We start from the raw sequence: 115,343 nt of genomic DNA, 5'->3' as shown, positions 1-115,343 counted from the left end.
CCACCCCGAAAGAACTCGGCGGTGCTGGCGGCGCGGCGACCAACCCTGAGCAACTGTTTGCCGCTGGCTACTCGGCCTGCTTCATCGGCGCACTGAAATTTGTCGCCAGCCAGACCAAACGCAAGATCCCGGATGACGCGTCGATCACCGCCCACGTCGGCATTGGTCAGATCCCCGGCGGTTTTGGTCTGGACATCGATCTGCACATCAGCCTGCCCGGCCTGGAACAAGCCGACGCGCAATCGCTGGTCGACGCCGCGCACCAGGTCTGCCCGTACTCCAACGCCACCCGTGGCAATGTCGACGTCCGCTTGCACGTCACTGTGTAAACAAAGCAAAAGATCGCAGCCTGCGGCAGCTCCTACACCGATCCCTGTAGGAGCTGCCGCAGGCTGCGATCTTTTGATCTTTCTTTCAGACACAAAAAAGCCCGACTCAATGGTCGGGCTTTTTCTTTCCGCAAAAACCGGTGCTTATTTAGCACGGCCTTTGTAGGAACCGCCTTCGCGGGTGTCGATTTCGATCTTGTCACCGATTTCGATGAAGTCAGCAACTTGCAGCTCAGTACCGTTAGCCAGTTTGGCTGGCTTCATGACTTTGCCGGAAGTGTCGCCACGAGCCGAACCTTCGGTGTAGTCAACTACGCGCACGATGGTGGTCGGCAGCTCTACGGAAACCAGACGCTCTTCGAAGAAGATCGCTTCGCAAACATCGGTCATGCCTTCTTCAACGAAAGGCAGAACGGCTTCGATGTCTTCAGCGTTCAGCTCGTACATGGTGTAGTCAGTGGTGTCCATGAACGTGTAGGTGTCGCCGCTGATGAAGGACAGGGTCGCTTCTTTGCGGTCGAGGATTACGTCGTCCAGTTTGTCGTCAGCGCTGTAAACGATCTCGGTCTTGTAACCGGTCAGCAGGTTTTTCAGCTTGGTCTTCATGATCGCGCTGTTACGGCCCGACTTGGTGAATTCAGCTTTCTGAACCAGCCAAGGATCGTTTTCGAGACGGATCACGGTACCGGGTTTCAGTTCTTTACCAGTTTTCATTGCGAATATCCGAATTTGGATGGGATTTACAAAAATCTAGGCCGCGTATCATATCCAATTTAGGTAAAACTGTACCAGCGCTGCGGCAAGATCGGCCTGCAAGCCTTGTTCCAGACACCATTTTTGCGCATTTTCCTGCAGTTCTGGCCAGTGTTTGCGGCTTGCCAGCCAGTGTTCGCCGATCGGCTGACCGGCACTCCACGCCCGCCACAGACCGTTCATCGCCTCAGCAGCGGCCGGCGACAAGCCTTTTGTGTAAAGCGCGAGGAAGGCGTCGAGCTTGTCCAGATGTATATCTTCGTCCTGCTGATAGATGTGCCAGAGCATCGGCCGCCCCGCCCATTGCGCACGCACGAACGAATCTTCGCCACGCACTGCGTTGAAATCGCAGCACCACAGCAGCTGATCGTATTGATCCTGTCGGACGAACGGCAGCACTTGCACGGTCAACGACTGGCGCACATGAATCGCGCCGACACTCAGCGTTTCCACGTCCAGCCACTGGGCGACATCACCCAGCACGCGCCCTTCCGGCACCAACAGATGCGTCGGCAGACTGTCCGCCGCCAACACATCAAGCCAACTGGCCAGCCCTGCGTTCTCGTAGGCAAACAGCGAGATCAGTTGCGCCCCCTCGGCGCGATCAATCCCCAGACCTTGCAGGAATGTTCGCTGCGCCAGGGCGTCCTGCTGAAATTGCCTACGACGTTCCAGCAATCCGCGTTCACGCAGCAAACCGCCTGTCCCTGGTTGGAATCCCGGAAAAAAGAAGAACTTCTGCACGGTTTTGTATTTGACCGACGGCAGCCCGTGGCAACCGATCACCCAGTCTTCAGCGCTCAGATAGTCAAGGTTCATCCACAGCGGCGGCTTCTCGCGCTCGGCCATGGCGTCCATGTAATCACTCGGCAGCTGACAGGCAAACGCAGCGATCACCACATCGGCCGCCTCGGTGTGCAGCCACTCGCTCGGCCAGTGCCGCACCTCAACGCCTTGCTGAAATTGCTGCGCGACGTTGATATCAATCTCGGGACAGATACGCTCAAACGCACGCAGATCATCGACCCACAAGCGCACCGGCAAAGCATGCTCAGCGACCAATTGCCGAGCCAGACGCCAGGTCACGCCGATGTCGCCATAGTTGTCGACCACGGTGCAGAAAATATCCCAGCGGGGTTTCAGTTCCGACATTCAAGACTCCCGTTGGCAAAAGCTGCAATTGTCCGCATAAATCACCTCGCGCAGAAGAGCCGACGGCGATTAATCTTCGTGCGACAATCGCCGCTCGCCCGTCATCATCCGCCAGGAGGCAGCCATGCCCTACCGCCCAAACCCGCGTCGCCCCTTGCCTGTTCAGCTTAGTGCGCTGCGCCTGACCGGCAGCATTGCTTTGGGCATGTGGCTAGGCTTTCTCGCCATCGCGCTGACTTGCTGGGTGCTTTCCCGTTTTCTGTTCGCTGAACAATTGGCGCCGGTCGCTCAAGCCGTTCAGCAAGTCGCCAAACCACCAGCGGCGATTCCGGTTCAGCCGGACATTCCGCCGCAAAGCCAACTGTTCCAGCAGTACGAAGAAAACCTGCGCAAAAATGAACAGCAGGCTCGTCTGGATCAGGCGCGCAACAGCAGCCGCAATCAGTCGAACCCCAACTGCCAGTTCTGGCTGCAGCAAGATCAGACGGCTCCAAGCGAAAAATCCCGCGCCAACGTTTTGCAATTCTGCGATTGACCATGAACAAGCATACCGTCCACCAACTGATTCTCGACAAGCTGCGCATCGACCTCGACATCGCCGAACGTGCGGCGCAAACCGCTTACGAAACCGCGACTCACGAAGAGAACATCGCCGAAAACAAGTACGACACGTTGGGACTGGAAGCGTCGTATCTGGCGGCGGGTCAGGCGAAACGGGTCGAGGAAATTCGCCAGTCACTGGCGCTGTGCCAGAACCTGACGCTGCGTGCCTACGATGAAAATCGCGGCATCGAAGTCGGCGCCCTGCTCGGTCTGGAGGATGAAAAGGGTCGCGAGCAATGGCTGTTTCTGGCGCCGGATGCGGCAGGCCTGAAAGTCGACGTGGTCGGTCAGCCGATTACCGTCATCACCCCGCGCTCGCCGCTGGGCAAAAGTCTGCTGGGCAAGTGCGCAGGTGATGAGGTGGAGATTCTGGTGGCGGGCACCCGGCAACAGTTTGCTGTCACCGAGGTGCTCTGATTCAACGGATCAGTGAACCGGCAGTTCGACGCCGTCGAACAGTTCTTCCAGTTCCTGCTTGTTGTGGCACTGAATGGCTTTGGCCATCACTTCGCGGGTCAGGTGCGGCGCAAACTTCTCGATGAAGTCGCACATGAAACCACGCAGGAAGGTGCCGCGACGGAAACCGATCTTGGTGATGCTCGACTCGAACAGCTCGCTGGCGTCCAGCACTACCAGGTCGTTGTCGAGTTTGGTGTCGACTGCCATTTTCGCGACGATGCCCACGCCCAGACCCAGACGTACGTAAGTTTTGATCACGTCGGCGTCGGCAGCGGTGAACACCACTTTCGGCGTCAGGCCGCGATGGCTGAAGGCTTCGTCGAGTTTCGAACGGCCGGTGAACCCGAACACGTAAGTCACGATCGGGTATTCGGCCAGTGCTTCCAAAGTCAGCTTCGGCAGCTTGGTCAGCGGGTGACCCTGCGGCACGACCACGCAGCGGTTCCAGCGGTAGCACGGCATCATCACCAGATCGCCGAACAGTTCCAGCGCTTCGGTGGCAATCGCGAAATCGACGGTGCCGTCAGCGGCCATTTCAGCGATCTGCATCGGCGAACCCTGGTGCATGTGCAATGCGACGTCAGGGTATTGCTTGATGAAATTGCTGATCACCGGCGGCAAGGCATAACGCGCCTGGGTGTGCGTGGTGGCGATCGACAGGGTGCCCTTCTTCTCGTTGGAGAATTCCTGAGCGATCTGCTTGATGCTTTCGACCTTGCGCAGAATCTCACCGGCGGTGGTGATGATGCGCTCGCCGGCCGGGGTGACGCGGGTCAGGTGCTTGCCGCTACGGGCAAACACTTCAACGCCGAGTTCGTCTTCCAGCAGACGGATTTGTTTACTGATGCCCGGTTGCGAGGTGTAAAGGCTTTGGGCTGTAGCGGAAACGTTGAGGTCGTGGTGCGCCACTTCCCAGATGTAGCGCAATTGTTGAAGCTTCATATGTATCCCTCAAAGCAGGTAGACGCCACGGGCATCAGCGACGGTATATAACTATATTAATGGTTTGAAGAATAAATCTAGAACTTTTTTGTCAAAGTGCCATTATTCTGCTTCAGCGATCCTCACTGCGCCGACGCTCAACCAGCGGCACCAGATAAACCGGCACCTTCGATAACTGCAGAACCCGCGCCGCCGTTCGCCCCAACGGCGTTTCCGCGCCAACCCCATGGCTATGACTGCCAACGATCAGCAAGTCGACAGAGAGTTTCTGCACCTGGTCGAGAATCACCTGTGACGGATCACCCTGCAGCACGCGCACTGCGCGAATGCGCTGCAAGTCTTGTTCGCCTTCATCGCCCAATTCTTCACGAAAGCTTTCCAGCACCCGCTGCTCGATATTGGCGATGACTGTTTTCAGACCTTGGCTATGAAATTCGTTCAATGCCTGCTCATCGAGATAGCTCTGCAACACCGATTCGGCGAACAGCCCCATCGGCTCCACCGCGTGCACCACGTACAGGTCAGCATTGAATGTTCGCGCCAACGCCAGGGCATGCTGCATCACCAACGGTGCGTACAGACCGAGGTCAGTGGCATACAGCATCGAACGAATCATATGACCTCCTCGCAAGCCAACATGGCGGAGATTTGATTCAGCTTAGCAGTGCCTTGGCGACTACGACGTGCGGCGCAACGTCTTGAACCGTTTGGGCTTTAGACCGCTGGTTCGTTGCTGATGCCGTGGGGGACATGGCCGGTGGCAACCACTTCGCGGGCAGCCTCGCAATGCCCGGCCTGATCGTCGAAAAACACGTCAGCGGCGAACGCTTCGAGGAACGCCGATTTGGTCAGACCGCCGAGAAACAACGATTCGTCGAGACGAATATCCCACTCGCGCAACGTGCGAATGACCCGCTCGTGCGCCGGTGCCGAACGCGCGGTAACCAGCGCCGTGCGGATTGGGCAATCGTCATCGGGGAATTCGCGCTGGAGCAAATTGAGCGCAGCCAGAAAGCCTTTGAACGGGCCGCCACGCAACGGTTCGCGGGCTGATTCGCGCTCCTTGGCCTGAAACGCTTCCAGCCCGCCGGACTGATACACACGCTCCGACTCGTCGGAAAAAATCACCGCATCACCATCGAAGGCGATGCGCAATTCGTCGCTGGCGGCACGGCTGGCGCCACCGGACAGAATGGTTGCTGCCGCAAAACCAGCATCCAGCGCCGCACGCACATCCTCGGCGTGGGTCGACAGAAACAAATCACAACCAAAGGCTTTCAGATACGGATAAGGACTGCGTCCGCCGACAAACGCCGCGCGGGAAATCGCCAGCCCATAATGGTGAATCGAGTTGAACACGCGCAGGCCAGTATCGGCGCTGTTGCGCGACACCAGAATCACCTCGACCCGCGCGCGGCCGAGGCGACTGTTGAGTGCCAGGAGTTTTTCCACCAGCGGGAAGGCATCGCCGGGCGCGAGAATCTCGTCTTCGTGTTCGATCTGATATTGCCGATAGGCTTCGACGCCGCTCGACAGATACACCTTGTGGCTCTCGCTCAGGTCGAACAAGGCCCGCGACGAAATCGCCAGCACCAGTTTGTCATCGATGTTCTTGGCCATGCGTTCCCCCGCCCCTTACAAAAAACCGACCTAAACGTTGCGTCGGTCGATAAAGCTTAAATTGCGGTACAGCGCTTCGATACGCGGCAAGTCACAGCCTGCCGCTTTCGCTGCCGCCAGTGGTCGAGCGTAGATCGCTTCGAGTTCCAGCGGACGCTTGTGTAAAAAATCGTGGTACATGCTCGGCCAGTAGTCGGGCATTTTCTCGGTCATCGTGAACAGAAAACCGGCGTAACCGGGCGGCATGTCGTGGCCGCAGGCTTTGGCGCCCTCAACCACTTCGGCCATCAATGCCTGAATGTGCGCGCGGCTGTCGGCATCAGCCATCAACGGCGTGGTGCCCGCGCCGAGCAATACCGAGAGACCGTTGTAAGGGATATTCCAGACCAGTTTCTGCCAGCGCGCCTGGTGCAGATTGGGCATCGCTTGCGAATCAAGACCGGCGGTACGGAACAGCTCGGCGCCCTGCTCGACGATCGCCATACGCGCAACATCATCAATCGCCGAGCCGCTGTGATAACCGACGTTGACTGCGCCGAGCGCCTGATGCGTCACCAGACCCGGCCCCTCGCGATGCACGCAGATCAGGCACAGACCACCGAGCAGATGCAGCGAATCAGGCAACAGCGGGCGCAAACTGTCTTCAACGTCCAGACCGTTTTGCAGCAACAGCACTTTCGCATCCGGCTTGGCGGCTTGAATGATTGCCGGCGCCAGATCAGCGTTGCTGGTGGTTTTTGCGCCCACCAGCAGCCAGTCACACTTGGGCATGTCTTCAGCGGACGAATAGGCTTGCGCCGGGTTCAACGTCATCTGGCCATGCACCGCGCTGTTCACCTGCAAACCGCGCTCGGCGACTGCCGAGAATTCGCTGCGCAACAAAAAGTGCACATCGAAACCGGCCCGCGCCAGCATCACACCGTAAAATCCCCCGATTGCGCCGGTACCAATAATCCCGATCACCGGCTTATTCACTGCCGCCATCATGGCAACTCCTCTGCAATTCGACCCAGCGCCTGCGCCAATGCTTCGTTGAGTGCATCGGCGGTCAGGCGTGCGTGCACAGCCCCAAAGAACTCGCCGTAGCGCACTACAAATAGCGCCGGCAAATGAAAGACCTGATAACGCTCGACCAAGCCACCGTTGTCGCCGGCGTCGATCCAGCACAAGCGATCGGCCGCCAGCGCCATCCCCGGCAATACTTCGCGGGCATAGCGGCAACTCGCGCAGCCGACACTGGTGAAAATCACCAGCGAAACGCCGCTCATCGCCAGCAGCCGTTGGTCGGCGTCGAAATCGGTCAGTTCGGATTCGACCACTATACTGGGGGAAACAATGTCAAATGGCCGACACAGGGAGTCTGTGCTCATGGGACGTTTCATTCCTCATCCGGACGAGGTGCCGGTTGAATTAACCTTGCTCAAGCCTGAATGTATTTCCAGGCAACAGCTGCACACTATCAGCCTCGGCGGCATCGCTTGCAATTACCACCGTGCCTGGCGCCATGGCACGGCGCTGCAAGTGCGCATGCCGACGCTCAACACCGACATCTGTTATCCGGGCTACGTGGCGTGGTGTTTGCGGCGTAAAAAAGGTTATCTGGTGGGCATCGCCTTTACCGATGAGCAGACGCTGTTCAGCGCACGAATGGGTGAGCAGGTGTGTCAGATCGAGCGCTACTGCCGCATGAACGAAACCCACGATGATCTGCAGGAAATTCAGGCTGTGGCCCTGCAATGGGTCGAGCAACACGCCGATGAGTTCTCCCATGACAGCGTGCGCAAGGCTTTTGCGCAGCCAGCGCTGGACTAAAGCACCTTTTGCCCATTGTCGAGCAGGCGCTTTACGCGCTAAGGTTCCGCTCCCCGACGCGCTTAAATCTGCTGTGCTCCGCCGCGCGGGGATCGCTGGCGGCCGGCACCCGTGACCTGACGAGTAAACGATGGCTGATTTACCGATCAACGACCTAAACGTCGCCTCTAACGAGACCCTGATCACTCCTGATCAGCTCAAGCGTGATATCCCTCTGAGCGACGCCGCCCTGCGCACCGTCACCAAGGGCCGCGAAGTTATTCGCAACATTCTTGATGGCACCGACCACCGTCTGTTCGTAGTGATCGGCCCGTGCTCGATCCACGACATCAAGGCTGCCCACGAATACGCCGATCGCCTCAAGGTGCTGGCGGAGGAAGTCTCCGACACCCTGTATCTGGTCATGCGCGTGTATTTCGAGAAGCCGCGCACCACCGTCGGCTGGAAAGGCCTGATCAACGATCCGTACCTGGACGACTCGTTCAAGATTCAGGACGGCCTGCACATCGGTCGCCAGTTGCTGCTGGATCTGGCCGAAAAAGGCCTGCCGACCGCCACTGAAGCCCTCGACCCGATCTCCCCGCAGTATCTGCAGGATCTGATCAGTTGGTCGGCCATCGGCGCGCGCACCACTGAATCGCAGACTCACCGTGAAATGGCTTCCGGCCTGTCCTCGGCGGTCGGCTTCAAGAACGGCACAGACGGCGGCCTGACGGTTGCGATCAACGCCTTGCAGTCAGTCTCCAGCCCGCACCGCTTCCTCGGTATCAACCAGGAAGGTGGCGTGTCGATCGTCACCACCAAAGGCAACGCCTACGGTCACGTCGTGCTGCGCGGTGGCAACGGCAAGCCGAACTACGATTCGGTCAGCGTTGCCCTGTGCGAGCAGGCGCTGAACAAAGCCAAGATCAAGCCGAACGTGATGGTTGATTGCAGCCACGCCAACTCCAACAAGGATCCGGCCCTGCAACCGCTGGTGATGGAAAACGTCGCCAACCAGATCCTCGAAGGCAACCAGTCGATCATCGGCCTGATGGTCGAAAGTCACCTGAACTGGGGCTGCCAGGCGATTCCGAAAGACCTCGCCGATCTGCAATACGGCGTGTCGATCACCGATGCCTGCATCGACTGGTCGGCCACCGAGACCACCCTGCGCAGCATGCACGCCAAGCTCAAAGACGTGCTGCCGAAACGTCAGCGCAACTGATCGAGGTTTCGCAGGCATAAAAAAACGCCGGGCAATGCCCGGCGTTTTTGTGTGTGCGATTCAGATCTTCGCGGCGCGGCGCTGGTGGCGCTCCATATAGCGCTCGACGTAGGAGCACGACGGGATCACCGTGTAGCCCATTTCTTCGGCGTACTGCAGCGCGCTTTCGGTCAGCGCTGCCGCTATGCCTCGGCCACGCAGGGCGTTGGGCACGAACGTGCGATAGATATCCAGGGTCTGTTTCCCCAGATCCATATAGGTCAGATAGGCACGATGACCGTCCACATTGGTCTCGAACTGATGACCAGCCTGGTCATGGTGGATGGACAACGCCTCGCTCATCACTACTCCTCGCGGGTCTTGAATTCCGACCCCTACCTTACCGATGTTTTTCCGGCGAAGGAACATCTACGCCACCCCGTGCCTGTTGGACACCGAGAAGAGCCACACCGATCTCGCGCAACCGAGCACCTGATAAATAGTAGGCACCATTGGCAAAAATGCTCAAGGTGCGCTCGTCATCAAGCCAGTTGACGGGGGTTGCTCCGATGGACGCAGGGGTGGCGTGGGAGAAGATCTTCCCGGGCCGCTCACCTGAACATTGCCGGATGTTGAGACTTAAGACGTGCAGCCTTTTTTAAAGTCACCTCAAGAAACATAAAGATAGGTGATGCACCACGCAAAATCGCAATGAAAGTATGGACGAATTGATATAGACAGACTTTAGCCAAGACTGCAAAAACAACCATCACAACGGGAACTTTTTCCCATTAACTCGCTCAGCGCGGGGCTTGTAGCTGTTTATTTTTTAAACAGCGCAGTTAAAAGTTGCTCGAAAAAGAATCAACGCCTACAATTTTTTTTGCATCTTGCGCTACGTCAGTTTACTTACTACAAGTAATGGGTAGTATGTACGCCGGCTATTTCCTCAATCGGAGGAGACAGTCACTTAATTGAAAGTCCTTGAAGGGGAACACGATGAACAACGTTCTGAAATTCTCTGCTCTGGCTCTGGCCGCAGTTCTGGCTACCGGTTGCAGCAGCGCATCGAAAGAAACCGAAGCACGTCTGACCGCTACTGAAGACGCAGCTGCTCGCTCCCAGGCTCGTGCAGACGAAGCTTACCGTAAAGCTGATGAAGCTCTGGCTGCTGCTCAAAAAGCACAACAGACTGCTGACGAAGCTAACGAGCGTGCTCTGCGCATGCTGGACAAAGCTAGCCGCAAGTAATAGTCCTTCGGGATTGTTATCAAGCCGATCCGATGTCTGGATCGGCTTTTTTGTGCCTGGTACTTTTGTCCGGGCAATAAAAAACCCGCCGACGCTTTTGGCATCGACGGGTTCTTGATCGCCAGCTTACTGCTGCAGATCGATCGGCGCACTCGAGACAATCGGCGCCGACGCACTCGGCGTGCCGATTTCTGTCGGCAGACCATCTTCAGCGGCGACCACATCGCGCACTACATCCCAGTTCACCCGCAGATTACTGGTGACGTCTTCACGCTTGAGCATCGCATTGATGACCGCCGTGTGTTTGTCGACCACCGACGGGTTGCCCTTGTCGTCAATCGGCGTGTGCGCTTCCAGGTACACCTTGCCGCCACTGCTGCCGAATTTGTAGGCATCGTTGATGATGCGCACCGACGTGCCGACCGGCACCATGCTGGCCATTTCCAGCACGTTGTTGTTGAACATGCGGAAGCAACCGTGGCTGGTACGCATGCCGATACCGAATTTCTTGTTCGAACCGTGAATCAGGTAACCCGGCGTGCCGAGGTTGAACTTGAACGGCCCCAACGGGTTGTCCGGGCCGGCCGGCACGACGTTCGGTAGCGGATCGCCATCAGCGGCGTGCTCAGCCTTGATCGACGCTGGCGGCGTCCAGGTCGGGTTCGGCGTCTTCGCGGTGATGGTGGTGTGCGCGATCGGCGAACCCCAACCTTCACGGCCAATCCCCAGCGGGAACGTGTAAACCACGTTCTTGCCCTTCGGGAAGTAGTAGAGGCGGTACTCGGCGAGGTTGATCACGATGCCTTCGCGCGGGCCCGGCGGCAGAATGAAACGGGTCGGCAAGACGATTTCAGTGCCGGCGCCCGGCAACCAGGCATCGACGCCCGGGTTGGCCGCGACCATTTCCGAATAGCCCAGATCGTAGGTCGTGCCCAGATCGGCGAAGGTATCTTCGTACTTGGCTTTGATCACCTGCACCTGACCGATGATGTCTTCACCGGGCGGTGGCAGGGGAAACTCCAATGCAGCAACGGGACCGGCCACACACAGGGCGGCAAGTGACAGGCAGCGGGTGACGGCAGGCAAGCGCGGCAACATCCGGAAAATCCTTCGCATGATCAACAAGGGTATAAGAGCGCGATTGTACACCGCACCTAGAGTATTCGGGGAGACAGCCCGATAGGCTGGCGAAACTCTTCATGTAGGAGCTGCCGCAGGCTGCGATCTTTTGACCCTAAAGCTCGAAACGCAGCTCCGGCCAGATCGGCGACGTGCCACGCTTCTGCGACTCCAGAATCGCCCGGCACAGCGAGCACAGACGCTGATCCTGAAACACCCGGCGATCAACACTCGACCAGCGCGGTTGCGCCGGCAGCAGGCTGCCGCACAGGGTTCGATCAGCCGAGCCACCGAGTTCGAGCTGACGCGTCACCAAATGCACCCGCACTTCCTGGCAGGCGAACAGATCCAGCTGCTCGTCAGGCTCGATCAGTTGGTAGGCAAACAGGGACCAGGCAGAACGCGACATCTGGGGCTCCGAATAAGGGGGCGCCACATTAGCCGAAAGCCTGCCCTTAGAAAAGCCTCATAACAGCGGTTTTAGCGTCGGCCAGACATTTTCCAGTAACTTGCCCTGCGCCCCGACCGCCGGGTGTAATCCATCGGCCTGCATCAAGTCCGGATGACCGCCGACGCCGTCGAGGAAAAACGGCACCAGCGGGATCTTTTTATCGTCGGCGAGTTTGCCGTAGACCTCGGCGAAAGCATCGGTGTAACGCTTGCCGTAGTTGGGCGGCAGTTGCATGCCGAGCAACAACACCTTGGCGCCGCTCTGGCGCGAGCTGTCGATCATCGAGGCAAGATTTTGTTGCAATTGAGTTGGCGGCATTCCGCGCAAGCCATCATTGCCGCCCAGTTCGAGGATCACCAGTTCCGGCTTATGCTCTGCAAGCAGCGCCGGCAGGCGCGCCTGGCCTCCGGCACTGGTGTCGCCGCTGATCGAGGCATTGACGACTTTATCGTCGAAACCCTCCTGTTTGAGCCGTTGTTCGAGCAACGACACCCACCCCAAGCGGGTATCCAGCCCGAAACCGGCGCTGATACTATCGCCAACGATCAGGACAGTACCCGCCGCTGCGTTCTGGGCCATGCACATAACGGCCAGGCCAGCACTCAAAAACCACACACGCATCGGATTCTCCATGGGCTCAAGCATTCTCACCGCGAAGAACCTCAGCAAAGTGGTTCCCAGCGCGGAAGGTGAACTGACTATCCTGCACGAACTCAGCCTGGAACTGAACAAGGGCGACAGCCTGGCCATCGTTGGCGCGTCCGGTTCCGGCAAATCCACCCTCCTCGGCCTGCTCGCCGGCCTCGACCTGCCGAGCAGCGGCGAAGTCATCCTCGCCGGGCAAAGCCTGAGCAATCTCGATGAAGACCAGCGCGCACGCATTCGCGCCGAGCACGTCGGTTTCGTCTTTCAATCGTTTCAATTGCTCGACAGCCTCAATGCGCTGGAAAACGTCATGCTGCCGCTGGAGCTTGATGGCCGCAAAGATGCGCGTGAGCGTGCGACCGAATTGCTCCAGCGCGTCGGCCTCGGCCAGCGCCTGACCCACTCGCCGCGCCAGCTCTCCGGTGGCGAGCAGCAGCGTGTAGCGATTGCCCGAGCGTTTGCCGCCGAGCCTGATGTGCTGTTCGCCGATGAACCCACCGGCAACCTCGACAGCCACACCGGCGAGCGCATCAGCGACTTGCTCTTCGAGTTGAACAAGGAGCGCGGCACCACCCTGGTGCTGGTGACCCACGACGAACGCCTGGCCCATCGCTGCCGGCGCCTGATCCGTCTTGAAGCCGGGCTGTTGGTCGCCCCTCTGGAGCCTTGATGGCACGTTTGCCGCTGTTGCGTCTGTTCAGTCTCGCCATTCGCCAATTAATGCGCGATGCCCGCGCCGGCGAATTGCGCGTGTTGTTCTTTGCATTGGTGGTGGCCGTGGCGGCCAGTACCGCCATCGGCTACTTCGGCGCACGTTTGAACGGCGCGATGATGTTGCGCGCCACCGAGTTTCTCGGCGCCGATCTGGTGCTTGAAGGCAGCTCACCGGCCCGCGAGGAGCAAATCAAAAGCGGCACCGAGTTGCGCCTGAATCATGCGCAAGTCGTGGAGTTCTCCAGCGTCATCGCCACCGACAACGGCATTCAGTTGTCGAGCATCAAAGCCGTCGATCGCGCCTATCCATTACGCGGTGAACTGAAAAGTGCACCGGCACCCTTCGCGCCTGAAGACATCGGCGGCGAACCGCAGCCCGGCGAAGCCTGGGTCGAAGCACGCTTGCTGACAGCGCTGGATCTGAAGATCGGCGACAGCATCGACGTCGGCATGAAGACGTTGAAGCTGACCCGCATCCTGACTTACGAACCGGATCGCGCCGGCAACTTTTATAGCCTGACCCCACGGGTACTGATCAACCTCGACGACCTCGCCGCCACCGGCGTGGTGCAACCGGGCAGCCGGGTGAGTTATCGCGAACTGTGGCGCGGTGAGCCGCAGGCGCTGGAAACCTATCGGCAACTGATCAAACCGGGCCTTGCGGCCAATCAGCGCATTCAGGATGCCCGCGACGGTAACCGGCAAATTGGTGGCGCGCTAGGCAAGGCTGAACGTTATCTGAACATGGCCAGTCTGGTCGCGGTGCTGTTGGCCGGTGTAGCAGTGGCGTTGTCGGCGAACCGTTTTGCCAGCCGCCGTTTCGATGCCAGCGCGTTACTGCGCTGCCTCGGACTGTCGCGCCGGGAAACCATGCTGCTGTTCAGTATTCAACTGACCGTACTTGGCTTGCTCGCTGCCCTCAGCGGTGCGCTGCTCGGTTGGTTGGCGCAGTTGGGCTTGTTCGCACTGCTGCATGATTTGCTGCCGAGCGATGTACCTGCGGGCGGATTGTTTCCGGCGATTGCCGGGATCGGCACCGGGCTCGTAGCCTTGGCCGGTTTCGCCCTGCCGCCGCTCGCGGCACTGGGTCGCGTACCGCCGCTGCGCGTGTTGCGTCGCGACATGCTGCCTATTCCGTCGAGCACCTGGATGGTTTATGGCGTGGCACTCGGCGCACTCGGTCTGATCATGTGGCGTTTGAGTCTGGATCTGCTGCTGACATTTGCCTTGCTCGGCGGCGGTGTGGTTGCCGCGCTGGTGCTTGGCGGTTTGCTGCTCTTACTGCTGAAAAGTCTGCGCCGGATGCTCGCCCGCGCTTCGCTGCCGTGGCGCCTGGGTCTGGGCCAGTTGCTGCGTCATCCCTTGGCCGCCGCCGGTCAATCGCTGGCCTTCGGTTTAATCCTGTTGTCGATGGCGTTGATCGCGCTACTGCGTGGCGAACTGCTCGACACTTGGCAAAACCAGTTGCCGAAAAATGCCCCTAACTACTTTGCCCTGAACATTCTGCCCGCCGATAAACAGGCGTTCAGCGATCACCTGATCAATGTGTCAGCCCAAGCGGCGCCGCTGTATCCGGTAGTGCCGGGCCGACTGATCAGCATCAACGGCGATCCGGTACAGCAGATCGTCAGCAAGGATTCGGCGGGGGATCGTGCGATACAACGCGACCTGAGCCTGACCTGGGCTGCCGATTTGCCCACTGGTAACAAAATCACCGCAGGGTCATGGTGGAGCGGACAACCGTCGGACGACGTACCCGGTGTGTCGGTCGAAGGTAAAGTTGCAGAGAGTCTGAAACTGAAGCTTGGCGATCATCTGGTGTTCACTGTCGGCGGGGTCAATCGTGAAGCGAAGGTCACCAGCCTGCGCGAGATCAACTGGGATAACTTCCAGCCGAACTTCTTCATGATCTTCCAGCCCGGCACCTTGAAAGATCTGCCAGCGACCTACCTGACCAGCTTCTATCTGGCACCGGGTCATGATCAGCAGATTGTCGAGCTGTCGCGCGCCTTCCCGGCGGTGACCATCCTGCAGGTCGAAGCCCTGCTCGAACAGCTGCGCAGCATCCTCGCCCAAGTCACCCTGGCCGTGGAATATGTGTTGTTGTTTGTTTTGGCTGCGGGAATGGCGGTGTTGTTTTCCGGCCTGCAAGCGACGCTGGATGAACGTATTCGCCAAGGCGCGTTGTTGCGTGCGCTGGGCGCGGAAAGGCAATTGCTGATCAAGGCGCGGCGCATCGAGTTCGGTTTGCTCGGCGCGGTCAGCGGTTTGCTCGCGGCCATCGGTTCGGAAGTGGTGAGTCTGGTGCTCTATCGCTACGCCTTCGACCTGCCGTGGCATCCGCATCCATGGTTGTTGGTGCTGCCATTGATAGGCGCGGCGCTGATCGGTGGCGCCGGTGTATTCGGTACGCGCCGGGCGCTCAACGCAAGTCCGCTGACAGTGTTGCGCGAGGGTTGATAGACTCCAGCGGACTTAACCACAAGAAGTTGCCATGAGTCGTTACCGCCCTCCCCGCCCCGCTGGCACCGCGCTGATCACCCCCGAAGGTGAAGCGCGGATGCGTGCCGAATTCCATGAGCTGTGGCATGTGCGTCGCCCGCAGGTGACGCAGTCGGTCAGCGAGGCTGCGGCGCAAGGTGATCGCTCTGAAAACGCCGAATACACCTACGGCAAGAAGATGCTGCGCGAGATCGACAGCCGCGTGCGCTTTCTGACCAAACGTCTGGAAGCACTCAAGGTGGTCAGCGAAAAACCCAGCGACCCGAACAAGGTTTACTTCGGTGCGTGGGTCACGATCGAGGACGAAGACGGCAAGCAATCGCGTTACCGCATCGTCGGCCCCGATGAACTGGATCTGAAACTCGGTTTGATCAGCATCGATTCGCCACTGGCCCGCGCCTTGATCGGCAAGGCGCTGGACGCAGAGGTGCGCGTGCAAACGCCGACCGGAGAACAGTTCGTCTACATCGTGGCGATCGAATATCTCTGAAAAATCAGCGGCGGGTGATCAGGCCTTGCCGCGCAACGCGGGTCAGTTGCTTGATCATTTCCGGCGCGTCTTCCGCGCTTGGCGCCTGAATCACTGCCAGATCAAAACTGTCACTGGCAAACCGCGCCAGCGACTCGCCGTCTTCGACAAACTGGATCAGGAATGCGGCAGGGCCGCCGCTGCGGCGTGGCCAACCATCGAGATAACGCAACAGCGTCGGCTGATGTTTGCCGCCAAGCAGGATTTTCGGGTTGCGTTGAGTGATATGCGCGGTGATCGGCGCGGGACGTGCAGGAGGGCGTAGTGCATTCATTGGTCGTGTCTCTGCCTCAAAAGTCTGCATGGCAGGTGAGAGGCAACACCGAACCAGCGCTTTAGCGGTATTTCGAAGCCCTGTTCCGGCTTCTGACGGCAACTGTTGAAGTCACCTGGCGCCCCGCAAGTAGCTGTTTAAATCGGCGCATAAACACATGCTAGATAACGTGACCGTACAGTGTCAAGAATCAGCAGCTATAAGCGACATCACCACTGCAAGGTGATGCGGCTTTCGAATTCGCGCTCCTCGCCAGTGACCGGGTCGATGAAGCGCAGGCCCTGCGCCAACAGTTTCAGCGGATTGGTGTAGTCATCTTCAACGTCTTTCAACACATCCGGGTAAAACGGATCGTTGCAGATGCTCGCGCCCAATGCGCTCATGTGCACACGCAGTTGATGTTTTTTGCCGGTGACCGGGTACAAACCATAACGCCACAGATCGCCGTTCTTCTCGCGAACTTCGACCGCCGTTTCCGTGTTGCTGACGCCCGGCCCTTCCTGCATGCGGAAAAACGGCTCGCCATCGACCAGACGACTTTTGTGCACCAACGGGAAATTCAGCTCAGGCAGCGCTGGCGCGATGGCTTCGTAGCGCTTGTCGATCTGCCGGGTCGGGAACAGTGACTGATACGCCGAGCGCGTTTGCGGATTAGCCGAAAAGATCACCAGCCCGGCGGTGTGCCGGTCGATGCGGTGCAGCGGCACCAGATGCGGATTGTCCAGACGCCGAATCAAGCGGCGCAGCAACGTCTGTTCGACGTACTCGCCAGCCGGGGTCACTGGCAGGAAATGCGGTTTGTCCGCCACCACCAAGTGTTCGTCGGCGTAGAGAATCGACTCGACCACCGGGATCGGTTTCTCGTCCGGCACTTCACGGAAGTAGTGAATGCGCAGACCTTCCTTGTACGGCAGATCCACCGAGATCGGTTGACCATTACCGTCGAGCACTCGGCCACGGGCGATACGATCCAGCCACTGCTCGCGGCCAATGGCCCGGAAGTGCTCGCACAGGCAATCAAGCACCGTCGACCAGGAACCCGGTGGCAGATACAGGGTGCTGGCCTGATTGTGTGCAGCGGAAAATGGAGATGTGGACATACGAAAATTCTAACCCTCAGTGCAGGCCGGCATTATCCAACACTGAGGGAAACGAACCTAGCGCAGAATCCTCACGCCGGAATCGATTTGAGCGCCGCCGCATCAGTGAACTCCTTGAGCCAGCGCAACACCTCGACCGCCTCCCAGCGACCCGGGTCATACAAGGCGTAGAGCAAGCCCTGATAACCGACTACGTCGAGTTGCTTGTGATAACCGGCACGCTGAAACAGCGCCTCGATCTCGGCAAAGCACGTATTGAAATGGACTTTATTGAAGGGCGTCTTGCCTTCCGTGACCAAGCCGTCGAGGCGCAATTCGGCGACGGCCTCGCGCACCACGTCAACCGACATCCGGTTCACGCTGTTCTTCAACTGTTCGACATTGACCACGGTTCATCCCTCTGACGTCCGGCTCACCTGCTCACACCCTGCAAAAAACACAGAATGCAGCAGGCCAACCCAATTACTGTATGAACATACAGTAACCGAATATTTGGCAAACTGCCAAGGAATGGATGCGCGGTCGCGACCGGCGGAGAGGATGCAGAAAACCGACTATTGGAGGAACGCCACAACCTGATCAGCGTTGAACGGCCAGCCCAATTCCGCGCCGGTGTCGATGCGGCGCAGCACTGGAATGCGCAGGCTGTAAGCCTCGAACCACGACTCGTCGTCAGCAATGTCGACCAGTTCCACCAGCAAACCGTGCTCGACAAAAGGCATCAGCTCGGCTTCGGCCAATTCGCACAAATGGCATCCAAGGGTGCCGAACAGCTGACATTCAGGAGGCATGATGGGCTCGACCACAAAAAGAGTGCGCCTATTCTAGGCCGCAGCGAAAAACCCGTCGACCCACCGCCGCCCAAAGGCTTGAGCCTTTCCTACGTCGCTTGTGCGCAAAACCCTGATGCAAATCAGTCCGCAGAAATCGCAATTACGTGATCCTCCCGCTCTTTTTGCCTCTACGCTTGAACAGCCAGAGCCTGACATCGGAGCGTCTAGTGTTTGCCAACCTGTTGATCATCCTCGCCTCGTCCCTCGTGGTGATTGCCCTGTTCCGCCGTCTGCGATTGCCGCCGGTGCTGGGTTACCTATTCGTGGGTTTGCTGGTCGGGCCGAGTGCTTTCGACTGGGTCAACGAGAGTGAGCATCTGCCGGACGTGGCTGAATTGGGCGTGGTGTTCCTGCTGTTTTCGCTCGGGCTGGAATTTTCTCTGTCGAAGATGATTGCGTTGCGCCAAGTGGTATTCCGGCTGGGCAGTCAGCAGGTGCTGATCAGCACCGCGCTTCTGGGTCTGATCCTGATTTTGCTGGGCATGCCGGTGACGCCCGCTTTGTTGCTCGGCGCCGGGCTGTCGTTGTCGTCCACGGCGATTGTCACCAAGGAACTCGGCAGTCTCGGCGAAGTGTTCAGCAGCCACGGCCAGAACGCGATCGGCGTGTTGCTGTTTCAGGACGTGGTGGCGGTTTTGCTGCTGACGCTGGTGCCGGTGTTCGCCGGCAGCAGCGCACAGGCCTGGTACTGGGCCCTGCCGCTGACGCTGGCGAAAACCGTGGTGCTGTTTGTCGGTCTGCTGCTCGCCAGTCGCTGGTTGCTGCCACGGCTGTTTCATGAAGTGGCGGCTTCGCGCTCCGCGGAATTGTTCGTGCTGTTGGCGCTGGTGATCGTGCTGCTGACGGCGTGGCTGACGCACTTGCTCGGCTTGTCCCCTGCCCTCGGCGCGTTTCTCGCCGGCATGTTGCTCGGCGAGAGTCATTACCGGCATCAGATCGAAGCCGATATCCGGCCATTCCGCGACATCTTGCTCGGGGTGTTTTTCGTCAGCATCGGCATGCTGATCGACCTGCAACTGTTTGTCAGCGATGGCTTGCTGATTCTCGGGCTCACGGTCGGTTTGATGGTGATCAAGGGGATCGTCGTCGCGCTGCTGGTGAAGTGGCGCGGTAGCGATAGCGAAACCGCGTGGCGCAGCGGTCTCGCCTTGGCGCAGGGTGGCGAGTTCTGCTTCGCGCTGATGGCGCAGATGCAGCAAAGCAGTCTGCTGCCGGAAAGGCTCGGCGCCTTGCTACTGGCGGCGACGTTCTGCTCGATGGTGCTGACGCCGCTGCTGTTACGCGCCGCACCACGCATCGCCGCCGCCCTGCACCGCAAGCCCAATCAGGAAGCGCAGATCGAAGAGATCAGCGCGCTCAACGCGGACCTCGACAAGCACGTGGTGATCTGTGGTTACGGTCGCGTCGGCCAATCCATTGGCCGCTTCATGCGCAATGCCAAGCAACCATTCATTGCTTTGGACAATGATCCGGTGCGCGTTCAGGAAGCGGCATCCGGTGAGAGCGATGTGCATTATGGCGATTCCGCGCGCGGTGATCTGCTCACCGCCGTCGGCCTGTTGCGCGCCCGCTTATTGGTGATCGCCGTCGATCAAAGCGATGTCGCCCTGGGCATTCTTAAAGAAGCGCGCCGACTCAACACGCACATACCGATTCTGGTGCGCACCCGCGACGACAGCCAATGGAGTGAACTGAAAGCCGCCGGCGCCACCGAGGTGGTGCCGGAGCTGTTGGAGTCGAGCCTGATGCTCGCCTCACACGCGTTGATCATGCTCGGTCTGCCCGCACACCAGGTGCAGGAACAAGTCGATCAAGTGCGCATCGACCGCTATCGCCTGTTGCACGGTTTTTATCCCGGTGCCGACGATGAAGAAGCCTAGTCCTGACTCACCGCGCCAATCTTGTGCAGCGACAGATCGGCGCCGTAATACTCTTGTTCCTGACTCAGGCGCAGCCCGTGCAAGGCCTTGATCGCGCCGTACACGACAAAGCCACCGATCAGCGCCACAGCAACGCCGAGCGCGCTGCCGAGCAACTGGCTGATCAGGCTGACGCCGCCGAGTCCACCGAGCGCGGTCTGGCCGAAGATGCCACAGGCAATCCCGCCCCATACGCCACACAAACCATGCAACGGCCACACACCCAACACGTCGTCGATACGCCATTTCACCTGCGCGGCGGTAAAGCACCAGACAAACAGTGCACCGGCAATCGCGCCGGTGACCAATGCGCCCACCGGGTGCATCAAGTCGGAACCGGCGCAGATCGCCACCAACCCGGCCAAGGGGCCGTTGTGCAGGAAGCCCGGGTCATTGCGCCCGACGATCAACGCCGCCATGGTGCCGCCGACCATCGCCATCAACGAGTTGACCGCGACCAGGCCGCTAACACCCTGCAGCGTTTGTGCGCTCATCACGTTGAAGCCGAACCAGCCGACAATCAGAATCCACGAGCCCAGCGCCAGAAACGGAATGCTCGACGGTGCAAACGCCACCAAGCGTCCATCGCGATAACGTCCATTGCGCGGGCCGAGCAACAACACCGCCGCCAGCGCCAGCCAGCCGCCCATCGCATGCACCACCACGGAACCGGCGAAGTCATGGAACGGCGCGCCGAACTGCGCCGTCAGCCACGCTTGCAGGCCATAGTTACCGTTCCAGATCATCCCTTCGAAAAACGGATAGATGAACGCCACGATCAGTGCCGTCGCGCACAACTGCGGAACGAAGCGCGCGCGCTCGGCAATGCCACCGGAAATGATCGCCGGGATCGCCGCCGCGAAGGTCAGCAGGAAGAAAAACTTCACCAAACCATAACCGTGATCAGCGTTGAGTACCGCCGCCGGTTGCATGAAGGTCACGCCGTAAGAGAGCCAATAGCCTATAAAGAAATAGGCCAGGGTCGAGACGGCGAAATCGCTGAGGATTTTCGCCAAGGCGTTGACCTGATTTTTCTGGCGAACCGTACCGACTTCCAGAAAGGCGAAACCGGCGTGCATAGCCAGCACCATCACTGCACCGATCAAAATGAACAAGGTGTTGGAGCTGTGCACCAGGGTGTCCACAGCGCTTTGCAGATTTTCCATAAGCAGGCAGACCTAAAGGCGAAAAAGGCACCAAAGCGGTTCATGCGGGCATTTCATGCACCAAGTTGCGACCACGCAGTCACTGAAGGGATTTGTCCAGTGAACTGCTTTGGCGCACGAGGTCGATGTCCTGACACGTACCGGGATTATTTGAGTTAAGGTTTTCCAGCGCGTACGCCCGGCAACAGCGCACAGCGACCGGGCCACGCACCACGAGATAGCAAAAGTTGTACCAGTCATTTGTACTGAACCTTCGCGCAAGGCTCATACTCGAACGCATCAGAAAGCCAACTACGGAGATCCACCCATGGCCAGCATCAAGGCAAAGACTGCTCAAGAAATCCTGATGAACGACTTCCAGACACTGGTCGCCGACACCGAACGGTTGCTCGAGCACACCGCCACCCTGGCCGGCGATCAGGCAGATGAACTGCGTGAGCAGATCCACGACAGCCTGTTGCGCGCCCGCGAGACCCTGAAGCTGACCGAAGAAACCCTGCGCGAACGCGGTCAGGCTGCGGTTTCCGCTACCGAAGACTACGTGTCGGCCAACCCTTGGCAATCGGTGGGGATCGCGGCCGGCGTCGGCTTCCTTATTGGCCTGCTGGCCACTCGGCGCTGATCATGTCGATCGGTGAATCCGGCCCGACAGCGGGCACCGCCTCCTCCACGCGGCGTCTGGGCGCCGCCGTTCTCGGTCTGCTGCACAGCCATGTCGAATTATTCGGCATTGAATTACAGGAGCAGAAATCACGTACCGTCAGCCTATTGCTGTTCGCAGGCCTGGCGCTGGTCTTTGCCCTGTTGTTGCTGGTGGGTTTATCGACTCTGGTGATGATCATCTTCTGGGACACCTATCGTCTCGCCGCAATCATTGGCCTGTGCGTCTTTTACACCTTGGCCTCGATCTTCTGCGGGCTGCGCCTGAAGGCCGCGATCTTCGATGAGTCCTCACCCTTCCACGGCACGCTCGAAGAGCTGGCCAACGACCGGGAGCGCCTGCTGCCATGAGCCTGCCTCAACTTCCGCACAATGGTTCTCGACGGGAAATGCGCAAGGCACTGATCCGTCTGCGCATGGAAATGCACCGTCAGGAAATCCGCCACGAAACCGCACAAGTGCTGCAACCCCTGCAGCGCATGCGCGGCATGACGCAAAACCTGCAAGGCGGCTTCGGCATCAAACACGCGCCGTTATGGGGTGTGGCGGCGGTAACACTGCTGGGTTTCATCACCGGCAAAGGCGCGAAAAGCGGCGGCGTCGGCGGTCTGACCCGTCTGATCCGTCTCGGCACCAGCCTTGGGCCATTGATCAGACTGGTCATGCAAAGCTCTGGCAAACGCTGAACTGACGCATCTGGCTACATTCTTGCAACACCGGCGGGATGAACCTCTTATCCAGAGGTTCAATCCTGCATGCCTACCCGGTCGGCAGGGTTCAACCAGAACAAGAACGACTAAGGAGGCCCCGTGATCGACGGGCAACCGCTCGCCTGCTTTCAGCCTTTTATCGATACTGCCACCGGACGCATTGCCGGCGTTGAAGCATTGGGCCGCCTGCGTCAGGCTGATGGACAACTGAATTCGGTCGGGCCGCTTTTCGCCGACCCGCGCGTGCCGGCCATCGCCCTGCGCCGCCTCGACCGGCAGATCCGTGACAACGCCTTGAGCCGTCTGCATGAAGCGCCGGCAGACTGGTTTCTCAGTCTGAACATGTCGCCGCGCTGGATCAGTCGTCTGCGCCCCGACCAAGCCTTGCCCAGTCTCAAGCAACTGGCCCGGCATGGCGTCGATCCGCAACGTATCGTTTTCGAAATCACCGAATTGGGCGGCAATAGCCAACGCCTGGCCGAAGTGGTCGCGCGCTATCGTCAGGCCGGAGCGCGAATCGCCATTGATGACTTTGGCGCGGGCTATTCGCAGCTTGATCGAGTGCTGGCCTTGCAGCCAGACATCCTCAAACTCGACATGCGCCTGTTCCAGGCCGCCGCGTTGGGCGGGCCCAGCGGTGACGTGGTCAAAGCGCTGGCACAGATGGCAGAAAAGACCGGCTGCTGGATCATCGCCGAAGGTGTCGAGACCGAAGCGCAGCTGAATTTTGCCTTGGAGTGCGGCTCGCGCTACGTGCAAGGTTTTCTGTTCGCACGTGCCCAGCAAGACTTCTTCCCCGCCGATGCGTTTGTGCAACGCTTCGCTGAACTTCGCCAACGCTATGTCCGGCAGAAACTCAACGAACGCGGGCGATTGATGCAGATGCGCCAGCAACTCAGCGAACTGATGACGATCCTGCAAACCTGGGCTCAGGCCCGCGCGCCCTTGACTGCATTGCCGCAACTGGATGCCTTTCCGTGGCTGCTGCGGTTTTACCAATGCGACCGCCACGGCACACAACTGACGCCCAATCTGGAATGGCGGCAGAACGGCTGGTTCGCCGACAACCGCTATCTGGGGCACAACTGGTCGTGGCGCCCGTACTTCTATCATCTGCTCGCCGAAGGCTGGGAAGAACGCCGTCTGACCCTGTCGAACACCTACCGCGATGCCACCAGCAACCAGTACTGCCTCACCGCCGGACAGTTTTTCGACAACGGTGAACGGCTGCTGCTGATCGACATTGATGCGGCGGGACTGTAGTTCCGCTTGCAGGCACGGGGCTGAACCGGGAAGCTAGGGCATCAGTTATCCAGACGGAGAGAATCAGCCTTGGATTGGCAGACCCTGCTCAACCGCGAACGCCTCGGAAAGCCGCTGCACAGCCCGCAAGAACTCGGCCGCAGCCCTTTTCACAAAGACCATGACCGCATTATTTTCTCCGGCGCGTTTCGTCGCCTGGGCCGCAAGACGCAAGTGCACCCGGTCACCAGTAACGATCACATTCACACGCGCCTGACCCACTCGCTGGAAGTCAGTTGTGTCGGCCGCTCGCTGGGCATGCGCGTCGGCGAAACCCTGCGCAGTGCTCTGCCGGAATGGTGCGACCCCGCTGACCTCGGTATGGTCGTGCAATCGGCGTGTCTGGCTCATGACATCGGTAATCCGCCGTTCGGCCATTCCGGCGAAGATGCGATTCGCCACTGGTTCCAACAGGCTGCCGGACGTGGCTGGCTCGATGGCATGAGCGAGGCCGAGCGCGGAGACTTCCTCAATTTCGAAGGCAACGCCCAGGGTTTCCGCGTGCTCACGCAACTGGAATACCACCAGTTCGACGGTGGTACGCGTCTGACCTACGCCACCCTCGGCACCTACCTGAAATACCCGTGGACTGCGCGTCACGCCGATTCCCTCGGTTACAAAAAGCACAAGTTCGGCTGCTACCAGAGCGAACTGCCGCTGCTCGAGCAGATCGCCCACAAACTCGGTCTGCCGCAAATCGAAGACCAGCGCTGGGCGCGACATCCATTGGTGTACCTGATGGAAGCCGCCGACGACATCTGCTACGCGCTGATCGACCTCGAAGACGGCCTCGAGATGGAGCTGCTGGAGTACGCCGAGGTCGAATCGCTGCTGCTCGGTCTGGTCGGTGACGACCTGCCGGAAACCTATCGCCAGCTCGGCCCGCAGGATTCACGTCGGCGCAAACTGGCAATCCTGCGCGGCAAAGCCATCGAACACCTGACAAACGCGGCGGCGCGAGCCTTCGTCGAACAGCAAGACGCCCTCCTCGCCGGCACCTTACACGGAGATCTGGTGGAACACATGCACGGTCCGGCCAAGCGTTGCGTACTAAATGCCAAGGACATTGCGCGCAAAAAGATCTTTCAGGACAAGCGCAAAACCCTGCATGAAATCGGCGCGTACACCACGCTGGAAATCCTCCTCAACTCTTTTTGCGGCGCGGCGCTGGAACAACACAATGGCCGCACGCCGTCGTTCAAAAGCCGCCGCATCCTCGACTTGTTGGGCAATAACGCGCCGGATCCACGGGCGTCGTTACACAGCTCGTTTCTGCGCATGATCGATTTCATCGCCGGCATGACCGACAGCTACGCCAGCGACATGGCACTGGAAATGACCGGGCGCTCCAGTCATTGATCCGTTTGCACCCGACCGGCGCCGGTCGGGTGTAATCATTATCGAAGGTCTCTGCTAGCTATGATGCACCCTCTTTTGCGGCGTAATTCAAACAAATATTAAACACACTATAAATCCCCAGTTGCGACCCGCACTTGCAAAACACTCTGCGCAAACCTGCGACATTTGAAACAGCCCTTCCTTACGTCAAACCTAATCACCCGTAGTCCCATTCCCAAGTAATTGTAGGAATTATCCTATAACGCACCTAGAGCCATGTCCGCTCATACGAGCGTTCATACATCTGAGCTAAGGTGCGCGCTTTATTCGTGCTTGTATGGGATTTGATTATGAACTCCGTTTTTATTGTCGACGATCACCCGGTCATCCGTCTTGCCGTTCGCATGCTGCTGGAACATGAAGGCTATAAGGTCGTCGGCGAAACCGATAATGGGGTCGATGCCATGCAAATGGTGCGCGAGTGCATGCCTGACCTGATCATCCTTGACATCAGCATCCCCAAGCTCGACGGGCTCGAAGTGCTGGCCCGCTTCAACGCCATGGGTTCCTGCCTGAAAACCCTGGTGCTCACCGCCCAGTGCCCGACCTTGTTCGGCATTCGCTGCATGCAGTCCGGCGCTTCGGGTTACGTGTGCAAGCAGGAAGACTTGAGTGAACTGGTCAGTGCAATCAAGGCAGTACTTTCCGGTTACAACTATTTCCCAAGTCAGGCATTGAATCCTTTACGTAGCGATGACATTCGTTATGCTGAACTTGAATTATTCAAATCGGTCAACGACCGCGAACTCATGGTGTTACAACTATTTGCCCAGGGGCGTACTAACAAGGAAATCGCCAAAGGCATGTTTCTCAGCAATAAAACCGTGAGCACTTACAAAAAACGCTTAATGCAAAAACTCAAAGCCAAATCCCTTGTTGAACTAATCGAAATGGCCAAACGTAACGCACTCGTGTGAGAGCCCGCATGCCCAGTCGTTTAAAGGACTATTTAATAGCGTTGAGTGCAAGCCTGTTGCTGAGCTCAAACGTGTTCGCCATGGTTGGCGAATCACCGGTGTATGCCTTATTCAGTCGCACGACCGGCGAATCGTTATCGGTCACCTTCGAGGCGTCGCAACGACAGTGGTTGCACACCCGCAGCGAACTGGTGCTGGGCACCTCGGCACCGGATTACCCGCCGTTCGACATGACCGTCAGTGGCCGCGATTATGAAGGTCTGACTGCCGACTACGCCGGTTTCCTCAGCGAAGCCACCGGACTGCCGATCCGCATTCAACGATTCCCCTCGCGGGATGCCGCTATTCGCGCGTTGCTGGATGGCCAGGTCGATCTGCTCGGAACGGCGAACGGCTACGAAGCCGGCAACGCCAATCTGGCTCTGTCCGAGCCCTACGCGGTCGACCAGCCGGTGCTGGTGACGCGCGAAGGCGAAACCCGCTCCCTGAGCGAAGGCTTGGCCGGCCTGCGTTTGAGTATGGTTTATCACTATCTGCCGCTGGCCGAGGTCAAGGCGCTGTACCCCAAAGCGCTGATCACCTGCTATCCGTCGTACCAGAACGCAATTAACGCGGTGGCATTCGACCAGGCCGATGTCTTTCTCGGCGATACCCTGTCCACGCACTACATGATCAACAAGGGTTACCTCAACAACGTGCGCATGGCCAACTTCGGCAAACAGGAAGCCCAAGGGTTCAGCTTCGCCGTGCGCCGCAACAATCCGCAGCTGCTGGACGTCATCAACACGGTACTCAAAGCGGTGCCGCGCAGTGTGCGCGAGAACATCGCCAAACGCTGGAGCGCCGGCAGCGACATGTTGCTGACCGACCAGAAACTGCAACTGACCCGCCGCGAAGAGGCCTGGCTCAAGCAGCATCCCGTGGTCAGCGTGCTGGTCAACGAGGCTTACGCGCCGCTGACGTTCTTCGACGGCGATGGCAATTTTCGGGGCATCAGCGCCGACCTGCTGGAGCTGATCCGTCTGCGTACCGGCCTGCGTTTCGACATCCGCCGCAGCCGCAATGATGCCGAAATGGTCAAACAGATCGACAACCACCAGGCCGACCTCATCGCCGCGCTTCTGCCGACCGCCGAGCGCGAAGAGACCCTGACTTTCAGTCGCCCTTATCTGGAAAACTCTTACGTCCTGCTGACCCGCAAGAGTGCGGGCAGCCCGACCAATCTGGGCCAGCTCAAAGACAAACCGATCGCGATTGCGCAAGGCAATCCAATGGTCGAGTACCTGCGCCGCGAATTTCCACGCATCCAGTTGATCGAGACACCGGACACCTTCAGCGCGGTTTCGCTGCTGGCCGAAGGTCATGTTGAAGGCGCGGTGAATTCTCTGGTGATCGCCAACTACTTCATCTCTTCGCGGATTTTCGAGCGGGCGCTGCAGATCACCACCACCATCGGCACCGGTCAGGCCGCCTTTTCTCTGGCCACGGCGCGCGACAATACCGAGCTGAGTTCGATCATCAACAAAGCCCTGCTGAGCATCGCCCCCGAAGAACTGGGTGTGATCAATGGTCGCTGGCGCGGCTACACCTCGGCCTCGCAGAACACCTGGCGCAATTATCAACGCCTGTTCTATCAAGTCATCGGGGCTGCCGGCGTGGTTCTGCTGTTGTTGCTGGCGTGGAACGCCTATATGCGCCGCCAGATCAACCAGCGCAAAGCAGCGGAACGGGCGCTCAACGACCAGTTCGAATTCATGCGTTCACTGGTCAACGGCACGCCGCATCCGATCTACGTGCGTGACCGGCAAGGACTGTTGCAAAGCTGCAATGACAGCTACCTCGAAGCCTTCAACGCCAAACGAGAAGACGTGATCGGCAAAAGCGTCATGCAGGGCACGCTGAGCAACGCCTTCGAAGCCCAGGCATTCCAGGCGGACTATCAGCGAGTCATCGCCCAAGGCAAGCCGCTGGTGCTCGACCGTCCCTTGCACATCGGCAATCGGCGGCTGACGATCTATCACTGGATCCTGCCCTATCGTGACTCCAGCGCAGACGTGCAAGGCATCATCGGCGGCTGGATCGACATCAGCGAACGCCGCCAGCTGTTCGAGGAACTGCGCACGGCCAAAGAGCAGGCCGACGATGCGAATCGTGCGAAAAGTACCTTTCTGGCGACGATGAGCCACGAGATCCGCACGCCAATGAATGCGGTCATCGGCATGCTCGAACTGACGCTCAAACGCATGGATCAGCAGCACCCCGATCGCTCATCGATCGACACCGCCTACCATTCGGCCAAGGATCTGCTGGGTCTGATCGGCGATATTCTGGATATCGCGCGAATCGAATCCGGGCGCCTGAGCCTGAGCCCGGAGCGGGTCAACCTGGTCGAAACGGTGGCGTCTGTTACGCGCATCTTCGATGGTCTGGCGCGGCAAAAAAACCTGTCACTGCACATGACGTTCAACCCGCCGCAACTGGCGGTCGACGTGCAACTGGATCCGCTGCGCTTCAAGCAAGTGCTGTCAAACCTGATCAGCAACGCGATCAAGTTCACCGAGCACGGCCAAATCAGGATCACTCTCGATCTGATGAAAACCGACGATCCGGCGCGTTCATTGATGCAACTGACCGTTCAAGACAGTGGCGTGGGCATCAGCGCCGAAGATCAGCAGCGTCTGTTCGAGCCTTTTGCCCAAGCGGAGAACAGCGCTCAGCAAGCCCGCAGTGGCGCGGGTCTGGGTCTGGTGATCAGTCGCAGCCTGTGCGAAATGATGGGTGGAAAACTGCAGTTGAGCAGCCATCCCGGGATCGGCACTCAGGTGTGTATTTCCCTGCCATTGGAAACATTTCCCGCCGAAGTGATCACCCGCAAAGCCGAGCCGCCGATCAAGGCATCACTCGCCCCACTCAATGTATTGGTGGTGGATGATCACCCCGCCAATCGTCTGCTGATGTGTCAGCAACTGGAGTTTCTGGGGCACCAGTGCAGCCTCGCCGAAAACGGCAGCAGCGGACTGGACATGTGGAAAGCAGGTCAATTCGATCTGGTGATCGCCGACTGCAATATGCCGTTGATGAATGGCTATGACCTGACCCGCGCGATACGCCTGCATGAGCAGCAGAACCAAAGCCCGCCGTGCACGGTGCTGGGTTTCACCGCCAATGCTCAACCCGAGGAAATCCTGCGCTGTAAACAGGCCGGGATGGACGACTGCCTGTTCAAACCCTTGAGCCTGAGCCAACTGAGCCACTGGGTGGACGGCATCACCCCGGCACCCCAATCGCCGGCATTCAACCTGCAAAGCCTGAACTTGCTGACCGGCGGCAACCCTGCACAGGGTCAGCGATTGTTGGCCGAGTTGCTCAAAAGCAGCCGCCTCGACCGTGAAGAATTACTCGCGCTGTCGCCGCAGAACGACTGCCAGGCATTGGCGCTGGTCGCCCACAAGATCAAAGGCGCGGCACGCATTGCACAGGCTTCGCGAGTGATCGAATGCTGCGACGCACTGGAACAAGCCTGCAACCAGTCAATGTCGGCAGACGAGATTGCGCGGCGCTGTGCGGCGAGCAATCAGGTGATGCTCGAACTGGAGCAGGCGTTGCAGCAACAATTGGCATTGGCCGACCAAGGCAAAATGACTGTGCCTTAACTATGCTTGGGCGCTGAGCAGTGAGTTAAACCTTTTGGAGAGCCAGAAATGCCCAGCCCACTGCGCCCGGAACAACGCCGGTTCCCTCTGCATGTGCACATCAGCGTCATGTTTACGTTTCTATTGCTGCTTACCGGGGTGATCCTGGGACTGTTCAATTACCGACAGACCACGCAGATCATCTTGTCGAGCAGCGAAAAACTGTTCAACCGCATCGAACAGGATGTACGCGTCGACCTGCACGCCACCTATCAGCCGATTCGCCATCTGCTCAGCCTGCTGGCAGACAACCCGGCCACGCAAGCTTTGGCGCTGGAACAGCGGCTGCCTTTGCTCAGGCCATTCAGCCAGTCACTGACGGACAATCCGGATCTGGCCTCGCTGTATCTGGGTTATGCAAACGGTGATTTCTTCATGGTGCGACCGTTGCGCAATGGTGCTTTGAAAACCCTGCTCAAAGCACCGGAGGCCGCCGCGTTTCAGGTCTGGAGCATTGAGCACGGTGCCGATGGCCAGCCACGGTCGCAATCGCTGTTCTTTGATCAATCGCTCACGCCGATCAGCCGACAGGACAACCCCGAAGACCTTTATGACCCACGTACCCGCGCCTGGTTTACCAGCGCCCGACAGCAGGCCGAGCAAATCACCACCGAACCCTACGTATTTTTCTCCACCCACAATGTCGGCACCACCCTCGCCCGGCGCAGTGGCGAAAACGCCGTGATTGGCGCCGACCTGACGCTGGAAGCGCTCTCCGCGACCCTGACCAAACACGTGGTCACCCCGGCCACCGAAATCGCCTTGTTCGATGCTGACGGCAATGCAGTGGCCTACCCCGACAGCAGCCGACTGATCGTCGACGATCGCACCGCACGGCTGGCCAAGGTGACTGATCTCAGTCCGCAATTGCATGCGTTGCTGTCCGGCGCGCACAAAGGCAATCGCCTGAAATCCGAAGGTCGCCAATGGATCGTCGCCCGCAGCAGCATGCAGGAAGGTGGGCCACGAGGTTTGCAATTGGCCTCGCTGGTGCCAGAGGACGAGTTGCTGGTCGACGCCTATCGCATGCGCTGGCAAGGTGCGCTGATTACCCTCGCGACGTTATTGCTGTGCCTGCCGCTGGGCTGGTTGATCTCACGAATTCTGGTCAAACCCCTGCACGCGCTGGTCAAGGAGGCCGACGCAATTCGCAGTTTCGATTTCAATTTCCCCCTGACCCGGCGCTCGCCAGTGCTTGAAGTTGATCAATTGAGTGTGTCGATGGCGCGAATGAAAGACACGCTGGCGAGTTTCTTCCGCATCACCGACAGCCTTTGTGCCGAAACCCGATTCGCGCCGCTGTTACAGCGAGTGTTGTTCGAAACCGTGCAGATCGCCCAGGCTCAGGCAGGCCTGATCTACCTGCGCGAAAGCGACGGCAACCGCATGGAACCTTACGGGATGGTCATCGACGGCACCGCGCAAACCCTCGAAGATTTCGCTATTCAGGGCCACGACCTGCAGGCACATCAAGGTCCGGCATGGTTTCAGCAACTGGCACACGCCGACAACGTGGTGAGCAACTTAGGTTTCGAACAGGCCGGCGACCTGCAAAAAGTCTTGCTCGCGATGGCTTCGCCGCGCGTGCACCTGATCGGCATTCGCCTGCGCAACCGCCACAACGAAACCATCGGCCTGCTGATCTTGCTAGTGAACGACAGCGGCACGTCCGCCGACCTGGAAAAACTGCGACCGGATCGCATCGCCTTTCTCCAGGCCGTGTCCGGCGCCGCCGCGGTGAGCATCGAAAGCCAACGGTTGCAGGCCAAACAGAAACAACTGCTGGACGCCTTCATTCAATTGCTGGCCGGCGCCATCGATGCAAAAAGCCCCTACACCGGCGGCCATTGCCAGCGCGTGCCGGAACTGACCCTAATGCTCGCCCACGCAGCAGCCGCCAGCCATGCGCCAGCCTTCAAGGCCTATCAACCCAGCGAAGATGAATGGGAGGCGCTGCACATTGCCGCGTGGCTGCACGATTGCGGCAAGGTCACGACGCCTGAATACGTGGTCGATAAGGCCACCAAACTGGAGACCATCAACGACCGTATCCATGAGATTCGCACGCGCTTTGAGGTGCTCAAACGCGATGCCTGGATCAGCTACTGGCAAGCACTGGCCATGGGCGGAAACGAAGCACAGCTCAGCGTTTTGCGCGACACCACGTTGTTGGCACTCGATGAAGATTTCGCCTTCGTCGCCCGCTGTAATCTGGGCAGTGAGGCGATGGCCGAAGCGGATCTGCAACGACTGAATGACCTGGGCCAACGCACATGGATGCGCACACTCGACGATCGTTTGGGGGTGTCATGGGAAGAAAACCGTCGCCAGTCGCGAACCTCGGCGCCGACTCTGCCCGTGCGGGAAAAACTGCTGGCGGACAAGCCCGAACACTTGCTCGAACGCGCCGACAGCGAACTGATTCCGGAAGACAATCCGTGGGGTTTCAAACTCGACGTGCCGCGCTACAAATACAATCGTGGCGAGTTATATAACCTGAGCATCACCCGCGGCACGCTGACCCGCGAAGAGCGCTACATCATCAACCATCACATGGTGCAGACGATCCTGATGCTCAGCCACCTGCCCTTCCCCGGGCATCTGGACAGCGTCGCGGAAATCGCCGGCGGCCATCATGAAAAAATGGACGGCACCGGTTATCCGAAACGTCTGAAACGCGAAGAAATGAGCCTGCCGGCACGGATGATGGCGATTGCCGATATTTTCGAGGCGTTGACGGCGGCGGATCGGCCTTACAAAAAGGCCAAATCCTTGAGCGAGGCGCTGAATATCATGGCGACAATGAGCCACGAGTCGCACATTGATCCTGAGCTGTTCGGCCTGTTCATCAACGAAGGCGTGTATTTGCAGTACGCCACGCGCTTTCTTGATCCGCAGCAGATCGATGCGGTGGATCCCGCCAGCCTGCTGCGCAAGGCTGGCGTCAGCGCATGATCAGCAGTCGGTCAGGCGCAGAAAAATCGCCGCCAGTTGCTCGATGCCGGCCTGATCGTCAGCGCCAAAACGCGCCAGCTTCGGGCTGTCGAGGTCGAGCACGCCAATCAGGCGACCGTCCTTGACCAACGGCACGACCAGTTCACTGTTCGACGCGCTGTCGCAAGCGATATGGCCGGGAAACGCGTGAACGTCTTCGACTCGCTGCGTCTGCAAGGTTGCTGCCGCCGCGCCGCAGACACCGCGACCAAACGGAATGCGCACGCAAGCGATCTGCCCTTGAAACGGGCCGAGCACCAGCTCTTCGTTGCGGTTGAGGTAGAAACCCGCCCAGTTCAGGTCATCGAGCTGGTTAAACAGGAACGCCGAAAACTGCGCGGCGTTGGCGATGAAATCGCGTTCGTCCGCCAGCAGCGATTCCAGTTGCGCGGCCAACATGCCATAGCCTTCGAGACCCTGGCCGCTTTGTTGCAAATCAATCATGCCTTGTGCTCCAACAATTTCAGTCCCACCCAGTAGCGGGCGAATTGGTACGCGCAACGTCCGTTGCGATTGCCGCGGCCAGTGGCCCAACGCACGGCGAGGATGTCCAGCTCTTCGTCGCGCTGCCAGCTCAGATTGGCCTTGGCTGCCAACTGGCCGATCCAGTGTTCAACGACGTCGAGGAAGTGTTCTTGGGTGAATGGGTAGAACGACAGCCACAGGCCAAAGCGATCGGACAGAGCAATCTTGTCCTCCACCGCTTCGCTTGGGTGCAGCTCGCCGTCGACGCGTTTCCAGTTTTCGTTGTCGCTTTCCTTCTCCGGCACCAGGTGGCGACGGTTGGAGGTGGCGTACAGCAAGACGTTGTCCGGCGCCTGTTCCAGCGAGCCGTCCAGCACGCTTTTCAGCACGCGGTAATCTCCTTCGCCGGACTCGAACGACAAGTCATCACAGAACAACACAAAGCGCTGTGGCAGTTTGCCGATCTGCTCGACCACGCGCGGCAGGTCGGCCAGATGATCGCGTTCGATCTCGATCAAACGCAGGCCGGCTGCGGCGTGTTCCGCCAGCAGTGCGCGCACCAGCGACGATTTACCAGTGCCACGCGAGCCCCACAACAAGGCGTGGTTGGCCGGCATGCCGTCGAGAAATTGCTGGGTGTTGCGGCCCAGTTGATCGAGCTGACGGTCGACGCCGATCAGGTCGGACAGACGCATGTCGAGGCTGACTTCCAGCGGCAGCAAATAACCGCTGCGCCCGTCACGCTGCCAGCGCGCGGCCAGGCAAGTGTTCCAGTCGATCACCGGACGCGGTGCCGGCAACAACGGTTCGATCCGCGCCAGAACCGACTCGGCGCGTTCAAGAAAAGCATTCAATCGGGAATCCACGTCTTTTCCTCGGGCTCGTTCACAGTGATGATGGCGATCCAGCCACGACACACAGACTTAAAGTCCCGCACCCTGCCTTGTTACAAGGCGATTCGGGAACCTCGGTATCCATACATGATCGACTATGCTTGAGCAGCGAAGGGAAACGGAAGTGGTTCAACACCCCATGGATATCAAATTCACCCAACGGCTGTCGTACAAGCAAGCCAAGCTTACTGTGCTGGTCGGGTTCATTCTGGGCACGCTGCTCAGCCTGCTGCAAATCGGCATCGATTATGCCAGTGAAGACGCTTCCATCAACCGTGAAATCCTGTCTTTGCTGGAAATCAGCCACAATCCGGCGTCTCGCATCGCTTACAACATCGACGCCGAACTGGCCCAGGAACTCACCCTCGGCCTGCTGCGTTCGCCGGCCATCATTTCCGCACAACTGACCGATAACAACGATACGGTGCTGGCCAGCGTCAAACGTCCCGAACTGCAAAGCGGCTACCGGATGATCAGCGATGCCCTGTTCGGCGCCAAACGCCAGTTCGAAGACCGCCTCTACCTCGACCACCTGCCCACCGAATCGCTGGGGGTGCTAAGCCTTGAAGTCGACACTTACGCGTTCGGCAGCCGCTTTCTGCGCCGGGCGGAAATCACCTTGCTCAACGGTTTCGCCCGCAGCCTGATTCTTACCGGCATTCTGCTGGCGTTGTTCTACGTGATGCTGACCAAGCCACTGGTGCGGGTGATTCGCGAACTCAGCAGTCGCGATCCGCGCAGCGCAGAACCGACAACTCTGGAATGCCCCGCCGGGCATGCCAATGACGAAATTGGTGTACTGGTCAAAGTCGCCAATCAGCAATTCGAAAACATCGCCACGGAAATTCAGCAGCGCCGCAACGCGGAAAACCGCCTGACCGATTACCTCAGCCAACTGGAAACCATCGTTTCCTCGCGCACCGCTGAACTCAAGGCGATCAACACGCGGCTCAGCCAATCCAATCAGGAGCTCGAAGTCGCCCGCAGCACCGCGTTGGACATGGCCGAGGCACGCTCGGCGTTTCTCGCCAATATGAGCCATGAAATCCGCACGCCGCTCAACGGCTTGCTGGGGATGATCGCGCTATCGCTGGACGGCCCGCTGAACGCCGAACAGCAACAACAACTGGCGATCGCCCACGACTCGGGCAAAGTGCTGGTGGAATTGCTCAACGATATTCTCGATCTGTCGAAATTCGATGCCGGGCAACTGGAGCTCGAACACATTCCGTTCGACCTCGGTGCGCTGGTCGAGGACACTGCCAATCTGCTCTCACAGAATGCTGCGCCGAGCGTCGAGCTGACCTGCCTGATTGATCCGCACTTCCCCGCGCTGGTACTCGGCGACCCGACCCGGGTTCGGCAGATTGTCAGCAACCTGCTGTCGAACGCGCTGAAGTTCACCCGTTTCGGTCGCGTCGATGTGCGCTTGTCGGCCTATAAGGATGGCGTGCGCATCGAAGTCTGTGACACCGGGATCGGCATCGCGCAGGAAGCGCAGGTGAAAATCTTCCAGCCGTTTACTCAGGCTGGCGCTGGCATCACTCGGCAATATGGCGGCACCGGGCTGGGTCTGGCATTGACCTACAACCTGTGCGAAGCCATGCAGGGCCGTCTGACGATCAGTTCGGAGGCCGGTTTCGGCAGCCAGTTCTGTGCCGAATTGCCGTTGCCCAGCCATACCCGCGCGATCGCTCCGGCACCGCTGCACGGCAAAGTCCTCGCCATCACCGCTGGCAGCAGTGGCCTGGCGGAACTGCTGAAAAGTTTGCTGCCGGGCTGGGGTATCGAATACGACCAGTGCACGATTGATGATTCATTGCTGGGCCGCACGCCTGACGTATTGATCACCGATTGCCCGGAATGCCTGTTCGGCTTGCGCCCTACAATCAAGGCGCCGATTTTACTGGTCACCGCTTATGGCAGCTTTCTGCCCAGCGAAGAAGCCGCGGCGCTGGCCCCACTGCAGCAGCAGGCGCGACCGCTGGCTCGCAACGCGCTGTATCAGAATCTGCGCAGAACCTTGCAAGCGGACATCACCGACGTCGGTGACACACCTCTTGAGGCTGCACCCTCGCTTCGACGCGCTCGGGTTCTGTTGGTCGAGGACAACCCGGTCAATCAACTAGTGGCCAAAGGCATGCTCGGCAAGCTTGGTTGCGAAGTGGTGGTCGCGGCTCACGGTGCCGAGGCGTTGGATCAACTGGAATTCCATGATTTCGACATGGTGCTGATGGACTGCAACATGCCGGTGATGGACGGCTACGAAGCGAGTCGGCAGATTCGCCAGAGCGGGCGCTGGCCGCAATTGCCGATCGTCGCCCTGACCGCCAACGCCATGTCCGAAGAGCGAGAACGCTGCCGCGCGGCGGGCATGAGCGACTATCTGGCCAAACCGTTTCGCCGCGAAGAACTGGCAGCGCTGCTTGATCAATGGGTGCCGGTTACGCCAAAGCCTTGATCTGCCCGAGCAAGTGATCGAGGCCGTTGCGCAATTCGTTGAGCCGGTCGAGATCCACGCCGCTGTCGCACAACAATTTTGCTTTGAGCGGCCCGACCTGCTCGCGCAATGCTTGCCCGGCGGCGGTCAGGCTCAAATGCACCTCACGCTCATCGCGGGCCGAACGCTGGCGCTGCACCCATTGCATTTGCTCCAGACGCTTGAGCAACGGCGTCAGCGTCCCGGAATCCAGTGCCAGACGTTCGCCCAGCGCTTTCACCGTCGGTTGCTCCGGGGCGCTTTCCTGCCACTCCCACAACACCAGCATCACCAGATATTGCGGATAGGTCAGGCCGAGTTGATCGAGCATCGGCTTGTAGGCGCGAATCACTGCGCGGGATGCGGCGTACAGCTTGAAACACAACTGGTTGTCGAGCTGCATCGAATCGACGGACAGGCTGTTCATTTCAGCAGCGCTTCGATCTCGCCGTTCAGATCCTGTGGTTTGGTGGTCGGGGCGAAACGCTTGACCAGTTGACCATCCTTGCCGATCAGGAACTTGGTGAAATTCCACTTGATGCCCTGCGAACCCAGCAGGCCCGGTGCGCGTTTTTTCAACTGCACGAACAGCGGGTGCGCATCGGCACCGTTGACATCGATCTTCTTGAACAGCGGGAAACTCACGCCGAAATTCAGCTCGCAGAACTCACTGATCGCGCCTTCATTGCCCGGTTCCTGCTTGCCGAACTGATTGCACGGAAAGCCCAGCACCACCAGGCCCTGATCCTTGTAGGTCTGCCACAGTTCTTCGAGGCCTTTGTATTGCGGGGTGAAACCGCACTTGCTCGCCGTGTTGACCACCAGCACCGCTTTACCGGCGTAGTCGGCCAGGGTCTTTTGCTCACCCTTGATGGTGGTGCACGGGATATTCAGCAGGTTGTCGCTCATGGGTCGGGCTCCGCAGGAAGTGGCAAAGGGCAAACATAGCGAGCAATTAAATTGTGTGCAATTTAATTTATCGGATTACACCCCTGTAGGAGCTGCCGAAGGCTGCGATCTTTTGACGTTGTTTTTTAAAGTAAGATCAAAAGATCGCAGCCTTCGGCAGCTCCTACAGGGGTTTTATCGTGAAGTTACTCGCGTGGTTCGAGGTTCAGGCACACCGAATTGATGCAATAACGCAGACCGGTCGGCGGCGGGCCGTCCGGGAACACGTGGCCCAGGTGCGCGTCGCAGCGAGCGCATTTCACTTCCGTGCGAATCATGCCGTGAGTGGTGTCACGGATTTCGGTCATCGCGCTTTCGCCGATGGGCGCGTAGAAGCTCGGCCAGCCGCAGCCGGAGTCGAATTTGGTCTTGGAATCGAACAGTGGCTCATTGCAGCACACGCAATGATAAACACCGTCGGTTTTGGTCGCATTGTACTTGCCGGAGAACGGTCGTTCGGTCGCACTGAGACGGCAAACGTTGTACTGCTCGGGGTCGAGCATCTCACGCCATTCTTCCAGGGTTTTTTCCAACTTTTCCATCATCACACCTCAGCGGCTGAAAAAGCCCGATCTGTACCTTTTCCACGGATCGAGCGGCACGTATGATTGCGCCTCATTTGATGCCAGTCTGGCAGCCGCGTTACATGCACTCAAACGGATTTTTTGCAGCGTCACGTTCCGGCACCCGGTTGGCATGCAAATGCAGGAATCCCAGTACGGTAGTTCATACAGCGTCTGGATCGTTCATTTTCGGGATCACATCGCCATGCAGTTCAGCAAATCGAACAAGCTCGCCAACGTCTGCTACGACATTCGCGGCCCGGTGCTCAAGCACGCCAAACGTCTGGAAGAGGAAGGCCAGCGCATCCTCAAGCTGAATATCGGCAACCCGGCACCGTTTGGTTTCGAGGCGCCGGACGAAATTCTTCAGGATGTGATCCGCAACCTGCCGACCGCGCAAGGCTACAGCGACTCCAAAGGCCTGTTCAGCGCGCGCAAAGCGGTGATGCAGTACTACCAGCAGAAGCAGGTTGAAGGTGTCGGCATCGAAGACATCTACCTGGGCAACGGCGTGTCCGAGCTGATCGTGATGTCGCTGCAGGCGCTGCTCAACAACGGCGACGAAGTGCTGGTGCCGGCCCCGGACTATCCGCTGTGGACCGCGGCCGTGAGCCTGGCGGGTGGTAACGCCGTGCATTACCTGTGCGACGAAGGCGCCGACTGGTTCCCGGATCTGGCCGACATCAAGGCCAAGATTACCCCGAACACCAAAGCGATGGTGATCATCAACCCGAATAACCCGACCGGCGCGGTGTATTCCAAGGAAGTGTTGCTGGGCATGCTGGAAATCGCCCGCGCGCACAACCTGGTGGTGTTCTCCGACGAAATCTACGACAAGATTCTGTATGACGAAGCGGTGCACATCTGCACCGCTTCGCTGGCCCCGGATCTGCTGTGCCTGACCTTCAACGGTCTGTCGAAGTCCTACCGCGTGGCCGGGTTCCGCTCGGGCTGGATCGCCATCTCCGGGCCGAAACACAACGCGCAGAGCTACATCGAAGGCATCGACATGCTGGCCAACATGCGCCTGTGCGCCAACGTGCCGAGCCAGCACGCCATCCAGACCGCGCTGGGCGGCTATCAGAGCATCAACGATCTGGTGCTGCCGCAAGGGCGTCTGCTGGAACAACGCAACCGTACGTGGGAATTGCTCAACGACATTCCGGGCGTGAGTTGCGTCAAGCCGATGGGCGCGCTGTACGCGTTCCCGAAAATCGATCCGAAAGTCTGCCCGATCCATAACGACGAAAAATTCGTTCTCGATCTGCTGCTCTCCGAGAAGCTGCTGGTGGTGCAAGGCACGGCGTTCAACTGGCCGTGGCCGGATCACTTCCGTGTGGTCACCCTGCCGCGCGTCGATGATCTGGAAATGGCCATCGGCCGCATCGGCAACTTCCTCAAGTCCTACCGCCAGTAATAGGCCAGCAGTGCGCAACGCCCCGAACGTTGCGCACTGTCTGATTCGGCAACACTTCTGCGCCCCACCCTTTGCGTACGCCTTCTACACTTGCGACTCGTACCGATCACGTGCGTCTGACGTAGTCGCGACGGGTCGCGGCTGTTTGTCATCCCTGTCGGTTTACGTTGTGGGAAATGAACCTTGCACCGAAGAATTCACTGTAGGACACAGTTTGAAATAGTCACTCAGTTGAATAGCCCGCTGCAGCACCTTATATACCCCGCAGTACGCTACATCTTTAGCTTGAGGAGATTTCTACAACCATGATGCGCATCCTGCTGTTTTTGGCCACTAACCTGGCGGTCGTGCTGATAGCCAGCATCACCCTGAGCCTGTTCGGCTTCAACGGGTTCATGGCGGCCAACGGGGTTGATCTCAACCTTAGTCAGCTGCTGGTTTTCTGTGCGGTCTTTGGTTTTGCCGGTTCGCTGTTCTCGCTGTTCATCTCCAAGTGGATGGCGAAGATGAGCACCAGCACCCAGATCATCAGCCAGCCACGCACCCGGCATGAGCAATGGCTGCTGCAAACCGTCGAGCAATTGTCCCGCGAAGCCGGGATCAAGATGCCCGAAGTCGGTATTTTCCCGGCCTACGAGGCGAACGCCTTCGCCACCGGCTGGAACAAGAACGACGCGCTGGTCGCGGTCAGTCAGGGCCTGCTCGAGCGTTTTTCGCCCGACGAAGTAAAAGCCGTGCTGGCTCACGAAATCGGCCACGTGGCCAACGGTGACATGGTCACGCTGGCGCTGATCCAGGGCGTGGTGAACACCTTCGTGATGTTCTTTGCACGGATCATCGGTAACTTCGTCGACAAAGTGATCTTTAAAAACGAAGAAGGCCAAGGCATCGCCTACTACGTGGCGACCATCTTCGCCGAACTGGTGCTGGGCATTCTGGCCAGCTCGATCGTCATGTGGTTCTCGCGTAAACGCGAATTCCGTGCTGACGAAGCCGGTGCACGTCTGGCCGGTACCAGCGCAATGATCGGTGCCCTGCAGCGTCTGCGCGCCGAACAGGGCCTGCCAGTGCATATGCCGGACACCCTGAATGCCTTCGGCATCAACGGTGGCATCAAGCAGGGCTTCGCGCGCATGTTCATGAGCCACCCGCCGCTGGAAGAGCGTATCGACGCCCTGCGCCGTCGCGGTTAAACCCGGCGCAGCAAGCCAGTCGCAGTAACAAACAAAAAGGCCCGTATCTCACGATACGGGCCTTTTTTTGTCCGGGTTTTGCGATCAGCCAGCGATGGCGCGATCCACCGAGAGTTTGCCGGCGCCTTCGATCAGTACTGCGAGGCTGCCACCGAGCAGGGCCAGGGCAAATTCGTAACCGTTGTTGGCCATGAACAAACCGTTGCTGATGTGTACGGTGAAGATCGCCACCAGCGACAGGAAGGTCAAACCCAGCGCCGCCGGACGAACCAGCAAACCAATGATCAACGCCAGACCGGCGAAGAACTCGGTACCGCCCGCCAGTGTCGCCATCAGGTAGCCCGGGTGCAGACCGATGCTGTCCATGTATTGCGCGGTGCCGGACAAGCCATAACCACCGAACAGTCCAAACAGCTTTTGCGAACCGTGAGCCGCGAAGATCACACCGACAGCGATGCGCAGGATGGTCAGACCGTAACCGGCGCTGGTGAACAGAACTTTGTTGATCATTGAGCTCATGAAAGCGTTCCTTGTTTTGCGAGAAGTGTGTGTTGGTTGGCCGCTATATTAATCAGTTAATTTCATGATAAAAGCGCAATTATTCCGCCATAACAATCAAATTATTAGATCATTTCCGTGAGGCTACTTTTTGTCCTCCGGGCTCCAACGACTCCCGCTCCCGGTCGAACGCCAAGTAATACTTGTTCACGCTATTAACATAGCTGACCGGCCCCATTCCCACCTGCTCCATGGCAATGCGCTCGACCTGGAAGAACCACTGATTGGGGTTCAAGCCACGCCGCCGCGCTTCGGCGCGCATGCCTTGCACCCGCTCCGGGCCGATGTTGTAAGCCGCGAGCGTGAAGGCCATGCGCTCGCGCTCGTTGAGCTTGGGACTGTTGAAGAACTTGCGCCGGATCATCGCGAGGTATTTGGCCCCGGCCTGCACGTTCGCATCGAGATTCTGGATGTTGTCGACACCTACGCGTTGCGCCGCGGACGGGGTGATCTGCATCAGCCCGGTTGGGCCACTGCCGCTGCGCGCATTGGGTTGCAGCGCGGACTCCTTGAACGCCAGCGCCGCCAGGTTCAGCCAATCCATTTTTTGCGCGTCAGCGTGTTTTTGCAGGGTCGGGCGCAGTTTTTCCAGACGCTGGCGGTCAGCCTTCGCCAACGGATAGTGAACTTGATAGAGGCGACGGTAGATGCGCAGAAACGCCGCATCTTCGTTGGACGGCTTTTTGTAGCCGGTCAGGAAGCGATCAATGCTCGCCCGCAGCATCGAGGCGTCGCGGCGGACGAACCAGTACTCTTCGCCTGGCTCGCTGATCATCAACTGCCGATCAAAACGCAATTTCGGCAGGATCTTGCCCCAACGCTCGGCGATGGGTTGCTCGACGATGGTCAGGTGGAAAATCCCGCCCTGCACCATTTCCAGCACATCTTCGACCGCCAGTGTCGGGTCGACCCATTCGATCTTGATCGGCGCCAGTTTGTGCAGCGCCAGTTTCTGATTCAGCTGGCTGACGGCCTCCCCCGCTGCGCTGCCGGTCGGCAAGGCGAGGGTTTTGCCGGAGAGCTGTTCAACCTTGGTGTAGCGTCGCTCGCCCTTGATGCCGACCAGGATCAGCGGGACGTTGCTGGCGATCGGTTCACTGCTGGCGACCGCGTGACCCGGTTGCAGGTCGAGCAATTCTCCCGGCGCCACCAAATCACCTTCGCCACGCTGTAAGGCGCCGAGCAATTGATCCTTGGATTTGGGAATGATCTTGAGGGTGATTTCCTGACCGTCACGGGCGTGACCGTTGAGGTATTGCTCGAAGGCGCGCAGGCGATGGTATTCGACGCCGATGGCCTGCCCCTGGACTTCGCCGGAGCTGTTGCGGCTCTGATTGACCAGCACCCGCAACACGCGACTGCTGCGGATCTCCGAGAGATCGCGCACCTTGGCGGCCGGCACGGCTTGCAGCGGCCCGGGCAGGCGCGCAACCGCCGTCATCGGCAGCAGCAGCGATCCACACAACAGCAACAAAACCGAGGGACGAACCATCCACTCTCCGGAAAGAATACGGGGCAATTTCACCGCTGAACGGTCGAAATCACCGACGAAAACAGAGCGCCTGGAGCGCTGGCAAGGTGCGAGAGACTGGCACAGCGTTGGCATTGCTGCCAATCAGACGGGTCTCGCGGCATCAAAAGACAGCTTTAACTCGTTGTAGTTCTTGGCTTTTCTTATGAATCTACAGCTCTGGTATGCTTTCCGGCCTTCGGCCCGAGGTAGCAACCATGCAACTCATCGATATCGGCGTCAACCTGACCAACCCAAGTTTCGCCGACAAACACCAGGCCGTACTCGACCGCGCCTACGCCGCCGGGGTCTGCCAACTGGTGCTGACCGGCACCAGCGTCGAGGGTAGCGAACAGGCGCTGGAACTGTGTCAGCAACTGGATGAGAACGGTCAACGGCTGTTCGCCACCGCCGGCATTCACCCGCATTCGGCCAGTGACTGGAGCGCTGACAGCGCGGGGCGTTTGCGCAGTTTGCTGAAGGAATCGAACGTGGTCGCGGTGGGTGAATGCGGGCTGGATTTCAATCGCGATTTTTCCCCGCGTCCGCAGCAAGAGAAAGTCCTTGAAGAGCATCTGGCGCTGGCCGTTGAGCTGCAGTTGCCGGTGTTTTTGCACGAGCGCGATGCCAGTCAGCGACTACTGGAGATACTGAAAGGCTTCCGCGATCAGTTGCCTGCTGCGGTGGTGCATTGCTTTACCGGTGAGCAAAAAGCGCTGTTCAGTTATCTCGACATGGATCTGCACATCGGCATTACCGGCTGGATCTGCGACGAGCGTCGGGGCACGCATCTGCATCCGCTGGTAAAAGAAATCAAACGCGGACGGCTGATGCTGGAAAGCGATGCGCCTTATTTGTTGCCGCGTACGTTGCGACCGAAACCGAAGAACGGGCGTAATGAGCCGGCGTATCTGACGGAGGTGTTGCGCGAGGTTGCTCTGCATCGCGGGGAAACCGAGGAAGACCTGGCTGCGCACACCACCGCGTGCGCCCGCGCGTTCTTCAATCTCCCAACGTTGGTGTAAGCCGCAAAAGATCGCAGCCTTCGGCAGCTCCTACAGGGTGTACACCTCCCCAATGTAGGAGCTGCCGCAGGCTGCGATCTTTTAATCTTTTGACCCACATCAAATCCAGATTCCTCAGTAGCGGCACAATACTGGCACTTTGCCAATGCTGTTTCCGCTATCAGAGAAGACCTCCATGGGTGCCTGGCTTAGCAATATCTCGCTGAAATACAAATTCTGGGGGGTCAACGCGGTCGCCTTCGTCACCACTTTGTTGTTGGTGTTGTACGCCGTACACCTCGAACAACAGGCGCGCAGTCATGCGTCAAAGGCCTCCGCGCAGGCTCAGGCGCAGTTGCTCAAGGCCTGGCCGGTCGGGCAAGCGCTGCCCAAAGCCGATCAAGTACTGACCTTCAAACGCGGTGAAGCGCCGCGCCTCAACGATCAACCGTTATTGGAAATCGCCGACAGCAACGGCTGGATCGAGATCAACCCGATGCCATTGTTCGGCAAAAACCCGTTGATGGGCGCCGAGGTGTTCAGCCGTGCCGACGGTCAACGCGTCGCCGTGATCGCTCATGGCCCGAGCCTGGCGCAGGTATTCGATGAGCGTTTTGCCAACTTCGCCGTGGCCGTATTGATCCTGATGCTGGCCATGCTCGGCGCCTCACAACTGTTGATCCGCTTCCTGCTCAGCCAGCTCAACACCCTGAAAGACGTGATGCTGCACGTCGAGAAAAGCGGCGACCTCTCGGCCCGCGTGCCATTGGCCTGCACAGATGAAGTCGGGCAGATGGCCAGTGCGTTCAACGCAATGCAGGCGGGTTATCAGCGTGTGGTCACCACTGTCGCCAACACCGCGAGGCAATTGGATGTCGGCGCGGCGCGGCTGGCGGCGAGCATGGACGAAGTGCGTCACGGCATGCTCGGGCAGCAGAGTGAAACCGATCAAGCGGCCACGGCGATCAATGAAATGACCGCCACGGTCTATCACATCGCCCAGCACGCGGGCGCCACCCGCGATTTGTCGCAGACCGCTGACGGTCTGGCCGGCAGTGGTCAGCAAGTGGTGGCGCGGGTGCAGCATTCGATCGCCGGTCTGTCCAGCGGCGTGCAGCAGACTGCCGAGATGATTCAACGCTTGGCTGAGGACAGTCAGAAGATCAACGGTGTGGTCAGCGTGATTCACAGCATCGCCGAACAGACTAATCTGCTTGCTCTCAATGCTGCCATCGAGGCCGCGCGTGCGGGGGAAATGGGCCGTGGTTTTGCGGTGGTCGCCGATGAAGTGCGCCACCTCGCGAAACGTGTGCAGGCTTCGACTGATGAGATCACCACGATGGTTTCGGCGCTGCAGGCCGGCACGCGCGATGCGGTGGATTTCATGCAGGAGAGTTCGTACAAGGCCGACGACTGTGTGCAGCAGGCGCAGGAAGCTGGCGCGGCGCTGGCCGAGATCACCGGCGCGGTGGCGCAGATGCGCGAGAGCAATACGCAGATTGCCGTGGCTGCTGAGCAGCAGAGTCAGGTTGCCGAGGAGATGAATCGGGCGGTGGTGAGCATTCGCGATGTGACCGAGAACACCGTGCAGCAGACGGTGGATTCGGCGACGACCAGTAATGAGTTGGCGATGTTGGCTGGGGAATTGAGCAAGGCGATTGGGCAGTTGAAACTCTGAGGATCAAAAGATCGCAGCCTTCGGCAGCTCCTACAGGTGTACACCTTTCAATGTAGGAGCTGCCGAAGGCTGCGATCTTTTTTGTCCATCATGCCTATGAAGCCAATAGCCAACCTCGATTCGCCGCCCTCGCCGCCCCGGCCTATTCTTCATCCATACAATCAACATGGATCGAGGAGTAGCCACATCATGGGCAAACGTCACCCCAACCTTCCCGCGTGGCAATGGCGCGCGTACCCGGGCAATCATCAGCACCCGACCAATCTGGTGTTGCACCTGATTGCCGTGCCGCTGTTCATCGTGGCGTTTTTGTTGATCGTCTCTGGCGTGTTCAGCCTGAGTCTGGCCAGTGTCGCCATCGGTGTGATTGGCATCGTCGCGGCGCTGGGCTTGCAGCGCCACGGTCACCGCTTGGAGGCGCAAGCCTCCGAGCCATTCAGTGATCGCAAAGACGCGATTTCACGTTTGCTGGTCGAGCAGTTTCTGACTTTTCCACGGTTCTTTCTCAGCGGCGGCTGGTGGCGCGCCTGGCGGGAGCGTCACCGTCGGCATTGAGTCAGGCGAAGATCGTGACGGTCTGCCGACTCATGGCAATCAACTCGCCCTCCGCGCTCCACAGCTTGGCGGCGGCATGCCCGTAGCCGTCGGCGGCGTACTCGGTTTCCACGCGGTACTTGCACCAGTCCAGCGTGCTCAATTCACGTAACGGCTGGACGAATTCGATGGTCCAGGTCAGCGTGCTGCCCATGGCCGGTTTCTTCAGATGCGGCAGCAGCGACGGCGGCCACGCATCCACCAGCGCAAGAATGTGCGCCTCGGTCACTGGCTCTTCTTTTACGTCACCTCGTAAACGCACCCAACCGCCCATGTCCCGCGAAGAATTACCGGTAAACGGCAAACCGCCAATCGTCCAGCGCATCGCCAGGTGGCGCATGAATTCCGGCAACACACCTTTTATGTACGGCAGTTCCTGACATTCGTCCCAGTGCTTCATGTCCGGCGCAGGCTCAGCGGCAATCGCCACTTGCGAAGGACGCGAGGCGCCAAAACTGCCTTGCACCAGCGTGACCACCTGACCGTTCTGCATCGCCCGGCCCAGCACCTGGCTGACGGCTTTGCCTTCACGCAGCACATCCACTTCAAAACTCACCGGGACTTCCGGCTCGACCGGGCCGACGAAGGTGATCGCCAGCGAACGCACCGGGCGATCCGCCGGCACCTTGGCGCGCATGGCTTCGTATTGCAGCGCGGCGACGAGGCCACCAAAACTGGCGCGGCCCTGAGCCCATTCGGCGGGGATCGACAGTTCCGGCTGGCGGCGCACCGCATCGAGCAGATCACAAAAGCGCATGGCAACCTCAGAAAACGAAAATGAATGCAGGGATCTTAACCACAGCCGGAGAGCACCGCAGCGTCTATTCCGGTCAAATGCGCTGACAGATCAGACACCTCCGCCCCTGTAGGAGCAGAGCTTGCTCGCGAAGACGGACTATCAGGCGACATCTTCATCGACTGATACACCGCTTTCGCGAGCAAGCTCTGCTCCTACAAGGGATGTGGGTGTTCAGGATTTGAAGCAGGTGCTGCTGAGTTTTTCGAGCACACGATCGGCCTTGGCCTCGGCTTGGATCAAACCTGCCTGCCAGGTGGCGACACACGGTTGCAGATCGGTTTCCAGTTCGGCTTTCGCCAGCCACTGCCAGCAATCGTGCCAATCGCCCAGAGCCCCTTGCGCAGACTTCAAGCGTGGCAGCGCCGCTTCCGGCAGGCGATCCAGTTCTGGATACGCCTCGATGCCGTAACGCACACGCTTGATCAACAGACGCAGACGATGGCGATCATGCGCCGGATCATGCAGCGCCTGATCGAGATTCTTCCATTGTTTGCCGAGGCGTTTTTCGATGCGTTTAGCCAGACCTTTGAGCAAGCCCTGACGCTGAGACGCACGAATAAACCGTGGGAAAGCGTCGAGAATCATCAGCAGCGAGGCCACCTCGGCACTCGCCGCCAGTGCCGGATACGCCTCCGCCATCTGCGCCATGCGCCGTTGCGCCGCCTCGGGTTGATCGTGTTCGAGCAAGTAAGCCGCGAGCACTTCGCGATCGCGCCACGGCGTGGTCAATTGACCGACCGCCGAGGCTGCGTCTTCCAGTTGCTCAACCCCGGGCAAGCCACGCAATGGCCGCAACAGACTGCGCAAGCGGCGCACCGTAGTGCGCAGATCGTGCAGCGCTTCAGGATCAGTACGCGCCGTCAGCCGCGCCTGGCAACTGAGCAATCGCACTTCAATGCTCAGGATATGAGCCACCAACCGATCAACCAACGCAGACATCACTTGCTCCTTCAGAACGTCTTGGGGAGGAGTCTGGCGCTTCGTCAGCGCAGCATCCTTGCTTCAGGTCAGCCGCTTAACGGCCGGCGCGGGATTCGCGAATGTAGAAACGCGCCTTCTCGGCCTTGCTCGCACAACCTTCGAAACCTTCGAATTGCTGCTGGGTTTTGGCCGCCGTCAGCAACGACAGCGCTTTGGAATAACTGACGGTGCCGGCAAAGCCTTCGGCCTTGGCCAGATCCAGCTCATGCCACGCCGTGTCGAGCTGGCTGCCGCAACTGTCGCGGTACGCAGTCTTGCCGGCGCAACCGGCCAATGCCAGGGCGATCAAGGGCACACAGATCCAGGCTTTCATCACTTACACCTCAAAAATAGGTCAACAGTCGTGCAGGTAAGACGGTTCGGCGGCGAAAAAGTGCCTTGTGCGGCCGTGATTCTGCGGTGGCGAAAAGGATAGCCCCGCGCGGCCATGAAGTATCGAAAAAACGACGCGACTGCGCCGTTGAGCGACCTCGGCGATTGAGCCGGTTGCCCGATGGGTGCATTGTGCAAACTTGTCGGGAGGAAGCTGGATGAAAAAGCGTGTCGCGCTGGTACTGGGCTCCGGTGGCGCCCGGGGCTATGCCCATATCGGAGTCATTGAAGAAATCGAAAAACGCGGTTACGAAATCGCCTGCATTGCCGGTTGTTCGATGGGCGCGGTGGTTGGCGGTATCTACGCCGCCGGCAAACTCGATGAATACCGCAACTGGATCGAAAGCCTCGACTATCTCGACGTGCTGCGCCTGGTCGATGTCAGCTTCCGCCTCGGCGCAATTCGCGGTGAAAAAGTTTTCGGGCAGATCCGCAAAATCGTCGGCGAGATCAATATCGAAGACCTGCGCATCCCCTACACCGCCGTCGCCGCCGACCTCACCAATCAACAGGAAATCTGGTTTCAGGAAGGCTGTCTGCACCAGGCCATGCGCGCTTCGGCGGCGATTCCCAGCCTGTTCACGCCCGTGATGCAAGGCAATCGCATGCTGGTCGATGGCGGCATTCTCAACCCGCTGCCGATCGTGCCGGTGGTGTCCAGCCACTGTGATTTGATCATCGCGGTCAATCTCAACTCGACCAACCAGCGGCATTACAAACTGCCGGTGATCCAGCGTCCGCCGGCGTTTCGCTCACGTTTCGACAGTCTGATCAGTTCGTTGGGCTCGAAGATGCCGTTTCGCCGCACCCAGGCAGAACAGTTGTTGAAGCTGGAACAGGAAGCGTTGCGTGCGGAAGCGGCGGATATCAATCCGTGGCTGGAAGGCGCCGACCCCGACAATCAGCAACCGGCCGCCGCGCCTGAGCGTGAAGGCGCGCCGAAATCCGCCACTGGCTCCTTCATTATCGATAACGTCGGACCGGCCTCGTTGCTGGACCTGATCAACCAGAGTTTCGAGGTCATGCAGACATCGCTGGCGCAGTACAAGATTGCCGGGTATCCACCGGATATTTTGATCAACGTGCCGAAGCGGGTTTGCCGGTTTTTCGAGTTTTACAAAGCGCCGGAATTGATCGCGCTGGGGCGGGAGATTGCGCGGGATACGATGGATCGGTATGAGAGTGAGCAACAGCAGTAAAGATCAAAAGATCGCAGCCTTCGGCAGCTCCTACAGGAGGACGCATTGCAATGTAGGAGCTGCCGAAGGCTGCGATCTTTTAGCTATCCCACAAACTCCATAAGCCGATACCCAACCCCCGCCTCCGTCACAATAAACCGTGGTCTTGTCGGATCATCCGCCAGTTTCTGCCGCAAATGCCCCACCACTATCCGCAAATAATGACTGTCCTCGGTGTGCGTCGGCCCCCAGATATCCTTGAGCAATTGCTGCTGTGTGATCACCCTTCCCGGATGCCGCGCCAGTTGCGCCAGCACCGCGTATTCCTTGCGAGTCAGCGCCACTTCAACGCCGTCGAGCAGCACCCGCCGATAGGCCAGATCCACGGTCAGCGGGCCAAAACTCAACGCCGCTTGTTGCGCCTCCCCCGCCGGCGCCTGACGCAACAACGCCCGCACCCGCGCAAGAAATTCCTGAATGCCGAACGGCTTGGTCACGTAGTCGTTGGCGCCGCCATCCAGTGCCTCGACTTTCTGCCCTTCGCTGGCACGCACCGACAACACAAGCACCGGCGCCGTGGCCCATTCGCGAAACTCACGGAGCACTTGCTGGCCGTCCATGTCCGGCAGGCCGAGGTCGAGCACCAGCAAGTCCGGTTTATTCAGCGCCGCTTGCGCCAAGCCCTCGGCGCCGGTGCCAGCCTCGAGCACTTTGTAGCCTTGTGAGGCGAGGCTGATGCGCAGGAATTTGCGGATCTGCGGTTCGTCGTCGATGACCAAAATGGTCGCGGTCTGGCTCATGAATTCACATCAACACAAAAGATGGGCAAGAGAGTAGCGCAGTCGGCATCAGGCTTCATTGTCCATCCCCGGTTGCGCCTGCAACGGCAGGTGCAGAGTGATGCAGGTGCCGCGCCCTTCGATGCCGTCAGCGACGGTGATTCGTCCGCCATGCGCACCGACCATGCCCTGACAGATCGCCAGCCCGAGACCGGTGCCCTGCCCACCGCGATCGCCGCGTGCAGCGGTGTAGAACATGTCGAAAATCTTCGCGCGCTCGTCTTCGGGAATCCCCGGGCCTTCGTCACTGACCGAGAAGAAAATCTCGCTGTCATCGGCGCCGGCGCGTAACTCCAGACGACCGTGATTTGGCGAAAACCGTGCGGCGTTTTCCATCACGTTGACCAACGCCTGCTCGATCAGCGCAGCATGCACGAACAGCAACGGCAACTCGGCCGGCACCTCGGTGCTGACCTGCAACGGCGCCAGCACCGCGCGCAGGCGATTGAGCGAACTGCCGACGATATCCGCCGGCGACACCCAGTCCCGCGCCAGTTTCAACGCGCCGTGGCCGAGGCGGGTCATGTCGAGCAGATTCTGGATATAGCGGTCAAGGCGTTCGGCTTCATCACGAGTGCCTTCAAGCAGCTCGCGGCGATCCTCCAACGGGATTGCTTCGCCGAGCGCCAACAGGCTGTCGATGCTACCGCGCATGGCGGTCAACGGTGTGCGCAAATCGTGCGAAACCGAGGCCAGCAGCGCACTGCGCAATTGCTCGGTTTCGCCATGCAGGCGTGCGGCTTCGAGATCGTCGGCCAGTTGCGCGCGGGCCAGTGCCTGCGCCAGCGGCTGGCTCAACGCGGTCAGCAGACGTCGGCGCTGGCCGCTCAAGGTCTGGCCTTCTTTAGCGCAAACACCGAGCAGCGCCAGCGGACCGTCCTCGACCGACAATGGCCACCACCACCAACGCCCGAACGGCAACGTGCCAGTGCCCATGCCCGCTGGTTGATCGTGTTGCCAGGCCCAATCGGCGGCAGCGCGTTCGGCTTCGGTGAATTGCAGCGGCCCGCCAGTCTCGACTTTCCAGCCGCCCTGACCGTCGCGATTGAGCAGGCACAGTTGCAGATCGCTCCAGCCGTTGAGGTGTTGCGCGGCGGCGCTGATCACGGCCTGGCGATCGGTTGCGGCAGTGAGTTTGCGCGACAGATCGAGCAGCTCGGTGGTCTCTTCCTGGGTGTCGCGCAACGCCTGCAATTGTCGACGCTGACGCGCCGCAAGGTTGCCGGTGAGCGCCGCCATCAAGAGGAAAAACAACAGAGTCAGCACGTCTTCTTCGCGCTGGATGCTGAAGGAAAAATTCGGCGGAATGAACAGAAAATCGTAAGTAAGAAACGACAGCGCTGCACAGGCCAACGCCGGGCCGAGGCTGCTGCGCACCGCCACCAGCAACACCGCCGCGAGGAACACCAGCGAGATGTTCGGCAACGGCAACACACTCGACACCGCCCACGCCAAGGCACTGGCCAACAGCGTGGCGACCAGCGCCAGCGCATAGTCGAACCACACCAGCGTCAGCGGGTTGCGCTGACGCGGTTGATGCTGTTGGTGATCGCTGTCGAGGACGTTGATTTCCAGACCGTGGGCCTGGCGCAGCAAACGCGCTGCGAGACCGCCACCGAACAGTCGACGACGCAAACGCGGTCGCGACTGACCGACCAGCACCAGACTCGCGCGACGTTCGGCGGCATGCTGGATCAGGGTTTTCGCCACCTCACCGGCGCGCAACAAAACCACTTCACCGCCGAGGCGTTCGGCCAGTTGCTGAGCGCTTTGCAGGCGCAGCCGCGATTGCTCGTCGCGCACGCTGCCGTTGTCGACGTGCACCAGACTCCACGGCAAATGCCGACGCTGCGCGACACGGCTGGCGTGGCGCACAAGGCGTTCGGCCTGCGCGTCGCCATCGACTCCGACCAACAATCTGCCACGCACCGCCGGCGCGGCCTGACCGAGTTGGCGATAACCTTGCGCAAGATCGTTATCGACTTGCGCGGCGGCGGTTTGCATCGCCAGTTCGCGCAATGCAGTGAGGTTGGTCTGGGTGAAAAACGCATCGATCGCCGCACGCGCCTGCTCCGGCACGTAGACCTTGCCTTCGCGCAGACGCTCAAGCAATTCGCGCGGCGGCAGGTCGATCAGCAGCAGTTCGTAAGCTTCTTGCAGCACCCAGTCCGGCAGGGTTTCGCGCACCTGCACACCGGTGATGCCGCGTACCTGATCGTTAAGACTTTCAAGGTGCTGGACGTTGACCGTGGTGAACACGTCGATGCCGGCGGCGAGCAATTCCTGAATGTCTTGCCAGCGTTTGTCGTGGCGACTGCCGGGGGCGTTGCTGTGGGCCAGTTCATCGACCAGCACCAGTTTCGGTTTGGCCGCGAGGATGCCGTCGAGATCCATTTCTTCGAGCATCACGCCACGGTATTCCGAGCGCAGCAGCGGTTGTTGCGGCAAGCCGCCAAGGAGCGCTTCGGTTTCGGCGCGGCCATGGGTTTCGACGACGCCGGCGAGGACTTTTACGCCCTGACGGAGTTGCGTGTGCGCGGCCTGAAGCATGGCGTAGGTTTTGCCGACGCCGGGGGCGGCGCCGAGGAAAACCTTGAGCCGGCCCCGGCCATCGCGGGGCAGGTCTGCTAACAGTGCGTCGGCGCGGCCGGAGTCGCTCATGCTTGATGCTCTCTCTTCCTGATGATCGTTCCCACGCTCTGCGTGGGAATGCAGCCCGGGACGCTCTGCGTCCCACCAAAGCGGACGCGGAGCGTCCATTGATGCATCCCCACGCAGAGCGTGGGAACGATCATCTCTACAGTTTTTCCAGTGCCATGTTCAGCTCCAGCACATTGACCACCGGCGGCCCCACCAGCGGCTGTTCGATGTGCGCATCGAGCAGTTGCTGCACGGTAGCGACCGGCAGATTTCGCGCTGCCGCGACTCGCGCCAGTTGATAGGCAATTGCCGCCGGAGGCAAGTGCGGATCGAGGCCGCTGCCGGAGGTGGTCAACAGCGCCAACGGCACCGGGCCCTGGCCTGGCACCTGCAATTTGTTGGCGTCGTCGATCACCCGCGTGGCAAGTGCCGGGTTGCTCGGCGCGAGGTTGCTGGCGCTGCTGGAAACCGTGGCGAAGGCGCCGGCGGAAGGACGTGGATGGAACCAGGCGTCGCCGACGAAATCCTGAGCGATCAGGGATGAGCCGCGGACTTTGCCGGTGGCATCGTGGACGAGGCTGCCGTTGGCTTGCTCGGGGAAAGCGACCTGGGCGATGCCGGTGACCACCAGTGGGTAGGCGACGCCGGTGACCAGGGTCATCAGCACCAGCAGGCTGAGGGCGGGACGTATCATTGTGGACATTTCAAAATCCTCGAATTCGTTGGGCAAACTTTTGTGGGGTGTCAGGGGGATCGTTTCCCCCTCACCCCAGCCCTCTCCCCCAAGGGGGCGAGGGGAAAGGGAGCCGATCTCTATGCTTTTCAAAACCTGAGTTCGACTCGATAGCTCAGGTCGACGTACCTCTGATAAACCACTCGGTCAGTCCCCTCTCCCTCCGGGAGAGGGCTAGGGTGAGGGGCTCTTCCAGCCTCAAACCAAATGCAACGCCGTGAGCAGCATGTCGATCGCCTTGATCCCCACAAACGGCACCAGAATCCCGCCCAATCCATAGATCAACAGATTGCGCCGCAACAACGCCGCTGCACTCGCTGCCTGCACGCGCACACCGCGCAATGCCAGCGGAATCAGCACAACAATAATCAGCGCGTTGAAGACGATGGCCGAGAGAATCGCGCTCTGCGGGCTGGTCAACTGCATGATGTTCAGCACCCCCAGTTGCGGATAAATCGAGGCAAACAGCGCTGGAAGAATGGCGAAGTATTTGGCCACGTCGTTGGCAATGGAAAAGGTCGTCAGCGCGCCACGGGTCACTAGCAATTCCTTACCGATCTGCACCACGTCGAGCAGCTTGGTCGGGTCGCTGTCGAGATCGACCATGTTCGCCGCTTCACGCGCCGCTTGTGTGCCGTCGTTCATCGCCATACCAACGTCAGCCTGGGCCAGCGCCGGAGCATCGTTGGCGCCGTCACCGCACATCGCAACCAGACGACCGTCGTTTTGCTCGTGACGAATACGCGCGAGTTTTTTCTCTGGCGTGGCTTCGGCGAGCACATCATCCACACCTGCTTCAGCAGCAATCGCCGCAGCGGTCAGCGGGTTATCACCGGTGACCATCACCGTGCGAATCCCGAGTTTGCGCAGTTCGGCAAAACGCTCACGAATCCCCGGTTTGACCACGTCCTTGAGGTGGATCGCGCCGAGCAATTTACCGTCCGCGCAAACCAGCAACGGCGTGCCACCGCTCTGGGCGATCTTGTCGATTTCCCGCGCCAGCGCCGGGGCCAGATCCGCGCGTTTCTGACCGAGGAAACTCAGCAGCGAATCCACTGCGCCTTTGCGATACACACGTCCCTGATAGTCGACGCCGGATAAACGCGTCTCGGCGCTGAACGGCACGCCAGTCAGGGTTTCCAGCGCCGGTTCTGCTTGCGGATGCAGACCGCGCAGGTACTCGACGATCGACTTGCCTTCAGCGGTGTCGTCGGCCAGCGAAGCAAACAGCGCGCCCTCGGCCAACTCACGACCATTCACACCCGGCGCGGCATACACCGCGCTGCAGCGACGGTTACCGAAAGTGATGGTGCCGGTCTTGTCGAGCAGCAGCACGTGCACGTCGCCCGCCGCTTCTACCGCACGGCCAGACTTGGCGATGACGTTGAGGCGCACCAGACGATCCATCCCGGCAATACCAATCGCCGACAGCAGACCACCAATGGTGGTCGGAATCAGTGTGACCAGCAGCGCCACCAGAAACACCAGCGGCAAGCTGCCGTTAGCGAAATGGGCGAACGGTTGCAGCGTCACCACGACCAGCAAGAAGATCAACGTCAGGCCGATCAGCAGAATATCCAGCGCCACTTCGTTCGGGGTTTTCTGGCGTTTGGCGCCTTCGACCAGGGCGATCATGCGATCCAGGGTCGACTCGCCCGGGTTGACGGTGATCTTCACCAGCAACCAGTCGGAAACCAGTCGGGTGTTGCCGGTGACAGCCGAACGGTCGCCGCCGGACTCGCGAATCACTGGCGCGGATTCACCGGTGATCGCTGCTTCGTTGACCGCCGCGATGCCTTCGATGACTTCGCCGTCACCGGGGATCATTTCCCCGGCTTCGACGCGCACCACATCGCCCTTGCGCAGACTTGCCGCAGGCACCACTTGAAAGCTGCCATTGGCTTGTTTGCGTCGAGCGCTGAGGCCTTCGCTGCCAGCCTTGAGACTGTCGGCGCGGGCCTTGCCGCGACCTTCGGCCAAGGCCTCGGCGAAGTTGGCGAACAGCACGGTGAACCACAGCCACAGGGCGATTTGTGCGGCGACAAAGGTCGGCACGTCGGCATCCGGGAGGAAGCACAGCACGGTGGTGAAAATCGCCGTCAGTTCGACCACCAGCATCACCGGCGAACGCTTCAGCTGCCGAGGGTCGAGTTTGACGAAAGCTTGCACCAGCGCCGGGCGCCACAGGGCCGAGATCGCGGTTTTCGCTTGTTCCGGCGCCTTGACGGCGGCGGGTTTGATTGCGGGCATATTCATCATTCAGTCCTCAGAAGCCCATGCTCAGGTGTTCGGCGATTGGGCCGAGCGCCAGTGTCGGCAAGAAGGTCAGGCCGCCCACCAGCAAAATGGTCACGGTCAACAGGGTCACGAACAGCGGGCCGTGGGTCGGGAAGCTGTTCTGGCCGATCGGTGCGGTTTTCTTCATCGCCAGACTGCCGGCCAAGGCCAGAACCGGGAGGATGTAACCGAAGCGCCCGATCAACATGCCCAGACCCAACATCAAGTTGTGGAACGGCGTGTTCGCGCTCAGGCCACCGAACGCCGAGCCGTTGTTGGCACTCGCCGAGGTGTAGGCGTAGAGCAACTGGCTGAAACCGTGCGGGCCGGGGTTGCTGATGGTCGCCGCAGCACTGGGCACCGCTGCGGCAATCGCACCGAGCACCAGCACGCCGACCGGCATCACCAGCAAGGTCACCACCAGCAATTGCACTTCACGCGCCTGGAGTTTTTTGCCGAGGTATTCCGGGGTGCGCCCAATCATCAAACCGGCGAGGAACACCGCGATCAGCACGTTGAGCAACATGCCGTAAAGCCCGGCACCGACGCCGCCGAAGATCACTTCGCCGACCATCATATTGACCAGCGCCACCATGCCGCTGAGCGGGTTGAGGCTGTCGTGCATGCCGTTGACCGAACCGTTCGACGCGGCCGTGGTGGTCACCGACCAGAGCACGGTGGCGGTGGTGCCGAAACGTGCTTCCTTGCCTTCCAGCGGCGCGGTCTGTTCGACGGCAGCGTTGTTCAGGGTCGGGTTCGGTTGGTACTCGGCCCACAACGAGGTCGCGCCGCCGATCAGGAACAGCGCCAGCATGCAGGCGATGATCGCGCGGCTCTGACGCAGGTCTTTGACGTAATGGCCGAAGGTGAACACCAGCGCCACCGGGATCAGAATGATCGAGGTGACTTCGAACAGGTTGCTCCACGCGGTCGGGTTCTCGAACGGGTGCGCCGAGTTGACGCCGAAGAAGCCGCCACCGTTGGTGCCCAGTTGCTTGATCGCAATCTGGCTGGCCGCAGGGCCGAGCGGGATCACTTGATCAACGCCCTGCATCGTCACCGCATGCACATACTGCGCGAAGGTTTGCGGCACGCCTTGCCAGACCAGATACAGCGCCAGCAGCAGGCACAGCGGCAGCAGGCCATAAAGAGTGGCGCGAGTCATGTCGACCCAGAAGTTGCCGAGGGTTTTCGTCGATTTACGGCCGATGCCACGGCACAGCGCGACCAGTACGGCGAGGCCGGTGGCGGCGCTGACGAAGTTCTGCACGGTCAGGCCGACCATCTGGCTCAGGTAGCTGAGGGTCGCTTCGCCGCTGTAGGACTGCCAGTTGGTGTTGGTCATGAAACTGATCGCGGTGTTGAACGCCTGCGTCCATTCCTGGCCCGGCAGGTTCTGCGGATTCAGCGGCAAGTGATCCTGGAACAACAGAATCGCGAACAGCAGCAGGAAACCGGCGAGGTTGAACGCCAGCAGCGCCAGGGTGTACTTCTGCCAGCTCTGTTCAGCCTCGGGATCGACACCGGAGATGCGGTAGCAACCGCGCTCGACCGGGCCAAGAATCGGCGTCAGCCAGGTGCGCTGACCTTCCATCACTTTGTAGTAGAAGCGCCCGAGGAACGGCGCCGGCAGCAAGACCAACGCAAAAAACGCGAGGATCAGCCAATAGTCATAACTGTGCATAGCCGCTCCTAGTTCCGATCCGCGCGCAACAGCGCAACCAACAAATAAATGAACAGCCCCACTGCCAGTAGCAGTGACACCCCGTCCAGAACGCTCATGGAAGATCTCCGTGTTACGGCGTATTGCCGCGTGTGGGGTGATTGTCGGAAAGGAGGCTGTAAAGGAACGAGACCGAGGGGGTTGGCTGGGCATAAAGAAAGCGTAAAGAGTGGGTTTATGCGGGCGTTACAGCAGGCATTTGCGTCGTCAGGCCAGGCCTCTTCGCGAGCAAGCTCGCTCCCACATTTTGAAATGCGCGCGTCTAGACACCGCTGAAACCTGTGGGAGCGAGCTTGCTCGCGAAGACGGCATAACAGGCACCACTGCACCCAACTGGCGCATAAATACGGGCCATCCAGCTGCGAACATCCCCGATACGACCCCATTCAACTTATTACGACTTGTTTCACCGCAATGGCACGCCCACTGCACGCGCCCTCCCCCGAGCTTTCCAAACCGTTCAGGGAGCAAGCGCATGAACACACAACTCAAACCCACGCTGGGCACATTGCACCTGTGGGGCATCGCCGTCGGCCTGGTGATTTCCGGCGAATATTTCGGCTGGAGTTACGGCTGGGGCGTCGCCGGCACGCTGGGCTTTCTGGTGACTTCGTTCATGGTCGCGACCATGTACACCTGCTTTATCTTCAGCTTCACCGAACTGACCACCGCAATTCCCCATGCTGGCGGGCCGTTTGCCTACAGCCGTCGCGCCTTCGGAGAGAAAGGTGGGCTGATCGCAGGGTTGGCGACGCTGATCGAATTCGTCTTCGCGCCACCGGCGATTGCGCTGGCCATCGGCGCTTATTTGAATGTGCAGTTTCCGGCACTTGATCCGAAACACGCAGCGGTCGGCGCGTACATCGTCTTTATGGGCTTGAACATTCTCGGGGTGAAACTGGCGGCGACGTTTGAATTGATCGTCTGCGTGCTGGCCGTCGCCGAGTTGCTGGTGTTCATGGGCGTGGTCGCGCCGGCCTTCAGCTTCAGCAACTTCGCTCTAAATGGCTGGGCCGGTTCCGATGTATTCGGTGCGCCAGCGATTGCCGGCATGTTCGCGGCGATTCCGTTTGCGATCTGGTTTTTCCTCGCCATCGAAGGCGCGGCGATGGCCGCCGAAGAAGCCAAGGATCCGAAACGCACGATTCCCAAGGCCTATATCAGCGGCATTCTCACTCTGGTTTTATTGGCGATGGGCGTGATGTTCTTTGCCGGCGGCGTCGGTGACTGGCGCACCTTGGCCAACATCAACGATCCACTGCCGCAAGCCATGAAAACCGTGGTCGGCGACAATTCGGGCTGGCTGCACATGCTGGTCTGGATTGGCTTGTTCGGACTGGTGGCGAGTTTCCACGGGATCATCCTCGGCTACTCGCGGCAGTTCTTCGCCCTCGCCCGCGCCGGCTACCTGCCCGCTTCGCTGGCAAAACTCTCGCGCTTCCAGACGCCGCACCGCGCGATCATTGTCGGCGGCATCATTGGCATCGCGGCGATCTACAGCGACGGCCTGATCAATCTCGGCGGCATGACCCTCACCGCCGCGATGATCACCATGGCGGTATTCGGCGCGATCGTCATGTACATCATGAGCATGCTCAGCCTGTTCAAACTGCGCAAATCGGAGCCGAACCTGGAACGCACTTTCCGCGCGCCGTGCTATCCGCTGATCCCGATGATCGCGCTGGTTTTGGCGGTGGTGTGCCTGGTGGCGATGGCGTGGTTCAACGCGTTGATCGGGCTGATTTTCCTCGGCTTCATGGCCGTGGGCTTCGGCTACTTCCTGCTCACCGGGCAATTACGCGCCAATGCGCCGGCCGACGCCATGCTCACGGGCCAATAAGTCCCCTGTAGGAGCTGCCGAAGGCTGCGATCTGTTGATCTTGTATTTTGAAAAAGCAAAGTCAAAAGATCGCAGCGTGCCGCAGCTCCTACAGGGAATTAAGGTGCTGCGGGGATATCAGGCCTAGAATGGAACCACTGCGAAGTCGCTTCGCTCAAAAGTGGTAAGCAGCGTCGCACGGCGAAATCCTCGTCGATCGATCTGCCATTAAGGAGAGCCGTTATGCCCTGGTATGCCTGGTTGATTCTGGTCGTTGCAATCGGCTCGATCGTTGGCGGTTTGATGATGTTGCGAGACACCGCCAACAAGGTCGAACTGACCGATGAAGAACGCAAACGCGTGGCTGCACGCAACGCCGAAGCGGACGCCAAAGAAGCGCAAGACCGCTGAACCAGACCCCGCCCAATCGGCGGGGTTTGTGTTTTTTTGGACGCTTTGGACTTATCTGCATGCTTTTTAGAAGTAGAAGTACAGTCACCATTTAATTTTGTGTGGTTAAGATGGGGGCATTGTTGCGGAGAGAGTTTCAGATGCGTTACTCGCAGGACCATAAAGCCCAGACCCATCAGCGCATCATCAAGGAAGCCTCGGCACGATTTCGCAAGGACGGAATCGGCGCCACAGGCTTGCAACCCTTGATGAAGGCACTGGGGTTGACCCACGGTGGCTTCTACTCGCACTTCAAATCCAAGGACGAATTGGTGGAGAAGGCCCTGCAAGAAGCCGGCGCACAACTCGATGCGCACTGCGCCATGTTGTTTTCTGAAGAGCAACCTTTGGAAGCCTTCATCGACAGTTACCTGTCCGAATGGCACTTCACCTCGCCCCATGAAGGTTGCCCGTTACCGACCATGTCTTCGGAGCTCGGTTTGCGCGGACAGCCAAGCCCGACCACCGACGCTGTGCTTAATGCGCGACTCGAGCAAGTGCAGAACACCCTCGGTGGCGAGAGTGCCGCTGATCGCAGCATCGTGATCATGGCCACTCTGTTGGGAGCATTGGTACTTGCGCGTAGCGTCGAAGATCCTGAGCTGGCCCAGCGCATTCTCGGCGTTACGCGCGCGCATCTGAAAAATCAGCAGGACTAGTCTTTCCAGCGCTTGAACAACACGCTGGCATTGACCCCACCGAAGCCGAAGCCGTTGGACAGCGCATATTCGATTGGCATCGAACGCGCCTTGCCGTGCACGATGTCCACGCCTTCGCTCGCCGGATCCGGGTTATCGAAATTTAGCGTCGGCGGCACCACCTGATCACGAATCGCCAACAGCGTGAAGATCGCCTCCAGCCCACCCGCAGCGCCGAGCAAATGTCCGGTCGACGATTTGGTCGAAGTCACGGCGATTTTGTTTTCTGTACCGAACACACTTTTGATCGCCGCCAACTCGCCCAGATCCCCAACCGGCGTTGAAGTGGCGTGGGCGTTGAGATGCTGCACATCAGAGGCTTTAATGCCGGCCTGAGCCAGTGCCAGCTCCATCGCCCGTCGCGCACCGCTGCCATCCTCAGGCCCGGCAGTCAGGTGATAAGCGTCAGCGCTGGTACCGTAACCGACCAATTCGGCCAGCGGTTTTGCCCCGCGCGCAAGCGCATGCTCCAGTGACTCAATGACCAGCAGCCCCGCGCCCTCGCCCATCACAAAACCGTCACGACCACTGTCGAATGGACGCGAGGCACGTTCCGGCGTGTCGTTGTAGCCGCTGGACAGGGCTCGAGCTGCCGCAAAACCAGCGAGGCTGACCCGATCAATCGCCGCCTCCGCCCCGCCGCACACGGCAATGTCCGCTTCGCCCGCACGAATCATGCGCGCCGCATCGCCGATTGCCTGAACGCCAGCGGCACATGCCGTTACCGGTGCACCCAACGGGCCTTTCAAACCATGCTGGATCGACACATGACCAGCGGCCAGATTCACCAGAAATGACGGAATGGTGAACGGTGACAAACGTCGTGGGCCACGACTGTCCGTGGTGCGCACTGCATCGGCGATCGCACCGAAACCACCTACGCCGGAGCCGATGATCGTCGCCGTACGCTCCTGACCCGCAGCGTCGGTCGGATGCCATCCTGCCTGCTCCAACGCCTGCCGCGCCGCCTCCATGGCGAACAGAATGAAGCGATCCATCTTCTTCTGTTCTTTCGGCGGCGTGGCGCGATCGGGATCGAAACCGCCTTCGGCGTCCTCCGCCAGCGTTGGCACTATGCCGCCGACGCGGGTGGGCAAATCGGCGCTCACCGCTTCCGGTAGAGTGCGCAAACCAGATCGCGCGCCCAGTAACCGCTGCCAAACGACTTCGACATCACTGCCCAAAGGCGAAACCAGACCCATCCCGGTAACTACAATTCGACGCTGATTCATACCGCGCTTTCCTCTGACCAACTTGCAAGGGACTTACTTATAACGACTGGCCGCAGCACTGCGGGACAGGTTCGGCGCCATGACATGCCGGGCCGCAACGAAGGCTTGCCATTCGCCAGCATCAGGCAGGGAAGGAATGGTGATCAATTCGCCCTGATCCAGACCGGCCAGTGCAGCATCGACCATCTCGCCCGCGTCCATGACCATTTCTGCAGGAATACCGCTGGCATCGATTCCGGAACGTTCCCAGATTTCGGTACGGGTCACGCCAGGCAGCACGGCTTGAATCTTGACGCCAGTGCCGTCGAGTTCGGCATGCAACGATTGAGTCAGGCTCAACACATAAGCCTTGCTCGCACTGTACGTGGCGTTGAAACGCTCGGGGAACAGCGCCACTACTGAGGCGATATTAATAATCGTGCCGCGTCCGGCTTTGGCAAAACTCGCTGCCGCAGCCGAAGCCAAACGAGTCACCGTGGTGACGTTAAGCTGAATCAGACGCTCGAGCTTATCCATATCGGCATTGGCCAACAGACCATCAGCGGCAACCCCGGCATTGTTCACCAACAGGCTGATGCTTGAGTCGCTGCGCAGACGTTGCTCGAGTTTGAGCACATCATCCTTTTGTGTCAGATCCGCTTTGAGCACTTCAACCTGAATGCCGTGGGCGTCACGTAATTGAGTGGCGGTATTTTCCAGACGCTCTTTGTCGCGAGCCACCAACAGCAGATCAAAACCACGCGCGGCCAACCTTTCTGCGTAGATGGCACCGATGCCGGACGATGCGCCGGTGACCAGAGCAGTACCTTGGGGCTTAACAGCATTCATGACGGTGCTCCTGAAATTCACAAAGGGAAAATGGGTTTCGATCATTGATCGTGAAATTATTATAGGCATAATTTTAACGCAATATGATAGCCGTAATTTTTAGCTGTCCGACGAACGCCTCCGATATCCTCACGCTGAATCCTCACCCCAGAAAACAGAAAGGCCGGTCAATGACCGGCCCCATGGCGTTGAACAATCAGCTTAGTTCACTTCCAGCTTGTCACGGTTGCGATCGAGGATCGCCTTGCCGATGCCTTTCACTTCCAGCAATTCATCCACCGATGCGAAAGGACCATTTGTTTCACGATAGGCAACAATCGCTTGAGCCTTGGCTGCCCCGACACCCGTCAGTTCCTTCTGCAAGGTCGCCGCATCCGCGTCATTAAGATCAAGTTTTGGATGCACTGGGATCGCTGCCGTCTCGATGACGAGAGGCGCCTTTGAAGTCTCTGCGCTCGTCGATGGCGCCGCTACGGCGGCGATCGAGACGCTGGTAAACAGAGCAAAAATCAGAGAATAGAAGTAACCGGTACGCATAGTTGAAGCTCCATGACATCGAATTGAGAAGCAGCTCTTCCCAAGCTGCTTCTCAACCCTAGGTCATGGTGGGCACCTGTCAAAAGTGTGTACGTTACTGGATGTGAAACAATCAGGGCTCGAGGCGGCGTTGCTGGTAGATCCAGTCAACAATTTCGCCGTCGGGGGCATAGCCGCTGACGGTTTCTCGCAGGAGCTGACGAACTCTGGAGTAATCATCTTTTTCAACGGCCAGAAGCAGTTCACACAATCGCGTTTTCAATACGTCCCAAGGCAGGTGATCTTCATTGGCGGTCATGATCATCGGGTGGGGGGTTGCGGCAACGTTATCGCCGATTAACAGCTCCTCATAGAGCTTTTCGCCCGGGCGTAACCCAGTGAACTCAATGGAGATATCACCCTGGGGATTACGGTCGGAACGAATACTCAAGCCAGACAGGTGGATCATCTTTTCTGCCAGCTCGACAATTTTCACCGGTTCGCCCATGTCCAACACAAAGACATCACCTCCCTGCCCCATCGAACCGGCCTGGATAACCAGTTGTGCGGCCTCCGGAATAGTCATGAAATAGCGGGTGATTTTCGGGTGGGTAACGGTCAATGGTCCACCGGCCTTGATCTGACTGTGGAACAGCGGTATCACCGATCCGGAGGAACCCAGCACATTGCCGAAGCGCACCATTGTGTAGCGAGTTTTATTCACTCGCGAAACGTTGGCCTTGTCGCCGAAGAACACAGGAGCAACTTCGCGGCTGAGGGCCTGAAGTGTGAGTTCCGCCAGGCGCTTGGTACTGCCCATCACGTTCGTTGGCCGTACGGCCTTGTCAGTCGAGATCAACACAAAATTGGAAACCCCTGACTGCAAGGCTGCCTGCGCGGTGTTGAGGGTACCTATGACATTGTTCAAGACGCCTTCGGCAACGTTATGCTCAACCATTGGAACATGCTTGTAAGCGGCCGCGTGATATACCGTATCGACCCGCCAGGTGGTCATTACATCAAGCAATTTATTCTGATCACGAATAGACCCGAGAATGGGTAGTAACCTGACAGAACCTGACTCCCGACACCCACGCCGCTCTAGCTCCGAAAGTATGCTGTAGAGATTGAACTCGCCGTGTTCAAACAGAATCAGCGCTGTCGGATTCAGTGTAAATATTTGCCGACAGAGTTCCGAACCTATCGAACCGCCCGCTCCGGTAACCATGACGGTCTTTCCCTTGATACAACGCTCCAGCAAGTCAGCTTGCGCAGGAACCGCATCACGACCTAGCAGGTCGGCAATATCGACCTCCTGAATGTCTTCGACCTTTACCCTGCCACTGGCCAAATCCGTGAAATTCGGAACGCTACGCACGTGGAGCGGAAAACTCTCGAGCAGGTTGAGAATCTCCCTGCGACGTGCTCGCGTTGAAGATGGCAGAGCCAGCAGTATTTCCTGCGCGCCCGTCTCATCGATCATTTGTTGAATATGCTTGGGCTTGTAAACCTGAAGCCCGGAAATTGAACGATCAGCAATTCCGGCATCGTCATCGATAAACGCGACCGGGCGCATGACGCGCCCCATTCGCAGCGCCGCAACAAGCTGATTGCCGGCAACGCCCGCACCGTAAATCGCAACTTTGATAAGCCCGTCATCCCGAGTGGTAAACGGTACGTGCTGGGCGGTATTGAACCAGTCACCCATGAAGTATTGGCGCATGCACAGGCGCAAGCCGCCGATAATGACGAGGCTGAGCCACCAGTAATTGAAGATGATCGAGCGAGGAATGACAGCTTGATGATTGCTGTACCAATAAACCACCAAAGCGAGAATCAGCGAGGACAGACTGACGGCCTTGATAATGGCGATGAGCGCATCGTTACCGAAATAACGCATGACCGCTCGATACATACCGAAACGGATGAAAAGTGGCACCGCGACGACAGGAGCACAGGCAAAAAGCCAAAAATGGACTTTGAAAGGATTGTACATGTCGTCGATACCCAGACGCACGATGAAGGCTAGCCACAGCGCAAGCCAGACGAGCACGACGTCTGTCGCAACCTGAATCAGCCTTTTCTGCCTGCGCGGCAGCCCCAGCAATAGAGTCCGTACCTTATCCATTACACCTCTCTGAGCGCGACGCCCACTCCTTGACCACAGCGACCTTCATTGTACCCACCTCGCTGGAACAAGCAGAAACGAATAAAGCACTATCCAGATAATCACACTGAGCGGTACAGTTTTTGCTTTAACCGCCGAGCGAGCATTTTATGAAAAGCCTCGCTACAATCCTAACCTAAGCGGCACAAGGAAATGGTCGTAAAATTGACGCCTCATGCAAAACTTCGAGCGTCTGCTGGCGTGTCTCGCTGACATTTATGACTGCCCGGTCGCATTTCAATTGACAATCCAATCGAATTCACGAGCTAAAATGTCCAAAAATCTTACTGCTCATACACAGTCTGTGGACGCGACGCGTCGGAGTTCATTAAAGAATCAGCGCCCTGTCGTCATATGGCTGACCGGACTGAGTGGCGCCGGGAAATCCTCAGTGGCAAATGCACTGGAACTGGCCCTATGTGAAGCAGGCCACCACACGTATCTGCTTGACGGGGATAATCTGCGAATGGGGTTGTGCAAGGATCTGGGTTTCAGCGACGACAGCCGCGTGGAAAACATCAGGAGAGTTTCCGAGGTTTCAAGGCTTTTCATCGATGCCGGCCTGATAGTCATCACCGCATTTATTTCCCCGTTCAATCGAGACAGGCAGCTGGCGCGTGAAGTGATCGGCAGTGAGTCGTTCATAGAAGTATTCGTAGACGCTCCACTGTCCGAGTGTAAAAGAAGGGACCCTAAGGGCCTCTACAAGAAAGCGGAGCAAGGGCTCATCAAGAATTTTACTGGCATTGACTCTGCCTACGAAGCCCCGAAAAATCCCGAAATTCACATCAACACGCTCGATGACGATGTGAATACATGCGTAGCGCAAATCCTCAAGTATTTGAAAGAAGTGTACATATGAGTTCTCTCGTTATTATCGGAGCCGGCTTTAGCGGGACCGTGGCAGCGATTGAATTTTTACGGACCGCACCTGAGGGCTCAGCACTCATCATCCTCAATCGTTCAGGACAATTGGCCAGAGGACTTGCCTATGGCACTAACAGTGCCATACATCTTTTGAATGTACCTGCCGGTAATATGTCAGCAATTGTCACTGAGCCAGACTCCTATCTGGATTACTGCAAATCACAGAACGAGGACATCACTTCAAATTGCTTTACCCCCAGGAAAATGTACGGCGAGTATCTGGAGTCATTGCTGACCCAGGCAGAAGCAGACGCGAGGGGACGCGTCGATTTCAAGCAGATCACCGGCAACGCCAAACGTGTTTCTGCCTTTGAACAAGGCGCGAAGATAGAGCTGGATAACCGAGAAGAGATCTTCGCAGATCAAGTCATACTCGCGCTCGGGCATTTCCCTCCCCTCTCTCCTTCCGCGTTACAACCACTACAGGATTCGCCCCGGTACATTAAGGATCCTTGGTCGAAAGATATATCGAAGCTGCGGGACAGCGACGCGTCAGTCCTGTTGGTCGGTGGTGGATTAACAGCGCTTGATGTGATCTCGAGTTTGAAAAAATCGAATCATTCAGGCGACATCATCATGCTTTCCCGGCGTGGCCTACTTCCGATTCCACACAGAGTCAGCAGAGGCGCTACACACTCGCACCCTGCGCTTGTTCAGGAACTGACGCAAAAAACGCCGGACATTCTGTGCTATTTCCGCATCATCAGGAATTACATAAGCAACAATCCGGAAATGAATTGGCGGGATGTCATCGCAGCGATTCGCCCGGTAACAACGACACTTTGGTTGAAGCTTCCCGACAAGGAACGACGTCGATTTTTACGCCATCTTCAACCCTACTGGGATGTTCACCGTCACCGCGTGGCGCCGACGACCTATGCGGTATTTGACGAGAGCCTCAAAGCAAAAAAAATAAAGACTCTTGCAGGACGCGTGCACTCCGCCGAAGAGAACGAACACGGTGCCAGGGTATCAGTCAGACTGCGTGGTGACGAACACCTGACAGAACTGAGCGTCACATACATCATTAACTGCACCGGCCCGAACTCAAACCCGTCTCTTATAAATGAAGCGCTGATCAGGAATCTTGTGGTTGAAGAACTGGTCAGTACTGACTTACACGGACTGGGAATCAACGTCAATCGCGACATGGCGGTGATTGATCCATCAGGAAAAGCGTCAACCTGGCTAAGTTATGTAGGACCGATGCTCAAGGCGAAACTCTGGGAAGCGACTGCGGTTCCCGAGTTACGCATTCACGCATCAGCCGTTGCAAAAAAGGTGGTTAAACTGTTCTCTCAAAGCAGCCCCACCTCAATCTGATAGGCTAAAGAGTGAATAACCCGCTCACACCCCGATCAATATGAATAAAAAACATCATTCATCGGGCGTGAAACATGGCCAAAACTTCTGCCCCTGCGCAACATCGTATTTACTGAAACACGGAACCAACGGACTCAGCTTTTGAAAAACCAGAAACCTTTCAACGCCCCTGACGCTCCGTTGCCGGTTGGTAAACGCCATCAGCACCGTTCAAGCCCGGTAGTCGGCGTGCTTCTCTGCACATACAATGGTGAGCAATACATTTCTCAACAAATCGACTCAATCGTCGATCAGTCCCACCAAAACTGGAAGATATACATCTCTGACGATGGCTCAACGGATAGCACTCTCCAAATACTTGAGGGCTATCAACAGAAAATCGGCCAAGAACGACTTCAAGTCTTCCAGGGCCCTAAAGCTGGATTTGCCAAAAACTTTCTGTCAATGATCAATCGCGACGAGATTGAAGCAGATTATTTTGCCTTCTCCGACCAGGACGACATCTGGCTCAAGGACAAACTGGAAAGAAGTTTAAACTTCTTCTCCGATGCATCAGCTGATGGCCCCACCTTGTATTGTTCACGGACCATTCTGTTCGGAAAAAATAATTCAAAAAAAGAAACCTCTCCGTTATTTAAAGCCCCGCCCAGCTTCAAGAACGCACTGGTACAAAGCCTGGCCGGTGGCAACACTATGCTCATCAATGGCATAGGCCGAGAACTATTGAAGGGCGTTAGTAGTAAATTCGAAATTGTTTCTCATGACTGGATTACCTACTTAATCATAAGCGGATGCGGCGGACAGGTAATCTACGACCCGGAACCAACCGTTCTCTATCGACAGCATGAAAACAATTTGATCGGTGGAAACATGAGTCTCCAAGACCGTATCAATCGCTTGAGAAAAGTACTCGGTGGTAGTTTCATCGAGTGGAATGATAACAACCTGCTTATCATCAACTCTCTGAAAGTGACACTGACCGACCAGAACAAAACGACGCTGGAGTGTTTTGAGTTAGCAAGGAAGAGTTCCTTTCTCAAACGTATCGCACTGATAATAAAATCCGGTGTATATAGACAAACCGTAGCAGGAAATATCAGCCTTGCCATCGCAACCGTCCTGAACAAACTCTGAAAAAACCTGATCCATCGTATGTAAAAAATATCGCATCGCTTGCCGTCGAAAATTTGACGTCTTTTGTGCATTCGTGTACCCGTCCTTCACGCTGGCTCCAAAAGCTAAAAATTCATTCCAGCAGTGCAATAGTCTCCCGCATATCGTAAAATCCAAGGTCGAATCGGATTGAACCGACGGACATTTTAGCTAACGCGATAATGTTACAGATAGCTTTGGAAAGTACCTCGAGTCTGGAGACCACAAATGAAAGCCGTAATTACAGGAATCACTGGTCAGGATGGCGCCTACCTGGCGCAGCTCCTGCTTGAAAAGGGCTATACCGTATTTGGCACCTATCGCAGGACCAGTTCTGTCAATTTTTGGCGCATTGAAGAGCTAGGCATCGAAAACCATCCCAATTTGCATTTAGTCGAATATGATTTGACTGACCTCTCCGCCAGCATTCGTTTGCTGGAATCGACTGAGGCCGTTGAAGTTTACAACCTGGCGGCACAAAGCTTTGTCGGGGTATCTTTTGATCAACCGCTGACCACAGCAGAAATCACCGGATTGGGCGCGGTTAATTTGCTCGAAGCCATCCGGATTGTTAATAAAAAAATTCGTTACTATCAGGCATCCACCTCCGAGATGTTTGGTAAAGTTCAAGCGATCCCGCAAAAGGAAGACACGCCTTTCTATCCGAGAAGCCCATACGGTATTGCCAAGTTGTACGCACACTGGATGACCATCAACTACAGAGAGTCGTATGACATTTTTGCTACAAGCGGAATTTTGTTCAACCATGAATCACCGCTACGCGGCAGAGAGTTTGTGACTCGCAAAATCACCGACTCTGTAGCAAAAATCAAGCTTGGCAAACAACAAACTGTTGAACTTGGAAATATGGATGCCAAGCGCGACTGGGGTTACGCTAAAGAGTACGTTGAAGGTATGTGGCGAATGCTTCAGGCGGAAACGCCGGACACCTTCGTCCTCGCCACTCATCGTGCAGAAACAGTCCGCGACTTCGTGTCGCTGGCCTGTAAAGCAGTGGATATCAATCTTGCGTGGCAAGGAGACAATGAGCAGGAAAAGGGAATTGACACGGCCACAGGGAAAACAATTGTATCGATAAATCCGAAATTCTATCGCCCAACCGAGGTGGATCTTTTGCTAGGCGATGCCAGCAAGGCAAAGGAAACTCTTGGCTGGGAGGCTAAAACATCATTGGAAGAGCTATGCCGTATGATGGTCGAGGCTGATATGAAACGAAACCAGCTAGGGTTTTCATTCTGAAGAAATAACGTGCCCTCTTCTGGCTCATCAATCTTGGGGCACTTAGGAGATGAGCCAGCCGGCTTCACACCTGAGGTGACAGCATTGAAAAAACTACTTTTAACCGGCGCCAACGGATTTGTCGGTAGCGCTTTAATTGAACACCTGCTTATTGCCGGGTATCAAGTCACCTGCACGACCACTTCTCCCCCGAGATCTCAGCCAAGCGAATACGAATGTATCAATCTGGATATTCGTGACAAAAACGCTGTTGAAGACACTGTCAGAAAAGTCAAGCCGACTCACCTTATCCATTTAGCCGCTATCTCCAATGTTGCGACCAGTTTTCGTGACCCTTATTTGACATGGGAAACGAACGTCCTCGGAACCATTAACATTCTGGAAGCGATTAAAAATCAAGCGTCCGATTGCTTTTCGCTGTTCGTAAGCTCATCTGAAGTATATGGCTCAGCCTTCAAAAGTAATATTCCTCTTGATGAGGAAAGCAGATGCCTCCCTCTTAATCCCTATGCGGCCAGCAAACTGGCGACCGAAGCGGCGATCGGGCAATATTTTGCAACTTCCTTGAGAGGTGTGATTACCCGCCCCTTCAATCATATTGGCCCCGGGCAATCGCCTGACTTTGTGACAGCATCTTTTGCCAAGCAAATCGCAATGATTGAATGCTCCAGGCAAGAGCCAATCATTCATGTTGGGAATCTTGATGCCAACAGAGACTTTTTGGATGTGCATGACGTCTGCCGTGCGTATATAAAACTGTTAGAGCATGAGAAAAACGACTTACCGCATAGCATCTACAACATATGTTCAGGGAAAGCACACAAAATCAAGAGCCTTCTCGAAATCATGCTCAGTCAGAGCGATACGAAGATTGATATAAAACTTGATCCAACGCGGCTCCGACCTTCCGACATACCTTTTGCTGTTGGTTGCAAGAAAAGAATAATCACTGACATCGGTTGGCAACCAGAAAAATCTATCGACGAGGCACTGGCATCACTTCTGAATTATTGGAGAGATCGCTCACAACAAACCTCCCTCCTAAACCATGCTTCTTGAAATGGCATGCACAGACCTCCGAAGCTTCTGCTGCCAGAGAAGCGCATCTCAGGAATAAATTAGATGTTAATTCCAGTAATTTTGAGTGGTGGAAGCGGAACGCGGCTTTGGCCACTTTCACGCAAGGACTTACCAAAGCAGTTTCTTGCACTGGTTGATGAAGAGCAAACGCTATTTCAGCAAACGCTGGAGCGAGCTGCCCGTTTACCGGAGGCACATGCTCCTATTATTGTTTGCAGTGAAACTCACCGTTTTGTGGCAGCAGAGCAAGCACGGGCTCAGCTGGAAGACAAACCCGCGGCAATCATTCTGGAACCTGTAGCGAGAAACACAGCGCCTGCAATTACTGCTGCGGCCCTACTCGCTCAAGAAATTGATGTTAACGCTAACATCATCGTATTCCCGGCTGATCACATTATCTATGACAGTGACAGCTTTATAAGGGCGGTTTCAGAGTCGTACGAACTTCTTGATAAAGGCTACCTCTTAACGTTCGGCATACGCCCTCAAACCCCTGAAACAGGCTTTGGTTATATCCGCCGTGGCAAGGCAGTCAGCACCTCGGCTTTTGTGGTTGATAAATTCGTAGAAAAACCCGATCTACCAAAAGCCATTGAGTACGTGGAGTCCGGCAACTACGACTGGAATTCCGGAATCTTCATGTTCAAGGCAGCAGATTTTATAGATGAGTTATCTCGCTATGCGCCGGATGTCTTGACCACTGTCAGCAATTCAATAAAGAATTCCGACAAGGACATGGATTTTATTCGACTGGAACAAGCCTCGTTTGAACGTTCACCGGATGTATCCATCGATTACGCGGTAATGGAGAAGACAAAAAAAGCCGCCGTTATACCTGTTGAATGTGGCTGGAACGATATTGGTTCCTGGTCGGCCCTTTGGGAGGTTTCACCAAAAGATGAAAACCAGAACCATATAAAAGGCGACGTTATCACGATCGATACGGGCTCGAGTATGATCATGAGCCATGACCGTCATGTAATCGCTACCGTGGGAATCGATAATTTAATCGTTGTATCTACTCCGGATGCAACATTGATAGCAGCCAAAGATAAAGTACAACATGTAAAGTCAATAGTAGACAAGCTCAAAGCATCGAATCGGACCGAACACCTTTCGCACAGAATCGTTTATCGTCCTTGGGGATGCTACAACTCAATAGACTCCGGGGCCCGATTCCAAGTAAAGCGAATCATCGTTAAACCTGGCGCATCGCTTAGCTCACAAAAACACTATCACAGAGCCGAACATTGGATCGTTGTTTCGGGGACTGCGGAAGTGACGTGCGACGACAAGGTAATACTATTGTCGGAGAATCAAAGCACTTACTTACCATTAGGCTCAGTCCATCGTCTACACAACCCAGGGAAGCTACCGCTTGAACTTATTGAAGTTCAGTCAGGAAGTTATCTGGGAGAGGATGACATCGTACGATTTGATGATATTTACGGGCGAAAATAATAAAAAATCAGTTAGCCCAAGCCTGCTGGGCTAACTGAATAATAAACAGCCAAAACTTATCTTCTACATCTCGTTAAAGTCGTGAATACTCACTCGGCATTAGCCGACTTATATCTATCCAGCAACCTGCGATGCCAAGGCTTCTTAGGAACGGCTGCGATATCATAAGAGATAAACGCCAATATCAATTGTAATCCGGTTAAGACTGGAAGTGCAGAGAGCATCACTGTACCCGCTGGAGTGACCGCTCCTTTATTTAAGGACGATATCCACTCTCCCACCCCGAAGACAACACCAAACACCATCAAAGCGACACCAATGGGCAATTCAAAAGAAGCGATAGACAAATCCCTCAGATAATAGTTATAAAAAATTCTCTTGAAAAAATTTCGACAATGTTTCATTAGAAACTCGCCGACAATTTTCGAGATTTTTAAATTACTGACCTCATCGCCGTACGTTGCATCCATAGGAACATCTTGCACTACAGCGCGAAGGATATTCAGACGAAAGAGAATATCGGTTTCAAAAAAATACCGTTTACTTATTTTTTCAAACGGCAAATGCTTCGCCACGTCAGCATGGATGGCGGTATAACCATTAGTGGGATCAAAAAGATCCCAGTATCCGGAGGAAAATTTAGTCATAAAAGACAGGACTGCGTTTCCAAAGATCCTGATACCTGGCATTGCACGTAATTCTTCAAGATCATAGAAACGGTTACCTTTGGTATAATCCGCCTCACCTGCCAGAATTGGATTCGCAAAGAATGCCACAAGCGACGGATCCATCTGACCGTCACCATCAACTTTCACTATAACCGTAGCACCATCGGCGATTGCCTGCTTATAGCCCGTCATTACAGCACCACCAACGCCCAGGTTGATGTCATTGTATAAAACAGTTACACGAGGATCTGTACACGTTTCCTTTATGTAATCCCCGGAAGCTTCTGGGCACTTATCATCCACCGCATAAATTCGCCACACTTCATCACCAAAACCGGCGATAACCTTTTCTATATGCGCGCGGACTTTAAAGCAGGGAATAACGACAGCTATTTTATCTCGATTTTTGTTCATGACACTCTCATCATCTAAATATACAAGTGAGTTTAGTGCACCGAAATCACTTCTACCGAAAGCGAGGAGAGTGCAACACCTAACGCTCTGTTCGACCCAAGCGGTTTTAAAGGTTTTGACGACACCAAAATATTCTGTGTAGGCTCGTTAACATCAAGCAAAAACTCGTAATCTGATCCGACATCACTCAGCTTGATAGAGGCCATAGAGCTTCCAATTTTAACCTCAATCGGCTCCATCGCGTTTTCTTTAAGAACCCATCCTGACAATTTGACCTTAAGCTTCCCGGAAACCTCCTTGGGAAGCCTTATAGAAGCTACCGCCTGTGATGTCCAAGCCCCCCACTCCTCAGCCACATTGAATCCTTGATACACGCTACGGTTTGCGCTTTTCTTAAGGTCTACGGAAATCTTTTCGCCAACCCCAAGCGATCCTTCACTTTCGACAAGATATAGCCGCAGCGGCCGCAGGTCAGCGATCAAGGTCGTTTTGACTTCAAGATCGTATTCCCCATCAACCACAAGCCAGTTCGCGCCGGCGATATCCCGATTGGAAATAACGGATCCCTCAGCCCGATCAAGTGGCCAGGCTGCTTTCCCCAAGTTAAACAACGCATAAGACTCCCGGCCAAATCGCTCCTGTGAAACCACTACGCCATCACCATAACCACCGGCACTAATCAGTTGCCCGAGAATCCGGCTTTTTCCAGACACATCTTTATTGGCAGATAAATGAGTCAGAACCCAGGAATAATTCTGTGCCAGCCCGCTACTCAGTATTACGAACAAGAATATAGAGTATCCACGAGTGAAATTTTTTGTGTTACCTAAACAATAAATTATGCCGACAAACAAGAAAGCATAAAGCACATAACCCCAATGCCGAAACTGAAAGTTGTAGTTCCAGAGATACCAGTTTTTGCTATTAAAAAATGCAAAAAGCATCGGATTATCCCAAGGATAAATCTTAAAAAAACCATTCACTATCAGTAACGAAAAGACCACCGCCAGCAAAGAAATACCCAGCATCCATTTTTTGGTTTTCTCTGTGCATTGAGCCACCGCATAGAAGTAAAGGACAGGCAGCAATGATAGCGCGGGGCCTAAGTAACGTCCGTGCAGTCGGAGAGCTTCACTCTCTCTCAGCAAAGCAGCGCCCGCAGTGAACCAGGCTGTCATTGCCACATGCACGCCTATAAGGGCCAATGCGAAAACAGCAAGCATCAGTTTTTCAGGCGCAGGCGATTCCGAGTCCGAAGGCCGAAAAATTCCCCGACAAGTGCCTGCGACCGCCCAATAAATGACTGGAGAAAAAACCAGACAAATAACGACTACATGCACAGAAAAGTACAGGGCAAACGATAGAATTTTTTTTACGAATGTGATCTGCCCATTTGTGCTTTCAATATATTGTCCATAAAAGGAAAGCCCCAATGCATTAGACGGATTAAAGCTCCAGACGTCGCTCACGGCGCCCCAGATCGCGAGAACTGTAAAATAAACAAATACAATCAGTACAAGTGCATGGAGAGCGGCATTTTTCAAAAAACCGCCTCGATTACTTGCATATTGAAATACACCCATCGCGCCGATGGCGGCGAGCATGATTGCTAAGGCATGAGGTTTGATAAGTATCGCGACGGCTAACAGGCAGCCAACCATAACACTGGCGAAATAGGGGCGAATTGTATAGGTGCGAACCATCAAATAGCCAATAATCGATGATATGAACACTAACTCGATTTCCGGCATAACAGAGTAGATGTATATCTGAGAGGGCATCATTAAAAATGCGCCAACTCCAAAAACACCGCATTTACTGCCGACAGTGGGCGATACCGTTTTATACAGCACAAACGCCGAAATTATATATTCCGCCACATGCACCAATCTATAACCGACAACAAATTGATCTTGAAACAAATCATAAAAAAAATGAACAAATGCAAAGTACAACAAATTCGAAAGTTGCTGCAGTTGCGGATCACGCTGATGAATCAATTGTAAATCGGAAGAAAATTTACCACTGATAAAATATACATACTCATCAGACGCGAATATGGGCGTACCGGCAATCGCCGAGAACCCAAAATAAAACATCGCTGCGATCAGCAATAAATATGGCAAAGAAACCGCGAATTTGTTGCCAACCGGATTAATTATCATCACCCTTTACCCAGCTTGAAATTTCTCTTTGTCATATGCCTTTCGGCATATGACAGTCCTTTTCTTTGACAAATAGACTCAGGAAATCATTTTCCGAATCGAGGCCACTCTTTCTGCATATCTAAGACCTGTCTGTCTGTAGCTGAAGCTTTTGCGCATATGGGCACTTGCTTTTTTTCCGACCTCACGACCAAGGCCAGGATCGTCGACAAGCTTTACCATGTAGCGCGCAGCCTGCTCAATATCCGGGTCAGCCCATACTTGATTCTCGTAAAATGGATACTCACCTTCGAGAACAGGAATCAATGAATACTGCACTGGCAGAGAAAACTCATCACTCATGAAATCGAGATTACCTGAGTAAGCAGTGGCAATAACCGGCTTGCCAAGCACCATAGCTTCCGCAATACCAAAGCCATAGCCCTCGGATCGGTGTAACGATACAAAACAGTCGCACGAGCGAGCGAGGTTCTTCACTTCGTTACTGCTCATACCACGATGAATGAGCGTTACTTGTTGGTGAAGATCCTGTACTTGCTCGGTCAAGGCCCGAAAAGCTTCCGGGTTGGTTTCCACCCCATTAACTTTTATCACCAGATGCGCCTTGGAATAAGGGCGCTGATCAAGTAATTTGCGGAAGGCTGCCACTACGCCCTCCGGGTTTTTTCTCGTCGAATAGGAGCGAAGATCGTAAAAAAAGAGAAAGGTGTAGTCAGACTCGGGAATACCGAAATACCGCCGACCTAGAAATGCATCAAGGCTGATCTCACACGACAAGGGCATGTGAAAGACATCCTTAGAACATGCCTCAGACAGTCCATCCAGAATGAATTTCGAGGGTGCCCAGATTTCATCGAACTTATCCAGATAGTCGGCCCAGACTTTCGGATAATTGGGCAACTCCCACAATGGATAAATAACGTTGTAGCCAGAAATATCATGAAGATTGGCAAGGTGTTTAAGGGCTTGCTCGACCTCATTGCCGTTGATATGGAAAATATTGATCGGCGCCAATCGTTTAACGATAGCACCCGAAAACTCCTCCAGTTCGATCTCAGAGGGTGCTTCAATTTGATAGATATCAATCAGATTTGGAGTTTGATGAACTCGTTTAAATGACCGGAAGGAAGCGCGAATATGCTCGCCCATACCAATAGGAGCATAGGGATGCCCCACCAGACATACATCATCTTTAACCACACTAATACGCGTCATAATATTAACCAGTCTATTATTTTTTCAACAAAAGCGATGCGTCGGTAGCATTCTTCACGGCTTCAAGATATGTGTGCCCGTAGCGACGATCAGGCTCTAGATAAGCACCTTCAGCCCATTCATTCCAGGCGTTTACAAAAACAATCTGCTCATCTCCAAAATTCTGATTCCTGGTTTCCTCAAGTGCGTCTTCGAGCCAGGCCTGAAACGCTCCCGGAGTGGCATTTTCAAAGCAGAAACTATTATCCTGACGACGTGCAGTATTATCCCAACCAGGCATGACCCCCTTGAATCGGGTATATCCAGGCGCTTGTCTGGAGGCGTACCTCACAGCCAAATCGCGATAGTCTGCAGTGCTGCCCTTGAAATCCGGGTTCAACATCTTCCCCGACGGTTTCTTTTGCTCGGCTAAACCCTGAGGCGGAAACTCCACGGCGGAGTCACAACCAAACTGTGCAGGCGGCGTCCCGGCACTGACCAACTCAAAAGACTCGACCATAGCAATATAGATTTCGCCGATACCCTGCTCTCGACATACCTCTCGCCATCTTGCTGCTGTTTCCGCGAAGTTAGGAAACAGAGTAACGCGGTACACCAATATCAGTGGACGACCGTCAATTTTTATATAGCGTTCGTCGCGGAAGAAACGGATCAAGTCATTGATAACGGCTTTGTCATCCGCTTCGGAATGTGCTTGCGCCATCAACACTTCATTTTCTTGACCATCCCATCGACGCGTCCAGTTCTCGTTTGCCCAGCACAGGCAAAATGGAACATCGGCGCTTTTGTTTTCAAGCAACTGCTCGACTGGGCGCTCAAGTAGGCGCTTCCCATCAAACCAGTAATAATAGAAGCAAAAACCATGTAGACCATATTCTCGGGCCAGTTCAGCCTGCTGCTCCATAACTTCCAGCAAGCGGAGGTCGTAATAACCGATGTCGGCAGGCAATCGAGGTTGGTAGTGACCCTCGAAGTTTGGGCGGGCCTTACTTACGTTAGTCCACTCTGTAAACCCTTTGCCCCACCACTGATCATTCTCTGCCATCGGATGAAATTGCGGCAAGTAGAAGCTGATGATTCTCGGAGTCGAATGCTGCTCGAGTGTTGGCCCCCATTTTTTTTGCAGTGTATTTACATTATTCGTAATGCAGGACAGCTTGAACTCTTCGCTTACACTGTCCGTCGTTTTGGACAAGTGATGAACTATAGTTGCCAAAGGATTGTAGTAAACATCATAGCCTTTAGCCCTGACACTTAGGCAAAGATCACTGTCTTCGCAATAGCAAGGCAGGAACTCTTCCGAAAATCCTCCTATCTCCTTCAACACTGACGTAGGCAACAGAAGACAAGCACCAGAAACATAATCAACACGACGAATATAATTATACTTTGGCAGACTGGCGTCCTGATTCAAGCCCACCATTACCGAACTTCCGTCAGACATCAGTGCCGCACCGGCTTCTTGCAAATGGCCTGATGGATATACAAATTTTGGCCCGACAGCGCCCACATTGGGATAGTCAGCGAAAGTAGAAAGCAGTGTTTCCAGCCAGTCCTTTGTCACTTGAACATCGTTATTAAGAAACAGCGTGAATTCACCCTTAACCAACTCAAGAGCATTATTGCAATTTCTTAAAAAACCAAGATTAATATCGTTTCTTACATAACGAATGTTTTTTATCAGTTCAAGTACCTGTGGCGTATCGTCTACTGAAGCGTCATCAGCGACGATAATTTCGTAAGAAACCTTAGACCCACTGTACTTGGCAATGGAACTCAAGCACTCCAAAGTAAACGCCAAGTTATTAAAGACCGGAATAATGATTGAGATCTTTGGATTTTCGACCAACTCCGGGAATTCAAGTCTCGTCGCGGTGCTGGCCAATGTAGAGGAGCCAAGCGTTATTAACTCGACCGGTTCAATCCGTCGTTCCTCCATAAACTTGCGCTTCTCACCCGCAATGCGCTGCTTAACGGAATGATAGTCACTCCATTCCCAAATACCATCCGCACGTGGTAACTCAGCACTCACGATCACGTTATCGTTATCGTTCAGCGATTCGGAACTAACCGGGGCCGGATTGAGCCAATGCGTGTCAACTTTCCGAAACTCTTTCCAGGTTTTATATGCACCAAAACGCTGAAAAAGAAAACCAAAATATTTGAATGCAAAATTCTTCAGTTTTTGTTTACGATACTGGCTAACTGGCAAGGCACGGTAGCACCTCAAGATCAGTGTCCCTAACACCACAATGAACTTCCTTTTGAAAGTGACTATCGCTCTAAGTGGAGAAGTTAGACGCCAACTTGTGGACGCCCTAATCTCATCAACCATGCCTTGATATAAATCGCGGCTACTGGTTAACTCTAGAATTTGATTATTCAGTTTTGCGTTCGCGGATAGAAGTTTTTCAACTTCTACGCGGGATTGTTGATGAGCGGATAGGAGTTGTGCATGATCAACACGGGTTTGTTGATAAGCGGAAAAGAGTTGTGCACGCTCAACTCGAAAATATTCCTGCATTGAAAGAATCACCTCCATTTGAAAATTGATATAACGATCATTTTTCTCTTTGAAACCCAATAAAGCTTCATAGGCTGAGGCCTTCGCTTCTAGTTTCTTTTCTGCCAAGTTTGCCAAGTTTGCCAAAAACTTAGTCGATTGACTGAACAGACTAACCAGCGTCGACGACAGTCGGGCTCCCGCCTCGACGGTAACAATTGAGTAGATCTCGTTAGCAGGAATGATGATACGGCCAAGCTCTTCCCAACTGTCAATATCCAACGCCAATACGACAGCAGTATCCAGGGACAGCGCATCAATATTCCTCGATCGACTCAACCCGACGTAGATCACATCCTGCTTGATACATATGCCCCTCGTGTAGCCTTCGAGATTCTTCGATCGCAGCAGAACACCTTCAGGAGAAAACTCACACAATTCTTTCATCTCAGAGTTTGCAATCAGCAAGTTCTGACCATGTTGAAGCACACTGTGCGGTTGGGAAAGTCCTCGAATCAGCAGATCCCCGGTTTCAAGATCCTTTACAAACCCTTGTTCGTGGGTATTTCCCTTGTAGCCTCGGTGTTCGGAAAACTCTCCGAACGCGGAATAAACGATCTTGCCATTCCATACGGCCAAACAATTAAGGTGCTGAGAGTCGTCTTCACCCGGCATGCGCCACCGGCGCAATTCGCAGCCATTGGAATCGAATTTGACAACCTCATTTCGAGTTGTCCCGACAACGTAGAAGAAACCATTCAGCGCGATGACATCATGGACATCACCTATATCGGCGACACTGTCATCAATAACAAGAGTATTTTCACCGAAAGCCCATAACTGGTTAGGCTGTACTGCCCTGAACAAACGATCATCACTGAAGCCCAGACCGACGGTATTGATACCGTCCAACTTGGTAACTTTTCCTTCGCTAATAAAAAACAATCCACCGCCATTAGGCGAGGAAACAAATAAATCTGAAAATAATTCATTCATATTTTTGTTACACCTGAAACACAACCAAAATCGATAATTTCGGTAGCCAAGTTATCTTGAAGAGGGGAAACTCTGAACACAAACGCATCGACCAATCGGTGAAGTACTGTTTCTTCTCCACTTAAGCCGGCGCAACCGAAAACCCCCGCGTTCAGGAAGTATGTTCCAGGATTAAGGGAGCACGTAAAATCAAAGGTTACATTCAGGCTGGTGCCCTTCTCTACTTTTGCCATCGAGTTCTTCATGGAAGAACTATGAGCGCCACCTAATGAGAAGCCAGTCGTTGTTCTAACAACCATGCCGAATCGAACGCCTGTAGCGGGCACATCGAACTTCACATCAAAGGAATATCTGTAAACTCGACCTCGATGAAGGTTATTGACCATTTGAAAAGTAGCGTTCGTTATATGCGGGTTGGAAATATAGGCGCCGTGTGATTCAAACTCAATTGTCGAGATTGATTTCAAGTGCGGATCGAAAAACTCCAGTGGGTTCCCTTCATCCTGCGCAGCGACTTCATCTCTGCGTGTAACGGTAGCTTCGAGCTCCTTATCCAGCACCACTGATTGACGAATTTCATCGCAAATCTCATTCCGCTTTTCCGCCGGGGCATATAGCAGTTTCTGGTAGTTGGCGACGATCTCTTTGGGAGACCCCATGGCGAGCATCTCACCAGAGTCAAGGAGAATCGCACTGTCACAGAGCTCTACAATCGTCGTCCCGGAATGAGAAACAAAAAGAATAGTTGCCCCTTTATTCTTGATCTCCTCAATCCGTGCAAAACATTTTCTTTGAAAAAGCTCATCGCCGACCGACAGCGCCTCATCAACGATCAGTATTTCAGGATCGACATTGATAGCCACTGCGAATGCCAATCTAACCAGCATCCCGCTTGAATAGGTCTTAACAGGCTGATCGATAAACAAACCGATACCCGCAAAATCAACTATCTCCTGGAATCGGTTGTCGACCTCATCCTTGGTCAGGCCTAATACAGCCGAATTCATGTAGACATTTTCACGCCCGGTAAACTCGGGATTAAATCCAGAGCCCAGTTCCAGCAGGGCGGCTATCCTGCCAACCGTTTTAATGTCACCCTCACTTTGGCTCAACGTCCCGCAAATCAACTGCAAAATAGTTGACTTGCCCGAGCCATTTCTGCCGACAATGCCAACGGTTGTCCCCCGTTTTATATCGAAAGAAACAGATTTTAGCGCCCAAAATTCGCGATAATACTTCTTGGTATCAGGCGTAAGCATTTGCAGAAGGCGATCCCGCGGCTTGTCGTAAATATGAAAGCATTTACTGACTTCGCTAACTTTAATTGCGACATCAGAGCACATCGCCAAACCCCTTCCTTGTTTTTTGAAACCAGGCAAAGCCCAAGCATGCGACAACAATCGAGCCAAACAGATAGATCAACCAGTTAGTCACATTGGGAATTTGCCCCCAAAACATTATTGACCTTGCCATTTCGATAACAGGTGTCAATGGATTAAAATTCAACAAGTGACGATATTCTTCAGGCAAGGCCTCGACCGGATAGAATATCGGTGAAAGAAACATCAACACCGTGATAATCAAGCCGATAAACTGAGAAACATCACGCAAATACACACCCAGAGAGGCGAGCCACCATGTCAGACCAAGAATCAAGAATGCTAACGGCAATATAACCAACGGTAGGAGCAGGATCGTAACGTGGGGCATTCCGACCAAGAGGGTATAAGCAGACACCCATACGATGATGCTTACAGCTGCATGGAATAATGCAGATCCCAACGTAACCCAAGGAAGAATCTCCAGGGGGAACACTACCTTTTTAACGTAGTTTGCATTCGCCAGAATCAAACTTGGAGCTTTACTTATACATTCCGAAAAAAGGTTAAACATTATCAGACCCGCAAAAAGAACGAGTGCAAACTCGGTTTTGGAATCACTCCCTGAACTCCACCGGGCCTTGAAGACGAAACTGAATACAAAGGTGTAGACAGCAAGCATGAAGATCGGATTGAAAAATGACCAGAGGATCCCTAAGAACGAACCCCGATAACGTCCAACAACCTCGCGCTCGATCAGTGCTTTAATCAAACCGCGATTTAGATAAAGACTAAGGATCATCTGTTTAGGTGAGGATGAGAAAGCTCGCATCAATTACTGACCTCTATCATTTCTTACTCTCTAATAACTTCGACAACTCAAATTTGTTTGATGAGCGAGCGCCATAAATTTTGAACCAACCGAATCGACCTCTTAGGTTCGCATAATTACGCCAAACACGCCACTTGGCGCGCTATTCTAAAGCACACTCACAATTTGGCTAGCACCCAACAAGAAACGTGTCAACACCAACATCAGTCAATATCTGCACCCTGGAACCATACTGTCTGAAAACCGCCAAAACCATCACTCACTCTTTCCTGCACGAAATCGTATAGCGAGGCCGCAGAGCGGCACCCAAGCGAGAAGCACGCCCCAGAATCCATACAGGGCGCCCCTCATTACAAGAATGGAAACAGGTAGCAGCCACAGGACATTTATAAGCAACACGCCCATGGTGACCTTGAAGTGCGACCCAGCCGCTTTGGAGGCGTGTTGATACGCGTGGGAACAGTGCGCTTGATAGACTTTTTTGCCACTGATCAAACGCCTGAATAGCGTCCAGGTCGCATCAACAAAGAACACGCTCGTCAGGATGATCCAGCACCACAGCAGTTCAGGAGATGCCCAAGCGGCCTGAATCGCAAGAACCCCCAGCATCAGACCAAGAAATCCACTTCCGGCATCCCCCATGAATATTCTTGCCGGGGGGAAATTCCAATATAGAAATCCGGCCACTGCCGCAGATAAACTTAAAGGTAGAATCAGTAAATTCGAGTGTCCACTTGACCAGTAATTAACGCACATTCCCAGACACACAAAAATTGCCTGAACACTAGCGATACCGTCTATTCCATCCATGAAGTTATAGAGATTGAGAACCCACACCAAGTAGATAACGGCAAGGATATTACCCATCCATGCCAGATCAACGCTCGCACCCAGAATCGAGATAGATGGCAAGCCATTCATCCAGAAAAGCGCCCAGCCGGCTGCAACGAAATGTCCAAGCAATCGCCATCGAGCAGGAACGTGGCCGTGATCATCTACGAACCCGACCACTGCAACCAGCGCCCCCGCACCTAAAAGGCTGTACGCGATGTCATCTGCTATCAGACCCAAACCATTCAAAACCGGCAGGGCAAGGAGGAACGATATGATGGTGGCTACCCCCCCCCCCCGAGGGGTAGGGACTGTATGTGAGCTGCGCTCATTAGGCACATCTATCAAACTTTTCGATAAAGCGTAGCGGCGCAGGACGTACGTGCCGACCCAGGAGATTATAAATATAGCCAGCAACAACCATCCGACTATCATTGAATTTTACTTTCCTTGTAATGAATGATGGTTTCGCGAAAGGCTGTCGCTCTATCTATTGAAGGCGTCCAACCGAGCAGATCTCTATTTTTTTTAATATCGACTTGCAATGAGTCGCAAATGCGCTGAACGACATCTTCCTTCCTGAGTAAACGCCCAACCGCCTTCAATAGAAAAACGGGCACCGGCAGCAAGTTTGCCGGCTTGTTCATTGCGCTCGCTAATTCACATAACAGCTCAGTGGTTGAAAGATCCGCGCCATCACTTGCTAAAAATACCTGACTACGTGCGGCCGGATGAGACATACAAACAACAATAAGGTCGACCAAATTTCCGACTGAGACCAGGCTACGCTGATTATGCAAAGCGCCAAAAGGCAATGGCAAGCCTTTATCAAGCCACTTCAACATACTCAAGAAATTAGCTTTTACGCCCGGCCCATAGACCAATGGTGGCCGGATAATCACCAACTCCATTTCAGACCCATCACATAGCTCTCGAATCGCCAATTCGGCTTCGTACTTCGAAATGCTATAAGGATCAACAGGAGCGGGGATGTCGCTTGCGTTAAATGGGCTTTTAAACTGAGTCCTTTCACCGTTTACTTTGATCGTGCTTATGAAAACGAAGCGTTTGACGCCCTCCTCACGAGCGCGCCGAGCTAATCGAAGCGTCCCTTCTAGGTTAGCCTTTCGAAACTCATACAAGGCGTCTCTGGCGGTCTCGTTCATTACATGGACACGAGCAGCGGCATGAACGACCACATCGATGTCTCGCATCGAAGGTATTGAACTCGGAGCGCACAGGTCGAATTCGCGGACCTGGCACGCGCCATGAAGACTCTCTACGTTCCGCACTGCGGCGATTGGAGTGAACCCCTGGTCTACCCCAAGCCTGGACAGCAGTGCGCTCCCGACAAATCCACTTGCCCCTGTCACCATGACCTTGAGCGTCGTCATCTTTCTTTGTTTCCAACCACTGCTTTCATCCAGCAGATACAAAAGAAAAGCACCTTATCTCTGACGCGACGGCGACAATGCCAAGCATAAAAAGAAAGCTTTAAAAGCTGGATACGACGAAACTCCAGCCACGATCTCACAAACGGATCCTTGTCTAAGCCGAGCAAATACGTAATTAACTGCACTTGATTAAACCACCAGCCGTTATGGATGGTTTTGTAGCGAGAGATGAGAGAGGTTAATCCGGTATTCGCGCCGACTTGATTACTCTCATGCTGTCGATATCTCATCGAAGAAACAGGGTCGATGTACCAACGATAACCGTGGCTTCGAGCATAGGCATAGCAGAACCAGTCATGAAGGGCGACATCTTGCAAAAGGTGCCAATTGGCGAGGATCGAACGCTTGAGCGCTTCGGCCAACTGCTTCCCCATCACATAAGTACAGCCCGGGCCGGCCGCCTCGAAGAGAAAGTCCCAAGCGACCTGAGGCTGCGCTTTATCGAGCAGGCAGTTACTCCTGTCTGGCCAGAAGGCGATTACGTTACTCGAGTAAGCATCGACGCCGCGCGCTTGAATAACCAAGGATGCTCGCTGCAGCTTATCCGGATTCCAAATGTCATCCTGGTCAGCGAAAGCAATGGCATCGAAATCGTCAAACTCGACATCGCGCATCAATCTGAAGAAGTTTCGAGACGCTCCGCCAAATGCACCTGCGGGGGGAAGCACAACAACATTGGAGTGCCGCGCTGCATAAGCTTTACACCACGCCTCGGTGCCATCGGTCGATGGGTCGACGCTAATGTGTATGACGACATCGACCCCAACCTGAGCTTGGATCGATAGCAGCTGCTCTTCGATCCATTGCATACCATTATAGGCCGCGAGCAGGATCGCGACCTTTGGACGAAATACTGGCATGCTATTCCTGCTTGCACCGGTTAGACACTGCTGTCCGAAAGTGGCTTTCGGATCAGTGAGAAGGCGAACTCAGTAGTTTTTGCAAGTACTGACCGTAGCCAGTTTTCTTCAAAGCTTCAGCTTGTGCGGCCAACTGTTGCGCAGAGATCCATCCATTATGGTAAGCAATCTCTTCCAGGCAAGCCACTTTGAGCCCTTGGCGCTGCTCAATGGTGTGAACAAAGTGACTGGCTTCCAGCAGCGAATCATGGGTGCCGGTGTCCAACCAGGCGAACCCTCTGCCCAACATTTCAACATTAAGATTTTGCCTATCAAGGTAAGCCTGATTGACGTCGGTAATTTCTAGCTCGCCGCGCTCGGATGGCTTGATACTTTTCGCAATCTCAACAACCTGATTGTCGTAGAAGTACAAACCGGTAACAGCATAGTTAGACTTGGGCTTAACGGGTTTTTCCTGAATGCTCAGCGCCTTGCCCGCACTGTCAAACTCTACGACACCAAATCGTTCTGGGTCGGAGACGTGATAACCGAAGACCGTTGCACCCTGTGTTTGTAAACTTGCAGAACGCAAATTTTCCGAAAAGTGCTGACCGTAGAAAATGTTATCACCGAGGATAAGGCAGCACGGATCGTTGCCGATGAACTCTTCTCCGATAATAAAAGCCTGGGCCAACCCGTCTGGACTAGGTTGCTCGGCATAGGAAAGATTGATGCCGTAGAGACTGCCATCTCCCAAAAGCTTTTTAAAACAAGGCAGGTCTTCAGGAGTGGAAATGATGAGAATTTCACGCATCCCGGCGAGCATTAGCACCGACAGCGGATAAAAGATCATCGGCTTGTCGTAGATAGGCAACATTTGCTTGGAAACACCCAGCGTCAGTGGGTGCAAGCGTGTACCCGAGCCGCCAGCCAGGATTATGCCCTTACGATTTGTCGTGGTCATTTGTCTAAAACTTCCCTAAGCATTCGAGTTACACCACTTTGCCAATCCGGCAAGTGTAGAGAAAAATTGTTCCGCAGCTTGAAAGTATCCAACCGCGAGTTCAGCGGGCGAGCTGCTGGTGTCGGATAAGCGGTAGTCGGAATTGGCTGAAGTGCCTTGACCGCAAGAGACCCACCATTAGCCTTGGCGAAATCGATGACATGAACGGCATAGTCATACCAGGACACTGCACCGCCGGCTGCCAGATGATACAGACCAGCCAACTCCGGATTTGAACAGACCTGCCGGATTGTCAAGACTGTTACGTCAGCGATCAAATCTGCACCGGTTGGGGCACCAATCTGGTCGTCGATAACGTTGAGGGTTTCGCGCTCCCGCGCGAGACGCAACATTGTCTTGGCAAAATTGTTGCCGCGTGCGCCATAGACCCAACTGGTACGAAAAATCAGATGCTTGCAGCCAGAAGCGATAATGGCCTGTTCACCGGCTAGTTTACTGAACCCATAGTGATTGACCGGCGACACGGAATCCGTCTCTTGCCAAGGCTTGATGCCCGCGCCACTGAACACATAGTCAGTCGAGTAATGAATTAGCAAAGCATCGAGAGCGGCAGCTTCCAGCGCCATGACCTGAGTCGCCTGACCATTTATGCGATCAGCCAACTCTGCTTCGGATTCTGCTTTATCGACCGCTGTGTAGGCTGCAGCATTCACAATAACGTCAGGAGCGATCTGACGGATCGTCTTGCGCAGCTCATCTGGATTGGACAAATCGCCAGTCAACCCATCGACCGGGTTTCGATCCAGAGCGATCAACTCACCCAAAGGCGCCAGGGACCGTTGCAACTCCCAGCCCACCTGGCCATTTTTCCCCAAGAGAAGGATTTTCATGCTTTTTTCGAACGTTCTGCGTAATTCTGATCGATCCACTGTTGATAGCTGCCGCTTTTCACATGGGCAACCCATTCAGAATTGTTCAAATACCACTCGACTGTTTTACGGATGCCGGTTTCAAATGTTTCTTCCGGCGACCAGCCCAACTCGCGCTGGATTTTGCTCGCATCAATCGCATAACGCTGATCATGGCCAGGACGATCGGCGACATAAGTGATCAGGCTTGCATGTGAGCGATGGGCAGATTCAGGCCGCAACTCATCAAGCAATGCACACAATGCATTGACCACTTCGATATTCTGCTTTTCGTTGTGGCCACCGATGTTGTAAGTCTCACCGACAACGCCTTCGGTGACGACTTTGTACAACGCCCGGGCATGATCCTCGACGTAAAGCCAATCTCGAACCTGATTACCTTTTCCGTACACGGGCAGCGGTTTGCCTTCCAGCGCGTTGAGAATGATCAGCGGAATCAATTTTTCCGGAAAATGACATGGGCCGTAGTTATTGGAGCAGTTCGTCACCAATGTCGGAAGACCATAAGTGCGCGCCCATGCGCGAACTAGATGGTCGGAACTGGCCTTGCTCGCCGAATACGGTGAACTTGGCTGGTAAGGCGTGCTTTCAGTAAAGAGATCTTCCGGACCTTCGAGGTCACCGTACACTTCATCAGTTGAAATGTGATGAAAACGGAAGCTGGCTTTACGCACATCGTCTAGCGCCGACCAATAATGGCGTGCGGCTTCCAACAATGTGTAGGTGCCAATGATGTTGGTCTGGATGAATTCGGACGGGCCAGAGATAGAGCGATCGACATGAGATTCTGCGGCCAGATGCATGATGGCGTCCGGTTGGTGCTCGCGCAGAACACGATCAATCTGATCTCGATCGCAGATATCAACGCGCTCGAACACATACCGCTCGCTCTGGCTGACTTCAGCCAAAGACTCAAGGTTGCCGGCATAGGTCAGCTTATCGACGTTAACGACAAAGTCGGTGGTGCAGGAGATGATATGGCGAATGACTGCCGAGCCGATAAACCCGGCCCCACCGGTAACTAGAATTTTCACGCGAAACCATACCCTTGAGCTGCGGACAGCGCCTCAACGTGCGCCATCTGATCCATGAATGCAAAAGCCGTCAGATTTGGGGCTTGTGTAAAAAAGGCTGATGCGATTGAGGAATATACCACTATCGAACAGGGGCTGTATTTTACAGCTTAATATACATTTTACTAATGGATATAGACGAGTAGCGACGCGATTTCGAAGGAGGTTTGCGGATCGGTCTATTTCAGTCAAGGCGCTTGCGTGCAACCTTGGATAGACGCCCCAGAAACAAACCCAGTATGGGGCCTGCAACCATCCCGATCAGCAATGCCATGATCACAACCAAAGACACTGGAAGCTGCGGGCCTGCCCAACCAAGAAACGTCAAAGAGATTGACTGCTGGTTCTCGAGAACAAATGCCAGGATCGTCAATATCAAAAAGAGAACAAAAATACCGATAAGCATGCGTTTGACATTACGCATGGGATAACTCCTGAATATTAGTGACCGTCAAACACCTTCCTCCTCTTCCTCATTCACCCGATCCCGCAACTCTTTCCCAGGCTTAAAATGCGGAACAAATTTACCGTCGAGACTGACAGATTGACCGGTTTTAGGGTTGCGACCGACGCGCGGCGCGCGATAGTGCAAGGAGAAGCTGCCGAAACCACGGATCTCTATACGATCCCCAGTGGCAAGGCATTGAGACATTTGTTCAAGCATGGTCTTGATGGCCAACTCCACATCCTTGGATGAGAGCAGCCCTTGATGGGTGACAATTCGTTCGATCAACTCCGACTTCGTCATATTTTTCCCTTCTTTTTCAAGCAGCTAGATCATCGCTTCAGAGGTTTTAGCATGCCCGTAAGATTTTGAACAGCCCATGCATTGACAAATCTGTTTCCACACCTCGAACAAACCACACTCTTGAAGAAGAGCCCCTCACGCCCACCCTTGATACTAACGGCAAATCACCAACATCTTGCGCGTCCAATAGCCCGCCGGATTGAAGCCGAAGGGAAAGTCTTCCTCCTCCTTCGCATCATCAGACCTTGTAATCACCTTATAACCCGCCCCCTTGCACTCCTTCAGCGCACGCTTTTGACACTTTTCCCACGCACCCCCCAATCCAGAGCAGTCCACTTCGATCCCTCCGACACCTCGAACGACATGCGTCTTGGCGTTCGTGGTGCACCCTGCCAACATCAGAACAACCAGCAAAACTAATAGTCTGTTCATTCGACCCCTATTTTGAAGTAGTGATTTCACTATCGACGATCAACTCAAGACTAGACCACCAGTCGCACTGTTTTATCCGCCATCAAATGACCGCACGACAGCAGACCTGTATCCTGAACCTCCAATGCAGCACTGATGAGTCATCAAAAAACCTCACCGCAACGTTCCGCCATCAAACCGCCGATCACCCGCCAATCCCGAGCAGTGAGTTACATCAGATATACTGTCGAACCGCGAGAGCAAACAGATTGCCATCACAACAACCCGGGAAAGATTGAGAATTCACCCGTACATTTTCGACTTGAAAAGGAAACAAACTTGACATTTGCAAGATATCTCGGCGTGACATTCTTAGCTTACGCTTTGGACATGGGCACATTTCTCCTTCTTAGCTACCTCCTCGAAGGCCAACATATTTTTGCAAATATTTGCAGCAAGCTTGTCTCTGCGGTTTTCGGCTACTTCCTGCACCGGCACTTCACGTTTCAATCGACAGAAACAACCGGTAAAAAACAGGCAATCAGCTATTTCTCTCTGGTCGCTATCAACATTCCGATCAACACAGGACTATTTAGCGTACTACTCACGCTCGTCGCACCATCAGCTCTTGCCAAGTTCATGGCCGATGTAGCGTGCCTACTTATGAATTACTGGATCAGTAAAGTGGCCATTTTCAACAAAAAAAGTCCATCCGCGCTGTAACGATTTAAGCCAGACCCCACCGATTCAATCTCACACTGCAGACCGCGCACTACCGAACATCACGACACTGTGCTTACCCCTCTCAGCCTGGGCAAGCACAGAGCCCACGCCTCAGCAAGACAATCACCCCGCCCTTAAACACGATAACTGATGCGCCACATCAACCAATGCGAGCCTGTACACACCCCAATAACTAACCTTGGGAGGCGAAAACCACATTCAGCGCGGAATGACAGGCACAAAAAAAGGGCGACCGAAGTCGCCCTTTTTAATGATCAAGCAGAACTTAGTTCTGTTTGGCCATTGCCTGGCGCAGCAGTGCCGCCATGGTGGTGTCGCCAGTAGGAGCTTCTTCAGCCTTCAGGCTTTGGATAGCTTCTTTCTCTTCAGCATCGTCTTTCGACTTGATGGAGAGCTGGATTACGCGGCTCTTGCGATCAACGCTGATGATCTTGGCTTCTACTTCCTGGCCTTCTTTCAGAACGTTGCGCGCGTCTTCAACGCGGTCACGGCTGATTTCGGAGGCTTTCAGAGTCGCTTCGATATCGTCGGCCAGAACGATGATGGCGCCTTTGGCGTCAACTTCTTTCACAGTGCCTTTAACGATGGCGCCTTTGTCGTTCTCTTGAACGTACTCGGAGAACGGATCGCTTTCCAGTTGCTTGATACCCAGGGAGATGCGCTCGCGCTCTGGATCAACCGACAGGATAACGGTGTCCAGCTCGTCGCCCTTCTTGAAACGACGAACAGCTTCTTCGCCAACTTCGTTCCAGGAGATGTCGGACAGGTGAACCAGACCGTCGATGCCGCCGTCCAGACCAATGAAGATACCGAAATCGGTGATCGACTTGATGGTGCCGGAGATTTTATCGCCCTTGTTGAACTGGCCAGAGAAATCTTCCCATGGGTTAGATTTGCACTGCTTGATGCCCAGGGAGATACGACGACGCTCTTCGTCGATGTCCAGAACCATAACTTCCACTTCGTCGCCGACTTGTACGACTTTCGAAGGGTGGATGTTCTTGTTGGTCCAGTCCATTTCCGAAACGTGCACCAGACCTTCAACGCCTTCTTCCAGCTCAGCGAAGCAGCCGTAGTCGGTCAGGTTGGTTACACGAGCGGTAACGCGAGTGCTTTCTGGGTAACGGGCTTTGATAGCAACCCATGGATCTTCGCCCAGTTGCTTCAGGCCCAGGGAAACACGGTTGCGTTCGCGATCGTATTTCAGAACCTTAACGTCGATTTCGTCACCAACGTTGACGATCTCGGAAGGATGCTTGATGCGCTTCCAGGCCATGTCGGTGATGTGCAGCAGGCCGTCCACGCCACCCAGATCGACGAATGCGCCGTAATCGGTGAGGTTTTTGACGATACCTTTGACTTGCTGGCCTTCCTGCAAGGATTCCAGCAGAGCTTCACGCTCGGCGGAGTTCTCGGCTTCCAGGACGCTGCGACGGGAAACGACAACGTTGTTGCGCTTCTGGTCCAGCTTGATGACCTTGAATTCCAGCTCTTTGCCTTCCAGGTGCGTGGTGTCGCGCACTGGACGGACGTCAACCAGGGAACCTGGCAGGAACGCACGGATGCCGTTAACGTCGACAGTGAAGCCGCCTTTAACCTTACCGTTGATAACGCCCTTGACCACTTCCTCAGCTGCGAAGGCTGCTTCCAGAACGATCCAGCACTCAGCGCGCTTGGCTTTTTCACGGGACAGCTTGGTTTCACCGAAACCGTCTTCAACCGAGTCCAGAGCAACGTGAACTTCGTCACCGACATTGATAGTCAGATCGCCAGCGTCGTTGTAGAACTGCTCAAGCGGGATGAGTGCTTCAGACTTCAGGCCAGCGTGAACGGTTACCCAGCGAGCTTGGTAATCGATATCAACGATAACACCGGTGATGATGGAGCCTGCCTGAAGGTTCAGGGTTTTTAGGCTTTCTTCAAAGAGTTCCGCAAAGCTTTCGCTCATTTTAATTCCTGTAAATGAGGGCGAAGGATACGCCCATCTCCACACCCCAGACGGTGTGGGTTAGTTTCATATAGAAGAAGCGCCGCAGGACTATGACTGGTCCCCTGTGGCCTTCTTGGTCACCCGGCGATATCGCGAATGGCGATCTCGCTCATGATGCGTTCAAGCACCTGATCGATGGACAACTCCGTGGAATCCAGCTGTATGGCGTCAGCCGCCGGCTTAAGCGGGGCTACCGCTCGCTGGGTGTCACGCTCGTCGCGTGCACGGATCTCATCTAGCAGACTCGACAGACTAACACCCTCGACTTTGCCCTTCAACTGCAAATATCGACGGCGCGCTCTCTCCTCGGCACTGGCGGTCAGAAAAATCTTCAGCGGCGCGCTTGGAAAAACCACGGTGCCCATGTCGCGACCATCCGCGACAAGGCCCGGCGCTTCCTGGAAAGCCCGCTGGCGCTGCAGCAGCGCCTCGCGCACGGCCGGCAATGCCGCCACTTGAGAGGCGCCGGAACCGACGCTTTCAGTGCGGATGACATCGCTGACTTCATCACCTTCCAGAATGATGCGCTGCAACTGACCGTCGGTCGCCGCAATAAACTGAACATCCAGATGAGCGGCGAGTTTCTTCAGCAGCTCTTCATTAGTCAGATCAACACCATGGTTGTGCGCAGCAAATGCCAGCAAACGGTACAGCGCACCGGAATCCAGCAGGTTCCAGCCCAGACGCTTGGCCAGAATCCCGGCTACGGTGCCTTTGCCCGAGCCGCTTGGCCCATCAATGGTGATGACCGGTGCAATGTTGTTCACGACTGAGCCTCTTGTGCCACACGAATACCGACCTGCCCGCACAGCGCGAGGAAGTTCGGGAACGATGTCGCGACGTTGGCGCAATCATGGATGCGGATCGGTGCAGTGGCGCGCAGCGAGGCCACGCTGAAAGCCATGGCAATACGATGATCGCCGTGACCATGCACTTCGCCGCCGCCGATCTGGCCGCCGTCGATGATGATGCCGTCCGGGGTCGGTTCGCACTTGACGCCCAGCGCCAGCAAACCGTCCGCCATGACCTGGATACGATCGGATTCCTTGACCCGCAGTTCTTCGGCGCCGGTCAGTACGGTGCGCCCTTCGGCACAGGCCGCAGCGACAAACAGCACCGGGAATTCGTCGATCGCCAGTGGAACCAGTTCTTCCGGAATCTCGATGCCTTTGAGTTTAGCTGCCCGCACGCGCAGGTCAGCCACAGGCTCACCGCCGACTTCACGCTGGTTTTCCAGAGTGATGTCAGCACCCATCAGGCGCAGGATGTCGATAACGCCAGTACGGGTCGGGTTGATGCCGACGTGCTCAAGCACCAGCTCCGAACCTTCAGCAATCGAGGCCGCCACAAGGAAGAACGCCGACGACGAGATGTCGCCCGGGACTTCAATGTGGGTCGCCGTCAGTTTGCCGCCGGATTCAACCGAAGCCGTAGCGCCTTCAACGCTGACCGGGTAGCCGAAGCCGCGCAGCATGCGCTCGGTGTGGTCGCGAGTCGGAGCGGGCTCGGTCACAGTGGTCTTGCCTTCAGCGTACAGACCGGCGAGCAGCAGGCAGGACTTCACCTGAGCACTGGCCATCGGCATGGTGTAGGTCAGACCTTTGAGCTTGTGACCGCCACGAATAGTCATCGGTGGACGACCTTCAGCAGCAGTTTCAATCACGGCGCCCATTTCACGCAGTGGATTGGCCACGCGATTCATCGGACGCTTGGACAGCGAGGCATCGCCGGTCAAAACGCTGTCGAAGTTCTGCGCGGCCAACAGGCCGGAGAGCAGACGCATCGAGGTACCGGAGTTGCCCAGATAGATCGGGCCCGGCGCCGGTTTCAGACCGTGCAGGCCGACACCGTGGATGGTCACGCGGCCGTGGTGCGGGCCTTCGATGACCACGCCCATGTCGCGGAACGCCTGCAAGGTCGCCAGGGCGTCTTCGCCCTCAAGGAAGCCTTCGACTTCGGTGACGCCTTCGGCCAGCGAACCGAGCATGATCGAACGGTGGGAAATGGATTTGTCGCCCGGTACGCGAATCCGACCGGACAGGCGGCCACCAGGTTGAGCCAGGAAGATCAGATCGTTGGAATTCATAGCGTCCACATAGGCCCTGCGGGCCAGGATTTTACTGAAATGCTCGCGGGCAACCCGGGCGCGCGTAAAGACGCCCAACAATTGGTGCCCATCCCCTGCATCGACCGCGTCGCGCAAGGCGTCGAGGTCGCTGCGAAATGTATCGAGTGTGCGCAGAACAGCCTCGCGGTTAGCGAGGAAGATGTCGTGCCACATCACCGGGTCGCTTCCGGCGATTCTTGTGAAATCGCGAAAACCACCGGCAGCGTAACGGAAGATCTCAAGGTTTTCATTGCGCTTGGCCAACGAATCGACCAGACCGAAAGCCAGCAAGTGTGGCAGATGACTGGTCGCGGCCAGCACTTCATCGTGACGCTCGACCTGCATGTGCTCGACGTCGGCGCCCAATTCGCGCCACAGACGATCAACCACAGCCAATGCGGCCGGATCGGTTTGCTCGAGCGGCGTGAGAATCACTTTGTGACGACGGAACAGCTCGGCATTGGAGGCTTCCACCCCGCTCTGCTCAGAACCGGCAATCGGATGGCCCGGCACGAAACGCGGCGGCATCGCGCCAAACGCTTCGGTTGCCGCGCGCACCACATTGCCTTTGGCGCTGCCGACGTCGGTCAGAATCGCCTGCCCGAGATCCATGCTCGCCAGACGCGCGAGCACTTTTTCCATCGCCAGAATCGGCACCGCCAGTTGAATCACGTCAGCGCCTTGGCATGCAGCCGCCAAGTCATCTTCACAACGATCGACCACACCCAACTCGACCGCGAGCTTGCGCGATTGCGGATCGAGATCGACCCCGACCACTTCACGGCATACGCCGCTTTCACGCAAGCCTTTGGCAAACGAACCACCGATCAACCCCAGACCGACCACCACAAGGCGACCGATCATAGGTGCAGCAGATTGCATTGCAGTGACATCACCCACGAGCCAGAACCTTGCGCAGCGCTTCGAGGAAGCGGCTGTTTTCCGCCGGCAGACCGATGGTCACTCGCAGGTGATTCGGCATGCCATAGTTGGCCACCGGCCGCACGATCACCCCTTCGCGCAGCAAACCCTGGAATACCGGGGCTGCAACTTGTGCGAGATCGACGCAGATGAAATTGCCTTTCGACTCGATCCAGTTCAGACCCAGCTCACGGAAACCGGCCTGCAGCTGCTGCATGCCCGATTCGTTGAGCTGGCGGCTTTGCGCCAGATATTCCTCGTCCTTCAACGCTGCGCAGGCTGCCGCCAAAGCGAGGCTGTTGACGTTGAATGGCTGGCGAACGCGGTTCAGCACGTCAGCAACAACCGGAGTCGACAGGCCGTAGCCGACGCGCAACGCCGCCAGACCATAGGCTTTGGAGAAGGTGCGCGACACCAGCAGGTTCGGATACGCGGCGAGGAAATCCAGACCGTCCGGCAAATCACTGCTTTCGGCGTATTCGATGTAAGCCTCGTCGAGCACCACCAGCACATGCTCCGGAACATCCTGCAGGAACTCGTCCAGCGCCTCAGCGCCGAACCAGGTGCCGGTCGGATTGTTCGGGTTGGCGATGAACACCACGCGGGTGTTGGCGTCGATAGCCGCGAGCATCGCAGGCAGGTCATGCCCCCAATCCTTGGCCGGCACCACTTTGGCTTGCGCGCCGACCGCCTGAGTGGCAATTGGGTACACAGCGAAAGCGTGCTCACTGAACACCGCATTCAGGCCCGGCGCCAGATAGGCGCGCGCGACCAGCTCAAGAATGTCGTTGGAACCGTTGCCCAAGGTGACCTGGTTCAGCTCGACACGGCATTGCTCGGCCAGCAGGGATTTCAGCGCGAAACCGTTGCCGTCCGGATAACGGGTCAGCTCGTCCAGCTCTTCGCGGATCGCCGCCAAGGCTTTCGGACTGGCGCCCAGCGGGTTTTCGTTGCTCGCCAGTTTGACGATTTTTGCCGGATCCAGATCCAGCTCGCGCGCCAGTTCGTCCACAGGCTTGCCCGGAACGTACGGCGAAAGTTGTTGCACGCCCGGCTGTGCCAGAGCGAGGAAGTTGCCACTCATTTGCTACCACCCCTTAGAGAACCGCTTTCGGGTAGGAACCCAGCACTTTGAGTGCTACTGCTTCCTGACTGATCTTTTCCAGCACACCTTTGATCAACGGATCACGGTGGTGGCCGACGAAGTCGATGAAGAACACGTAGGTCCATTTACCGCTGCGCGATGGACGGGTTTCGATGCGGGTCAGGTCGATCCCGTTGTCGTGGAACGGCACCAGCAGCTCGTGGAGCGCGCCGGGCTTGTTACTCATGGACACAATGATCGAAGTCTTGTCGTCGCCGGTCGGCGGCACTTCCTGGTTACCGATCATCAGGAAGCGCGTCGAGTTGTCCGGACGGTCTTCGATCTTCTCGGCCAGACGCGTCAGGCCATACAGACCGGCCGCCATGTCACCGGCAATCGCCGCCGAATTCCACTCACCTTTAACCCGCTTGGCGGCTTCAGCGTTGCTCGACACCGCGACGCGTTCGACATTCGGGTAATGCGCGTCCAGCCACTTGCGGCACTGGGCCAGCGACTGTGCGTGGGAATAGATGCGGCTGATGCTGTCGGTCTTGGTGTTTTCACCGACCAACAGGTGATGGTGAATGCGCAGCTCGACTTCGCCACAGATGACCATGTCGTGTTCGAGAAAGCTGTCCAGCGTGTGATTGACCGCGCCTTCGGTGGAGTTCTCCACCGGCACCACGCCAAAATTCACCGCACCGGCGGCGACTTCACGGAACACTTCGTCGATCGCCGCCATCGGCTTGCTGATCACCGCGTGGCCGAAGTGCTTCATGGCCGCCGCTTGGGTGAAGGTGCCTTCAGGGCCGAGGTAAGCCACTTTCAGCGGCTGCTCGAGCGCCAGGCACGACGACATGATTTCACGGAACAACCGCGCCATCTCTTCGTTGCCCAGCGGCCCCTGATTGCGCTCCATCACACGCTTGAGCACCTGAGCTTCGCGCTCAGGACGATAGAACACCGGCACTTCGCCTTCGGCCAGCGAGGCCATCTTTACTCGCGCGACTTCCTGGGCGCAACGCGCACGCTCACTGATCAGCTCCATGACTTTGGTGTCCAGAGCGTCAATGCGAACGCGCAGTGCCTTGAGTTCTTGCTCGGACATCAGCCGTGTTCCTTCTCGAATTCAGCCATGTACGCCACCAGCGCGTTGACCGCAGTGATGTCGACAGCGTTATAGATGGAGGCGCGCATACCACCCACGGAGCGGTGGCCCTTGAGGTTGAGCAGACCGCGCGCTTCGGCACCGACCAGGAACGGCTTGTCCAGACGATCATCGGCCAGACGGAATGGCACGTTCATCCACGAGCGATCCGATTTGTTGATCGGGTTGCTGTAGAGGCCGCTGGCGTCGATGAAGTCGTACAGCGTGCGCTGTTTGACGTCGTTGAGTTTGGCGATCGCGTCAACGCCGCCCTGCTCTTTCAGCCACTGGAACACCAGACCGGACAGGTACCAGGCCAGGGTCGGCGGGGTGTTGTACATCGAGCCGTTATCTGCGGCGACTTTGTAGTCGAGCATGGTCGGGCACAATGCGCGCGCCTTGCCGAGCAGGTCTTCGCGGATGATGTTGACGACGATGCCGCTCGGGCCGATGTTTTTCTGGGCGCCGGCGTAGATCATGCCGAAACGCGAGATATCGACAGGACGCGACAGAATGTCGGAAGACATGTCAGCCACCAGCGGCACGTCACCGACTTCCGGGATCCACTGAAATTCCAGACCGCCGATGGTTTCGTTCGGTGCGTAGTGAACGTAAGCGGCGTCTTTCGACAGGTTCCACTCGTTCTGGCCCGGGATGGCGAAATAGTCGTAAGGCTTGGCGGTGGCGGCGACGTTGACGTGGCCGTATCGCGAGGCTTCTTCGATGGCTTTCTGCGACCAGATACCGGTGTCGATATAGTCGGCAGAACCGCCTTCAGGCAGCAGGTTCAGTGGAATCTGCGCGAATTGCTGGCTGGCGCCACCTTGCAGAAACAGCACTTTGTAGTTCGACGGGATATTCAGCAGGTCACGCAGATCCTGCTCGGCCTGGGTGGCAATGGACACGAACTCATCGCTGCGATGGCTCATTTCCATGACCGACAGACCCTTGCCGTGCCAATCAAGGAGTTCACCTTGGGCGCGCTGCAGGACAGCTTCAGGAAGCGCCGCAGGACCGGCGCAGAAGTTATAGGCTCGCTTGCTCACATCCAATCTCGCTCTGATTTGGTGGTCACTTAAATCTTTTGGTCTGCGGATGATCGTTCCCATGCTCTGCGTGGGGATGCATCCAATGACGCTCTGCGTCATGGGACGCGGAGCGTCCCGAGCGGCATTCCCACGCAGAGCGTGGGAACGATCCCGTACAGTGTTGCAAATTTTCAAACAGGACAAATAACAAGGGGGCGAATTCTCATCCGCCCCCTTGCTTGTCCGCTTATTCTTGCGGTTCTTCGTCTGCTGCGGCGTCGAGTTGCTGGTCTTCACCGGCATCGTCGTTTACGACAGTGCCTTCGAATTCCTCGCCCTCTTCCCCTTCAAGCTCTTCGCCTTCGACTTCCGAAGGTTCCTGAACCCGCTCCAGACCGACCAGGGTTTCATCCTTGGCCAGTTTGATCAGCGTTACACCTTGGGTGTTACGGCCCAGGCTCGACACTTCGTCGACGCGGGTACGCACCAGGGTGCCCTGATCGGAGATCAGCATGATCTCTTCACCGTCCTGCACCTGAACCGCACCGACCAGACGGCCGTTACGCTCGTTGCTGACCATGGCGATAACGCCCTGACCGCCACGCTTGTACTCAGGGAACTCGGTGATCGCCGTACGCTTGCCGTAGCCGCGCGCCGAAGCAGTGAGAATTTCGCTGCCTTCTTCTGGAATCAGCATGGAGATCAGCTTCTGCCCTTCTGGCAGACGCATGCCACGCACACCGCGGGCGGTACGGCCCATGGCGCGAACTTCGGATTCCTTGAAGCGCGTAACTTTGCCGCCGTCGGAGAACAGCATGATTTCCTGCTCGCCGTCGGTGACAGCTGCAGAGATCAGGATGTCGCCTTCGTCCAGCTCCAGCGCGATCAGACCAACGCTGCGCTGACGGCTGAAGGCCACCAGCGGCGTCTTCTTGACCGTACCGTTGGCGGTCGACATAAAGATGAACGGCGCTTTTTTACGATCAGCAGCCTTGATACGGGCACGACGTTCTTCGTCGGTCTCGTTGCTGTTTTCGATTTCCTCTACATCAACCTCAACGCCTTCAGCCTCTTCTTCTTCAGCCTGACGCTTCATGGCTTCGAGATCGACCGGCAGCATGGTGGTGATGTATTCGCCTTCGCTCAATGGCAGAAGGTTGACCAGCGGACGACCACGGGCAGCGCGGGACGCTTCCGGGATTTCGTAGGTCTTGAGCCAGTACACCTTGCCTTTGCTGGAGAACAGCAGCAGCGTGGTGTGGCTGTTGGCAACCAGCAGGTGAGCGATGTAGTCCTCATCCTTGACGCCGGTCGCCGATTTGCCTTTGCCGCCACGACGCTGAGCCTGGTACGCAGCCAATGGCTGGGTCTTGGCGTAGCCACCGTGGGAGATGGTCACAACGCGCTCTTCTTCCGGGATCATGTCACCCAGGGTCAGATCGAGACGGGCATCGAGAATTTCGGTGCGGCGCACGTCGCCGTATTCGGCACGAATCACTTCCAGCTCTTCGCGGATCACTTCCATCAGGCGCACAGCGCTGTTGAGGATGCGGATCAGCTCGCCGATCTGGTTAAGGATCTCTTGATACTCGGCCAGCAGTTTTTCGTGTTCCAGACCGGTCAGACGGTGCAGACGCAGCTCCAGAATGGCTTGCGCCTGTTCTGGCGACAGGAAGTATTTGCCTTCGCGCAGACCGTATTGCGGATCGAGGTTTTCCGGACGGCACGAATCGGCACCGGCACGTTCAACCATCGCGACCACGGCCGAGGATTCCCACGGCGTGCTGATCAGCGCTTCTTTAGCTTCCGACGGGGTCGGCGACGCTTTGATCAGGGCGATAACCGGGTCGATGTTCGACAGGGCAACGGCCTGACCTTCGAGGATGTGACCACGCTCGCGCGCTTTGCGCAGTTCGAACACAGTACGACGGGTAACCACTTCGCGACGGTGACGGACGAAGGCTTCCAGCAGATCCTTGAGGTTCAGGATGCGTGGGCGGCCGTCGATCAGCGCAACGATGTTGATGCCGAACACCGATTGCAGTTGGGTCTGGGCGTAGAGGTTGTTGAGGATCACCTCAGGCACTTCGCCGCGACGCAGTTCGATCACGACGCGCATACCGTCCTTGTCGGACTCGTCGCGCAGTTCGGTGATGCCTTCCAGCTTCTTCTCTTTAACCAGCTCGGCGATCTTCTCGATCAGACGCGCCTTGTTCAACTGGTAAGGGAGTTCGGTGATAACGATCTGCTGACGGCCACCGACCTTGTCGATGTCTTCAATGATCGAACGAGCGCGCATGTAAATACGCCCGCGACCGGTGCGGTAGGCTTCGATGATACCGGCGCGACCGTTGATGATCGCGGCGGTCGGGAAGTCCGGACCGGGGATGTATTGCATCAGCTCATCGACGGTCAGCTCAGGGTTGTCGATGAGCGCCAGGCAACCGTCGATGACTTCACCGAGGTTGTGCGGCGGGATGTTGGTCGCCATGCCCACGGCGATACCGCTGGAGCCGTTGACCAGCAGGTTGGGGATACGGGTCGGCATGACCGCCGGGATCATTTCGGTGCCGTCGTAGTTCGGCACCCAGTCCACGGTTTCTTTGTGCAGGTCAGCCAGCAGCTCGTGCGCCAGCTTGGTCATGCGCACTTCGGTGTATCGCATCGCCGCAGCGTTGTCGCCGTCGACCGAACCGAAGTTGCCCTGACCGTCTACCAGCAGGTAGCGCAGGGAGAAAGGCTGGGCCATACGAACGATGGTGTCGTACACCGCGGTATCACCGTGCGGGTGATACTTACCGATCACGTCGCCGACAACACGGGCAGATTTCTTGTACGGCTTGTTGTAGTCGTTACCCAGCTCGCTCATCGCGAACAGTACGCGACGGTGCACGGGCTTGAGGCCATCGCGCGCATCCGGCAGTGCACGGCCGACGATTACGCTCATCGCGTAGTCGAGGTAGGACTGCTTCAGCTCGTCTTCGATATTGACCGGGAGGATTTCTTTGGCCAGTTCGCCCATGAGAAGCCTGATTCCTTTTTCTGGTGAAACTTCGTCATATCCATATGGGACCAACGAAGCTCGTCGGGGCCGGCCGAGTGCCATGCGCCGACTTACGACAAATCAACATTGGAGCGTGGATTTGCGCAGTAAAGACAGCTTCGTGAAGCTGCCTCGGAAAACGCCGGATGTTATCACAAAGGCCGCCACGCACCTATCCCCCAGATGCGCATGGAGCATAGTTAGTTGACCGGTGACAGGCTTAACGGGGACGAGAGAGGCTTAGAGCTTCTTTGAATGCAGAAATGGGGTTCGGTTTAACGATGTTTATTGACTTTTTGGGGTGCGCGCACCTGTAGGAGCTGCCGAAGGCTGCGATCTTTTGACTTTGTCTTCTAAAAACAAAGTCAAAAGTTCGCAGCCTTCGGCAGCTCCTACATTGAGTGTCACCGCATCAATGCAGGCGTTTGCGGCACATCAGCTGGGCCATTTTCGCGGTATCCGGGCGCTCGACGATGCCTTTCTCGGTGACGATCGCGTCGATCAGATCCGCCGGCGTCACGTCAAACACCGGGTTGAACGCTTCAACGTCGGCACCGACGCGCTTGCCGCCGACTTCCAGCAACTCGGCGCCATCGCGCTCTTCGATCGGGATGTCGTCGCCGCTGGCCAGGCTCATGTCGATGGTCGAACTCGGCGCCACCACCATGAAACGCACACCGTGGTGCATGGCGTTAACCGCCAGTTGATAGGTGCCGATCTTGTTCGCCACGTCACCATTGGCAGTGATGCGGTCGGCGCCCACGATCACCCAGGTCACACCTTTGGTTTTCATGATGTGTGCAGCAGCGGAGTCGGCGTTCAGGGTCACTGGAATGCCTTCGTTGGCCAGTTCCCACGCGGTCAAACGCGAGCCTTGCAGCCACGGACGGGTTTCGTCGGCGTAAACGCGCTCGACCATGCCTTCAATAAAGGCTGCGCGAATCACACCCAGCGCGGTACCGAAACCGCCCGTCGCCAGCGCGCCGGTGTTGCAGTGGGTCAGAATCGCCTGAGCATTGCCTTGATGCTTGCGGATCAGGTCGACGCCGAGCTGCGCCATGGTCAGGTTGGCTTCGCGATCGCTTTCATGAATGGCGATCGCCTCAGCTTCCAGCGCCGCCAGCGGATCGGCGTTTTCTTTCAGGCGATCCAGTCGATCATGCATACGACCCAGCGCCCAGAACAGATTGACTGCGGTCGGACGGGAATCAGCCAGCAAGGCGAAATCCTCTTCCAGCGCCGCGTACCAGTCGCCACCTTCAGCGATCCGCGCGCGCGCAGCGAGCACGATGCCATAGGCCGCACTGATGCCGATGGCCGGCGCGCCACGCACCACCATCGAGCGAATCGCCTCGGCCACGCCGGCGGCGCTGGTGTAGGCAATCCACGTTTCTTCAAACGGCAAAATACGCTGATCCAGCAGGTGCAGCGCGCCGTCTCGCCAATCGATGGCCTTCACTTTCTCCGCAGCCAACAGTCGATCGCGCATCCCACACCCCGCACTCATGAACAAAAGCCGCCGATTATAGCGATCCCCCCGCGAAGACGCTCGGGTATACTTCGCCATCCTTTACAAAAGCACTGGAACCGACCCTCGATGCCGAAACCTGCCATTGCGCTCGACTTATTATTGCTGCCGACCTGGCTGGTACCCGTCGAACCTGCAGGCGTTGTGCTCAAGGAGCATGGCTTGGGCATCCGCGACGGTCGCATTGTGTTTATCGGCCCGCGCGCCGAAGCATTGAAGTGTAACGCCAGCGAAGTCCGTGAATTGCCGGATGTGCTGCTCGCCCCCGGCCTGATCAATGCGCACGGTCACGCGGCGATGACGCTGTTCCGCGGCCTGGCCGATGATCTGCCGCTGATGACCTGGCTGGAAAACCACATCTGGCCGGCCGAAGCGAAATGGGTCGATGAAGATTTCGTCCGCGACGGCACTGATCTGGCCATCGCCGAGCAGATCAAAGGTGGCATCACCTGCTTCTCGGACATGTACTTCTTCCCGAAAGTCGCCAGCGAGCGCGTGCACAACAGCGGCATTCGCGCGCAAATCGCCATTCCAATCCTCGATTTCCCGATCCCGGGCGCGAGCAGTGCCGATGAAGCCATTCGTCAGGGCGTCGAGTTGTTCGGCGACTTGAAGCATCACGAACGCATCAAGATCACCTTCGGCCCTCATGCACCGTACACCGTCGGCGACGAGAATCTGGAAAAAATCCGCGTGATTGCCGAGGAGCTCGATGCATCGATTCATATGCATGTGCACGAAACCGCATTTGAAGTTCAGCAGTCATTGGAGAAGCTCGGCGAACGCCCGCTCGCTCGCCTCGGCCGCCTCGGCTTGCTCGGCCCGCGTTTCCAGGCCGTGCACATGACCCAGATCAGCGATGATGACCTGGCGTTGCTGGTAGAAAGCAACACCAGCGTGATTCATTGCCCGGAATCCAACCTCAAACTGGCCAGCGGCTTCTGCCCGGTCGAGCGTTTGTGGCAGGCTGGGGTGAACGTTGCGGTCGGCACCGATGGCGCGGCGAGCAACAATGATCTGGATTTGCTCGGCGAAACCCGCACCGCAGCGCTGCTGGCGAAAGCCGTCGCAGGTTCCGCCACCGCGCTGGACGCCCATCGTGCGCTGCGCATGGCCACTTTGAACGGCGCACGCGCGCTGGGCATCGAAGCGCAAGTCGGCTCGCTGGAAATCGGCAAAGCCGCCGACATCGTCGCTTTCGATCTGTCCGGTCTGGCCCAGCAACCGGTGTATGACCCGGTGTCGCAGCTTATATACGCCACCGGCCGCGACTGCGTGAAACATCTGTGGGTCGCCGGCAAACAACTGCTCGACGACCGCCGCCTGACGCGACTGGACGAAGCACAACTGGGCGCCACCGCCCGGGCCTGGGGCCAGCGCATCAGCGGCCACAAAGAATCGTAAAAACCCCGGAACACAAACCGGGGCTACAGCCTTTTTCAAGTTTTAGAGGATTTAACATGAGCAACGTCGACCACGCCGAAATCGCCAAATTCGAAGCCCTGGCCCATCGCTGGTGGGATCGTGAAAGCGAATTCAAACCGCTGCACGACATCAACCCGCTGCGCGTCAACTGGATCGACGAGCGGGTCAATCTGGCCGGCAAGAAAGTCCTCGACGTCGGTTGTGGCGGCGGCATCCTCAGCGAAGCCATGGCCCAGCGTGGCGCCACGGTGATGGGCATCGACATGGGCGAAGCGCCGCTGGCGGTCGCGCAACTGCATCAGCTGGAATCCGGCGTCAACGTCGAATACCGCCAGATCACTGCCGAAGACCTCGCAGAAGAAATGCCTGAGCAGTTCGACGTCGTCACCTGCCTTGAGATGCTCGAGCACGTGCCGGATCCATCCTCGGTAATCCGTGCCTGCTTCCGCATGGTCAAACCGGGCGGCCAAGTGTTCTTCTCGACCATCAACCGCAACCCGAAGGCGTACCTGTTCGCCATCGTCGGCGCTGAATACATCATGAAGTTGCTGCCGCGCGGCACTCACGACTTCAAGAAATTCATTCGCCCGTCCGAGCTCGGCGCCTGGAGCCGTATGGCTGGCCTGACCGTCAAGGACATCATCGGACTGACCTACAACCCGCTGACCAAGCACTACAAACTGGCCAGCGACGTTGACGTCAACTACATGATCCAGACCCTGCGCGAGGAGTAAGCCGATGGCCATCAGAGCGGTTCTCTTCGACATGGACGGCACCCTGCTCGACACGGCGCCGGACTTCATCGCCATCTGCCAGGCAATGCGCGCCGATCGCGGCCTGCCGCCGATCAACGATAAGCACATTCGCGACGAGATTTCCGGCGGCGCCAAAGCCATGGTCGCGGTGACGTTCTCGATGGATCCGGAATCGCCGGGCTTCGAGGAATTGCGCCTTGAGTTCCTTGAGCGCTATCTGGTCGGCTGCGCGGTGCACAGCAAGCTGTTCGACGGCATGGGCGAATTGCTCGCCGACATCGAAAAGGCCAACCTGATCTGGGGCGTGGTGACCAACAAGCCGCTGCGCTTTGCCGAGCCGATCATGCAGCAGTTGGGGCTGGCCGAACGTTCGGCGCTACTGATCTGCCCGGATCACGTGAAAAACAGCAAGCCGGATCCAGAGCCATTGATCCTCGCGTGCAAGATGCTTGATCTGGATCCATCGACGGTTTTGTTTGTGGGTGATGATCTGCGCGACATCGAATCGGGGCGCGACGCCGGTACGAAAACCGCGGCGGTGACGTTTGGCTACATCCATCCAGACGACAACCCGCGGCATTGGGGCGCGGACGTGGTGGTGGATCATCCGTCGGAGTTGCGCAAGGTGCTCGATAGCGCGCTCTGCAGCTGCTGATCAAGGTCAAAAGATCGCAGCCTGCGGCAGCTCCTACAGATATTTACTGCCCTGTAGGAGCTGCCGCAGGCTGCGATCTTTTAGCTATTAATGGATTGTGAGGTTTTTATGTTTGATTACTCCGCTCGTCCCGAATTGCTCAAGGATCGGGTCATTCTGGTCACCGGCGCCGGGCGTGGCATTGGCGCGGCTGCGGCGAAAACCTACGCCGCTCACGGCGCGACCGTGTTGCTGCTGGGCAAGACCGAAGCCAATCTGACGCAGGTCTACGACGACATCGAAGCGGCGGGCCATCCGCAGCCGGCGGTGATTCCGTTCAACCTCGAAACCGCCCTGCCCCATCAGTACGATGAACTGGCAGCGATGATCGAAGCTGAATTCGGCCACCTCGACGGCCTGCTGCACAACGCCTCGATCATCGGCCCGCGCACGCCGATCGAGCAGTTGTCCGGCGAAAATTTCATGCGCGTCATGCAGATCAACGTCAACGCCATGTTCATGCTGACCAGCACCCTGCTGCCGCTGCTCAAGCTGTCGCAGGATGCTTCGGTGGTGTTCACCTCCAGCAGCGTTGGCCGCAAGGGCCGTGCTTACTGGGGTGCTTACGGCGTGTCGAAGTTCGCCACTGAAGGTTTGATGCAAACCCTCGCCGATGAAGTCGAAACCGTGGCGCCGGTGCGCTCCAACAGCATCAACCCCGGCGCCACTCGCACCAGCATGCGTGCTCAGGCGTATCCGGGGGAAAACCCGCTGAACAACCCGACGCCAGAGGAGATCATGCCGGTCTATCTGTATCTGATGGGCCCGGACAGCACCGGCATCAACGGCCAGGCTTTCAACGCTCAGTAGTGCCATACGTCGGCTTTGTTGCCGCGGCGGATTCCCGTCGCGGCCAACATTTGCCGCTCGCGGCCGTCACAATTTAGTCAATTATCCAGCGCTAATTTTCCCCGCAAGCTCGCAAGCCATTGAATAAAAACGGTTTTAACAAATATGAACCGAATGGCACGACTTTCGCTCTAATTTTCCTCAAAGCAAGCCGCGTGAAGGCAATGGGGCGAGGCCGATTTCGATAGCTTACTAATCGTCATCAGGCAGACTAAACTTACGCCAAACGTCCTACGGGACTGATGGATCAGTATGACGCGCAGCCCATAGCCGCTCTCACCCAGCCTGTAAGACAGACTTACTGCTAAGGGTTCACGCCATATGAAATCACCCTCCCAGACCAATGCAATTGACTTCGACAGCGCCAAATTGCAACGCCTGGGCTTCGGTCAACTGCCTCCCTTGCTGGAGCGACCGACCAGTCTTGCGCAGCTGCGCCAGCAACTGAGCCTGCAACTGCAAACCAGTCTTGAACCGCAACGTATCCTCGGGCTGTTTTTCCGTGAGGTTCAACGCCTCGTGCCGCTGGACGCCTTGAGTTACGTGCATCAGGGCAGCGACCTGCGGCTGGAGTTCGGCGCTCGCGGTCACCATTCGGTCAGCTACAGCTTGAGCCACGAAGGCGAGCACATGGGCGAACTGGTGTTCCGCCGCAATCAGCGTTTCAACGAACAGGATCAGGGCAACCTCGAATCACTGCTGTCGTCGCTGCTGTATCCGATGCGCAACGCCCTGCTCTACCGCGCCGCGACGCAAAGTGCTCTGCGAGATCCGCTGACCGGCGCCGGCAACCGCATTGCCATGGAGCAGACCTTGCAACGCGAGATCGACATGTCGCGCCGGCACGGGCAGCCACTGTCTGTGTTGATGCTGGATATCGACCACTTCAAACGCGTCAACGACAGCCATGGGCACAGCGCCGGTGATGACGTGCTCAAAGCCGTGGCGGCGTCGATCAAGGGTCAGTTGCGCAACGTCGACATGGTCTTTCGCTATGGCGGTGAAGAGTTTTTGATTCTGCTGTCGAACACCAGCCGCGAGGCGGCGGCGATGGTTGGCGAGCGACTGCGTTATGCGGCGCAGGCTGCCGAGTATTACGCGGATGGCCAGTTGATCGAGTTGACGGTGAGTCTGGGCTGCTCGACGCTGCTGCCGGGGGAATCGGCGGAGAGCCTGTTGCGCCGCGCGGACAGTGCGCTGTATGTGGCCAAGCGCGAAGGTCGTAACCGTTTGGCAATGGCGGGTTAAGCCCTCCGGACACACCCAAATCAAATGTAGGAGCGAGCCTGCTCGCGATGCGATCTGACATTCAACAATGATCTTGACTGACAGTCCGCAATCGCGAGCAGGCTCACTCCTACATTTTTTTACGCGGTGTTAGCCGGAATCAGCTCTCGACTACAGCCCTGCGCTCACGGCTTACCAGCAATCGCTCGGACGTTTCCAGTTGCATGCACCGTTCGAGGAACAGGTACATATAGTCGTAGCTCTTGCACACCGCCTGACGCAGCTCGGTCTGCAAGGCCTTGCTCGGGTTCATCCCCGCCAGCGTGCAGATGATCTCCAGCGCTTCCCATGGATGCGCATCATCGTACTGCGCATGCATCTTCAGCCACTTCATCGCGCGCTTGCGATCCTCTTCCGGGAACGCGGCGGCGTAAACGCCCGTGGAGCACACCACCGCTGACCACTCACCCGTTGCGCCTTCAATTGCATAGTTAGTGGCGGCAATGGCCACGATCAGCGAATCGGCGGAACTGGTGTGCCAGCACCAATGACTCAAGGCATGCAGTTCCGGCGGCACTTGCTGTGCTTGCAGGTCTTCGAGACTGACACCGTGCGCGCGACTCCAGTGCACCCAATAATCGGCGTGGTTGAGTTCGACGCGGATATTGCGCATCAACCAGCGCCGCGCCATGTCTTCACCCGGGTGGCGGGCGAACTTGGTTTTGGTCAGGTTCTGCGCCATGTACAGCGCGAACTGCTCAACTACGGGCCAGCCCCCGACAAGGTACTGACGCATGGTTTTTGCGCTGAGCTTGTTATCACGCATGCGCAGATATAACTCATGTTCGACAACCCGGCGCTTGCTCTCGCTGCAATCCTCAATGAGCTGTTGTGCCCAGGCAGGATAACTTGCAGCTTCCATGAGTGGTCCGGTTCGGTTGAATGTGTCGATCACTGTTCGGCTCCTTTTGATTTGTGATTATAAGGATCGGCAAGAGATTTCAACGGAACGTGCCAGGCGCTTTGAATAACAGTGGCTGCGGTCTGGCGGGCCGACTTTGCAAACTGTCACAGGTAAACAACTGCGGACGCTCAATAACGTAACCCTGAGCGTAATCAACTCCGATCTCAAGCAAGGCTTGTTCGATCTGGGTTGTTTCAACAAATTCGGCAATTGTCTGCTTACCCATGACATGCCCGATGTGATTGATCACTTCGACCATTGCGCGGTTAATCGGGTCGTCCAGCATATCCTTTACGAAACTCCCGTCGATCTTCAGGAAGTCTACAGGTAAATGTTTCAAGTAAGCGAATGAAGACATTCCGGCACAAAAGTCATCCAGCGAAAAGTAACAACCTAAGCCTTTGAGTTCATTAATAAAACGTATTGCACTGCCTAAATTTGAAATAGCACTGGTTTCTGTAATTTCAAAACAAATCATTTCAGGCGGGATGGCATAGTTAACAAACTGTTCCCTCAGGAAGTGCAAAAACGCGTCATCTCCTATAGTAATGCCTGACAGATTAATCGCACACATCGCCAACGGGCCTTCATGTTCTTCTGCAATACATTGAGCAATAACCTTAAATACGTTTTGCACAACCCAACGATCTAACTGACTCATCAATCCATAACGTTCAGCGGCCGGAATGAAACTGTCCGGAAGAATCATCCGGCCGGATTCATCATGCAGGCGCAGCAAAATTTCGATGTGCGCGCGGCCATCCTGAATGCCGCCCAGCGGAGCGATTTCCTGGGCGTACAGGCAGAAGCGGTTTTCCTCCAGTGCCATGTGCAAGCGTTGCACCCAGGCCATCTCGCCGAAGCGCAGGGACAGCTCCGAATCGTCGGCGTGATAGACCTGCACCCGATTGCGGCCCTTTTCCTTGGCCATGTAGCAGGCCATGTCGGCTGCGCGCAGCGACGCTTCGAGGGTGGTCGGCGTCTGACCGACATGCACCAGGCCGATACTGACGGTGGTCAGAAATGGACGGCCCTTCCACACGAAATGCAGGTTCTGCACGGTCTGGCGCAGGCTGTCGGCAATCTTCTCCGCTGCCTCCAGCGCGCAGTTCTCCAGCAAGATCCCGAACTCATCGCCACCCAGCCGCGCCAGGGTGTCGCCCTCGCGCAGGCCTGATTGCAGCAACGCGCAGATATGCCGCAACAACTCATCGCCCGCCGCGTGACCGCAGGTGTCGTTGACCAGTTTGAACTGGTCGAGATCGAGGAACATCAGCGCATGTCGCCCGCCCTGCCGCGAGAGATTGTGCAGCGCTTGCTCCAGGCGATATTCGAACTCGCGACGGTTGGCCAGCCCGGTCAGCGCATCGTGGGTTGCCTGCCACGACAGATTGGCGATGTACTGCCGCTCCTGGGTCATGTCGTGCAACACCAGCACCGTGCCGCTGACTTTGCCGGCATTGCGGATTGGCGCGCCGACCAGCGTCACCGACACCGTGCTGCCGTCGAGTCGCTGAATCAGTTTGGAGTGTTCGCTGCCCCCGCTGAGTTTGCCGCTGAGGATGTGCTCGATCAGCGTCTGCCCTTCGGCCTGCGCATTGTCATCGAGCAAATTGAACAATGCCGCCAACGGCAAGCCGGCAGCCTGCTCGGCTTTCCAGTGGGTCAAAGCCTCGGCGGCCGGGTTCATGTAATCGATAGCGCCGTCGACATCCGTTGTGATCACGCCGTCGCCAATCGAATGCAGCGTGACATGCGCACGATCTTTTTCCAGTTGCAGGGCTTCGGCAAACGCGTGGCGTTGTTTGAGCAACTTGCGTGTGCGCAACAGCGCCAGCACGATCAACCCCAGCGCGGTGGCGAGGTTGGTGAACAGCAGCAGCCGCAGAATCACCCGCGAACCTTCACCCAAAGCATCACTGAACGCTTTGGCCGCCGGCGTCACGCCGTCGTTGATATCAAAAATCTGCGCTTTCCAGAGGCGAACATCCGCATCGGACGCGGTGTTCTCGGTGATGCTGTGATGCATCTCGCGTGCCACGTTATCCAGCTCGACCAGATAGGCATCGCCCACCGTCCAGCGGTCGATCGCCCTTTCCAGATAACTGAAATGACGAAAATTGAGGTACAGCCAGATCAGGCTGGAGACGTCATCCGGGTGGTTGCCACCCTTGAGAATGCCTTCACGCGCCGATTCCAGATCCGGTGGCTGACGATCCAGGGCCACGCGCAATTGATGACCGCCCTGCGGCACGGCAATGGCGTCCTGATACTTGAGGAAGATCGCCTCGTCACGGCTGTCGGCGTACAGGTTGAGGTAATAAATGGCGTCTTTCTGACCTTTCGACCACAGGCTCTCGCCCGCCACGTAACCACGCACGGCCGACAGGACATAAAGACTCACACCGCCCAATAACGCCTGAAACAACACGACGGCAATGAAAGGCCAGACGATGCCCAACAAACGTGGCGTTCCGAGCGTCCGCTTTTGCTTCATGGGATCCCTTGTATGGCACTGCCTGATCATCCCTTCCGATCAGACCACCTTCCTAGACTAGGAGGCGTTTGGGCTCACGGCAAGCGGCATGGATGCCGATAACTCAGTGGCGCTGCAAATGCCCGTAGAGCTTGGCGTACAAACCACCATCGGCGATCAATTGTTGATGGTCGCCGTCTTCAGCCACTTGCCCGCCGTCGAACACCAGCACGCGATCGGCCTGCTTCACCGCTGACAAACGGTGGGCAATGATCAGCGTGGTGCGACCGTTGAGAAAGCGCGCCATGGCCTGATGCAGGTTGTATTCGGTGGCGGCATCGAGGGCCGAGGTGGCTTCGTCGAGGATCACCACTTTTGGCTCGGCGAGGATCATCCGCGCAATCGCCAAACGTTGGCGCTGACCACCGGAGAGGCGCACGCCGGAGCGGCCGACGATGCTGTCGAGGCCATCCGGCAAGGCGCGGATGGTTGCTTCGAGCTGGGCGATTTCCAGCGCCTGCCAACAGGCTTCGTCGTCGCGCGTGCGACCCATGGTCAGGTTGGCGCGCACGGTGTCGTTGAACAGCGCCGGGTGTTGCAACACCACCGCGACGTTCTCGCGAACGGTGTCGAGGCCGATCTCCTGCTGGGTCGAACCGCCGAAACGAATGGTGCCGGACAGCGGCGTGTACAACCCCAGCAGCAATTGCACCAGAGTACTTTTGCCGCCGCCACTGGCACCGACAATCGCGACTTTCTCACCGGGGGCAATCGACAGATCGAGCTGATCGAGCACCAGTTCATCGCCGTAACCGAAGCTCAACCCTTGCACCTGAATACCGACGGTGTCGCGGCCCTTGAACGGATCGACGCCGCCGGGATACTGCGGTTCATCGGCGCGTGCCAGCAACTCGTTGATCCGCGTCAGCGCACCGCCCGCCGCGTAGTAGGCGTATTGCAGGTTGAGCAGTTGTTCGACCGGGCCGATCATGAACCACAGGTAACTGAACACCGCGAGCATCTGGCCGATCGACAGGTCGGAAAACAGCACGGTGAGCATCGCCGCCGCACGGAAAATATCGATACCGAACTGAAACAACAAACCACTGGCGCGGTTGGATGCGTCGGTTTTCCACTGCGAGTTCACCGCGTAATTGCGCACTTCCTGCGCGCGCAGGCCAAGCCGGCCGAGGAAGAAACCCTGACGGTTGCCGGCGCGAATTTCCTGAATCGCATCGAGGGTTTCGCTCAGCGCCTGAGTGAAGCGCGCGGTGCTGTCGTTCTCGAGTTTTTTCAGGTGTTTGACGCGTTTGCCCAACTGCACCGTGGCGTAAATCACCAGCGGGTTGAACAGCAAAATCAGCAGTGCGAGTTTCCAGTGCATCCACATGAGGATGCTCGCGGTGCCGACCAGGGTCAGCATCGCCACCAGGAAACGACTGAGGGTTTCGCCGACGAATTTGTCGAGGGTATCGAGATCGGTGACCAGGTGCGTGGTCACCGTGCCGCTGCCCAGACTTTCGTATTCACCGAGGGAGATCCGCTTGAGCCGCTCGATCAGGCGCACGCGGATGCGGTAAACGATGTCCTTGGCCAGTCGCGCAAACAATCGCGACTGCAACACGCCAAAACACAGCGAGCTGCAACGCAGCGTCAGCGTCACCACCAGCATCAGGCCGATGTAGCCTGCCGCTTGCTGCCACATGCTGGGCAACACATGGTTCATGACTTTCAGCGCAGCATCGCCGTGGCCGAGCAGCACTTCGTCGACGAGCAACGGCAGCAGCAGCGGAATCGGCACGCTGCACAGCGTCGCCAGAACAGCCACGCCGTTAGCGATCCACAGGGATTTTTTGTGTGTGAGAGCCAATCGCCGGACTTCTGCCCAGCTCAGCCGGTCGACACGCTTTACGACTGGCGTGTCATCGGCCGGATCATGCACAGGCAGCGCGCTCCAGCCAGCGGCCGAGCAACGGCGACAGTTCGCTGAGCGGTTGATAGCCGTTGGTCAGCAACGCCAATTGACCGTTACGTTCGGCGAGCAAGGTCGGGAACCCGGCGATGCCGAGATCCTGCACCCAATTGAAATCAGCCAAGGTGGCTTCGTGCTGATCGGCACGGTCAAACAGCGCAGCAAATTCGATACGCGGCACGCCGGCCTGCTCGGCCAGTTCCACCAGCACGCTGGCTTGGGTGACATCACGACCTTCGGCGTAAAACGCCTGCTGGATCAGTCCGACCAGTGTCCATGCGCAATCCGGTGCCAGGCTGCGCGCGGTGACGATCGCACGGCAGGCAGGCTCGGTGTCGTAAACAAAACCGTCGGGCAACGCGCCGTCGAATCTGAACGGCTGGCCAGTCGCTTCGGTGACCGCTTGCCAGTGCTCAAGAATGTAGCGCCGCGTGGTCGGCTCCAACGCCGAGCCGCTGCCGGTGCGCAAACCGCCGACCACCAGATGCAGCTCGACCCCGGCTGCCTGCGCCTGCTCCACCAATGCCTTGGCCACTGGAGCAAAACCCCAGCACCACGAACACATCGGGTCCATCACATAGAGCAGGCGTGCAGACATGATTAAGCCTCGGTGGATGCTTGCTTATAGTTGTAGCCGATCGGGTGCGGCTGGTTGCGCGCCTTGGCCAGTTCGATCTGCTTCTGCCGGTCGATGGCGCTGCGGCGGGTCTTCTCGCTCAGCTTGTCCCAGCAATGCGGGCAACTGATGCCGGCGACGTAATGCTCGCTGGCGCGATCTTCAACGCTGACCGGTGTGCGGCAGGCATGACATTGATCGTAGTCGCCTTCGCTGAGGTCGTGGCGCACGGTCACGCGGTTGTCGAACACGAAGCAGTCACCCTGCCACTTGGTTTCTTCCTGCGGCACCTCTTCGAGGTACTTCAGAATGCCACCCTTGAGGTGGTAAACCTCTTCGTAGCCCTCGCTGAGCATGTAGCTCGAGGCTTTCTCGCAGCGAATGCCGCCGGTGCAGAACATCGCGACTTTCTTGTGCACGGCCGGGTTGAAGTGTTCTTTGATGTAGTCAGGGAATTCGCGAAAACTGGTGGTTTTCGGATCAATGGCGCCTTCGAAGGTGCCGATCGACACTTCGTAATCGTTGCGCGTATCGATCAACAGCACTTCCGGGTCGCTGATCAACGCGTTCCAGTCTTGCGGATCAACGTAAGTGCCGACCTTTTTGTTCGGGTCGACGCCTTC

At 56.7% G+C, this 115,343-nt stretch carries 104 protein-coding genes (2 of these 104 cut by a window edge); 40 read left to right on the top strand and 64 right to left on the bottom strand.

Annotation, left to right across the window (positions count from 1 at the left end; translation table 11 throughout):
• A protein-coding gene (locus GVL50_RS02235) for an organic hydroperoxide resistance protein (protein WP_034155242.1) crosses the window boundary here: on the top strand, window positions 1-329 show its 3' portion. Its footprint begins 91 nt before the window's first position; 329 of the gene's 420 nt are visible here — the last part of the coding sequence; its start codon lies beyond the left edge, outside the window; it ends in the stop codon at window positions 327-329.
• Between the two features lie 144 nt (window positions 330-473).
• On the opposite strand, the gene GVL50_RS02230 is transcribed toward GVL50_RS02235, so the two are convergent.
• Together GVL50_RS02230 and earP are read right to left on the bottom strand one after the other, a co-directional pair.
• On the bottom strand, window positions 474-1,043 hold the full coding sequence (locus GVL50_RS02230) for an elongation factor P (protein WP_007908599.1): 570 nt from the start codon (window positions 1,041-1,043) through the stop codon (window positions 474-476).
• Window positions 1,044-1,091: 48 nt separating this feature from the next.
• Window positions 1,092-2,234 carry an elongation factor P maturation arginine rhamnosyltransferase EarP gene (gene earP / locus GVL50_RS02225; RefSeq protein ID WP_159811587.1) on the bottom strand — a complete coding sequence of 381 codons (1,143 nt, stop codon included), beginning with the start codon at window positions 2,232-2,234 and terminating at the stop codon, window positions 1,092-1,094.
• A 124-nt stretch (window positions 2,235-2,358) separates the two neighbouring features.
• On the opposite strand from earP, the gene GVL50_RS02220 reads away from it, so the two are divergent.
• Both GVL50_RS02220 and GVL50_RS02215 read left to right on the top strand, forming a co-directional pair.
• Window positions 2,359-2,769: a hypothetical protein gene (locus GVL50_RS02220; RefSeq protein WP_053122285.1), complete on the top strand. Its 411-nt coding sequence runs from the start codon at window positions 2,359-2,361 to the stop codon at window positions 2,767-2,769.
• Window positions 2,770-2,771: 2 nt separating this feature from the next.
• On the top strand, window positions 2,772-3,254 hold the full coding sequence (locus tag GVL50_RS02215) for a GreA/GreB family elongation factor (protein ID WP_159811586.1): 483 nt from the start codon (window positions 2,772-2,774) through the stop codon (window positions 3,252-3,254).
• A 9-nt stretch (window positions 3,255-3,263) separates the two neighbouring features.
• On the opposite strand, the gene cysB is transcribed toward GVL50_RS02215, so the two are convergent.
• The 5 genes from cysB to GVL50_RS02190 form a co-directional block, all read right to left on the bottom strand.
• On the bottom strand, window positions 3,264-4,238 hold the full coding sequence (cysB, locus tag GVL50_RS02210) for an HTH-type transcriptional regulator CysB (RefSeq protein ID WP_007908591.1): 975 nt from the start codon (window positions 4,236-4,238) through the stop codon (window positions 3,264-3,266).
• Between the two features lie 112 nt (window positions 4,239-4,350).
• Window positions 4,351-4,854, bottom strand: coding sequence for a universal stress protein (locus tag GVL50_RS02205; RefSeq protein ID WP_053122288.1), 504 nt, complete (start codon window positions 4,852-4,854; stop codon window positions 4,351-4,353).
• Window positions 4,855-4,952: 98 nt separating this feature from the next.
• The gene (locus GVL50_RS02200; RefSeq protein ID WP_053122291.1) at window positions 4,953-5,858 is read right to left on the bottom strand and encodes a 5'-nucleotidase; all 906 of its coding nucleotides are present in this window, start codon (window positions 5,856-5,858) and stop codon (window positions 4,953-4,955) included.
• A gap of 30 nt (window positions 5,859-5,888) precedes the next feature.
• A complete protein-coding gene (locus tag GVL50_RS02195; protein WP_053122292.1) occupies window positions 5,889-6,845 on the bottom strand; it encodes a putative 2-dehydropantoate 2-reductase in 957 nt (318 codons plus the stop codon).
• On the bottom strand, window positions 6,842-7,228 hold the full coding sequence (locus tag GVL50_RS02190; protein WP_159811585.1) for a co-chaperone YbbN: 387 nt from the start codon (window positions 7,226-7,228) through the stop codon (window positions 6,842-6,844). Before GVL50_RS02190 ends, GVL50_RS02195 begins: the two co-directional genes overlap by 4 nt.
• On the opposite strand from GVL50_RS02190, the gene GVL50_RS02185 reads away from it, so the two are divergent.
• Window positions 7,227-7,670, top strand: coding sequence for a PilZ domain-containing protein (locus GVL50_RS02185; RefSeq protein ID WP_053122296.1), 444 nt, complete (start codon window positions 7,227-7,229; stop codon window positions 7,668-7,670). The genes GVL50_RS02190 and GVL50_RS02185 overlap by 2 nt on opposite strands.
• A gap of 130 nt (window positions 7,671-7,800) precedes the next feature.
• A complete protein-coding gene (locus tag GVL50_RS02180; RefSeq protein ID WP_053122298.1) occupies window positions 7,801-8,877 on the top strand; it encodes a 3-deoxy-7-phosphoheptulonate synthase in 1,077 nt (358 codons plus the stop codon).
• 60 nt (window positions 8,878-8,937) lie between these two features.
• Here GVL50_RS02180 and GVL50_RS02175 read toward each other — a convergent pair whose 3' ends face one another.
• Window positions 8,938-9,219 (bottom strand): GNAT family N-acetyltransferase, encoded by a 282-nt coding sequence (locus GVL50_RS02175; RefSeq protein WP_003226804.1) that lies wholly within the window; start codon window positions 9,217-9,219, stop codon window positions 8,938-8,940.
• A 636-nt stretch (window positions 9,220-9,855) separates the two neighbouring features.
• Here GVL50_RS02175 and oprI point away from each other — a divergent pair.
• Window positions 9,856-10,107: an outer membrane lipoprotei OprI gene (gene oprI / locus GVL50_RS02170; protein WP_003199355.1), complete on the top strand. Its 252-nt coding sequence runs from the start codon at window positions 9,856-9,858 to the stop codon at window positions 10,105-10,107.
• Between the two features lie 126 nt (window positions 10,108-10,233).
• On the opposite strand, the gene GVL50_RS02165 is transcribed toward oprI, so the two are convergent.
• The 3 genes from GVL50_RS02165 to GVL50_RS02155 form a co-directional block, all read right to left on the bottom strand.
• Window positions 10,234-11,205, bottom strand: coding sequence for a L,D-transpeptidase family protein (locus GVL50_RS02165; protein ID WP_159811584.1), 972 nt, complete (start codon window positions 11,203-11,205; stop codon window positions 10,234-10,236).
• Window positions 11,206-11,341: 136 nt separating this feature from the next.
• A complete protein-coding gene (locus GVL50_RS02160; RefSeq protein ID WP_007908575.1) occupies window positions 11,342-11,635 on the bottom strand; it encodes a hypothetical protein in 294 nt (97 codons plus the stop codon).
• A 57-nt stretch (window positions 11,636-11,692) separates the two neighbouring features.
• Window positions 11,693-12,298, bottom strand: coding sequence for an arylesterase (locus GVL50_RS02155; RefSeq protein WP_053122303.1), 606 nt, complete (start codon window positions 12,296-12,298; stop codon window positions 11,693-11,695).
• A gap of 10 nt (window positions 12,299-12,308) precedes the next feature.
• Here GVL50_RS02155 and GVL50_RS02150 point away from each other — a divergent pair, with 10 nt between their 5' ends.
• From GVL50_RS02150 to greB, 3 genes are read left to right on the top strand one after another with little or no spacing between them, the layout of a single operon-like run.
• Window positions 12,309-12,992, top strand: a complete 684-nt coding sequence (locus tag GVL50_RS02150; protein ID WP_159811583.1) for an ABC transporter ATP-binding protein — start codon at window positions 12,309-12,311, stop codon at window positions 12,990-12,992.
• Window positions 12,992-15,496, top strand: coding sequence for an ABC transporter permease (locus GVL50_RS02145; protein WP_159811582.1), 2,505 nt, complete (start codon window positions 12,992-12,994; stop codon window positions 15,494-15,496). The genes GVL50_RS02150 and GVL50_RS02145 overlap by 1 nt, the downstream gene beginning before the upstream one ends.
• A 34-nt stretch (window positions 15,497-15,530) precedes the next feature.
• The gene (gene greB, locus GVL50_RS02140; protein ID WP_053122307.1) at window positions 15,531-16,028 is read left to right on the top strand and encodes a transcription elongation factor GreB; all 498 of its coding nucleotides are present in this window, start codon (window positions 15,531-15,533) and stop codon (window positions 16,026-16,028) included.
• Window positions 16,029-16,032: 4 nt separating this feature from the next.
• Here greB and GVL50_RS02135 read toward each other — a convergent pair whose 3' ends face one another.
• The 4 genes from GVL50_RS02135 to GVL50_RS02120 all read right to left on the bottom strand — a co-directional run bounded on the left by GVL50_RS02135 (window position 16,033) and on the right by GVL50_RS02120 (window position 18,232).
• The gene (locus GVL50_RS02135; RefSeq protein ID WP_003226820.1) at window positions 16,033-16,341 is read right to left on the bottom strand and encodes a hypothetical protein; all 309 of its coding nucleotides are present in this window, start codon (window positions 16,339-16,341) and stop codon (window positions 16,033-16,035) included.
• Between the two features lie 209 nt (window positions 16,342-16,550).
• Window positions 16,551-17,441: a pseudouridine synthase gene (locus GVL50_RS02130; protein WP_159811581.1), complete on the bottom strand. Its 891-nt coding sequence runs from the start codon at window positions 17,439-17,441 to the stop codon at window positions 16,551-16,553.
• 71 nt (window positions 17,442-17,512) lie between these two features.
• Window positions 17,513-17,830: a transcriptional regulator gene (locus GVL50_RS02125; protein WP_159811580.1), complete on the bottom strand. Its 318-nt coding sequence runs from the start codon at window positions 17,828-17,830 to the stop codon at window positions 17,513-17,515.
• 165 nt (window positions 17,831-17,995) lie between these two features.
• Window positions 17,996-18,232, bottom strand: coding sequence for a glutaredoxin family protein (locus tag GVL50_RS02120; protein WP_159811579.1), 237 nt, complete (start codon window positions 18,230-18,232; stop codon window positions 17,996-17,998).
• A 209-nt stretch (window positions 18,233-18,441) separates the two neighbouring features.
• Between GVL50_RS02120 and GVL50_RS02115 the strand changes: the two genes are divergently transcribed.
• Window positions 18,442-20,154, top strand: a complete 1,713-nt coding sequence (locus tag GVL50_RS02115) for a monovalent cation:proton antiporter-2 (CPA2) family protein (protein WP_159811578.1) — start codon at window positions 18,442-18,444, stop codon at window positions 20,152-20,154.
• On the opposite strand, the gene GVL50_RS02110 is transcribed toward GVL50_RS02115, so the two are convergent.
• Window positions 20,151-21,359, bottom strand: a complete 1,209-nt coding sequence (locus GVL50_RS02110; protein WP_053122313.1) for an ammonium transporter — start codon at window positions 21,357-21,359, stop codon at window positions 20,151-20,153. The two genes, GVL50_RS02115 and GVL50_RS02110, sit on opposite strands and share 4 nt — an antisense overlap.
• A 307-nt stretch (window positions 21,360-21,666) precedes the next feature.
• Here GVL50_RS02110 and GVL50_RS02105 point away from each other — a divergent pair, with 307 nt between their 5' ends.
• The 8 genes from GVL50_RS02105 to GVL50_RS02070 all read left to right on the top strand — a co-directional run bounded on the left by GVL50_RS02105 (window position 21,667) and on the right by GVL50_RS02070 (window position 32,993).
• A complete protein-coding gene (locus GVL50_RS02105) occupies window positions 21,667-21,981 on the top strand; it encodes a YqjD family protein (RefSeq protein ID WP_159811577.1) in 315 nt (104 codons plus the stop codon).
• A gap of 2 nt (window positions 21,982-21,983) precedes the next feature.
• Entirely contained in the window at window positions 21,984-22,370 is a 387-nt protein-coding gene (locus GVL50_RS02100) for a phage holin family protein (RefSeq protein WP_008079909.1), read from the top strand.
• Window positions 22,367-22,705: a hypothetical protein gene (locus GVL50_RS02095; protein WP_053122317.1), complete on the top strand. Its 339-nt coding sequence runs from the start codon at window positions 22,367-22,369 to the stop codon at window positions 22,703-22,705. The genes GVL50_RS02100 and GVL50_RS02095 overlap by 4 nt, the downstream gene beginning before the upstream one ends.
• 123 nt (window positions 22,706-22,828) lie before the next feature.
• Window positions 22,829-23,992 (top strand): EAL domain-containing protein, encoded by a 1,164-nt coding sequence (locus tag GVL50_RS02090; RefSeq protein ID WP_159811576.1) that lies wholly within the window; start codon window positions 22,829-22,831, stop codon window positions 23,990-23,992.
• 69 nt (window positions 23,993-24,061) lie between these two features.
• Entirely contained in the window at window positions 24,062-25,390 is a 1,329-nt protein-coding gene (locus GVL50_RS02085) for a deoxyguanosinetriphosphate triphosphohydrolase (RefSeq protein WP_159811575.1), read from the top strand.
• Between the two features lie 329 nt (window positions 25,391-25,719).
• Window positions 25,720-26,346, top strand: a complete 627-nt coding sequence (locus GVL50_RS02080; RefSeq protein ID WP_159811574.1) for a response regulator transcription factor — start codon at window positions 25,720-25,722, stop codon at window positions 26,344-26,346.
• 8 nt (window positions 26,347-26,354) lie between these two features.
• The gene (locus tag GVL50_RS02075; protein WP_159811573.1) at window positions 26,355-29,999 is read left to right on the top strand and encodes a transporter substrate-binding domain-containing protein; all 3,645 of its coding nucleotides are present in this window, start codon (window positions 26,355-26,357) and stop codon (window positions 29,997-29,999) included.
• Between the two features lie 48 nt (window positions 30,000-30,047).
• Window positions 30,048-32,993 carry an HD domain-containing phosphohydrolase gene (locus GVL50_RS02070; protein WP_159811572.1) on the top strand — a complete coding sequence of 982 codons (2,946 nt, stop codon included), beginning with the start codon at window positions 30,048-30,050 and terminating at the stop codon, window positions 32,991-32,993.
• Here GVL50_RS02070 and GVL50_RS02065 read toward each other — a convergent pair whose 3' ends face one another.
• A complete protein-coding gene (locus GVL50_RS02065; protein WP_159811571.1) occupies window positions 32,994-33,476 on the bottom strand; it encodes a GAF domain-containing protein in 483 nt (160 codons plus the stop codon).
• Window positions 33,473-34,363: an ATP-binding protein gene (locus GVL50_RS02060; protein ID WP_159811570.1), complete on the bottom strand. Its 891-nt coding sequence runs from the start codon at window positions 34,361-34,363 to the stop codon at window positions 33,473-33,475. The genes GVL50_RS02065 and GVL50_RS02060 overlap by 4 nt, the downstream gene beginning before the upstream one ends.
• A gap of 166 nt (window positions 34,364-34,529) precedes the next feature.
• Here GVL50_RS02060 and GVL50_RS02055 point away from each other — a divergent pair, with 166 nt between their 5' ends.
• Window positions 34,530-36,851 (top strand): response regulator, encoded by a 2,322-nt coding sequence (locus tag GVL50_RS02055; RefSeq protein WP_159811569.1) that lies wholly within the window; start codon window positions 34,530-34,532, stop codon window positions 36,849-36,851.
• On the opposite strand, the gene GVL50_RS02050 is transcribed toward GVL50_RS02055, so the two are convergent.
• From GVL50_RS02050 to msrB, 3 genes are all read right to left on the bottom strand, one after another.
• The gene (locus GVL50_RS02050; protein WP_053122367.1) at window positions 36,835-37,296 is read right to left on the bottom strand and encodes a MarR family winged helix-turn-helix transcriptional regulator; all 462 of its coding nucleotides are present in this window, start codon (window positions 37,294-37,296) and stop codon (window positions 36,835-36,837) included. The genes GVL50_RS02055 and GVL50_RS02050 overlap by 17 nt on opposite strands.
• Window positions 37,293-37,778 (bottom strand): glutathione peroxidase, encoded by a 486-nt coding sequence (locus tag GVL50_RS02045; RefSeq protein ID WP_053122369.1) that lies wholly within the window; start codon window positions 37,776-37,778, stop codon window positions 37,293-37,295. The genes GVL50_RS02050 and GVL50_RS02045 overlap by 4 nt, the downstream gene beginning before the upstream one ends.
• 185 nt (window positions 37,779-37,963) lie before the next feature.
• Window positions 37,964-38,359, bottom strand: a complete 396-nt coding sequence (gene msrB, locus GVL50_RS02040) for a peptide-methionine (R)-S-oxide reductase MsrB (RefSeq protein WP_053122371.1) — start codon at window positions 38,357-38,359, stop codon at window positions 37,964-37,966.
• A gap of 226 nt (window positions 38,360-38,585) precedes the next feature.
• Between msrB and GVL50_RS02035 the strand changes: the two genes are divergently transcribed.
• The gene (locus GVL50_RS02035; protein ID WP_159811568.1) at window positions 38,586-39,797 is read left to right on the top strand and encodes a pyridoxal phosphate-dependent aminotransferase; all 1,212 of its coding nucleotides are present in this window, start codon (window positions 38,586-38,588) and stop codon (window positions 39,795-39,797) included.
• A gap of 305 nt (window positions 39,798-40,102) precedes the next feature.
• Entirely contained in the window at window positions 40,103-40,990 is an 888-nt protein-coding gene (gene htpX / locus GVL50_RS02030; protein ID WP_053122372.1) for a protease HtpX, read from the top strand.
• 84 nt (window positions 40,991-41,074) lie between these two features.
• Here htpX and GVL50_RS02025 read toward each other — a convergent pair whose 3' ends face one another.
• Entirely contained in the window at window positions 41,075-41,509 is a 435-nt protein-coding gene (locus GVL50_RS02025; RefSeq protein ID WP_159811567.1) for a DoxX family protein, read from the bottom strand.
• 109 nt (window positions 41,510-41,618) lie between these two features.
• The gene (locus GVL50_RS02020) at window positions 41,619-43,040 is read right to left on the bottom strand and encodes a transglycosylase SLT domain-containing protein (RefSeq protein ID WP_053122376.1); all 1,422 of its coding nucleotides are present in this window, start codon (window positions 43,038-43,040) and stop codon (window positions 41,619-41,621) included.
• 236 nt (window positions 43,041-43,276) lie between these two features.
• On the opposite strand from GVL50_RS02020, the gene GVL50_RS02015 reads away from it, so the two are divergent.
• From GVL50_RS02015 to GVL50_RS02005, 3 genes are all read left to right on the top strand, one after another.
• The gene (locus GVL50_RS02015; protein ID WP_159811566.1) at window positions 43,277-44,083 is read left to right on the top strand and encodes a TatD family hydrolase; all 807 of its coding nucleotides are present in this window, start codon (window positions 43,277-43,279) and stop codon (window positions 44,081-44,083) included.
• A 175-nt stretch (window positions 44,084-44,258) separates the two neighbouring features.
• Complete coding sequence (locus GVL50_RS02010; RefSeq protein WP_159811565.1) at window positions 44,259-45,740, top strand: methyl-accepting chemotaxis protein; 1,482 nt, start codon at window positions 44,259-44,261, stop codon at window positions 45,738-45,740.
• A gap of 189 nt (window positions 45,741-45,929) precedes the next feature.
• Entirely contained in the window at window positions 45,930-46,295 is a 366-nt protein-coding gene (locus GVL50_RS02005; protein WP_053122382.1) for an Mpo1-like protein, read from the top strand.
• Window position 46,296: 1 nt separating this feature from the next.
• Here GVL50_RS02005 and GVL50_RS02000 read toward each other — a convergent pair whose 3' ends face one another.
• The 3 genes from GVL50_RS02000 to GVL50_RS01990 all read right to left on the bottom strand — a co-directional run bounded on the left by GVL50_RS02000 (window position 46,297) and on the right by GVL50_RS01990 (window position 48,427).
• Window positions 46,297-47,091, bottom strand: coding sequence for an acyl-CoA thioesterase II (locus GVL50_RS02000; RefSeq protein ID WP_159811564.1), 795 nt, complete (start codon window positions 47,089-47,091; stop codon window positions 46,297-46,299).
• 213 nt (window positions 47,092-47,304) lie between these two features.
• Window positions 47,305-48,072 (bottom strand): CHAD domain-containing protein, encoded by a 768-nt coding sequence (locus tag GVL50_RS01995; RefSeq protein WP_159811563.1) that lies wholly within the window; start codon window positions 48,070-48,072, stop codon window positions 47,305-47,307.
• A 76-nt stretch (window positions 48,073-48,148) separates the two neighbouring features.
• Window positions 48,149-48,427 (bottom strand): hypothetical protein, encoded by a 279-nt coding sequence (locus tag GVL50_RS01990; RefSeq protein WP_053122404.1) that lies wholly within the window; start codon window positions 48,425-48,427, stop codon window positions 48,149-48,151.
• Between the two features lie 217 nt (window positions 48,428-48,644).
• On the opposite strand from GVL50_RS01990, the gene GVL50_RS01985 reads away from it, so the two are divergent.
• The gene (locus GVL50_RS01985) at window positions 48,645-49,685 is read left to right on the top strand and encodes a patatin-like phospholipase family protein (protein ID WP_159811562.1); all 1,041 of its coding nucleotides are present in this window, start codon (window positions 48,645-48,647) and stop codon (window positions 49,683-49,685) included.
• Window positions 49,686-49,768: 83 nt separating this feature from the next.
• Here GVL50_RS01985 and GVL50_RS01980 read toward each other — a convergent pair whose 3' ends face one another.
• From GVL50_RS01980 to kdpF, 6 genes are all read right to left on the bottom strand, one after another.
• Window positions 49,769-50,464, bottom strand: coding sequence for a response regulator (locus GVL50_RS01980; RefSeq protein WP_053122408.1), 696 nt, complete (start codon window positions 50,462-50,464; stop codon window positions 49,769-49,771).
• 48 nt (window positions 50,465-50,512) lie between these two features.
• Entirely contained in the window at window positions 50,513-53,164 is a 2,652-nt protein-coding gene (locus GVL50_RS01975) for a sensor histidine kinase KdpD (RefSeq protein ID WP_159811561.1), read from the bottom strand.
• A gap of 136 nt (window positions 53,165-53,300) precedes the next feature.
• Window positions 53,301-53,846: a potassium-transporting ATPase subunit KdpC gene (gene kdpC / locus GVL50_RS01970; protein WP_159811560.1), complete on the bottom strand. Its 546-nt coding sequence runs from the start codon at window positions 53,844-53,846 to the stop codon at window positions 53,301-53,303.
• 228 nt (window positions 53,847-54,074) lie between these two features.
• Window positions 54,075-56,132 (bottom strand): potassium-transporting ATPase subunit KdpB, encoded by a 2,058-nt coding sequence (kdpB, locus tag GVL50_RS01965; protein WP_159811559.1) that lies wholly within the window; start codon window positions 56,130-56,132, stop codon window positions 54,075-54,077.
• A 10-nt stretch (window positions 56,133-56,142) separates the two neighbouring features.
• On the bottom strand, window positions 56,143-57,837 hold the full coding sequence (gene kdpA / locus GVL50_RS01960) for a potassium-transporting ATPase subunit KdpA (RefSeq protein ID WP_159811558.1): 1,695 nt from the start codon (window positions 57,835-57,837) through the stop codon (window positions 56,143-56,145).
• Window positions 57,838-57,845: 8 nt separating this feature from the next.
• Window positions 57,846-57,935, bottom strand: coding sequence for a K(+)-transporting ATPase subunit F (gene kdpF, locus GVL50_RS01955; RefSeq protein WP_007899818.1), 90 nt, complete (start codon window positions 57,933-57,935; stop codon window positions 57,846-57,848).
• A gap of 416 nt (window positions 57,936-58,351) precedes the next feature.
• Between kdpF and eat the strand changes: the two genes are divergently transcribed.
• The 3 genes from eat to GVL50_RS01940 all read left to right on the top strand — a co-directional run bounded on the left by eat (window position 58,352) and on the right by GVL50_RS01940 (window position 60,804).
• The gene (gene eat, locus GVL50_RS01950; RefSeq protein ID WP_053122419.1) at window positions 58,352-59,716 is read left to right on the top strand and encodes an ethanolamine permease; all 1,365 of its coding nucleotides are present in this window, start codon (window positions 58,352-58,354) and stop codon (window positions 59,714-59,716) included.
• Between the two features lie 222 nt (window positions 59,717-59,938).
• On the top strand, window positions 59,939-60,106 hold the full coding sequence (locus GVL50_RS01945; RefSeq protein ID WP_080896048.1) for a DUF2897 family protein: 168 nt from the start codon (window positions 59,939-59,941) through the stop codon (window positions 60,104-60,106).
• 140 nt (window positions 60,107-60,246) lie between these two features.
• The gene (locus GVL50_RS01940) at window positions 60,247-60,804 is read left to right on the top strand and encodes a TetR/AcrR family transcriptional regulator (protein WP_159811557.1); all 558 of its coding nucleotides are present in this window, start codon (window positions 60,247-60,249) and stop codon (window positions 60,802-60,804) included.
• Here GVL50_RS01940 and fabF read toward each other — a convergent pair.
• The 4 genes from fabF to GVL50_RS01920 all read right to left on the bottom strand — a co-directional run bounded on the left by fabF (window position 60,801) and on the right by GVL50_RS01920 (window position 65,547).
• Window positions 60,801-62,075, bottom strand: coding sequence for a beta-ketoacyl-ACP synthase II (fabF, locus tag GVL50_RS01935; protein WP_159811556.1), 1,275 nt, complete (start codon window positions 62,073-62,075; stop codon window positions 60,801-60,803). The genes GVL50_RS01940 and fabF overlap by 4 nt on opposite strands.
• A gap of 33 nt (window positions 62,076-62,108) precedes the next feature.
• Window positions 62,109-62,903 (bottom strand): SDR family oxidoreductase, encoded by a 795-nt coding sequence (locus GVL50_RS01930; protein ID WP_159811555.1) that lies wholly within the window; start codon window positions 62,901-62,903, stop codon window positions 62,109-62,111.
• Window positions 62,904-63,104: 201 nt separating this feature from the next.
• Window positions 63,105-63,440 carry a helix-hairpin-helix domain-containing protein gene (locus GVL50_RS01925; protein WP_159811554.1) on the bottom strand — a complete coding sequence of 112 codons (336 nt, stop codon included), beginning with the start codon at window positions 63,438-63,440 and terminating at the stop codon, window positions 63,105-63,107.
• Window positions 63,441-63,552: 112 nt separating this feature from the next.
• Entirely contained in the window at window positions 63,553-65,547 is a 1,995-nt protein-coding gene (locus GVL50_RS01920; protein WP_159811553.1) for a nucleoside-diphosphate sugar epimerase/dehydratase, read from the bottom strand.
• Window positions 65,548-65,857: 310 nt separating this feature from the next.
• Here GVL50_RS01920 and cysC point away from each other — a divergent pair, with 310 nt between their 5' ends.
• The 6 genes from cysC to GVL50_RS01890 all read left to right on the top strand — a co-directional run bounded on the left by cysC (window position 65,858) and on the right by GVL50_RS01890 (window position 72,789).
• Window positions 65,858-66,448, top strand: a complete 591-nt coding sequence (cysC, locus tag GVL50_RS01915) for an adenylyl-sulfate kinase (protein WP_159811552.1) — start codon at window positions 65,858-65,860, stop codon at window positions 66,446-66,448.
• On the top strand, window positions 66,445-67,836 hold the full coding sequence (locus GVL50_RS01910; RefSeq protein ID WP_159811551.1) for an FAD/NAD(P)-binding protein: 1,392 nt from the start codon (window positions 66,445-66,447) through the stop codon (window positions 67,834-67,836). Before cysC ends, GVL50_RS01910 begins: the two co-directional genes overlap by 4 nt.
• 141 nt (window positions 67,837-67,977) lie before the next feature.
• On the top strand, window positions 67,978-68,970 hold the full coding sequence (locus tag GVL50_RS01905; RefSeq protein ID WP_256671805.1) for a glycosyltransferase family 2 protein: 993 nt from the start codon (window positions 67,978-67,980) through the stop codon (window positions 68,968-68,970).
• Window positions 68,971-69,216: 246 nt separating this feature from the next.
• Complete coding sequence (gene gmd / locus GVL50_RS01900; protein ID WP_159811550.1) at window positions 69,217-70,248, top strand: GDP-mannose 4,6-dehydratase; 1,032 nt, start codon at window positions 69,217-69,219, stop codon at window positions 70,246-70,248.
• Between the two features lie 9 nt (window positions 70,249-70,257).
• Window positions 70,258-71,307 (top strand): GDP-mannose 4,6-dehydratase, encoded by a 1,050-nt coding sequence (locus tag GVL50_RS01895; RefSeq protein ID WP_306109855.1) that lies wholly within the window; start codon window positions 70,258-70,260, stop codon window positions 71,305-71,307.
• 63 nt (window positions 71,308-71,370) lie between these two features.
• On the top strand, window positions 71,371-72,789 hold the full coding sequence (locus GVL50_RS01890; protein ID WP_159811549.1) for a mannose-1-phosphate guanylyltransferase/mannose-6-phosphate isomerase: 1,419 nt from the start codon (window positions 71,371-71,373) through the stop codon (window positions 72,787-72,789).
• Window positions 72,790-72,878: 89 nt separating this feature from the next.
• On the opposite strand, the gene GVL50_RS01885 is transcribed toward GVL50_RS01890, so the two are convergent.
• From GVL50_RS01885 to GVL50_RS28870, 15 genes are all read right to left on the bottom strand, one after another.
• Window positions 72,879-73,871: a glycosyltransferase family 2 protein gene (locus GVL50_RS01885; protein ID WP_159811548.1), complete on the bottom strand. Its 993-nt coding sequence runs from the start codon at window positions 73,869-73,871 to the stop codon at window positions 72,879-72,881.
• 32 nt (window positions 73,872-73,903) lie between these two features.
• Window positions 73,904-76,036, bottom strand: a complete 2,133-nt coding sequence (locus GVL50_RS01880; protein ID WP_159811547.1) for a glycosyltransferase family 39 protein — start codon at window positions 76,034-76,036, stop codon at window positions 73,904-73,906.
• 78 nt (window positions 76,037-76,114) lie between these two features.
• On the bottom strand, window positions 76,115-77,251 hold the full coding sequence (locus GVL50_RS01875) for a glycosyltransferase family 4 protein (RefSeq protein WP_178124143.1): 1,137 nt from the start codon (window positions 77,249-77,251) through the stop codon (window positions 76,115-76,117).
• 16 nt (window positions 77,252-77,267) lie between these two features.
• On the bottom strand, window positions 77,268-80,750 hold the full coding sequence (locus tag GVL50_RS01870; RefSeq protein WP_159811546.1) for a glycoside hydrolase family 99-like domain-containing protein: 3,483 nt from the start codon (window positions 80,748-80,750) through the stop codon (window positions 77,268-77,270).
• Entirely contained in the window at window positions 80,747-82,093 is a 1,347-nt protein-coding gene (locus GVL50_RS01865; RefSeq protein WP_159811545.1) for an ABC transporter ATP-binding protein, read from the bottom strand. Before GVL50_RS01865 ends, GVL50_RS01870 begins: the two co-directional genes overlap by 4 nt.
• The gene (locus GVL50_RS01860) at window positions 82,083-82,901 is read right to left on the bottom strand and encodes an ABC transporter permease (RefSeq protein WP_159811544.1); all 819 of its coding nucleotides are present in this window, start codon (window positions 82,899-82,901) and stop codon (window positions 82,083-82,085) included. The genes GVL50_RS01865 and GVL50_RS01860 overlap by 11 nt, the downstream gene beginning before the upstream one ends.
• 255 nt (window positions 82,902-83,156) lie before the next feature.
• Window positions 83,157-84,167 carry a glycosyltransferase family 4 protein gene (locus GVL50_RS01855; protein ID WP_159811543.1) on the bottom strand — a complete coding sequence of 337 codons (1,011 nt, stop codon included), beginning with the start codon at window positions 84,165-84,167 and terminating at the stop codon, window positions 83,157-83,159.
• The gene (locus tag GVL50_RS01850) at window positions 84,164-85,168 is read right to left on the bottom strand and encodes an SDR family oxidoreductase (protein WP_306109854.1); all 1,005 of its coding nucleotides are present in this window, start codon (window positions 85,166-85,168) and stop codon (window positions 84,164-84,166) included. Before GVL50_RS01850 ends, GVL50_RS01855 begins: the two co-directional genes overlap by 4 nt.
• On the bottom strand, window positions 85,123-86,046 hold the full coding sequence (locus tag GVL50_RS01845; protein WP_159811542.1) for a glycosyltransferase: 924 nt from the start codon (window positions 86,044-86,046) through the stop codon (window positions 85,123-85,125). The genes GVL50_RS01850 and GVL50_RS01845 overlap by 46 nt, the downstream gene beginning before the upstream one ends.
• A 52-nt stretch (window positions 86,047-86,098) precedes the next feature.
• Entirely contained in the window at window positions 86,099-86,989 is an 891-nt protein-coding gene (rfbA, locus tag GVL50_RS01840) for a glucose-1-phosphate thymidylyltransferase RfbA (RefSeq protein WP_159811541.1), read from the bottom strand.
• A complete protein-coding gene (rfbD, locus tag GVL50_RS01835) occupies window positions 86,986-87,879 on the bottom strand; it encodes a dTDP-4-dehydrorhamnose reductase (RefSeq protein WP_159811540.1) in 894 nt (297 codons plus the stop codon). The genes rfbA and rfbD overlap by 4 nt, the downstream gene beginning before the upstream one ends.
• Window positions 87,876-88,952 (bottom strand): dTDP-glucose 4,6-dehydratase, encoded by a 1,077-nt coding sequence (rfbB, locus tag GVL50_RS01830; protein WP_159811539.1) that lies wholly within the window; start codon window positions 88,950-88,952, stop codon window positions 87,876-87,878. The genes rfbD and rfbB overlap by 4 nt, the downstream gene beginning before the upstream one ends.
• 223 nt (window positions 88,953-89,175) lie before the next feature.
• Window positions 89,176-89,415: a lipopolysaccharide assembly protein LapA domain-containing protein gene (locus tag GVL50_RS01825; RefSeq protein WP_159811538.1), complete on the bottom strand. Its 240-nt coding sequence runs from the start codon at window positions 89,413-89,415 to the stop codon at window positions 89,176-89,178.
• Window positions 89,416-89,442: 27 nt separating this feature from the next.
• Window positions 89,443-89,739, bottom strand: coding sequence for an integration host factor subunit beta (gene ihfB / locus GVL50_RS01820; protein ID WP_003189779.1), 297 nt, complete (start codon window positions 89,737-89,739; stop codon window positions 89,443-89,445).
• A gap of 153 nt (window positions 89,740-89,892) precedes the next feature.
• Window positions 89,893-90,171 carry a hypothetical protein gene (locus GVL50_RS28870; protein ID WP_256671803.1) on the bottom strand — a complete coding sequence of 93 codons (279 nt, stop codon included), beginning with the start codon at window positions 90,169-90,171 and terminating at the stop codon, window positions 89,893-89,895.
• Window positions 90,172-90,306: 135 nt separating this feature from the next.
• On the opposite strand from GVL50_RS28870, the gene GVL50_RS01815 reads away from it, so the two are divergent.
• A complete protein-coding gene (locus tag GVL50_RS01815; RefSeq protein WP_256671802.1) occupies window positions 90,307-90,873 on the top strand; it encodes a GtrA family protein in 567 nt (188 codons plus the stop codon).
• Window positions 90,874-91,159: 286 nt separating this feature from the next.
• Here the strand turns inward: GVL50_RS01815 and rpsA are convergent, their stop codons facing one another.
• The 8 genes from rpsA to mtnA all read right to left on the bottom strand — a co-directional run bounded on the left by rpsA (window position 91,160) and on the right by mtnA (window position 103,703).
• Complete coding sequence (gene rpsA, locus GVL50_RS01810; RefSeq protein WP_053122458.1) at window positions 91,160-92,842, bottom strand: 30S ribosomal protein S1; 1,683 nt, start codon at window positions 92,840-92,842, stop codon at window positions 91,160-91,162.
• Window positions 92,843-92,961: 119 nt separating this feature from the next.
• On the bottom strand, window positions 92,962-93,651 hold the full coding sequence (gene cmk, locus GVL50_RS01805) for a (d)CMP kinase (protein WP_159811537.1): 690 nt from the start codon (window positions 93,649-93,651) through the stop codon (window positions 92,962-92,964).
• The gene (locus tag GVL50_RS01800; protein WP_256671800.1) at window positions 93,648-95,855 is read right to left on the bottom strand and encodes a bifunctional prephenate dehydrogenase/3-phosphoshikimate 1-carboxyvinyltransferase; all 2,208 of its coding nucleotides are present in this window, start codon (window positions 95,853-95,855) and stop codon (window positions 93,648-93,650) included. Before GVL50_RS01800 ends, cmk begins: the two co-directional genes overlap by 4 nt.
• A gap of 28 nt (window positions 95,856-95,883) precedes the next feature.
• Window positions 95,884-96,996, bottom strand: a complete 1,113-nt coding sequence (gene hisC / locus GVL50_RS01795; RefSeq protein ID WP_159811536.1) for a histidinol-phosphate transaminase — start codon at window positions 96,994-96,996, stop codon at window positions 95,884-95,886.
• Between the two features lie 13 nt (window positions 96,997-97,009).
• Window positions 97,010-98,104, bottom strand: a complete 1,095-nt coding sequence (gene pheA, locus GVL50_RS01790; RefSeq protein ID WP_007908404.1) for a prephenate dehydratase — start codon at window positions 98,102-98,104, stop codon at window positions 97,010-97,012.
• Window positions 98,104-99,189 (bottom strand): 3-phosphoserine/phosphohydroxythreonine transaminase, encoded by a 1,086-nt coding sequence (serC, locus tag GVL50_RS01785; RefSeq protein WP_053122464.1) that lies wholly within the window; start codon window positions 99,187-99,189, stop codon window positions 98,104-98,106. The genes pheA and serC overlap by 1 nt, the downstream gene beginning before the upstream one ends.
• Before the next feature lie 229 nt (window positions 99,190-99,418).
• Window positions 99,419-102,193: a DNA gyrase subunit A gene (gene gyrA, locus GVL50_RS01780; protein ID WP_053122466.1), complete on the bottom strand. Its 2,775-nt coding sequence runs from the start codon at window positions 102,191-102,193 to the stop codon at window positions 99,419-99,421.
• A gap of 433 nt (window positions 102,194-102,626) precedes the next feature.
• A complete protein-coding gene (gene mtnA / locus GVL50_RS01775; protein ID WP_159811535.1) occupies window positions 102,627-103,703 on the bottom strand; it encodes an S-methyl-5-thioribose-1-phosphate isomerase in 1,077 nt (358 codons plus the stop codon).
• Window positions 103,704-103,811: 108 nt separating this feature from the next.
• Between mtnA and GVL50_RS01770 the strand changes: the two genes are divergently transcribed.
• From GVL50_RS01770 to GVL50_RS01750, 5 genes are all read left to right on the top strand, one after another.
• Window positions 103,812-105,146, top strand: coding sequence for a TRZ/ATZ family hydrolase (locus GVL50_RS01770; protein WP_159811534.1), 1,335 nt, complete (start codon window positions 103,812-103,814; stop codon window positions 105,144-105,146).
• Window positions 105,147-105,202: 56 nt separating this feature from the next.
• Window positions 105,203-105,901, top strand: coding sequence for a bifunctional 2-polyprenyl-6-hydroxyphenol methylase/3-demethylubiquinol 3-O-methyltransferase UbiG (ubiG, locus tag GVL50_RS01765; RefSeq protein ID WP_008079776.1), 699 nt, complete (start codon window positions 105,203-105,205; stop codon window positions 105,899-105,901).
• Between the two features lie 4 nt (window positions 105,902-105,905).
• Window positions 105,906-106,577 (top strand): N-acetylmuramic acid 6-phosphate phosphatase MupP, encoded by a 672-nt coding sequence (gene mupP / locus GVL50_RS01760; protein WP_038364376.1) that lies wholly within the window; start codon window positions 105,906-105,908, stop codon window positions 106,575-106,577.
• A gap of 108 nt (window positions 106,578-106,685) precedes the next feature.
• Window positions 106,686-107,426, top strand: a complete 741-nt coding sequence (locus tag GVL50_RS01755) for a YciK family oxidoreductase (protein ID WP_053122471.1) — start codon at window positions 106,686-106,688, stop codon at window positions 107,424-107,426.
• Window positions 107,427-107,786: 360 nt separating this feature from the next.
• Window positions 107,787-108,713, top strand: a complete 927-nt coding sequence (locus GVL50_RS01750; protein ID WP_053122473.1) for a GGDEF domain-containing protein — start codon at window positions 107,787-107,789, stop codon at window positions 108,711-108,713.
• Between the two features lie 139 nt (window positions 108,714-108,852).
• Here the strand turns inward: GVL50_RS01750 and GVL50_RS01745 are convergent, their stop codons facing one another.
• The 5 genes from GVL50_RS01745 to GVL50_RS01725 all read right to left on the bottom strand — a co-directional run.
• Window positions 108,853-109,614, bottom strand: coding sequence for a TenA family transcriptional regulator (locus GVL50_RS01745; RefSeq protein WP_371925881.1), 762 nt, complete (start codon window positions 109,612-109,614; stop codon window positions 108,853-108,855).
• Window positions 109,615-109,693: 79 nt separating this feature from the next.
• A complete protein-coding gene (locus tag GVL50_RS01740) occupies window positions 109,694-112,153 on the bottom strand; it encodes an EAL domain-containing protein (RefSeq protein WP_159811532.1) in 2,460 nt (819 codons plus the stop codon).
• A gap of 103 nt (window positions 112,154-112,256) precedes the next feature.
• Window positions 112,257-114,074, bottom strand: a complete 1,818-nt coding sequence (locus tag GVL50_RS01735) for an ABC transporter ATP-binding protein (RefSeq protein ID WP_159811531.1) — start codon at window positions 114,072-114,074, stop codon at window positions 112,257-112,259.
• Window positions 114,067-114,669 (bottom strand): DsbA family protein, encoded by a 603-nt coding sequence (locus GVL50_RS01730; protein WP_172680145.1) that lies wholly within the window; start codon window positions 114,667-114,669, stop codon window positions 114,067-114,069. The genes GVL50_RS01735 and GVL50_RS01730 overlap by 8 nt, the downstream gene beginning before the upstream one ends.
• A 35-nt stretch (window positions 114,670-114,704) precedes the next feature.
• Window positions 114,705-115,343, bottom strand: the 3' portion of a protein-coding gene (locus tag GVL50_RS01725) for a rhodanese-related sulfurtransferase (protein WP_053122483.1). The gene runs 303 nt beyond the window's last position; only the last 639 of its 942 coding nucleotides appear in the window; its start codon lies beyond the right edge, outside the window — the gene reads right to left on this strand; its stop codon occupies window positions 114,705-114,707.

It is taken from the genome of Pseudomonas sp. 18058 (assembly GCF_902706155.1).
Taxonomy (GTDB): domain Bacteria; phylum Pseudomonadota; class Gammaproteobacteria; order Pseudomonadales; family Pseudomonadaceae; genus Aquipseudomonas; species Aquipseudomonas rustica.
Note: the sequence above shows the minus strand (reverse complement) of the source record. Positions and strands in the feature narration are given on the sequence as shown.

Bases quoted from the DNA above. Each gene is read 5' to 3' on its own strand.
- GVL50_RS02230 (WP_007908599.1), bottom strand. From the start codon at position 1,043: ATGAAAACTGGTAAAGAACTGAAACCCGGTACCGTGATCCGTCTCGAA.
- earP (WP_159811587.1), bottom strand. From the start codon at position 2,234: ATGTCGGAACTGAAACCCCGCTGGGATATTTTCTGCACCGTGGTCGAC.
- GVL50_RS02220 (WP_053122285.1), top strand. From the start codon at position 2,359: ATGCCCTACCGCCCAAACCCGCGTCGCCCCTTGCCTGTTCAGCTTAGT.
- GVL50_RS02215 (WP_159811586.1), top strand. From the start codon at position 2,772: ATGAACAAGCATACCGTCCACCAACTGATTCTCGACAAGCTGCGCATC.
- cysB (WP_007908591.1), bottom strand. From the start codon at position 4,238: ATGAAGCTTCAACAATTGCGCTACATCTGGGAAGTGGCGCACCACGAC.
- GVL50_RS02205 (WP_053122288.1), bottom strand. From the start codon at position 4,854: ATGATTCGTTCGATGCTGTATGCCACTGACCTCGGTCTGTACGCACCG.
- GVL50_RS02200 (WP_053122291.1), bottom strand. From the start codon at position 5,858: ATGGCCAAGAACATCGATGACAAACTGGTGCTGGCGATTTCGTCGCGG.
- GVL50_RS02195 (WP_053122292.1), bottom strand. From the start codon at position 6,845: ATGATGGCGGCAGTGAATAAGCCGGTGATCGGGATTATTGGTACCGGC.
- GVL50_RS02185 (WP_053122296.1), top strand. From the start codon at position 7,227: ATGGGACGTTTCATTCCTCATCCGGACGAGGTGCCGGTTGAATTAACC.
- GVL50_RS02190 (WP_159811585.1), bottom strand. From the start codon at position 7,228: ATGAGCACAGACTCCCTGTGTCGGCCATTTGACATTGTTTCCCCCAGT.
- GVL50_RS02180 (WP_053122298.1), top strand. From the start codon at position 7,801: ATGGCTGATTTACCGATCAACGACCTAAACGTCGCCTCTAACGAGACC.
- GVL50_RS02175 (WP_003226804.1), bottom strand. From the start codon at position 9,219: ATGAGCGAGGCGTTGTCCATCCACCATGACCAGGCTGGTCATCAGTTC.
- oprI (WP_003199355.1), top strand. From the start codon at position 9,856: ATGAACAACGTTCTGAAATTCTCTGCTCTGGCTCTGGCCGCAGTTCTG.
- GVL50_RS02165 (WP_159811584.1), bottom strand. From the start codon at position 11,205: ATGTTGCCGCGCTTGCCTGCCGTCACCCGCTGCCTGTCACTTGCCGCC.
- GVL50_RS02160 (WP_007908575.1), bottom strand. From the start codon at position 11,635: ATGTCGCGTTCTGCCTGGTCCCTGTTTGCCTACCAACTGATCGAGCCT.
- GVL50_RS02155 (WP_053122303.1), bottom strand. From the start codon at position 12,298: ATGCGTGTGTGGTTTTTGAGTGCTGGCCTGGCCGTTATGTGCATGGCC.
- GVL50_RS02150 (WP_159811583.1), top strand. From the start codon at position 12,309: ATGGGCTCAAGCATTCTCACCGCGAAGAACCTCAGCAAAGTGGTTCCC.
- GVL50_RS02145 (WP_159811582.1), top strand. From the start codon at position 12,992: ATGGCACGTTTGCCGCTGTTGCGTCTGTTCAGTCTCGCCATTCGCCAA.
- greB (WP_053122307.1), top strand. From the start codon at position 15,531: ATGAGTCGTTACCGCCCTCCCCGCCCCGCTGGCACCGCGCTGATCACC.
- GVL50_RS02135 (WP_003226820.1), bottom strand. From the start codon at position 16,341: ATGAATGCACTACGCCCTCCTGCACGTCCCGCGCCGATCACCGCGCAT.
- GVL50_RS02130 (WP_159811581.1), bottom strand. From the start codon at position 17,441: ATGTCCACATCTCCATTTTCCGCTGCACACAATCAGGCCAGCACCCTG.
- GVL50_RS02120 (WP_159811579.1), bottom strand. From the start codon at position 18,232: ATGCCTCCTGAATGTCAGCTGTTCGGCACCCTTGGATGCCATTTGTGC.
- GVL50_RS02110 (WP_053122313.1), bottom strand. From the start codon at position 21,359: ATGGAAAATCTGCAAAGCGCTGTGGACACCCTGGTGCACAGCTCCAAC.
- GVL50_RS02105 (WP_159811577.1), top strand. From the start codon at position 21,667: ATGGCCAGCATCAAGGCAAAGACTGCTCAAGAAATCCTGATGAACGAC.
- GVL50_RS02100 (WP_008079909.1), top strand. From the start codon at position 21,984: ATGTCGATCGGTGAATCCGGCCCGACAGCGGGCACCGCCTCCTCCACG.
- GVL50_RS02095 (WP_053122317.1), top strand. From the start codon at position 22,367: ATGAGCCTGCCTCAACTTCCGCACAATGGTTCTCGACGGGAAATGCGC.
- GVL50_RS02080 (WP_159811574.1), top strand. From the start codon at position 25,720: ATGAACTCCGTTTTTATTGTCGACGATCACCCGGTCATCCGTCTTGCC.
- GVL50_RS02075 (WP_159811573.1), top strand. From the start codon at position 26,355: ATGCCCAGTCGTTTAAAGGACTATTTAATAGCGTTGAGTGCAAGCCTG.
- GVL50_RS02070 (WP_159811572.1), top strand. From the start codon at position 30,048: ATGCCCAGCCCACTGCGCCCGGAACAACGCCGGTTCCCTCTGCATGTG.
- GVL50_RS02065 (WP_159811571.1), bottom strand. From the start codon at position 33,476: ATGATTGATTTGCAACAAAGCGGCCAGGGTCTCGAAGGCTATGGCATG.
- GVL50_RS02055 (WP_159811569.1), top strand. From the start codon at position 34,530: ATGGATATCAAATTCACCCAACGGCTGTCGTACAAGCAAGCCAAGCTT.
- GVL50_RS02050 (WP_053122367.1), bottom strand. From the start codon at position 37,296: ATGAACAGCCTGTCCGTCGATTCGATGCAGCTCGACAACCAGTTGTGT.
- GVL50_RS02045 (WP_053122369.1), bottom strand. From the start codon at position 37,778: ATGAGCGACAACCTGCTGAATATCCCGTGCACCACCATCAAGGGTGAG.
- msrB (WP_053122371.1), bottom strand. From the start codon at position 38,359: ATGGAAAAGTTGGAAAAAACCCTGGAAGAATGGCGTGAGATGCTCGAC.
- GVL50_RS02035 (WP_159811568.1), top strand. From the start codon at position 38,586: ATGCAGTTCAGCAAATCGAACAAGCTCGCCAACGTCTGCTACGACATT.
- htpX (WP_053122372.1), top strand. From the start codon at position 40,103: ATGATGCGCATCCTGCTGTTTTTGGCCACTAACCTGGCGGTCGTGCTG.
- GVL50_RS02025 (WP_159811567.1), bottom strand. From the start codon at position 41,509: ATGAGCTCAATGATCAACAAAGTTCTGTTCACCAGCGCCGGTTACGGT.
- GVL50_RS02020 (WP_053122376.1), bottom strand. From the start codon at position 43,040: ATGGTTCGTCCCTCGGTTTTGTTGCTGTTGTGTGGATCGCTGCTGCTG.
- GVL50_RS02015 (WP_159811566.1), top strand. From the start codon at position 43,277: ATGCAACTCATCGATATCGGCGTCAACCTGACCAACCCAAGTTTCGCC.
- GVL50_RS02010 (WP_159811565.1), top strand. From the start codon at position 44,259: ATGGGTGCCTGGCTTAGCAATATCTCGCTGAAATACAAATTCTGGGGG.
- GVL50_RS02005 (WP_053122382.1), top strand. From the start codon at position 45,930: ATGGGCAAACGTCACCCCAACCTTCCCGCGTGGCAATGGCGCGCGTAC.
- GVL50_RS02000 (WP_159811564.1), bottom strand. From the start codon at position 47,091: ATGCGCTTTTGTGATCTGCTCGATGCGGTGCGCCGCCAGCCGGAACTG.
- GVL50_RS01995 (WP_159811563.1), bottom strand. From the start codon at position 48,072: ATGTCTGCGTTGGTTGATCGGTTGGTGGCTCATATCCTGAGCATTGAA.
- GVL50_RS01990 (WP_053122404.1), bottom strand. From the start codon at position 48,427: ATGAAAGCCTGGATCTGTGTGCCCTTGATCGCCCTGGCATTGGCCGGT.
- GVL50_RS01985 (WP_159811562.1), top strand. From the start codon at position 48,645: ATGAAAAAGCGTGTCGCGCTGGTACTGGGCTCCGGTGGCGCCCGGGGC.
- GVL50_RS01980 (WP_053122408.1), bottom strand. From the start codon at position 50,464: ATGAGCCAGACCGCGACCATTTTGGTCATCGACGACGAACCGCAGATC.
- GVL50_RS01975 (WP_159811561.1), bottom strand. From the start codon at position 53,164: ATGAGCGACTCCGGCCGCGCCGACGCACTGTTAGCAGACCTGCCCCGC.
- kdpC (WP_159811560.1), bottom strand. From the start codon at position 53,846: ATGTCCACAATGATACGTCCCGCCCTCAGCCTGCTGGTGCTGATGACC.
- kdpB (WP_159811559.1), bottom strand. From the start codon at position 56,132: ATGAATATGCCCGCAATCAAACCCGCCGCCGTCAAGGCGCCGGAACAA.
- kdpA (WP_159811558.1), bottom strand. From the start codon at position 57,837: ATGCACAGTTATGACTATTGGCTGATCCTCGCGTTTTTTGCGTTGGTC.
- kdpF (WP_007899818.1), bottom strand. From the start codon at position 57,935: ATGAGCGTTCTGGACGGGGTGTCACTGCTACTGGCAGTGGGGCTGTTC.
- eat (WP_053122419.1), top strand. From the start codon at position 58,352: ATGAACACACAACTCAAACCCACGCTGGGCACATTGCACCTGTGGGGC.
- GVL50_RS01945 (WP_080896048.1), top strand. From the start codon at position 59,939: ATGCCCTGGTATGCCTGGTTGATTCTGGTCGTTGCAATCGGCTCGATC.
- GVL50_RS01940 (WP_159811557.1), top strand. From the start codon at position 60,247: ATGCGTTACTCGCAGGACCATAAAGCCCAGACCCATCAGCGCATCATC.
- fabF (WP_159811556.1), bottom strand. From the start codon at position 62,075: ATGAATCAGCGTCGAATTGTAGTTACCGGGATGGGTCTGGTTTCGCCT.
- GVL50_RS01930 (WP_159811555.1), bottom strand. From the start codon at position 62,903: ATGAATGCTGTTAAGCCCCAAGGTACTGCTCTGGTCACCGGCGCATCG.
- GVL50_RS01925 (WP_159811554.1), bottom strand. From the start codon at position 63,440: ATGCGTACCGGTTACTTCTATTCTCTGATTTTTGCTCTGTTTACCAGC.
- GVL50_RS01920 (WP_159811553.1), bottom strand. From the start codon at position 65,547: ATGGATAAGGTACGGACTCTATTGCTGGGGCTGCCGCGCAGGCAGAAA.
- cysC (WP_159811552.1), top strand. From the start codon at position 65,858: ATGTCCAAAAATCTTACTGCTCATACACAGTCTGTGGACGCGACGCGT.
- GVL50_RS01910 (WP_159811551.1), top strand. From the start codon at position 66,445: ATGAGTTCTCTCGTTATTATCGGAGCCGGCTTTAGCGGGACCGTGGCA.
- gmd (WP_159811550.1), top strand. From the start codon at position 69,217: ATGAAAGCCGTAATTACAGGAATCACTGGTCAGGATGGCGCCTACCTG.
- GVL50_RS01890 (WP_159811549.1), top strand. From the start codon at position 71,371: ATGTTAATTCCAGTAATTTTGAGTGGTGGAAGCGGAACGCGGCTTTGG.
- GVL50_RS01885 (WP_159811548.1), bottom strand. From the start codon at position 73,871: ATGAACAAAAATCGAGATAAAATAGCTGTCGTTATTCCCTGCTTTAAA.
- GVL50_RS01880 (WP_159811547.1), bottom strand. From the start codon at position 76,036: ATGATAATTAATCCGGTTGGCAACAAATTCGCGGTTTCTTTGCCATAT.
- GVL50_RS01875 (WP_178124143.1), bottom strand. From the start codon at position 77,251: ATGACGCGTATTAGTGTGGTTAAAGATGATGTATGTCTGGTGGGGCAT.
- GVL50_RS01870 (WP_159811546.1), bottom strand. From the start codon at position 80,750: ATGAATGAATTATTTTCAGATTTATTTGTTTCCTCGCCTAATGGCGGT.
- GVL50_RS01865 (WP_159811545.1), bottom strand. From the start codon at position 82,093: ATGTGCTCTGATGTCGCAATTAAAGTTAGCGAAGTCAGTAAATGCTTT.
- GVL50_RS01860 (WP_159811544.1), bottom strand. From the start codon at position 82,901: ATGCGAGCTTTCTCATCCTCACCTAAACAGATGATCCTTAGTCTTTAT.
- GVL50_RS01855 (WP_159811543.1), bottom strand. From the start codon at position 84,167: ATGATAGTCGGATGGTTGTTGCTGGCTATATTTATAATCTCCTGGGTC.
- GVL50_RS01845 (WP_159811542.1), bottom strand. From the start codon at position 86,046: ATGCCAGTATTTCGTCCAAAGGTCGCGATCCTGCTCGCGGCCTATAAT.
- rfbA (WP_159811541.1), bottom strand. From the start codon at position 86,989: ATGACCACGACAAATCGTAAGGGCATAATCCTGGCTGGCGGCTCGGGT.
- rfbD (WP_159811540.1), bottom strand. From the start codon at position 87,879: ATGAAAATCCTTCTCTTGGGGAAAAATGGCCAGGTGGGCTGGGAGTTG.
- GVL50_RS01825 (WP_159811538.1), bottom strand. From the start codon at position 89,415: ATGCGTAATGTCAAACGCATGCTTATCGGTATTTTTGTTCTCTTTTTG.
- ihfB (WP_003189779.1), bottom strand. From the start codon at position 89,739: ATGACGAAGTCGGAGTTGATCGAACGAATTGTCACCCATCAAGGGCTG.
- GVL50_RS28870 (WP_256671803.1), bottom strand. From the start codon at position 90,171: ATGAACAGACTATTAGTTTTGCTGGTTGTTCTGATGTTGGCAGGGTGC.
- GVL50_RS01815 (WP_256671802.1), top strand. From the start codon at position 90,307: ATGAGTCATCAAAAAACCTCACCGCAACGTTCCGCCATCAAACCGCCG.
- rpsA (WP_053122458.1), bottom strand. From the start codon at position 92,842: ATGAGCGAAAGCTTTGCGGAACTCTTTGAAGAAAGCCTAAAAACCCTG.
- GVL50_RS01800 (WP_256671800.1), bottom strand. From the start codon at position 95,855: ATGATCGGTCGCCTTGTGGTGGTCGGTCTGGGGTTGATCGGTGGTTCG.
- hisC (WP_159811536.1), bottom strand. From the start codon at position 96,996: ATGAGTGGCAACTTCCTCGCTCTGGCACAGCCGGGCGTGCAACAACTT.
- pheA (WP_007908404.1), bottom strand. From the start codon at position 98,104: ATGTCCGAGCAAGAACTCAAGGCACTGCGCGTTCGCATTGACGCTCTG.
- gyrA (WP_053122466.1), bottom strand. From the start codon at position 102,193: ATGGGCGAACTGGCCAAAGAAATCCTCCCGGTCAATATCGAAGACGAG.
- mtnA (WP_159811535.1), bottom strand. From the start codon at position 103,703: ATGCGCGATCGACTGTTGGCTGCGGAGAAAGTGAAGGCCATCGATTGG.
- GVL50_RS01770 (WP_159811534.1), top strand. From the start codon at position 103,812: ATGCCGAAACCTGCCATTGCGCTCGACTTATTATTGCTGCCGACCTGG.
- ubiG (WP_008079776.1), top strand. From the start codon at position 105,203: ATGAGCAACGTCGACCACGCCGAAATCGCCAAATTCGAAGCCCTGGCC.
- mupP (WP_038364376.1), top strand. From the start codon at position 105,906: ATGGCCATCAGAGCGGTTCTCTTCGACATGGACGGCACCCTGCTCGAC.
- GVL50_RS01755 (WP_053122471.1), top strand. From the start codon at position 106,686: ATGTTTGATTACTCCGCTCGTCCCGAATTGCTCAAGGATCGGGTCATT.
- GVL50_RS01750 (WP_053122473.1), top strand. From the start codon at position 107,787: ATGAAATCACCCTCCCAGACCAATGCAATTGACTTCGACAGCGCCAAA.
- GVL50_RS01745 (WP_371925881.1), bottom strand. From the start codon at position 109,614: ATGGAAGCTGCAAGTTATCCTGCCTGGGCACAACAGCTCATTGAGGAT.
- GVL50_RS01740 (WP_159811532.1), bottom strand. From the start codon at position 112,153: ATGAAGCAAAAGCGGACGCTCGGAACGCCACGTTTGTTGGGCATCGTC.
- GVL50_RS01730 (WP_172680145.1), bottom strand. From the start codon at position 114,669: ATGTGTTCGTGGTGCTGGGGTTTTGCTCCAGTGGCCAAGGCATTGGTG.